This window comes from Cupriavidus sp. GW823-FHT07B10 (assembly GCF_058794355.1).
The window spans coordinates 56,919-168,651 of the sequence record NZ_JBXAGS010000009.1; the positions used below are offsets into that span (position 1 = coordinate 56,919).

The following is a 111,733-nucleotide window of genomic DNA, read 5'->3' on the forward strand; positions in this document are numbered from 1 at the left end:
GGCGCTCATGACCGAGGCAGCTGACTTGAGACCTTTCGCGAGAAGGGAGGGATCGTGGTGCACAGGCTTGCTCCTGGGTTGGCTTGAGGGGACGGATGTCTGCAAAGCAAGTCATGTGCCACGGTGGCAGGGCCGGGAATACGGGCCGAAGTGCCGGCTACGGTGGTCTGCTTCTTGCTGAACCTGCTGCCGTTTCCTCTCCCTCACCCCACCCGCAACCAGACATGGACCAGCTACACCTTCCCCGCATCAATGGCGCCCGCCTGTGGCAATCGCTGATGGACCTCGCCGCGATCGGCGCCACGCCCAGGGGCGGCGTGTGCCGCATCGCGCTGACCGAAGCCGACCGCAAGGGGCGCGACCTGGTGGTGCAGTGGTGCCGCGAGGCCGGGCTCGACGTGCGCGTCGACGAGATCGGCAACGTCTTCGCGCGCCGCGCCGGCAGCGACCCCGACGCGCGCGCCGTGGCCACCGGCAGCCATATCGACACCCAGCCCTCGGGCGGCAAGTTCGACGGCAACTTCGGCGTGCTGGCCGGCCTGGAAGTCATGCGCACGCTCGACGACCTGGGCATCGTCACGCGCGCGCCGCTGGAGGTCGCGTTCTGGACCAACGAGGAGGGCACGCGCTTCACGCCGGTGATGATGGGCTCGGGCGTATTTGCCGGAGAGTTCGACGCGGCTTTTGCGCGCGCCCAGACCGATGTGGATGGCGTCAGCGTGGGCGACGCGCTGGCGGCGATCGGCTACCGCGGCGCGCAGCCGGCGGGCGCGGTGCCGGGCGGCATGTTCGCGGCCTACTTCGAGGCGCATATCGAGCAGGGGCCGGTGCTGGAGGCGGCCGGCCTGCCGATCGGCGTGGTCTCGGGCGCGCTGGGCCAGCAGTGGTACGACGTGACCGTGACCGGCATGGACGCGCACGCCGGCCCGACGCCGCTGGCGCTGCGCCACGACGCGATGCTGGCGGCCGCGCGCATGGTCGAGGCGGTCAACCGGATCGCGCGCGACGAGGCACCGCACGGGCGCGGCACGGTCGGCTATCTGCAGGTCACGCCGAACTCGCGCAACGTGATTCCGGGCCGGGTCGATTTCTCGGTCGACTTCCGCAACCTGTCGCAGGCCGGGCTGGACCGCATGCACGCGGCCATGCAGGCGGCATTCGAAGGCATTGCTGTGGCCGCCGGCGTGGAGGTCGAGATCCGCCAGGTGGTGAAGTTCGAGCCGTGCGTGTTCGCGCCCGAATGCGTTGACAGCGTGCGGCGCGCGGCCACGGCGCTGGGCCTGCCGCATATGGACGTGGTCAGCGGCGCCGGCCACGACGCGGTCTACGTCGCGCGGCGCGCGCCCACCGGCATGATCTTCGTGCCGTGCAAGGACGGCATCAGCCATAACGAGCTGGAAGACGCGCTGCCCGAGCATGTCGAGGCGGGCGCCAACGTGCTGCTGCAGGCCATGCTGGCGCACGCGCGCTAGGCGCCCGCGCCAGATCCAGAGGCTAGTTGCAGATCGTGCCGGGAACCGGCTTGCCCGAGGCGGTCAGCCCCTGGCACGCATCGCCGCTCGCCAGGCTGGTATCCGAGGCCGCGGCCGGTGACAGCTTGAGCTTGCCTGCCACGGTGCAGCACCCGCGGGCTGGCGGCGGCGCTGGCGTGCGCTTGGTCGCCGGCAGCGGCGCCGGCCCACCGGCTTCCGCGGTTTCTTCCGCATCAGGAAAGACGCACTGCCCTTGCTGGCAGATCCGCTCTCCTTTGCACTGCATGTCGTACTGGCATCCGGCAGCATAGGCGAGCGATGACCAGCCAGCGGCCATCGACGCTGCCAACAGCAAGGCAGGGAATTTCATATGCCCTCCGATCAGGGCTGAGGTGAAGATGCCGGAACGGCTCGGTGCCGCTCCGACACCTTCAGCATAGATCGCGGCAAGGGTCCGCGAAAGGCACTGGCACTCAGGTGTTCTACCACCCCTGCGCGAGTTGGCCTGCCTTCGCCGTGCCGGGCCTCAGTGTGCGATCGAACGCGAGATCGCCCGCGCGCATTCCATCACCAGTGGCGCCAGCTTTTTCTGCGCCTCGGCCATGCCCCAGCGGCTGGCCGGCGGCGACACGTGCACCGCGCCGACCGCAACGCCCTGGCTGTTGACGATGGGCGCGGCCAGGCCCATGTCGCCGATGAACAGTTCCTCTTCATTGCTGGCGTAGCCCAGCCGGCGGCACGCCGCCACGCGCTCGAAGATCGCATCCACGCCGGTCAGCGTCGCGGGCGTGCGCGCCACGCGTGCCGACTGCTCCAGCATCGCCAGGACCTGCTCGTCGGGCAGCGTGCTGAGGTAGGCCCGGCCGGAGCTGGTGCAATACATCGGGATGCGCATGCCCACCGGCGTCAGCACCGGCATGTGCTTGGCGGTCATCAGCTGGGCCACGTAGACCATGTCCAGCCCGACCGGCTCGGTCAGGTTGGCGGTCTCGCCGCTGGCCGCGGCCAGCTGCGACAGGTAGGGGCTGGCCACCGGGATCAGCGCATCGGCCGCCAGATAGTTGTAGCCGATCTCCATCACCCGCGGCGTCAACCGGAAGCGCCGCGTCTGCGGGTGCTTGTCGACATAGCCCAGCGCTTCCAGGGTATGGATGGTGCGCTGCGCCGAGCTCTTGTTCATGCCGGTCAGCGCGGCCAGTTCCGACAGGGTCAGCGTACGGTGGACGCCGTTGAAGGCGCGCAGGACTTCGAGGCCTTTTTCGAGCGACTGGTTGAACAGCGGGTTGTCGCGGTCGGGCGCGGGTGGCGGGACGGGTTTTGACGGCATAGTTGCGTCGCGGGCGAAGGGACCGGGCGGCACCATCCACGGGATGGCTGCACCACGATGAGTGAGTATTGCACCAATATACATATGTATCGATTATCGATACGATGGCGAAATGATACCGTCACTGGCGCAGGCTGGAAAGTGCCGCGGCGCGGGGGTGCCTGCCGGAAAAAGCGTGCCGAAGGGGATTGGGAAACGGAAGTTGTCAGCCCGCCACTAGAAGGGCGGGTGGTGCGAGGGAGGGGACTCGAACCCCTACACCATTGCTGGCGTCAGGACCTAAACCTGGTGCGTCTACCAATTTCGCCACCCTCGCGGTCCTTGCGGCGCTGCCCGGGCGGGCGGCCGCGATGCTCGCTGGCTTGCGCCGGACAGGAAAGCAAAAAAGGCGGCTGGAACTGCCCGCCTTTCTTCTGTCCGCTCTGCCGGCTCTGGCCGCCGAACCGTGGTGTCGGCATGGCTTGCGCCTGTAGTGCAACGAGGCTGCGGATTGTAGCGCAAGGCGCGGGGGGAATCCAGCCCCGCCGGGGGCTCCGGTGCCTGCGGCAGGCGGCAGGGATATATTGTCGGCTTTCCAGATGACGCACACATGCCGATGATTGCCGTCCCGACCCTGACCCCGCTGCGCTGGCGCCTGCTGTTCTGGGGCTGCGCGGCCGCGGTGCTGGCGCTGTCGCTGATGCCGCCGACGCAGCCCCTGCCGACCACCGGCTGGGACAAGGCCAACCATATGCTGGCGTTCGCGGTGCTGGGCGTGCTGGGCCGGCGCGCCTACAGCGGCCGTGGCTGGGCCGTCTTGCTGGGGCTGGTGGCGTACGGCGCGCTGATCGAACTGCTGCAGGGGCAGACCGGCTACCGCGAGGCCGACTGGCTCGACCTGCTGGCCGACAGCGTCGGCCTGGCCGCGGGCATGGCGCTGGACTGGCTGGTGCGCCGCCTCAGTTCTCCTCGGCTTCGAGCGTGAACCTTGCGCCATCGTCCTGGCCGAGCAGGTCGGTCAGCACCGGCATGGCCTGCTGCAGCGATTCCTTCAGCCGCCACGGCGGATTGACGATGAACATGCCGCTGCCATGCAGGCCCAGGCCGCCCTCGACCGGATGCCTGACGGTCAGGGTCACGTGCAGCCAGCTTTTGAGCGGCAGGCCCTTGAGCTGCACCGGCAGCTGCGCCGATTCGCGCCGCTGCACCTGCGGGTACCAGACCGCATAGACGCCGGTGGCAAAACGCTCCAGCCCGTCGCGGATGGTCTGCACGGTGCGGGCGTAGTCCTGCTTGTCCTCGTAGGACGGGTCGACCAGCACCAGCGCGCGGCGCGGCGGCGGAGGCAGGATGGCCTTGATGCCGCCGAAGCCGTCGCCGTCGTACAGCATGACGCGGCGCCCGGCGCCGCGGAAGTTGTCGCGCAGCACCTGGATCTCGGTGCTGTGCAGCTCGAACAGCCGCAGCCGGTCGTGCTCGCGCAGCATCTGCCAGGCCAGCCAGGGCGAGCCGGGGTAGTGGCGCAGGTTGCCGTCCGGGTTGAGCGCGCGCACCTGGTCCAGGTATTCGTCCAGCATCGCCGGCAGCTGGGTGCCGCTGGCGGCGGCACGCCACAGCGGTGCGATCCCGGTTTCGAATTCGGCCTTCTTCTGCGCGTAGGCGTGATCCAGCGCGTAAAGGCCGGCACCGGCATGGGTGTCGATATACCAGAACGCCTTGTCCTTCTGCGCCAGGTGCTCAAGCAGTTGCACCACGACGGCGTGTTTGAGGACATCGGCATGGTTGCCGGCGTGGAAGGCGTGACGGTAGCTGAGCATGTGGAGCGGGGCGCCTGGACGGCGCAAATCAAGGGGCAGGGCGATGCGGTCTGCGGGAAGGCCGCTATGCTACCATCCGGCGCGAATTACCAAGCCCGCTCCCACGCCCCGGCGAATCCGCCCGGGCATTTTGCTTTTCGCCGAATTTCCTGTCCCATGCCGCGCGCACTAGAGCCCGCCGAGCCGATCCTTTCTGCCGAAGGCATCCCGTATTCGCCCCGCTACGACGACGTCTACCACAGCACCGAAGGCGGGCTGGCGCAGGCCGCCCATGTCTTCCTGGGTGGCAACGGCCTGCCGCAGGCGTGGGTCGGTCAGCGCCAGTTCGTCATCGTCGAGACCGGCTTCGGCCTGGGGCTGAATTTCCTGGCTACCTGGCAGGCGTGGCGCGATGATCCCCAGCGCTGCGGCACGCTGCATTTCGTCTCGATCGAAAAGCACCCGTTCACCCGCGAAGGGCTGGCGCAGTTGCACGCCGGGCTGGACGGGCTGCAGCCGCTGGCGCAGGCGCTGCAGGCGCAATGGCCGCTGGCGCTGCCGGGCCTGCACCGCCTGGCCTTCGACGGCGGGCGCGTGGTGCTGACGCTGGCACTGGGCGATATCGAGCAGATGCTGCCGCGGCTGGCGGCCGGCGCGGATGCCTTTTACCTGGACGGTTTCGCGCCGGCGCGCAATACGGAGATGTGGTCGCCGCAAGTGTTCCGCGGACTGGCGCGGCTGGCCCGGCCAGGCGCCAGGCTGGCCACGTGGGCGGCCGCGGGCTTTGTGCGGCGCGGGCTCAAGGAGGTCGGTTTCGAAGTCAGCAGGGCGCCCGGCTTTGGCGGCAAGTGGCAAATGACCGTCGCGAGCTTCCGCCCGCAATGGAAAGCGCGCCGCCATGCGCCGCCACTGCCGGCCCAATGGGCCGAGCGCCATGCCATCGTGATCGGCGCCGGCCTGGCCGGCTGCGCCGTGACCGAACGGCTGGCCGCGCGCGGCTGGCGCGTGACGCTGTTCGATGGCCACGACGGGCCGGCGCGGCAGACCTCGGCGCATCGCGCGGCGGCCATGCACGCACATTTGTCCGCCGACGACAGCCTGCTGTCGCGGCTGTCGCGCACCGGCAACCAGTACGCGCTGCGTGCCTGGGCGGAGTTGGCCGAGGCCGGCCATGCGGTCGGCTGGCATGGCTGCGGCGTGCTGCAGATCGGCGAGGACGAAGCCGAGGGCGAGGCCCAGCGCGCCGCGCTGGCGGCGATGCGCTTGCCGGAAGGGTTCGTGCGCTGGATGAGCGCTGAAGAGGCGGCAGCGGCCCACCATGCCGGCGTGCCGCGTGGCGGCCTGTGGTTCCCGCAAGGCGGCTGGGTGGCGCCGCCTGACATCTGCTCGGCGCAGCTGGCGCAAGCGGGCGCTGCGGTGACGGCACGTTTCGGCTGCCGGGTTGCTGCAATCGCGCGCGTCGACGGGCAATGGCAGGCGCTCGGGCAGGACGGCGAAGTGCTGGCATCGGCGCCGGTGCTGGTACTGGCCAACGCGCATGAGGCGCAGCAACTGCTGCCGCAGCAGCACTGGACCATGCGGCGCGTGCGCGGGCAGCTGACCGCGCTGGCATCCGCGCAGGTGGATGCGCTCGGCGGCTGGCCGGATTGCGTGGTGACTGGTGCCGGCTACCTGCTGCCGCGCACCGCGGACGGCGCTGGCCGGGTCGGCTCCAGCTACGACGCCGACGAGGGCCCGCTGGTGGAGCAGCCGGCGGTCCACGCGGCCAACCTGGCGCGCCTGTCCGGCATGCTGCCGCGCCAGGCCGATGCCGTGGCCGCCATCGATCCCGCGACGCTCTCCGGCTATGTCGGCGTGCGCACGGTCACGCACAACCGGCTGCCGCTGGTCGGCCAGGTCCCTGACGAGGCCGCCGCACTGGCGCAGGCCGCATCGCTGCGCGGCGCGCACTTGCGGGACCTGCCGCGCATGCCCGGGCTCTACGCCGCCCTTGCATATGGCTCGCGCGGCCTCACCTGGGCAGCGCTGGGCGCGGAACTGCTGGCCAGCCAGATCGAGGGCGAGCCGCTGCCGCTGGAGTCGGACCTGGCCGATGCGATGGATCCGGCACGCCTGCTGCTGCGCGCGCTGCGTCACGGGCACACGGGATAGCGCCGTGGGTCCGGCGGGCGGTTCCAGGCCCGTTCCGGGCAAAATCTGCCGGAAGCGAATGAAAACCGTGCGATAATCCCCGTTTTCCGTTTGCGCGGAGCTTCCCGTTCGCCGGTGCGCCGCCCGGCCGTCCTGTCGTGACGGCGCCGTGGCGGTAAAGCGGGCGGTACATGCGCAAGCGGTAGCACCTACGAACACAACTACATTTTCTGGATTGGATCTACGACCATGTCGAACGTGATTGAGAACCTCGGCAAGCTGGACCGCAAGGTGACCCTGGCCATCCCCAAGGCCGAAGTGGAGAAGGAAAAGCAGGAGCGCCTGGTTCGCCTGTCGAAGACCGTGAAGATGTCGGGCTTCCGTCCGGGCAAGGTGCCGATGAAGATGGTCGAGAAGCAGTACGGCCAGCAGGTCGAGTTCGAAGTGCGCTTCGACAAGGCCGCGCGCAAGTTCTTCGACATCACCAAGGAACAGGACGTCAAGGTTGCCGGCCAGCCCAAGTTCGAGATCAAGAACGACGGCGTGGGCGAGGACGAAGTCGCCTTCGACGCCACCTTCGAGGTGTACCCGGAAGTGACCATCGGCGACCTGTCGGCTGCCGAAGTCACCCGCACCGGCACTGAAATCACCGATGCCGAAGTCGACAAGACCATCGACATCCTGCGCAAGCAGCGCGTGCACTACCACGCCCGCGGCGAAGCCGGCGAGCATGGCGACGGCGGTGCCGACGTCGCCGCCCAGAACGGCGACCGCGTGACGCTGGACTTCGTCGGCAAGATCGACGGTGAAGAGTTCGCCGGCGGCAAGGCCGAGGACTTCCCGTTCGTGCTGGGCGAAGGCCGCATGCTGCCCGAGTTCGAGCAGGCCGCGCTGGGCCTGAAGGTCGGCGAAAGCAAGACCTTCCCGCTGGCCTTCCCGGAGGACTACCACGGCAAGGAAGTGGCCGGCAAGACCGCCGAGTTCACCGTGACGCTGAAGAAGATCGAGTGGGCGCACCTGCCGGAAGTCAATGATGCCTTCGCCAAGTCGCTGGGCATCGCCGACGGCAGCGTCGAGAAGATGCGCGCCGACATCCGCGAGAACCTCGAGCGCGAAGTGAAGCGCCGCACGCACTCCATGCTGAAGGACCAGGTCATGGAAGCGCTGCTGAAGGCCAGCGAGCTGGACGTGCCCAAGGCCCTGATCGAGCAGGACCAGGAACGCCTGGTGGAAATGGCCCGCCGCGACCTGGAGCAGCGTGGCATGCCCAACGCCAAGGACATGCCGATCCCGGCCGAGATGTTCGCGCAGCAGGCCGAGCGCCGCGTCAAGCTGGGCCTGATCCTGGCCGAGATCGTCAAGGCCAACGGCCTGGAAGCCAAGGCTGACCAGATCAAGGCCGAGATCGAGGACTTCGCCAAGAGCTACGAAGACCCGAAGGAAGTCATGCGCTGGTACTACGGCGACCAGCAGCGCCTGGCCGAAATGGAAGCCTACGTGCTCGAAAACAACGTGGTAAATTTCGTATGCGGCAAGGCCAAGGTCACCGACAAGAAGGTGTCCTTCGAGGAACTCACCGCCGAAGGCAACCAGCAGCAAGCCTGAGGCCGGAAGTGACCCGCAGCCCCGCGCCACGGCGTGGGGCGGGGGCAGCTTCCCGAGTTACCCCGGATTGCCTTGCGATCCGACGAATCCATGGAGAACATGCATGACCCGCAATGATTTGCTTGACCGTCTCGCCACCACGCAGGCTTCGGCACTGGAAACCCAGGGCCTGGGGCTGGTGCCGATGGTCGTCGAGCAGTCCGGCCGGGGCGAGCGCGCTTATGACATCTACTCGCGCCTGCTGAAGGAGCGCGTGGTGTTCATGGTGGGCGAGGTCAACGACCAGACCGCCAACCTGGTGGTGGCCCAGCTGCTGTTCCTCGAGAGCGAGAACCCCGACAAGGACGTGTCGCTGTACATCAACTCGCCGGGCGGTTCCGTATCGGCGGGGCTGGCGATCTACGACACCATGCAGTTCATCAAGCCGGACGTGTCCACGCTGTGCATGGGCATGGCGGCAAGCATGGGCGCGTTCCTGCTGGCGGCTGGCGCCAAGGGCAAGCGTTCGGCGCTGCCCAACTCGCGCATCATGATCCACCAGCCGCTGGGCGGCGCGCGCGGCCAGGCCTCTGACATCGAGATCCAGGCGCGCGAGATCCTGTACCTGCGCGAGCGGCTCAACACCATCCTGTCCGAGGTGACGGGCCAGCCGGTCGAGAAGATTGCGCGCGATACCGATCGCGACAACTTCATGAGCGGCGACCAGGCAGTTGACTACGGCCTGATCGACAAGGTCCTCGCCCGCCGCGGCTGATGCAGCGGGCCGCCGTGGCGCAATCCGCAGCGGCGGCCGGCCAGGCTGGCACGGGCTCAAATGGCGAAGGCTACACCGGAACGAGGCCCCGTGCCTCGTTTTTTGCTTTTGCCCCACAGCCGGGGGGAACCGCCGGTGGTGCCAATTGTTTTGGCGTATGATGCGTTTGAAGCGTATCGCTGGGGAGCCTGTCGCCCCGCGGTGTGCGCCCTGCATAAGTGACTGATTCCTATGGCGGACAAAAAAGGTTCATCCAGCGAAAAGCTTCTGTACTGCTCCTTCTGCGGCAAGAGCCAGCATGAGGTCAAGAAGCTGATTGCCGGCCCGTCGGTGTTCATTTGCGACGAATGCATCGACCTGTGCAATGAGATCATTCGCGACGAGGCCACGGCATCCGAGAAAGACGCCGCCGCGGCCGCGCGCTCGGACCTCCCCACGCCCCACGAGATCCGCGAAAGCCTGGACCAGTATGTGATCGGCCAGGAACAGGCCAAGAAGATCCTGGCCGTGGCGGTCTACAACCACTACAAGCGCCTCAAGCACCTCGGCAAGAAGGACGATGTCGAGCTGTCCAAGAGCAACATCCTGCTGATCGGGCCGACCGGCTCGGGCAAGACGCTGCTCGCGCAGACGCTGGCGCGCCTGCTCAACGTGCCGTTCGTGATCGCCGACGCGACTACGCTGACCGAAGCCGGCTACGTGGGCGAGGACGTCGAGAACATCATCCAGAAGCTGCTGCAGAACTGCAACTACGAAGTCGAGAAGGCGCAGCGCGGCATCGTCTACATCGATGAGATCGACAAGATCTCGCGCAAGTCCGACAACCCGTCGATCACCCGCGACGTGTCGGGCGAGGGCGTGCAGCAGGCACTGCTCAAGCTGATCGAAGGCACCATGGCATCGGTGCCGCCGCAAGGTGGCCGCAAGCATCCGAACCAGGACTTCCTGCAGGTGGACACGACCAATATCCTGTTCATCTGCGGCGGCGCCTTCGATGGCCTGGAGAAGGTCATCATGCAGCGCTCGGACAAGACCGGCATCGGCTTTGCCGCGCAGGTCAAGAGCAAGGAAGAGCGCGACGCCAGCGAAGTGCTGCCGCAGACCGAGCCGGAAGACCTGATCAAGTTCGGCCTGATCCCCGAACTGATCGGCCGCCTGCCGGTGGTCGCCACGCTGTCCAAGCTGGACGAGGCCGCGCTGATGCAGATCCTGGTCGAGCCCAAGAACGCGCTGGTCAAGCAATACCAGAAGCTGCTGGCTATGGAAGGCGTCGAGCTGGAAATCCGCCCGGGTGCGCTGAGCGCCATCGCCCGCAAGGCGATCCGCCGCAAGACCGGCGCCCGTGGCCTGCGTTCGATCCTGGAGCAGTCGCTGATGGACGTCATGTACGACCTGCCCAACTACAAGGGCGTGCAGAAGGTGGTGATCGATGAAAATACGATCAACGGCGATGCACCTCCGCTGCTGATGTACGAAGAGCAGCAGCCCAAGGTGGCGGGGTCCAACTGACGCGAGGGCTGCCAGACGTGGTAAGTGGTCGGGACCACACCGGCAGCCGGGCGAAAAGGCCGTTCGCGTAGAAGCGAGCGGCTTTTTTTGTTTATTTCTACCGACGAGAGGGAGGAAACGCGGGTATGCTGTTTCAGAGGGGCCAGCAAGTGCAGGGAGCGGCATCTGCCTGCCTTGATGAATCGATTGGCACGTATCTTGTAATCGATTCGGGCGGCCCAATTTACGCCTTAAATGACTGACTTGGGGAAAATGATGTCCGGAACACAACTCCTCCCGGCCGAGCCGATTCGCCTCCCACTGTTGCCGCTGCGCGACGTGGTGGTGTTTCCGCACATGGTGATCCCGCTGTTCGTGGGACGCCCGAAGTCCATCAAGGCGCTTGAGACTGCGATGGAGGCGGGCAAGAGCATCATGCTCGTGGCCCAGAAGACGGCGGCCAAGGACGAGCCGACCGCCGACGACCTGTATGAGGTCGGCTGCATCGCCAATATCCTGCAAATGCTGAAACTGCCCGACGGTACCGTGAAGGTGCTGGTCGAGGGTACCCAGCGCGCGAATATCCGCGAGGTGAGCGAGGACGATGCGCACTTTATGTGCGAAGCCGTGCCCGTGCCGCCCGCACCTGGCGAAAGCGCCGAGACCGAGGCCCTGCGCCGCGCGATCGTGTCGCAGTTCGACCAGTACGTGAAGCTCAACAAGAAGATCCCGCCCGAGATCCTGACCTCGCTGTCGGGCATCGACGAGGCAGGCCGCCTGGCGGACACCATCGCCGCGCACCTGCCGATCAAGCTCGAGCAGAAGCAGAAGATCCTGGAGATGGTCAATGTGACCGAACGCCTGGAAAGCCTGCTGTCGCAGCTCGAGGGCGAGATCGACATCCTCCAGGTTGAAAAGCGCATCCGTGGCCGCGTCAAGCGCCAGATGGAGAAGAGCCAGCGCGAGTACTACCTGAACGAGCAGGTCAAGGCCATCCAGAAGGAACTCGGCGAGGGCGAAGAAGGCGCCGACCTGGAAGAACTCGACAAGCGCATCAAGGCTGCGCGGATGCCGAAGGAAGCCAAGAAGAAGGCCGACGCCGAATTCAAGAAGCTCAAGCTGATGTCGCCGATGTCGGCCGAAGCCACCGTCGTGCGCAACTACATCGACACGCTGGTGAACCTGCCGTGGCGCAAGAAGAGCAAGGTCAACAACGACCTCGCCAACGCCGAGCGCGTGCTGGATGAAGACCACTACGGCCTGGAGAAGGTCAAGGAACGCATTCTCGAGTACCTCGCGGTGCAACAGCGCGTGGACAAGGTGAAGGCACCTATCCTCTGCCTGGTCGGGCCTCCCGGCGTGGGCAAGACCTCCCTCGGCCAGTCGGTGGCGCGCGCGACGAACCGCAAGTTCGTGCGCATGGCACTGGGCGGCGTGCGTGACGAGGCCGAAATCCGCGGCCACCGCAGGACCTATATCGGCTCGATGCCGGGCAAGATCCTGCAGAGCCTGTCCAAGGTCGGCGTGCGCAATCCGCTCTTCCTGCTCGACGAGATCGACAAGATGGGCATGGATTTCCGCGGCGATCCGTCGTCGGCGCTGCTCGAGGTGCTGGACCCGGAACAGAACCACACGTTCCAGGACCACTACATCGAAGTGGACTTCGACCTGTCCGACGTGATGTTCGTGGCGACGTCGAACTCGCTCAACATCCCGCCGCCGCTGCTCGACCGTATGGAAGTGATCCGCCTGTCGGGTTACACCGAGGACGAGAAGGTCAATATCGCGCAGCGCTACCTGTTGCCCAAGCAGATCAAGAACAACGGTCTGAAGGCAGGCGAGATCGAGGTTGCCGAAAGCGCGATCCGCGACATCATCCGCTACTACACGCGTGAAGCGGGGGTGCGTTCGCTGGAACGCGAGGTCTCCAAGATCGCGCGCAAGGTGGTCAAGCTGCTGCTGCTGAAGAAGGAGTCGGGCACGATCAAGGTCGATTCCGAGAACCTGGACAAATTCCTCGGCGTGCGCAAGTACGATTTCGGCCTGGCCGGCAAGGAAAACCAGGTTGGCCAGGTCACCGGTCTGGCGTGGACCGAGGTGGGCGGCGATCTGCTGACCATCGAAGCCGCGATCATGCCGGGCAAGGGCAACATCACGCGTACCGGTTCGCTGGGCGATGTGATGAAGGAGTCGGTCGAGGCCGCACGTTCGGTGGTGCGTTCGCGGGCACGCCGCCTGGGTATCACGGATGAGATGTTCGAGAAGCGCGACATCCACATCCACGTGCCTGAAGGCGCCACGCCCAAGGACGGCCCGTCCGCAGGCGGTGCCATGACCACGGCGCTGGTGTCGGTGCTGACCGGCATCCCGGTGCGCGCGGATGTCGCCATGACCGGCGAGATCACGCTGCGCGGCGAGGTGCTGCCGATCGGGGGCCTCAAGGAGAAGCTGCTGGCGGCCCACCGGGGCGGCATCAAGCTGGTGCTGATCCCGGAGGAAAACGTCAAGGATCTGGCCGAGATCCCCGACAACGTGAAGAACGCCATCGAGATCGTGCCGGTCCGCTGGATCGACAAGGTGCTGGAACTGGCGCTCGAGCGCAAGCCCGAGGCGTTGCCTGAAGAAGATGCCAAGCCCGCCGAAGTGGCGGACAAGGCCACGGCCAAGGTTGAGCGTCTGCATCACTGACACAGCTTTGGCCGCATGAACGAAACGCCGCGGGGCAGCGATGCCCGGCGGCGTTTTTTTTGCGCGCACAGGTCTTGGCAAACTGAAATCACCTGTATTACACTTGCGCCCTCGCAACGCAAACCACGGCAACTGCCGCGAGGTGTGGAGCGATCAGCAAGTTGCAGGCAGCCAGCCTGTGATGGTCGAGCGGGTGCTTAGCTCAGTTGGTAGAGCGGCGCCCTTACAAGGCGTAGGTCGGGGGTTCGAACCCCTCAGCACCCACCACGCTTGACTAACAAAATCAAGGGCTTAGAGCGATCTAAGTCCTTTTTTGTTGGTATTTTCATCTCCCTCCGGCCGAGCCGCGCGCTAAATTGCTGTTCCGCCGTTGCTCGGCATGGCGCTCCCGGCCGGTGTTTTCCGGCGTCCCACAGATAAGCGCTATTCGCTCCCGATGTTGCGCGCGCTCTGCGCAGTTTTTTCAGGCCTGGCCCGGCACTGCACGTACGATTTCCCCGCATTCCCGCGCGAATGAGCGCATATGGGACGTGCACGGCAGCACGGCCCAGTGTCGTGAGCCTGGCGCGGAACTTGCGGAACCAGTCAGAAAATCGACTGCGGACGCCGACATGGACAGCGTGGAAGTGATCGTCGATGCGATGCGCAAGCTCGTGGGCGAAGGTGACGACCTGGCGTGGTGGCAAGGCGCCGTGCGTGCCGCCATCATCTTCGTCGGCACCTGGGCGATGCTGCGGTTGGCCGGCAGGCGGGCCTTCGCGCAAAAGACATCGTTCGACCTGTGCATCATGTTGCTGCTGGGCGCGGTGCTGTCGCGCGCCGTGGTCGGGGCCACTTCGTTCGCGGTGGCGTTTTCCGCCGGGCTGGCATTGGTGCTTCTGCACCGGGTGGTGGGCTGGCTGTCGAGCCGTTCTCCGGCATTCGACCGCGCCACTGGCGGCCACGCGCTGGACCTGCTGCGCGAGGGGGAACTGGACCGGGAGCGCGTGAGCCACGCAATGCTGACCGAGGAAGACCTCAAGGCCAACCTGCGTGCGACACTTCAGACCGACAGCTTCGACGACCTTACCCGGGTGGTGCTGGAGCGCGACGGCAAGGTGACGTTCGTGAAGGGCCGCGGCGGCGACGGCCGCGTACCCGCAGCACCGGCCACGCATGCTGTCTCGCGCAGCAACGGAGTGTCTGTGCAGGCGTCGGAGGCGCAGCGATGACGCTTGGGGAAAACGGCAGCGACAACGGCAGCATTGCGCGCTATTTGCTGCGCCACCATTTGCATGTGGTCACGGCGGAGTCCTGTACCGCGGGGCTGATCGCCTCGCGCATCGCCGAGGTGCCGGGTTGCGGAGATGTCTTGTACTGCGCCATCGTGGCGTATTCGCCCTCGGCCAAGGAACAGTTGCTGCACGTGCCGCCTGAGACCATCAGGCAACACGGACTGACCAGCGAGGCGGTCTCGCTGGCGATGGCGCTGGGCGCCATGGAGATGACCGGCGCCGACCTCGCGATCGCCAACACCGGCGTCGCCGATGATGGCGGCGATGGTGATATCCCGGCGGGTACGCAGTGCTTTGCCTGGGTGTTCCGCCGCCACGGCCATGCGGCGCGTGATGTGCTGCGGAGCACCGGGGGTATTGCCGCGTTCACGGAAACGCGGCGCTTTCCGGGGACGCGTAACGCCGTACGCGAAGCCGCTGCCGACTGGGCGCTGGCTCGCATTTGCCATTACCACGAACAGGCGCAGCGCGGGCAAGGCCACTGTGGCCCGCGCGCATGAAGCGCCTGAAGACCCGGACGGCGCGCTGGCAGCCCCGGAAAGAGACCCAGCCTTGGATAGTGCCCTCCCGACTAATGGTGCCGACAAAGCGTTGCGTACGGTATTGCGCGAGGCCGGGTTGCGTTATGTCGATGACAGTATGCCGGGCATCGGGCGCCGCCGTCAGGGCGGCGGCTTTGCCTACATCGACGCCAACGGCAAGCGCGTGGACGATGCCGCCACGCTGGCACGCATTGCTGCGCTGGCGATTCCTCCTGCCTACGAGGAAGTGTGGATCTGTGCGAACCCTGCGGGCCACCTGCAGGCGACCGGGCGCGATGCGCGCGGCCGCAAGCAGTATGTCTACCACCCTGAGTGGAGCGCGCAGCGCGATTCGGACAAATACGCGCGGTTGCCGGCCTTCGGCAGCGTACTGCCCCGCTTGCGGGCGCGCGTCGCGCGCGACCTGCGCCGCAACGGCATGCCGCGCGAAAAAGTGGTCGCGGCGGTGGTGCAACTGCTCGACGCCACGCTTGTGCGCGTGGGTAGTCCGCAATATGCGAGGCAGAACCGCACCTACGGCCTCACCACGCTGCGCCGCCGCCATGTCACCGTGCGCGGCAGCCGGCTGCGTTTCCAGTTCACTGGCAAGAGCGGCATCACCCACGACGTATCGGTCAACGATCCGCGCCTGGCCCGCATCGTGCGCAATTGTGCCGACCTGCCAGGCCAGTGCCTGTTCAAGTATCGCGACAGCGACGGCGAGATCCGCGAGGTCGGATCCGCCGACGTCAACGCCTACCTGCAACAGGCGACCGGCGGCGACTTCACTGCCAAGGACTTCCGCACCTGGGCGGGCAACGTGCATGCGCTCGCGCTGCTGCGCGCGGCCGGCGCGGACGGCGAAGCAGCGCGCAGGAAGTGCGTGGCCGGGGTCATCAAGTCAGTGGCCCAGCGCCTGCGCAACACCGTGGCGGTGTGCCGCAAGTGCTATGTCCATCCGGCGGTGATCGAGGCCTTCATCGACGACGGATTGCAGGACTGCGCGCGCGTCGCCATCGTCAGCCGCCTGCGTGCCGACGAAGCACGGCTGCTGAAGCTGCTTGCAGAACGGGCCAGGACTGCATAGGGCGTCCCGCGGTGAGCCTCGAGCGTCGAAAGGCAGACGGAAGAACCAGGGCTGGACGTCCGGCCGGAGGATGGCGACCCAGTATGAGAACGGCCCAGCAGCCACAGGGCAGGGCGCTCCGATTCAGCGCTGCGAAGGAATGTTGCCGCCGTCGACGATGAGCTCGGTGCCGGTGACGTAGCTGGCCTCGTCCGACAGAAGGAAACGGACCACTCGCCCGATCTCCGCGGGGGTGCCGAGGCGGCCCAGCTGGATGCGTCGTTCGAAGGTGCCTTCGGGCAGGGCATCGATGGCAGGTTGAAGCATCGGTGTGTGGATCTGTCCGGGAGAGACGGCGTTGATGCGGATGCCGTCGCGGCCCAGGCTGTCCGCGAGCGAGCGCACCAGCGAGAGCAGGCCGCCCTTGGAGGCGGAGTAAGCCGGAATCAGGGCGTTGCCCAGCGTGGCATTGATCGACGCGATGCCGACGACTGCCGCGCCAGGTTGCGCGCGCAGGTCAGGCAGCATGGCTTGCACCAGCAGGGCCATGGCGCGCAGGTTGACATCAAGCACCGCGTCCCAGCGCGCCTGTGTAAGGCCGTCGATCCCGCTCTGGTCCACCACGCCGGCAGCATGCACCATGCCGCCCAGCACCGGCAGGGCGGCGCGGGTGCGGACCAGCGCGTCTTCCAGGCCGGCGGGGGCGCGCAGGTCGATGCCGAGCCCGAAGGTGGGCACGTCATAACGTTCGGCGAGCGCCGCGGCGACGGCACGCGCCTTGTCCTCCTGGATATCCCAGATGGCGACCGGCCGGTTTACCGCGGCCAAGGCCGCCGCGCAAGCCTCGCCAATGCCGGACGCGCCACCGGTAACCACGACCGCACTGGCCGGCGTGTTGAGGGCCACGCGAAAATCGCCGGTGGCAGGGTGTTGGATCGTCACTGGATGTCTCTCCCGGATGTCATGTTGTTGGCGCAGCCGCGGTAGACGCGGCTGATATGCGCATTGTTTCCTGTCACGCAGGATGCGACATAGTCCAAATGGACCAAAACAACCGCGCCCGAGACGATTTTCCGCCATGGCACCCTGCGGCCGGGGCGATGCGTCTGCTCATCGTGCCGTCAGCTCGCTGAGTGGCGTCGGCACGTCGTATTCACCTCAATCGAGCGGAATGATGCTGTGCAGGACGGTTTGTACCAGCGCCGCCTGGCGGGTCACCCCAGTCTTGGAGAACACGGCACGCAAATGCGCGCGCGCGGTATTGCGGCGGATGTCGAGTTCCTGCGCCGCTTCGTCCAGTGACAGGCCCTGGGTCAGCAACAGTACGAGCGACGCCTCCGTCCGGGTGAAATCGAACATATTGCGCAGTAGTTCGGCCGACCCCAGTGCCTTTTGATCGGGGTCGCGGATAAAGACAGCCACCGCGGGCTGGCGCGGACGCTCGGACCACTTCTGCGAGGCGATGGAACGCACCAGCAGTCCCAGCCGGGCGCGGTCGCTCTTGCGCGGCACCGACAGCCCGAGCGGGATGCCGGGCTGCTCCGAGTCTCGCAAGGCGATGGCCTGGCGGACCAGGGCCTGCAGCTTGCGGTTTTCCTGCGCCGAGTCGGCCATCAACTGGCCGTTGCAAATCACCAGACCATCCTTTTCCGCCAGCAAGGCGTCGGCCATGCCATTTGTGGTAAGGACCTGGCCGGTGTCGTCCAGGATCACCGAGCCGATCAGCAACCTGTCTACCGTGCCGGCGTAGAAGCGCCGCTCCGACTCGGTCGTGTTGAGGTTGGCGTGGATACGTACCGCGCGCTCCAGGTGCGGCACGATGCGCCGGCACAGCGCCTTGTCGGCCTCGGAGAAGCGGTCGCTGCCATGTGGGCGGCAGATTCGCAAGCGGCACTCCACACCATGCTCGGCGCGGATGTCTACGCCCATGATTTCAAGCACGTCGTAGGGCTTGTTGAAGAATCGATAGATCTCGCTCTCTAACCACCTGGCCTCGCCAATCAATTCATGCACGGTCAGGACTTGTGCGTTGGGCAGGTTGACGAAAGGGTCGATGGCATAGAAGTGCTGTGCGTAGGCGCCCGTTCCGACGGTGGTATCCACCGCGCTGGAAGTGATCATCAGCCCCGGCGACGTACTGGACGGCGGGCGTAGCACCAGGGTCACGTAGTTGGCGGCCAGCAGGTGTCGCAGCGCATCCAGCAGCGACTGCCATGGGATATCAAGCAGTGGGCCGTCGTACACCAGCCCGATCAGATCGCTGATCTCGTCAATGCCGAGTGCGGGCCGGCCAGGTAGCTGTGCGTCGATCCATTGAAGGCTTGTCATCGGTGCTCTCTCAAATCTGCGGCGCAATGCGGCCGGGGCATTGCGCCAGCCCGGCCGTCGGCGACCGGCGATCGGCTGGAGATAGTATCTGCTTCTCCATGCGCTGGTAGTGGGTGTTTTCCCCGGGCGCCGTGCGGGGGACGCCTGTCGTGCGGAGGGAAATAGTCCCAACAGACTAGATTCGCGCACGGACGCTCCATGTCGCTCCAGAAACGGTTGAATCTAGTCCGTCAGGACCATGCCCGTGAAGTGGCCCGGCCAGAAGAATAAGGCCATGAGCAAACAGTCACCACGGAGGAGACATGGAAGCGCAGCAGTTCCTGCAGACAGCCCCGCAGCCCACCCGCTACGCCCGCGGTTGGCATTGCCTTGGGCAAGCTTCGGACTACAAGGACGGCAAGCCACATCGGCTCGACATCTTCGGTACGCGCCTGGTCGCGTTCACCGGCGAGGACGGGGGCATCCGCATCCTCGATGCGTGGTGCCCGCACATGGGCGCGGACCTGGCTCTCGGCGAAGTGAAGGGCAACGCCATCGTGTGCCGCTTTCATGGCTGGCACTGGAATGGCGACGGCGCGTGCGAGCATGTGCCGTGCGCCAGCCGCATTCCGCCCAAGGCGCGCACACGTGCGTGGTCTGTCTGCGAGCAGAACCACCTGCTGTTCATCTGGCACGATCCCGAGAGCGCGCCGCCGCCGCCCGCGGTGGCGGTACCGCGCATCAGCGCGTGCTTCACCGGTGAGTGGACCGGGTGGACGATCCGCAAGATGGTGATCGGCACCCATTGCCGGGAGCTTGTCGATAACCTGGCGGACGTCGCCCATTTCGGGCCGGTGCACGGCTCACCAGCCGTCTATTTCTGCAATACGTTCGACCGCCACATCGGCTACCAGATGTTCCGCGGCGAGGAGAGCGAGTTACTTGGCCGGGGTCTGGTTGCGGACAGCGCGTACTTCGGGCCCGCCTACCACGTAACGCGCATGACGGCGGAGGTGGACGGCAAGCCCCTTGACACCATCCTGCTCAATTGCCACGTGCCGATCGACTCGCAGAGCTTTGAGCTGCGCTACGGCGTCATGGTCAAGAAGGTGCCGGGGCAGTCGGAGGAACAGAACCAGGAGATGGCGCAGGCGTATGTAGAGCAGGCGCAAGCCTCCTTCTTCCAGGACGTGGAGATCTGGCACAACAAGATCCGCGTCGACCGGCCCGTGCTCAGCGACGCCGATGGTCCGGTCTATCAGCTACGCGAGTGGTACCGCCAGTTCTACACCGATGTAGCCGACCTGCCCGCTGACCTTGACCGCAAGAAGGTCTTCGAGCGGCGCGACGGCGCCTGGCGCACGCTCGATGCCGTGCCGCCGGAGGCGGCGAGCAAGCTGCACCTGATCTGATGAAGGAGAGCGTCATGCGACTGGAAGGAAAAGTGGCACTGGTCACCGGCGCCGGGTCCGGCATGGGGCGGGCCATGGCCGAGCGCTTTGCGGCCGAGGGTGCGGCGGTGGTCGTGGTGGACCGCGACGACGGCGCCGCGCAAGCGACGCTCGACACGATCGGCGGCGAGGCGCACGGCATGGCGCGTGGCTGCGACGTCGCGGACAGTGCGGCGGTGGGGCGGCTGCACGAGGAGGTCGCGATGCGCTGGGGGCGGCTCGACATCCTGGTCAACAACGCAGGCATCGGCCAGGTGCCGGGAGACGGCTTCGAGCACTACCAGGTGCGCGCGGCCGAGCGCGGGCGGCAGCTGGCAGCCGGCGAGACGCCCACGGTCTATACCGACATGATCGTCGACCTCAACGATGCCGGCTGGCAGCGCGTGGTGGATGTAAATCTCAACGGCACGTTTTACTGCTCGCGCGAGGCGGTGCGGCTGATGACGCGCGCGGGGGTGGGCGGCGCCATTGTCAATATCGCCAGCGTCTCGGCGCTGAGCGGCGAAGGGCCTCTCAGCTATTGCGCGTCAAAGGCGGCCGTGCTCGGCCTCACCCGCTGCCTGGCGCGCGACCTGGGCCCGCGTGGCATCCGCGTCAACGCGATCTGCCCGGGGCCCACGCGCACGCCGATGATGCAGTCCATCAGCGAGGAATGGGCACGCAGCCTGGAGCGCGCGATCCCGCTGGGGCGCATGGCCGAGCCGGAAGAGATCGCGGCGGCGGCACTGTTCCTGGTGAGCGGAGACGGCATGCAGATGACGGGCCAGACGCTGTCAGTCAGCGGCGGCATGGCAATGATTTAACGGCGCAGGCGCGACGGCGACGCGTTCGGGTCGTTGTCCTGCCTCGATGGAAGGACAAGAGGGAGAGCAGCATGCGAGTAACGGGACGTTTGCAAGACAAGGTGGCGCTGATCAGTGGCGCTGGCACGGGGATCGGCGCTGCCACGGCTGCGCGCTTCGCGGCCGAAGGGGCGAGGGTGATGCTGTGCGGGCGGCGCGAGGCGCCGCTGCGCGCCGTGGCCGAGGAGATCCGGTCGCGCGGCGGCGAGGCCGCGTGGATCCGGGCCGATGTCACCAACGAGGCGGATGTGGAGCGGGCGGTGGCCCAGACCGTCGCACAGTTCGGCGGCCTGCATGTCATGGTCAATAACGCGGTCAACTATACCTGGGGCGTGCTCGACGAGGTCAGCACGCAAGCCTGGCGGCAATGCCTGATCGGTAGCCTGGACGTCGCCTTCTTCGGCACGCGCGCGGCGCTGCGCGTGATGAAGGCGGCCGGCGGCGGCGCCATCGTCAACCTGGGTTCGGTGGCGGGCCTGCTTGGCAGTCCGGGGCTGTCGGCCTATGGCGCGGCCAAGGCGGGCGTGCTCAACTTCAGCCGCGCCGTGGCGCTCGAGGGCGCAGCCCGCAACGTGCGCGTCAACGTGGTGATTCCCGGTGTGGTCTGGAGCGAGGGCACGCGCGAAGCGCTTGCCAGCGAGGAGGTCGCCCGCGGTACCGCACGCGCGGTGCCGCTGGGGCGCGTGGGCGAACCGCACGAGGTGGCTGGCGCCATCCTGTTCCTGGCGTCGGACGAGGCTTCGTATATCACCGGGCAGAGCCTGGTAGTCGATGGCGGCAAGACCTGCCGGCTCGACGTGGGCGCAACCGACTACGTGTCGGAGACGTCAGCCGAGCGGCGCGCCGCGCCGCAGGCAAGCTGAGCGCACCCTACTGAATGAGCAAGGAGAGGCAAATGACAGCAGACATGGAATCGATGCAGGCCCGACTCGATCGACTCGAGTCGGTCAACGAAATCCGCATGCTGCCGGCCAAGTATGCGCTGGCGCTCGACATGCGCGACCTCGATGCCTGGACCAGCCTGTTTCCCGAGGACGTGGCGGTGGGCAAGGACCAGGTGGGCCGCGAGCACTTGCGGCGCTGGATAGACGAGACCCTGCGCAACCAGTTCACGGTGACCTCGCACCATATCGGCGGACACATCATCGAGTTCCAGGATGCGGACCATGCGAGCGGCGTGGTGTATTCGAAGAACGAGCATGAGACCGGCCCCGAATGGGTCATCATGCAAATGCTCTACTGGGACGACTACGAGCGCATTGACGGCCGCTGGTATTTCCGGCGCCGCCTTCCATGTTATCTGTATGCGAGCGACCTGAACAAGCCGCCTATCGGCGACAAGAAGATGCGCTGGCCGGGCCGTGAGCCCTACGAGGGTTCCTGGCATGCACTGTGGCCCTCGTGGAAAGCGTTCTGGAACGCCAAGCCGAATGAGGCGCTGCCCGGCGTCGCCGAGCCGGTACCGCTGGATCGCTTTCTCGAGACGATGCGTCGCGGTTCGGCACTTCCCAAGGTCCGCACGCGCTGACGCCATGCCGAAACCGATCAAGGGATCATCAAGATGAGCGCAAGCCTGTTTGAGCCACTGCAGCTCGGCGACATTGCACTCGCCAATCGCATCGTGATGGCGCCGATGACGCGCAGCCGCGCCGGCGCGGGCGACCTGCCCACCGGCCTGCACCAGGCGTACTACGCGCAGCGCGCGGGCGCCGGGCTGATTATCGCGGAGGGCACTTACCCTAGCCGGCATGGCAAAGGGTACTGCCGCACGCCGGGCATCGAGACCACCGCGCAGATCGACGCCTGGCGCGACGTGTCAGGTTCCGTGCGCAGCCAGGGCGCGGCGATGGTGCTGCAGCTGATGCACGTCGGGCGCGTGGCGACGCGCCATAACAAGGCGCCAGACGCCCGGACGGTGGCCCCGTCGGCGATCCGCGCGCGCGGCACCATCTATGCCGACGGCCACGGCCTGGTCGGGATGGAGGTGCCCCGCGCGCTGGCCGCACATGAAGTCACGGCCGTGATCGAGGAGTACCGCCAGGCCGCCGTCAATGCGCTGGCCGCCGGATTTGACGGCGTCGAGCTGCATTGCAGCAGCGGCTACCTGCCGATGCAATTCCTGCTTCCTTGCACCAATCAGCGCACCGACGGCTACGGCGGCTCGCTGATGGCGCGGCTGCGCTTCGTCGTGGAGACGCTCGAGGCCATCGCTGAAGCGATCGGGACCGGGCGCGTGGGCCTGCGTATCTGTCCCGGCAACCCGTATAACGACATGCACGATGACGATCCCACCGCCACGTACAGCGCGCTGCTCGATGCCGTGGCGCCGATCGGGCTGGCCTACCTGCACGTGAGCCGCTCGCCGGATCCTGCGCTCGATGCATTTGCGCTGGCCCGTCGGCATTTCGGCGGTGCGGTCATCGTCAATGACGGTTTCGACGGCGCGAGCGCCGTGCGTGCAGTGGCCGGCGGCGTCGGCGAGGCGGTCTCGTTCGCCCGCCATTTCATCGCCAATCCCGACCTGCCTGCGCGCCTGCGGCACGGTGCGCCGCTGGCCGCGTTCGACCGCACGCTGCTGTATACGCCGGGAGCGCGTGGCTACACCGACTACCCGGCCGCCGCGGAGCTTGCCGCGAGTGGCCAGATCGTTCCCCAGGGAGGCTTGCAACCGTGAGCGACTGCCTCGCACCGATTTCAACCATACCCAATGCCGTGGCACACGCGGCGCGGCTGCGCGCGGATGCGGTGGCCATCCAGGAAGACGGCCTGTCCTTGCGCTATGGCGCGCTGCACGAGACGGCGCGAGTCGCAGGGCGTGCGTTGATGGCGCTGGGCGTAGCGCCCGGCGAGCGAGTTGCCGTCTGGGCGCCTAACCTGCACGAGTGGATCGTCGCTGCGCTCGGCATCCAGATGGCCGGCGGCGTGCTGGTACCGCTTAACACCCGGCTCAAGGGCGGGGAGGCCGCAGACATTCTCGGGCGTAGCGGTGCGCGGGCGCTGATCTGCATCGGCGAATTCCTTGGCGTCGACTATCCCGAGATGCTGCGTGGGCTTGCGCTGCCGGCCTTGCGCCACCGCGTCATTCTGCGCGGCGAACGCGAAGGCGCTTTGTCTTGGGAGGCTTTCCTCGCCCGCGCCGAAGACACACCCGAGGCCATGCTTGACGCGCGCATCGGCGCGCTGACACCGGACAGTCCGTCCGACCTGCTTTACACCTCCGGCACCACGGGGCGGCCCAAGGGCGTGATCACCACGCACGGGCAGAATCTGCGTGCCTTCTCCGACTGGTCGGACATCGTCGGCTTGCGCGCCGGCGACCGTTACCTGATCATCAATCCCTTCTTCCATGCCTTCGGCTACAAGGCCGGCTGGCTCGCGGCCCTGCTTCGCGGCGCCACCATCCTGCCGCTGGCGCAGTTCGACGCCGAAACCGTGCTCGCTCGCATCGAGCGGTACCGCGTCAGCTTCCTGCCGGGCTCGCCCACGCTCTACCTGAGCTTGCTTGCCCATCCGCGGCTGGATGCATACGACTTGTCATCGCTGCGCGTGGCGGTCACGGGGGCGGCGTCGATCGCGCCAGAGCTGATCCGGCGCATGCGCAAGGTGCTCGGTTTTGACGTGGTGCTCACTGCTTACGGACTGACCGAGTGCTGCGGCCTGGCGACGGTCTGCCGGCTCAGCGACGCGCTGCAGACTATCGCCAACACGAGCGGGCGTGCGCTCGCCGGCGTGGAGATTCGCTGCGTAGACGCTGAAGGAAACGACGTCGCCGCCGGTGAGCCAGGCGAAGTGTGGATCCGCGGCTACAACGTCATGCGTGGGTACTTCGACGACGAGGCCGCCACACGCGAGGCCATCGACGACGCGGGGTGGCTGCATACAGGCGACATCGGCAGCCTCGACGCCGCCGGAAACCTGTGTATCACCGGCCGGCTCAAGGAAATGTTCATCGTCGGCGGCTTCAACTGCTATCCCGCGGAAATCGAGCACCTGATTGGCACGCATCCAGCGGTGGCGCAGGTCGCGGTGGTCGGCGTACCCGATGCGCGCCTGGGCGAGGTTGGCCGCGCCTTCGTGGTGTTGCGCGACGGCGAGAGCATGAGCGGGGAGGCATTGCTGGAATGGTGCAAAGCCCGCCTGGCAAACTATAAGGTGCCGCGTTCCGTGGCCTTCATGGCGGCCCTGCCGACCAATGCCACGGGCAAGGTCGTCAAGCACGAACTGATGGCGCTCCAGGCGCGCATGTGCGCCTGAGCGTGCAGGGCGGAATTGGCAGCCGAGGGTACAAGATTGAGTCATCCGGGTATTGCGCAGATGATGAACACAAGCTATAGTTCGGCCTCTTGCAGCAGGGCACGGTCGGCAAGGGAAGGTTGGCAGGCGTTGTAGGCTTATGATTTGTAAGGAAATTTGATTCCCTTGCAAGGCGTCCTCAGCACCCACCACTCTCCATCGCAAGGACATGTGCATTGCCGGCAGCAAGCACCGACACAGGAGTGGTAGTTCAGTCGGTTAGAATACCGGCCTGTCACGCCGGGGGTCGCGGGTTCGAGTCCCGTCCACTCCGCCAGTTTTAAGGAAACGCCCGCATTAGCGGGCGTTTTTCATTGATGCGGAGTGGAGGAAGCCGCCTGCGCGGCTTCCGGCGGGAATCGAAGGGCTGCGCTTGCAAGCGCAGCAGCGGCCCGCGGGACGTGGGCGAGTCCTGTCCACTCCGCCAGTTTTATTGAAAACGCCCGCATCAGCGGGGCGTTTTCATTTGTTCCCTCATGTTTCCCACCCTGCACAAGGGTGCGTGCCCAGCGGCTCCTGATAGAATTGTGGAGTTTGTCTTTCGTGCCAATCCACTACCCGAATCCGCATGCTTGATTTCGTACGCAACAACCGGCGCCTGATGCTCTTGCTGCTGCTGGTGCTTGTTTTCCCGTCGTTCGTGTTCTTCGGCGTGGAAAGCTATTCGCGCTTCATGGACAGCTCGCACGATGCCGCCAAGGTCGACGGCCGCGCCATCAGCGTGCAGGAGATCGATAACGTCGTGCGCGACCAGAGCGAACGCGCGCGCCAGGTCCTGGGCGCCAGCTATGACCCGCGCCAGTTCGAAGGCCCGGACGCCCGCAGGGCCGTGCTGGACCAGCTGATCCTGCAGCGCGTGATGGCCAGTGCCGTTGCGCGTGAGCACCTGACCGTGTCCGACGCCAAGCTGCTCGAGGAAATCAGCAACCTGCCGGCGATCGCGCAGTTGCCGCGCACCAAGGACGGCAAGGTCGACGACAAGGCCTACCTGCAGCTGCTGCAGTCGCAGGGCATGACGCCCGAGCAGTTCGATGCCCGCATGCGCTTCGAGCTGGCCACGCAGCAGCTGGGCGCATCGGTCGCCGCGACGGCATTCGTGCCCAAGTCGCTGCTCGATCGCCTGATCGCCGTGCGCGATCAGCAGCGCGATGTGCAGGCGCTGCTGTTCAAGCCGGCCGGCTACACCGCCAAGGTGCAGCCTGATGCAGCCGCGCTGAAGGCCTACTACGACAGCCACCAGCAGGCCTTCTCGGTGCCGGAACAAGCCAAGGTCGAGTACCTGCTGCTGTCGGGCGAGGCCCTGGCCGCGACGCAGCCGGTCACGCCCGAAGAGCTGAAGTCCTACTACGACAGCAATATCGCGCGCTTCCGCATCGACGAGCAGCGCCGCGCCAGCCATATCCTGATCAGCGCGCCGAAGGATGCGCCGGCCGCCCAGCGCCAGGCCGCGAAGGACAAGGCCACCAAGCTGCTGGAGGACCTGCGCAAGCACCCTGACACCTTCGCCGACGTGGCGCGCAAGAACTCGCAGGACCCGGGCTCGGCCGAGAAGGGCGGCGACCTGGGCTTCATGGGCCGCGGCGCGCTGGTCAAGCCGTTCGAGGACGCCATGTACGCGCTCAAGGATGGCCAGGTCAGCGACGTGGTGGAAACCGACTACGGCTATCACATCATCAAGCTGACTGGCATCAAGCCCGCCGAGACCAAGCCGCTGGAAGCCGTGCGCACGGAACTCGAAGCTGAGCTGCGCAAGCAGTTCGCCGACAAGAAGTTTGCCGAGCAGGCCGATGCCTTCGGCAACACCGTCTATGAGCAGGCTGACAGCCTCAAGCCCGCCGCCGACAAGTTCAAGCTGACCATCCAGACCGCCGACAACGTCACGCGCCAGCCGAACCCGGCGCTGGGCGCGCAGAGCCCGCTCAACAACGACAAGCTGCTCAAGGCGCTGTTCAGCGACGACGCGATCAAGAATAAGCGCAACACCGAGGCCGTCCAGGTGGCCCCGAACACGCTGGTGGCCGCGCGCATCGTCGAGTACCGCCCGGCGGCCGTGCGCAAGTTCGAGGAAGTCGAAGCCAAGGTGCGCGAGGGCTATATCGCCCAGCAGGCGGCCGAACTGGCGCGCAAGGACGGCGAGGCCCGGCTTGCCGCACTGAAGAAGGCAGACAGCGCCGACGGCTTTGGCGCGGTGCAGACCGTGTCGCGCGCCAAGGCCGAGGGTATGCCGCCGAAGGCGGTCGAAGCGGTGCTGCGCGCCGATGCGAACAAGCTGCCCTCGGTGGTGGGTGTCGACCTGGGGGCCGAAGGCTACGCGGTCTACCGTATCACCAAGGTCAGCCAGCCGACGCAGGCCAACCCGGCGCAACGCCAGGCCGAAGCGCAGCAGCTGTCGCAGCTCGCCGGCCAGACCGACCTGCAGGCATTCTATGAAAGCCTGAAGGCACGCTCGAAGGTCAAGATGCTGACGCCGGTGGGTGCCACGCAGCCGCAAGGCGCCGAGTAAGCGCCAGATCAGCCGCGGCAGCCCCGCTGCCAGCAAGGACCCCTGCCAGGCGGCAGGGGTTTTTTTATTCTTACTTCGCGCCGCTGCGCCTGAGCATCGGCTTGAGCTGCGGCCACACCGTATCGAGCAGCGCTGGCTGTGCCGCGGCGGTCGGGTGGATGCGGTCGGGCTGGAACCAGTCCTGCCGCGCGATGACATTGTCGAGGAAGAACGGCACCAGCCGCACCTTGTACTCGCCGGCCAGCTTCGGATACAGCGAGACGAACTTCTCGGTGTAGTCCTGCCCGTAGTTGGGCGGGATGCGCATGCCGATCAGCAGCACGCCCGCGCCGGCCTTCTGTGCCATGCTGACGATGTTGCGCAGGTTGGCCTCAGTGGTCTGCAGCGGCAATCCGCGCAGCGCGTCGTTGGCGCCAAGCTCCACCACCACGATGGCCGGGCGGTGCCGCGACAGCAGCTCCGGCAGCCGCGTCTTGCCGCCGATGGTGGTCTCGCCGCTGATGCTGGCATTGACAACGCTATAATCGAAGCGCTCCTGCCGCAGGCGGTCCTGCAGCAGCGTGACCCAGCCCGCGCCGCGCGCGATGCCGTACTCGGCGGAGAGGCTGTCGCCAAGCACCAGCAGTGCCGGCGCCGCAGCCTGGGCTGAGGCCCCGGCCGATATCGTCAGTGCCATGCCGGTTGCCAGCAGCAGCCGGCGCCATTTGCCTCGGATCCCAATATCCATGTCTTCTTCCATTCTCGCTGTCGAGTCCCTCGGAAAGACCGTTGCCGACACGACCGGTTCGCTGACGATTTTGCACGACGTGACCTTTTCCGTCACGCCGGGCGAAACGCTCGCCATCGTGGGGGCGTCCGGATCGGGCAAGTCGACGCTGCTCGGGCTGCTGGCGGGGCTGGACCTGCCCAGCACGGGCACGGTACGGCTGCAGGGCCAGGACCTGTTCGCGCTGGACGAGGACCAGCGCGCCGCCGTGCGGGGCCGCCATGTCGGCTTTGTGTTCCAGTCGTTCCAGCTGGTCGGCCACCTGACCGCGCTGGAAAACGTGATGCTGCCGCTGGAGCTGCGCGGCGAAACGTCGCAGGTGCGCGAGCGCGCCCTGGACATGCTGCTGCGCGTGGGCCTGGGCGCGCGGCTGGGGCACTATCCGCGCACGCTGTCGGGCGGCGAGCAGCAGCGCGTGGCGCTGGCGCGCGCGTTCGTGGCGCGCCCGGACATCCTGTTTGCCGACGAGCCCACCGGCAGCCTCGATACCGCCACTGGCGAAGCCGTGATCGCGCTGATGTTCGAGCTTAACCGCGATGCCGGCTCAACGCTGGTGCTGGTAACGCATGACCGCTCGGTGGCGGCGCGCTGTGGCCGTATCCTGACCATCGACGCCGGCCGCGTGGCCAGCGATGAATGGATGGGCGCGGAGGTCTAGCTGGCGGCGCCCGCCTTCAGCACCGCGCGGGCGCGCTCGATCAGCGACGTGGTGGAGGCATCGTGCTGGCCGACGGCATTCCCGGTCAGCTCGGCCTCGATCGGACGGGCCAGGATCTTGCCCAGCTCGACGCCCCACTGGTCGAAGGAATTGATCTTCCAGACCACGCCCTGCACGAAGGTGCGGTGCTCATACAGCGCAATCAGCGCACCCAGCACATGCGGCGTCAGGTTTTCCATCAGCAAGGTGTTGCTGGGGCGATTGCCCTCGAACACCATATGGGCGATACGGACTTCGTCCTTCAGGCCGGCGGCACGCAGCTCATCGGCGCTGCGCCCGCGCATCAGCGCCTCGGCCTGCGCAAAGCAGTTGGCCAGCAGCTTGGCGTGATGGCCTGCCAGCCGGCGCGGCGGCACCAGCGGCGCGACAAAATCCACCGGCACCACCTGCGAGCCCTGGTGGATCTGCTGGAAATAGGCATGCTGCCCGTTGGTGCCGGCCGTGCCCCACACCACCGGCGAGGTATGCGTGCGCACGGGCTGCCCGTCAAGCTGCACCGACTTGCCGTTGCTCTCCATCTCCAGCTGCTGCAGGAAGGCGGGAAACAGCTCCAGCGAGGTGGAGTAGGGCGCCATGCAGCTGGTGGGCAAATGCCAGAAATTGCGGTACCAGATGCCCAGCATGCCCAGGACCACCGGCATGTTGCGTTCCAGCGGCGCGGTGCGGAAATGCTCGTCCATGGCGCGCGCGCCGGCCAGCAAGTCGGCGAAGGCGTTGAAGCCCACGGCCAGCGTGATCGACAGGCCGACCGACGACCACAGCGAGAAGCGTCCGCCGATCCAGTCCCAGAACTCGAACATATTGGCCGGGTCGATGCCGAACTCGCGCACCGCTTCGGTATTGGTCGAGACTGCGACGAAATGCTTGGCAAGGTCATGCTCGGCCACGCCGTTGGCGACAAACCAGGCGCGCGCGCTGCGCGCGTTGGCCATGGTTTCCAGCGTGGTGAAGGTCTTGGAGCAGACGATCACCAGCGTCCGTTGCGGGTCGAGCCGCACCAGCGTCTCGGCCAGGTCGGTGCCGTCGACATTGGAAACAAAGTGCATGCGCGGCGCGGCATTGCCATCGGCATCGGCCAGGTGCGACAGCGCGCGGCACACCATGCGCGGCCCCAGGTCGGAGCCGCCGATGCCGATATTGATGACATCGGTGATGCGCTCGCCGGTGGCACCCTTCCAGGCGCCGCTGCGCACGCGTTCCGAGAAATCGCGCATGCGTACCAGCACCTTCTGGATTGCCGGCATGACCTGCTCGCCGTCGACCTTGTAGCCGGCGCCGGCAGTCGCGCGCAGCGCTACGTGCAGTGCCGCGCGGTCTTCAGTCGTATTGATATGCTCGCCCGTGAACATCGCGTCGCGGCGTCTGGTCACGCCGGCCTCGGCTGCCAGCTGTACCAGCAGGCGCATGGTTTCGGGCGTGATCCGGTTCTTCGAATAGTCGAGATAGAGCCCGGCGGCTTCCAGCGAGAATTGTGCGACGCGCTGCGCGCCTTCGCGATCGAACCCGTCGCGCATCTGGGCGTCGCGAAGGGTGTCGTGGTGCCGCAGCAGGGCGTTCCAGGCGTGAAGGTCAGTGGGCATGCAGGACAATCGAGGTTGCGCGAGCCGCGTGGCGTTGCCGGCTCACAAGACAGAGATGCAAGTATATCGTCAGCGCTGCCGGGATCCGGCCTGGCAGCGGCGTCATATCGTTACCACTTGCAACATACCACCGTGGGCGCAGGCTAAGTATCGGACATTGTCTGACGGCGCGCGCCGCCGAGCCGGGCCGCGATGGCGCGTAGCACGGGTTCTCCCCCAGCGACGCACAAGCCTCCCAGACAGATGATGCCGATGCCGATTGCGGTGGTCCAGTCGGGCAACTGGCCGAAGGCCAGGTAGCCGATCACCGTCGCGGACAGGATCTGCAGGTAGAGGAAGGGGCTCAGGAACGAGGCATCCGCGTACTGGAAGGCCCGGATGACGAAATAATGGCCAAGTGATCCGGTGATCCCCGCGGACAACAGCAGCGCACATTGCATCGGCGTAGGCCAGGCGCTGAACCAGAAGAAGGGCACGATCAGCGTGGTCAGGCAGGCGCCGGTTACGCCGCTCTGGATCAGCGTGGTCATCGGTGTGTCGTGCGCGGCAATGCGGCGTGTCAGCATCTGCATCAGCGCGAACACCAGCGCCGACACCAGGCCCAGGCCGACACCGAGCGGACTGAGCTGCCCCCCCGGGCGCACCACCACCAGCATGCCGGCAAAGCCGACCACCACACCGGTCCAGCGCATCCAGCGGGCATGGCGCCCGGGGCGCTCGCCCAGCAGCCACGGCGATAGTGCCACCACGAACAGCGGCGCGCAGAAATTCAGCGCCGTGGCCTGCGCCAGCGGCATCAGCATCAGCACGCTGAAGAACACCAGCGTCGAGACCAGCATCAGCGCGCCCCGCAGCCACTGCAGCCCTGGCCTTGCCGGCCGCCACTGGCGCCGCCAGCCGGCGGGGCCGAGCAGCAGGAAGATCGCGACCACATGGCCGACATAGCGCACCCATGCCACGGCCACCAGCGGCAGTCCTTGCTGCGTCAGGGTCTTGCTGGTGGCATCGAGCAGGCTGAGGATCCATTGCCCGATGACCAGCAGGGCGATGCCGGTGAGCAGGTGGCGGCGGTCGGCGGGATCGCGCAGCATCGCGCCGCGCGTCATGCGCGGTCCCCGGCCAGCAACTGGTTGAAGATGGTGCGCGCGGGCGCGTACAGTTCGCTTGCGGTGACGCCGGCCGGCCCGGTGCCCTGGGCGACAAGGGCATCGGCGGCACGTCCGTGGATCCACACCGCCGCCCGGGCCGCGGCCAGCGGCGCCATGCCTTGCGCCAGCAGCGCCCCCAGCATGCCGGCCAGCACGTCGCCGGTGCCGGCGCTGGCAAGTGCGGCATTGCCGCTCGGGTTGAGCGTGCATGGACTGCCGTCAGGCGCCGCGATCACTGTGCCCGATCCCTTCAGCACGACCACGGCCTGCCATTGCGCAGCCAGTGCTGCGGCAGCAGCGGGCCGGTCGCGCTGCACCTCGGCGACGGGAACGCCCATCAGCCGGGCGGCTTCGAGCGGGTGCGGCGTTATCACGCAGGCCGCGCCGCTGGCGGCCAGTGCCCCGGCCAGCGCCGGATCGGCAGCCAGCAGGTTCAGGGCATCGGCATCCAGCACAAGCGGCAGCGGCGCGGCTTGCAGCAGCCGCGCAAACTGCTTGTGTGCGTTGGCGTCCGTGCCCATGCCAGGACCGATCACCAGCGCCGACATGGCAGCGAGGGCCAGTGCGTCCACGGCATGCAGCATCAGCTCCGGATGCAGCGGATCGAACAGCGGTGCGGGCTGTGCCAGGAAGCCGATATGCACCTTGCCCGCGCCGAGGAACTGCGCGGCCCTGGCGCCCAGCAGCGGCGCCCCGGTCATGCCCAGGTTGCCGCCGATGAGCGCCAGCGAGCCATGCGTGCCCTTGTTGCTGGCATGGTGGCGGCGCGGCAGCGCCGTGCTGAACAGCGCCGGGCCGTTTACCAGGCAATGGGGCGTTTCGTCCGGCGGATAGTCAAGGCCGATCGGCGCGATATCGACCTCGCCGGCGCAGTCGCGCCCGTCGAGCATCAGCAGCCCGGGCTTGGCGGCGATAAAGGTCAGCGTGCGCTGCGCGCGCACGGCCGGCGCGCCCGCGCCGGTGTCGGCGAACAGGCCGCTGGGGATGTCCAGCGCAAACACCGGCAGCGCGCTGCGGTTGATTTGTCCGATCCACCACGCCATGGTGCCGTCGGCGGGGCGGTTCAGGCCGATGCCGAGCAGGCCGTCGACGAGCGCAGCGGTGCCCGCGGGCCAGTCCGCGTCATGCGAGGCAGCGATGCCTGCGACCACGCTGACCGGGACGCCGGCTGCGTGCGCTTGCTGCCAGGCGGTCGCGGCGTCGGCGGGCAGGTGCTGCGGGTCCGCCGTCAGCCATACCTGCACGGCACGGCCGGCGCTGTGCAATTGCGTGGCGGCCACCAGCGCATCGCCGCCGTTATTGCCGGGGCCGGCCAGGAACAGCAGCGGGCCGGCGGGTGCATGGCAGGCCAGCCAGCGCGCGGCCGCGGCGCCGGCGCGCGACATCAGCGTAAAGGCGGGCAGTTGCGTGAAGGCGGCGTTCTCGATGCGGCGGATGGCGGCGACGTCGTACAGCGGAACCGGTGCGGAGGCAGCGGCATCGAGTGCAAACCAGCCGTCGCCGTTTGCGTGCGAGGTGGCGGTAGAGGCAGAGGGTGTCATGTGTGGTTATCTGGCGGGCCCCAGGCCGTAGCGGTCGGGCAGCAGGCCCTCCATGTCGATGTCCGGGCCGCCATGGGTGCCGGCGCTGGCGGCGATCTGGTCAGCCGCAATCTTGCCCGATCCGCAGCTCATCGCCCAGCCCGTCGAGCCATGGCCGAGGTTGAGGAACAGGCCGGGCACGGCTGTTGGGCCGATCAGCGGCGGCCCGTCCGGCAGCATCGGCCGCGCGCCCACCCATTGCGTGGCTTCCTGGTAGTTGCCTGCCACCGGGAACCAGTCGCGCGCGACCTTGACCAGGGTGTTCAGGGCGGCCGGCCGCAGATCAAGCTTGCGTGAGCCCAGCTCGGCCGTACCCGCCACGCGCAGGCGGTTGCCCATGCGCGTGATCGCGACCTTGTAGGACTCATCCATCAGCGCGCCCAGCGGCGCCTGCAGTTCGTCGCGGACCATCACCGTCACCGAGTAGCCCTTGACCGGATACAGCGGCATGCGCAGGCCCAGCGGGCGCAGCAGCGCGGTGCTGTCGGCGCCGGCCGCGACCAGCACGCGGTCGGCGCTCAGCACCTGGCCAGGGCGCTTCTTGTCGGAGTGCTGCAGCTCGACCTGCAGCTTGCCCGCGTTGTCGGGCCTGACGCGCGCCACCCGGGTGTCGAAGCGGAACGATACGCCTGCGGCCTCGGCATGCCGGTGCAGCGCGCGCACGAACATCGGGCAGTTGCCGGACTCGTCTTCCGGCAGGTGCAGCCCGCCAGCCAGCGGCGTGTCGGCCGCCAGGCCCGGTTCGATACGGCGGCATTCCTGCGCGCTGACCAGCCGGTGCGGCACGTTGTTCTCGCGCAGCAGGGCCACGGCGGGCGCGGCCAGGTCGAGGTCGCGCGCGGTGCGGAACAGCTGCAGGTAGCCTTGCGACTGCTCGTAGTCGATCTCCAGCTCGCTACGCAGCCGGTGCAGGCACCCGCGGCTGTAGAACGCCAGCCGCTGCATGCGCAGCTTGTTGGCGCGGTAGCGCTCCAGCCGGCATTCGCGCAGCCAGCGCACGATCCAGCGCCACATGGCCGGGTCGGCGGAAGGGCGGAACAGGACCGGCGCCTCGCGCGCAAAGAGCGTGCGCAGGATCTTGCCGGGCATTCCCGGCGCCGCCCATGGCGTGACATAGCCGGGCGCGATCACGCCGGCATTGCCGAAGCTGGCTTCCTGCGCCGGCGCGGCGCGGCGTTCGAGCACGGTCACGTCGAAACCGGCCTGCCGCAGGTACCAGGCGGAACTGACGCCGATCGCGCCGGCGCCGATGACGATCACATGCATCGGACTGGGACCCTCCATATTGCCGGGCCGGCGGCAAATGGCCGGGCGGGGCCGGCCAATGCTATTTGACTTCCTGCTGCATGACAATGTCCGGCAGCCAGGTGACCACGCCCGGCCAGATCGTGACGATGGCGATCGCCACCACCATCATCATGAAAAAGGGCAGCGAGACCCTTGCTATGTAATTGCTGTCCTTGCCTGTCATGCTCTGCAGCACGAACAGGTTGAAGCCCACGGGCGGCGTCACCTCGGCGATCTCCACCAGCAGCACGATGAAGATGCCGAACCAGACCAGGTCGAAGCCGGCCGCCTGCACCATCGGCAGCACCGTCGCGGTGGTCAGCGCGATCATCGAGATGCCGTCCAGCGCCGTGCCCAGCACGATGTAGATCACTGTCAGCACGGCGATCAGCGCCCACGGCGACAGGTGCATCGCCGCCACCCATTCCGCCAGCGCGCGCGGGATGCCGGTAAAGCTCATGGTAACCGACAGGAACGAGGTCGCGCCCAGCACGAACATGATCATCGCGGTCAGCCGCGTGGCCGACATCAGGCTGTCCCAGAACGCCGCGCGCGTGAGCGAGCCGCCCGCCCACGCCAGCGCCAGCGAAGCCACCACGCCATAGGCTGCGGCCTCGGTCGCGGTGGAGTAGCCGGTCACCATGATCACGGTGATAAAGGCGATCAGCACGATGCACGGCAGCAGCTGGCGGATCGATGCCAGCCGCGCACGCCAGTTGAAGTGCTCCGACGGCGGGGTTTTGTCCGGGTTGGCCAGTGCCCAAACCACGATATAGCCGGAGAACAGCAGCATCAGCAGCAGGCCGGGTATGAAGCCCGCCAGGAACACGCGGATGATCGACACGTCCGCCGACACCGCGTACACCACCATCGTGATCGACGGCGGGATCAGGATGCCGAGCGTGCCGGCGCAGGACAGCGAGCCGAGCGTAGTGCGCTCGTCGTAGCCGCGCCGCGTGAGTTCCGGCAGCGCCGATTTGGCGATGGTGGCGCAGGTGGCCGCCGACGACCCCGACACCGAGCCAAAAATGCCGCAGCCCAGGATATTGACGTGCATCAGCCGCCCGGGCAGCCAGCTCAGCCACGGCGACAGCCCGCTGAACATCTGCTCGGACAGCTTGGTGCGGAACAGGATCTCGCCCATCCAGACAAAGAGGGGCAGCGATGCCAGCGTGTATGAGGCGCTCGACGACCACCATGCGTTGGCCAGGCTGACCAGCGCCTCGCGGTCCGAGAACACCACCAGACCGACCCATGAGGTGACCGCAATGGCCACGGGGATCCACGCGCCGATCGCCAGGAAGACGATCATCACCAGCAGCAGGATCAGTGCAACCACGACTGTGCTCATCAGACCGTCTCCCCGAAATCGCCGGCGGCGAGCTTTTCTTCATGGGCCACCTGGTAGCGCGGCTTGTGTCCGCGCACCACGCGCAGCCATTCATCGGCGACCGCCAGCAGGAAGCCGACGCAGCCAAGCACCGCGAAGCTCTGCGGAATCCACAGCGGGATCACGATCTGGCCCTGGGAGACATCGCCGATTTCCCAGCTCTGCCACGCAAAGGTGCCAAGCGCCCAGGCCGCGTAGGCGGCAAACGCCAGGCAGACGGTCAGCGAGACCAGCTCCAGCACCCGGCGCCGGCGCGGGCCCACGGCCCCCAGCAGCATCTCGACGCGCACGATGCCGCCATGCTGGAAGGTCTGGCCAAGGATCAGGAAGGCGGACGCCGCGCACAGCCAGGCGACGATGTCATCGCCACCCTTGAAGATCACCGAGGTCTCCCGCGACAGCGACATCAGGATCATGATCACGCAGACGGCGAGGATGCACAGCGCGCCGAGCACGGCAAAGAGGTCAAGCAGGCGGTCGAGCCAGCGCTTGGAGGAGGGGGCAGTTGGCATGATGGGCAGCAGTTGAGGCAAGCGGGCAGCAGGCTTGCTGACGAACATCGATCAGGCAGGTTTGCTCCCCTCTCCCGCTGAGGGGAGAGGGAGCGCACATCAGCCTACTTGCGGTAGGCGTCCAGGATAGCCTTGCCGTCCTCGCCCGCGCCCTTGGCCCAGTCATCCACCATGACCTTGCCCACCTTCTGCATGTCGGCCTTGAGCTGCGGCGAAGGCGGCTGCACCGTCATGCCGTTGCGCGACAGGGTGGCCAGGTACTCCTTGGTCTTTTGCTCCGAGACCTGCCAGCCGCGCTTCTCGGCGTCGGCGACGGCCTTGAGCAGGGCCTCCTGGGTCGGCTTGTCCAGTGCCGCGAACGCTTTCTTGCTGACCACCAGCATGTTCTTGGGCAGCCAGGCGTCCACCGTGTAGAAGTACTTCACGCTCTCCCACACCTTGGTGTCGACGCCGGTTGCGCCCGACGACATGAAGGAGTTGACCGTGCCAGTGGCCAGCGCCTGTGCCAGGTCGGCAGCCTGGATGGTCACCGGCTGGGCGCTGACCAGCTCGGCGATGCGCGAGGTGGCCGGGTTGTACGCGCGCCATTTCAGGCCCTTCATGTCCGCGGCGGAATTGATCGGCTTGTTGGCATAGATGCCCTGCGGCGGCCAGGCCACCGCGTACAGCAGCTTCATGCCCTGCTTGTCGAGCACCTTCTCGGTGACCGGGCGCGAGGCCTGCCACAGCTTGTAGGCGTCGGCATAGCTGGTGGCCAGGAACGGCACCGCATCGACGCCGAACACCGGATTCTCGTTGGCCAGCAAGGACATCAGGATCTCGCCCATCTGCACCTGGCCGGTCTGCACGCCGCGCTTGATCTCGTTGGCCTTGAGCAGCGAGCCATTGGGGTGCAGCACGATCTTGAGCTTGCCGCCGGTGGCCTTGTCCACGTCGTTGGCCATCTGTTGCAGATTCTCGGTGTGCAGGTTGCTGGCCGGATAACCGGTCGGCAGGTCCCACTTGGTATCCGCCTGTGCCGCCACGGCGGCCAGCATCAGGCCGGCCGCAACGATTGCCTTGACTCGCATCTCGATCTCTCCTGGTGTGCGCGCGGGGGCGCGGTGGTACTGCTGGTTGCGTACTACCTGGTGCCGGTCGTGCCCGCATTGGCGGGCACGCCGGCGCAAGATCAACGGCGCGGCGGCAGGGCTCAGTCGTCGCGCTGTGAAGGTTGCACGATGCGTTCCAACGCAAGGGCCGTGCCCAGCAGGCCGGCATCGCGCATCGGGCCGTGCGACAGCATCAGGCCCACGGGCAGCTCGTCCGGCGCGTGGCAGGGCAGCGAGATCGAGCAGCCGTCAAGGAAATTGAAGGCCGAGGTATTGCGCAGCAGCAGGGCATTGACGCGGAAGAACTGCGCATCATCGGTGCGCAGCGGCGCAATCTCGGGCGCGACCATCGGCACGGTCGGGCAGACCACGGCGTCGAAGCGGGCCAGGCGCGCTTCCATGCGGGCGATCCAGTCCAGCCGGGCGCGGCCCAGGTCGATATAGTCGGCGGCGCTGACATTGGCGCCGCGGTCGATGCGCGAGGCCACGCGCGGGTCGTACAGGTCGCGCCGGGCGGCCAGCAGGTGGCGGTGGATGGCAAAGGCTTCGGCCGAGCTGAAGCCGCCCTGGGCGTTCAGGCCCGCCAGTTCGCCGAGCTCGGGCAGGTCGACATGCTCCAGTTGCACGCCGGCGGCCGACAGCCGGCCCAGCGCGCGGTCAAAGGCGCGCGCCACCACCGGGTCGAGGTCGTCCAGCAGGACCTGGCGCGGGATCGCCAGCCGCGTCGCGGCGGGGTTGGTGACGCGCGGGATCACTGCGCTGTCCGCGATCACGCTGTCCACGGCAATGCAGTCGCTGACCGTGCGCGCCATCGCGCAGGCGGTGTCGAGCGTGTAGGACAGCGGAAAGGCCCCCGTCAGCGGCACGCGCCGCGCGGTGGGCTTGAAGCCGGTGATGCCGCATAGCGCGGCGGGGATGCGGATGGAGCCGCCGGTGTCGCTGCCAAGCGCCGCGACCGCCAGCCCCAGCGCCACCGAAACGGCCGCACCCGACGACGAGCCGCCCGGGATGCGCGCCACGCCATCGGTGCCGGCTGGGTTGGCCGGCGTGCCGTAGTGGGGATTGATGCCCACGCCCGAGAACGCGAACTCCGTCATGTTGGTGCGCCCGACCAGGGCTGCCCCTGCAGCGCGCAGGCGGGCGACCACGGTGGCGTCCGCCGTGGCCGGCGCGGCATCCTTGCGCACCAGCGAGGCTGCGCTGGTGACTTCGCCGGCCACGTCGTAAAGGTCCTTGACTGAAACCGGCAGCCCCGCCAGCGGATGCAGCGCCTTGCCGGCGCGGCCGGCGGCATCGGCAGCGCGCGCGACCTGGGCCGCGGCCTCGAAGGTGCTGTGCAGGAACACGGCCTCGGCAGCCGGCGCGGCGGCAAGCGCGGCCGCCTGCTCGATGATCTGCGCACGGCTGGTGGCGCCGTCGCGCAGGCGGGTGTTCAGGGTATCGAGGTCGGGAAGCATGGATGGCATGGGGTCTGCAAACGGGGTGCGAGGGCGGGGCGGGCACCGCCATGGTGGCGGCCGCCTGCCGGCACGGGGAAGGGCGCGGTGCACATGCGCAGGGCCAGTCGTGGCCGGCGTCCTCCCTCATGCTTTACCTGTATTTATTAGGTGTTCATGCTCATAATTCGCCAATAAACTGTCAAGCTAAAATTGCCGGGGCGCGCTCCGGGCTTATACCTAGCACGCCAGCGCCGTCCCATCGAAAGGAGTCTCCCGCATGCCACGCAAGCCAGCCGAGAGCGGGCATACCGCCGCCGCCGTGGCCGATAAGGCAAGGCCGGCCACCGCGCTGTCGCGCGCGGCCGGGGCCAATATCGTGTCGTCCTCGCACCTGGTGTCGGTGCGCAGCCCCGAGCTGTCCGAGTTCGAGTTCGGGCTGAACACCGCCTACAATGCCTACAGCCGCTGGGTGGTGCGCTGCATGGGGGCGGCGGGGGTGCGCGACCTGACCTTCCTGGACGTGCTGGTGCTGCATCACGTGAACCATCGCGGCCGGCCCAAGCGGCTGGCCGATATCTGCTTCGTGCTGAACGTGGAAGACACCCACCTGGTGACCTACGCATTGAAGAAGCTGCAGGGGCTGGGGCTGGTGAGCGGGGAGCGGGTCGGCAAGGAGGCCACTTATTCGACCACCCCGGCCGGTGCCGAGGCCTGCGCACGCTATCGCGAGATCCGCGAACAATGCCTGACCAGCAACTTCACCGAAGGCAGCGAAGAGAATGCCGAGATCGGGGAGCTCGCCCGGCTGATGCGGGTGCTGACCGGCCTGTACGAGCAGGCCGCGCGCTCGGCGACGTCACTCTGAGCCGTCCATTCGGTAAAAGTGACGCATAAGCATTATCAGGATGGGCGGTAACACGGCCCCGTCGTGATGTCGCAGTGCAAAATCCGGGTGCCGGCAAGGTACAATAGCGGTTTCCCGCCAGTTGGCACCCCATGCAGCGGTGCCGGCTAAGCAGCAGCCCCTACCTCACCGCCTCCCGACCGCTACGATCATGGCGCATTTCTCGTGCTTCCCCGGCGCTTTGGCGCTTTCCGCCTTCCGTCAGCAACGCCTGCTCACCGCCCTGCGGCAGATCGACGCCGATATTGAATCGGTGCATGGCCAGTTCCTGCACTTTGTCGACGCACAGACGCCGCTGTCGGCCGAAGAGCAGTCCCGCGTGGCGGCGCTGCTGACCTACGGCGCACCATTCGCCGATCAGCCCGACGGCGACCGCTTCGTGGTGATCCCGCGCTTCGGCACGATCTCGCCGTGGGCCAGCAAGGCCACCGACATCGCCCATAACTGCGGCCTCACGCATATCCACCGCATCGAGCGCGGTATCGAAATCACGGTCATCTGCAAGAAGGGCCTGCTACGCGGCCGCAAGACGCTGGACGCGGATACCCGCGCCGCCGTCGCCGCGCACCTGTTCGACCGCATGACCGAGACCGTGGTCGCCTCGCGTGACGATGCCGCCGGCCTGTTCCAGGAACTGCCGGCCAAGCCGCTGCGCTTTATCGACATCTCGGCCGGACGCAGCGCGCTGGCCGCGGCCAACGTCGAGATGGGCCTGGCGCTGTCCGAGGACGAGATCGACTACCTGGTCGATGCCTACGGCAAGCTGGAGCGCAACCCGACCGACGTCGAGCTGATGATGTTCGCGCAGGCCAACAGCGAGCACTGCCGCCACAAGATCTTCAACGCCACCTGGACCATCGACGGCGTGCAGCAGGACAAGTCGCTGTTCGCGATGATCCGCAATACGCACCAGCTCAATCCGCAAGGCTCGATCGTGGCCTACTCGGACAACTCGGCGGTGATGGAAGGGGACGTGGCCGAGCGCTGGTTCCCGCGCGGCGATGACCACAAGTACGGCCGCCACGAGGCGCTGACCCACACGCTGATGAAGGTGGAGACGCACAACCACCCGACCGCGATCTCGCCGTTCCCGGGTGCCTCCACCGGCGCCGGCGGTGAAATCCGCGACGAGGGCGCGACCGGCCGCGGCGCCAAGCCCAAGGCCGGCCTGACCGGCTTCACGGTGTCCAACCTGATGCTGCCCGAGGCCGTCGAGTCCTGGGAAAACGACCGCGACGCCGCCCAGCCGGTGGCGCACCGCAACCCGGAAGACAAGCCCGGCGTGACCGGCAAGCCGGACCGCATCGCCTCGCCGCTGCAGATCATGATCGACGGCCCGCTCGGCGGCGCCGCCTTCAACAACGAATTCGGCCGTGCCAACCTGGGCGGCTATTTCCGCGTCTACGAGCAGAACGTCGGCGGCACCGTGCGCGGCTACCACAAGCCGATCATGATCGCGGGCGGGATCGGCAATATCGACGCCGCGCACACGCACAAGAACCCGCTGCCGGCCGGCACGCTGCTGATCCAGCTGGGCGGCCCGGGCATGCGCATCGGCATGGGCGGCGGCGCCGCCAGCTCGATGGCGACCGGCACCAACACCGCCGATCTGGACTTCGATTCGGTCCAGCGCGGCAACCCCGAGATGGAGCGCCGCGCGCAGGAAGTGATCAACGCCTGCTGGCAGCTCGGCGACGCCAACCCGATCCTGTCGATCCATGACGTCGGCGCGGGCGGCATCTCCAACGCCTTCCCCGAACTGGTGGACGGCGCCGACCGCGGGGCACGCTTCGACCTGCGCCAGGTGCACCTGGAAGAGTCCGGCCTGTCGCCGGCCGAGATCTGGTGCAACGAGTCGCAGGAACGCTATGTGCTGGCGATCGCGCCGGACAGCTTCCCGCAATTCCAGGCCATGTGCCAGCGCGAGCGCTCGCCGTTCGCGGTGGTTGGCATTGCCACGGAAGAAAAGCAGCTGCAACTGGTCGACGCCAGCGTCGACGCCGCGCTCAAGGAGCACTACGCCGTCGACATGCCGATGGACGTGCTGCTGGGCAAGCCGCCGCGCATGCATCGCGACGTCAAGCGCGTCGAGCAGGAACTGCCGGCGGTGGACGTGACCGGCATCAGTCTGGAGCAGGCGGTGCGCGACGTGCTGCGCCATCCGACCGTGGCCAACAAGTCGTTCCTGATCAGCATTGGCGACCGTACCGTGGGCGGCATGAACGCGCGCGACCAGATGGTCGGCCCGTGGCAGGTGCCGGTTGCCGACGTGGCCGTGACCACGCTCGACTACCAGGGCAAGGCCGGCGAAGCGATGACCATGGGCGAGCGCACCCCGCTGGCCGTGATCAATGCGCCGGCCTCCGGCCGCATGGCGATCGGCGAGGCGCTGACCAACCTGGCCGCCGCGCCGGTCAAGGACCTGGGCAAGGTCAAGCTGTCGGCCAACTGGATGGCGGCCTGCGGCGTGGAAGGCGAAGACGCGAAGCTGTATGACACCGTGCACGCCGTCGGCATGGAACTGTGCCCGGCGCTTGGCATCAGCATCCCGGTGGGCAAGGATTCGCTGTCGATGCGCACCAAGTGGCAGGACGACGGCGTCAACAAGGAAGTGGTCGCGCCGGTGTCGCTGATCATCTCGGCCTTTGCCGCGGTGGACGACGTCAACCGCACGCTGACGCCGCAACTGCGCACCGACGCCGGCGACACCGTGCTGATCGCCGTCGACCTGGGCCGCGGCAAGAACCGCATGGCCGGCAGCATCCTGGCGCAGGTGACGCAGCAGGTCGGCGACAGCGCCCCCGACGTCGATAACGCCGATGACCTGAAGAACTTCTTCAACGTGATCCAGCGCCTGAACCGCGAAGGCAAGCTGCTGGCCTATCACGACCGCTCGGATGGCGGCTTCATGGCCGCGCTGGCGGAAATGGCCTTTGCCGGCCACTGCGGCATCTCGCTCAACGTCGACATGCTGGCGCTGGACCCGCAGCAGGAGCAGGACTACGGCGACGCCAAGAACTGGGCGCAGCAGATCGCCGAGCGCCGCAACGACCAGACCTTGCGCGCGCTGTTCTCGGAAGAGCTCGGCGCGGTGGTGCAGGTGCGCATGGAAGACCGCGACACGGTCTTTGCCGTGCTGCGCGAAGCCGGCCTGTCGGCCTGCAGCCATGTGGTGGGCAAGCCCAACGCGACCGACCAGATCGAGGTCTATCGCGACGCCAGGAAGGTCTTCGGCGCCTCGCGCACCGACCTGCAGCGCAACTGGAGCGAAGTCAGCTGGCGCATCGCGCGCCTGCGCGACAACCCGGCCTGCGCCGACAGCGAATACGACCGCCTGCTCGACGCCGCCGACCCCGGCATCAGCCCGGTGCTGACCTTCGATGCGGCCGAAGACATCGCCGCGCCGTTCATCGCCACCGGCGCCCGCCCGCGCGTGGCGATCCTGCGCGAGCAGGGCGTCAACTCGCAGATCGAGATGGCGTACAGCATGGATCGCGCCGGCTTCGATACGCACGACGTGCACATGAGCGACCTGATCGCAGGCCGCGCCAATCTGGCCGACTTCAGCGGCTTTGTCGCGTGCGGCGGCTTCAGCTACGGCGACGTGCTGGGCGCGGGCGAGGGCTGGGCCAAGACCATCCTGTTCAACGCGCAGATGGCCGAGCAGTTCGCTGCCTTCTTCAACCGCCAGGACACTTTTGCGCTGGGCGTTTGCAACGGCTGCCAGATGATGAGCAACCTGGCCCCGATCATCCCGGGCGCAGGCGCCTGGCCGAAGTTCACGCGCAATCAGTCGGAGCAGTACGAGGCGCGCTTTGTCACGGTCGAGGTGCAGTCGTCGCCGTCGATCTTCTTCGCCGGCATGGAAGGCAGCCGCATTCCGATCGTGGTTGCCCACGGCGAAGGGTTTGCCGACTTCTCGCAGCAGGGCAATATCGACCAGGCCCACGTGGCGCTGCGCTTTGTCGACAACTACGGCGCGGTCACGCAGACCTATCCGCTCAACCCGAACGGCTCGCCCGACGGCATCACCTCGGTGACCACCGTCGATGGCCGCTTCACCGTGCTGATGCCGCACCCGGAGCGTGTGTTCCGTGCCGCGACCATGAGCTGGGCCCCGGACGCGTGGAAGCAGGTTGCCGACGGCGGCAGCCCGTGGATGCGGATGTTCCGCAATGCGCGGAAGTGGGTGGGGTAAGTATCAGCCCAGGGCCTGCGCCCTTCGTCCCAACCAAGAGCCACCGGCAGCGCCGGTGGCTCTTTAGTTTTTCGCTGCGCCGGTAAAGGCAGGGTTCAGCCGGCAAGCGGAGGGTGCAAGCGCGAGCTCCACGACGCATAGGCATAAGTCAGCATCCGCCCGGCTTCAAAGCCAGGGGGCGGCCTGATCTCGCCGCGAGCCTCCTTGTAAGCCACCACGGCGTGCAGGATCTTCTCGGGCGCGTAACGGTCACGCAACGGGAGATAGGGGTGGAGCCGGCGCCAGCCGGGGGCGGCGCCGTCCAGGGTCGCCCAGGCCAGTGCACAATAGCACATGCCCCGGGACGAGAGATGCCAGAGTTGCCAGTAGCGGCCAGTCGACTCCACGCGCTGCATCCTTGAATCTTGCAGGACCGGCGGGGGCGACCGGACCGTGCCTTACTGGATCTTGGCCTTGTCCTTGAGTGACTTCATCATGGCCTGGAACTGCTCGCGCTGCCAGTTCTGGTCCCCCATCAGCATCTGCGTGAGCTGCGGTTTGACCTCTTCGAACGACGGGATCTTGGCGTCGCGCACGTCGACCAGTTCGATGATATGCCAGCCGAACTGGGTCTTGACCGGGGTATCGGTCAGCTGGCCCTTTTTCAGGCCGGTCATGGCAGCCGAGAACTCAGGGACGTAGCTGCTGCTGTTGGCCCAGTCCAGGTCGCCGCCGTTGGCGGCCGAGCCCGGGTCCTTGGACGAGGCCTTGGCCATGTCCTCGAACTTGGCGCCGCCCTTGATCTTGGCGATGATCGCCTTGGCGTCGGCTTCCTTTTCCACCAGGATATGGCGGGCGTGGTATTCCTTGCTGTTGCCGAACTGCGACTTGATCTTGTCGTACTGCTTGCGCAGCTCGGCGTCGCTGGCGCCGTGGGTCTTAACGTAGTCTTCGAACACTGCGCCGGCCAGCACGTTCAGGCGGGCCTGTTCCAGTTGTTCCTGCACGTCGTCGCGCTGGGTCAGGCCGCGCTTGTTGGCTTCCTGCACGAGCAGTTCGCGGTCGATCAGCATGTTGCGCGCGCGCGAGCGCAGCTCCGGGTTGTCGGGCTGGCCGGTGCCGGCGATCAACTTGTCCAGCTTTGCCGATGAAATGGCCTTGCCATTCACGACGGCGGCATTCTGGGCGATGGCCGGCAGGCTGCCGGCAGCAAGCACAGCCGCCAGGCTGAACGAGAGGACGGTGGTCTTCATGGAATCAGGTCTGAGAGTTGCTGGAAGAATCGCGTGATGATGCGCGGGATTGGTACTCTTGGTCGGTGAACGCAGTCACGGCAAGTGCGTGGATCTGCGCGGGGAACAGACCGCGCAGCGCATCATACACCATGCGGTGTCGCGCAACCCGGCTGTGACCCGTAAAGCGCTCGCTGACGATTGTCACGTCGTAATGTCCGCCGCCGGATGCGGCGCCGGCATGTCCGGCGTGCAGCGCGCTGTCGTCGCGCACGGCCAGGTGGCTGGGGGCGAGCGCTTCGCGCAGCATCGCCTCGATAGTGGCGGGATCGGCTGCCATCAATGGTTTCCTTCGGTTCGGGGGTGCGGGGGCGGGGCCGTCAGTCCTGGCTGTTCTCGGGCATGTGGCGCGACAGCCAGACACTCTGGGCGACGATGAACACCAGCATCAGCCCCATGCTGCCGAACAGCTTGAAGTTGACCCAGGCCTCGGTCGAGAACTGGTAGGCCACGTACAGGTTCAGCACGCCCATGGCGGCAAAGAAGCCGGCCCAGGCGGCGTTCAGGCGCGCCCACACCGGGTCGGGCAGGGTCACCTGTTTTTCCATCATGGCGCGGATCAGGTTCTTGCGCCAGCCGATCACCGAGCCCAGCAGCCCCACCGCGAACATCCAGTAGAGCACGGTCGGCTTCCACTTGATGAAGGTCTCGTTGTGCAGCACCAGCGTGGCACCGCCGAACACCGCGATGATCAGCAGGCTGACCCACTGCATCGGCTCGACCTTGCGGTGGCGGAACCAGACCCAGCCGATCTGCAGCACGGTGGCGCCAATGGCCACGGCGGTGGCGGTGTAGATGTCAGCCAGCTTGAAGGCGGCAAAAAACAGGATGACCGGGAACAGGTCGAACAGGAATTTCATGCGGTACCAGGTTGTGTCCGGCGTGCTTGCCGGAGCATTCAGCGCTGCGGGTCGCGCCGGGGGTTGTCGTCGCTGCCGGCGGCGTGGGCATCATCCGCCGCACGCTGTGCCGGGTCGCGATCATCGAATTTTAGCGCAGCCGAGTTGATGCAATAGCGCAGGCCGGTCGGGGCGGGGCCATCCTCGAAGACATGGCCGAGATGGCTGCCGCATTCCTTGCAGCGTACCTCCACCCGCGTCATGCCGTGGCTGTGGTCGACGTGCTCGGCAATCACCTCGCCGTTGATGGCGCGGAAATAGCTGGGCCAGCCGCAGCCGGCATCGAACTTGGTGGCGGATTCGAACAGCGGCGTGCCGCAGCCCACGCAGTGGTAGATGCCGTTGTCCCAGTGGTCCCAGTAGCGGCCGGTGAACGGGCGCTCGGTGGCGGCCTCGCGGGTCACGCGGTATTCGATGTCGGAGAGTTGTTCACGCCACTCGGCGTCGGTCTTGGTGGTGGTCATGGTCTTGTCCTCGCAGGGCTTCCTCGGATGGGTTCCTCAGTTAAGGCATTGGTCGTGCGAACTGCGCGAACCTTACACCGGCAGGCGCCGGCGTGCAGGGCACGGATCACATGACGTCACGACGAGCAACTGACTTCCAGGCCGGAGGCCCAGTCCGGCGGCAGCGCCGCGTAGTGCTCTGCTTCCGGCTGCTCGTCGAAGGGGCGCGACAGCACTGCCAGCAGGCGGTCCACTTCGGTGAAGTCCTTCTCGCGTGCGTGCCGGATCGCGGTTTCGGCCAGGTGGTTGCGCAGCACGTACTTGGGGTTGACTGCCAGCATTTCCAGTTCGCGCGCGGCATCGTGCGACTGTTCGGCGCGCAGGCGCACGCGATAGTCGGCCACCCATGCGTCGAAGGCGGCGCGGTCCAGGAACAGGTCGCGCACCGGCGCGTCGCGCGAGGCATCGGTGGACGAAATGCCGCACAGCTTGCGCCAGAACAGCGTGTAGTCCACGCGCTGGCCGTGCAGCAGCTGGAACAGGCTGGTCAGCAGCGGCTCATCGCTCTTGTCATCGCCGCCGGCGGGCGGGCGCAGGCCCAGCTTGGCGCGGTAGTGGCGGAAGAATGCCGCAGCATAGCGGTCGCGGAACGGGTCCAGCGCCGCGCGCGCGGCTGCCACGGCAGCGTCGCGCGCGCCTTCCTGGTCGGCATCCTCTGGCGGCAGCCACAGCGGCAGCAGCGCCTGCGCCAGGCAGTGCAGGTTCCAGAATGCCACCTGCGGCTGCTGGCTGTAGGCGTAGCGGCCCTGCGTGTCGGAGTGGTTGCAGATATGGTTGGCGTCGAACGCGTCGAGGAAGCCAAATGGGCCGTAGTCGATGGTCAGGCCCAGGATCGACATATTGTCGGTGTTCATCACGCCGTGGCAGAAGCCCACCGCCTGCCAGTGCGCGATCAGGTCGGCGGTGCGCAGCGAGACCTCGTGCAGCAGCGCCCGGTAGGGCTGGGCGTCGTCGCGGCACGCGGGCATGAAGTTGTCGATGACGAAATCCGCCAGCTTGCGCAGCGCGGCGACGTCGTCGTGCGCGGCGAAATGCTCGAAGTGCCCGAAGCGGATAAAGGTCGGCGACAGCCTGGTCACCACCGCGGAGGTTTCGATGGTCTCGCGCCGCACCGGCGCGTCCGAGCCCATGATAGACAGCGCGCGCGTGGTCGGCACGCCCAGTGCGGCCATGGCTTCGGAGCAGAGGTACTCGCGGATCGACGAGCGCAGCACCGCGCGGCCATCGGCCATGCGCGAGTAGGGCGTCAGGCCCGCGCCCTTGAGCTGGATTTCCCACGGGCCGGTGGCGGTCTCGGCCTGCGCCAGGCGGATGGCGCGGCCGTCGCCGAGCTGGCCAGCCCATACCCCGAACTGGTGCCCGGAATAGACCGTGGCGAGCGGGTCGGCCCAGTCCGGCACCTGGTTGCCGATAAAGGTCTCGATGAAGTCCTGCTGGCTGCCGATGCCGGCATCCCAGCCGAGCAGGGCCGCAGCGGCCGGCGCCACCCCCACCAGGTAGGGCGCTGGCAGCGGCGTCGGGCGCAGCCGCGTGAAGAACTGCGCGCCGAGTTCGGCAAAGCCGGGCGCGGTGCGCCAGGGCGCGGACAGCGTTGCCGGCGTGGCTGCGTCGGAGGGCTGCGGAGCTTGTGACTGGGGCGTGTCTGGCATCGCGTAGGGGCGCCTCGGGGCGCAAGGGGCGGTGCGAATTCCGTGCGCTCGTCCATGTGCGGCGAACCGCGTAAAAGGCGGTGCGGCGCGGCATGCCGGGGGCACGAAAATGCGGTGGTGGCTAGGGAAAACGACATGTTGAGGTGCAACATGCCACGCAGTATTGTACGTCCTCAACGGCACTCGACCGCTCGACCGAGTTAATGCCGCCATGCACCGCACGGATATTTTCCTCCTTCAGTGCGCACATGAATCCGGTGCATGGGCTTTTCGCAGAATTGCGGCCCCGAATTCGATGGCAATGCCGGCGGCAACCCCGACGGCAATACACAACAACAGTACGGCAGTGCACAACGAGATCGGCCGGACGCCGATTTGGTGCATGGAAACGACCGACAAAAAATAGTACGGTTGTTCGTTTTCAGGCGAATCACACAAGACTTTCAGGAGGCAGGTTCATGGCATTGATGGGTCAAATGATGAGCGCGCCGCTGCTCATTTCCTCCATCATCAAACACGCCGCGCGTTATTACGGCAGCACCGAGATCGTCTCGCGGCGTACGGAGGGCGACCTGCATCGCTACACGTACCGCGATTGCGAACTGCGCGCCCGCAAGCTGGCGCAGGCGCTCGGCGCACTGGGCGTGAAGCAGGGCGAGCGCGTCGGCACGCTGGCCTGGAACGGCTACCGCCACCTCGAGATCTACTACGGCGTGTCCGGCATGGGCGCCGTCTGCCATACCATCAACCCGCGCCTGTTTCCCGAGCAGATTGCCTATATCGTCAACCATGCGGAGGACGGCTATGTCTTCTTCGACCTGACCTTCCTGCCGCTGGTGGAAGGCGTGGCGCCGCATTGCCCCAACGTCAGGGGCTGGGTGGCGATGACCGACCGCGCGCATATGCCGGCCGAATCCAAGGTGCCGCTGCTGTGCTACGAGGAGCTGGTCGACGCGCAGGACGGCGACTACGAATGGCCGCAGTTCGACGAGAATCTGGCGTCGAGCCTGTGCTACACCTCGGGCACCACCGGCAACCCCAAGGGCGCGCTGTACTCGCACCGCTCGACGGTGCTGCACTCGTACGCGTCGGCACTGCCCGACGCGCTGGGCTGCTCCGCCAGCGACGTGATCCTGCCCGTGGTGCCGATGTTCCACGTCAATGCCTGGGGCCTGCCGTACTCGGTGCCGCTGGTCGGCGCCAAGCTGGTGCTGCCCGGTGCCAAGCTGGACGGGGCCTCGATCTATGAACTGTTCGAGCAGGAGAAGGTGACCTTCTCCGCCGGCGTGCCGACGGTGTGGCTCGGCCTGCTCCAGCATGTGCAGTCGAACAAGCTGAAGTTCTCCAGCTTCCGTCGCACCGTGATCGGCGGCTCGGCCGTGCCGCCCGCGATGACCCGTGCGTTCGAGGCGCTGAACGTCGAAGTGATCCATGCCTGGGGCATGACCGAGATGTCACCACTTGGCACGGCGTGCAAGCTGCTAGCCAGGCACGAAGCTCTCTCTGACGCGGATCGCCACAAAATCCAGGAAAAGCAGGGCCGCGTGATCTTCGGTGTGGACATGAAGATTGTCGACGGCGAAGGCAAGGAGCTGCCATGGGACGGCAAGGCCTTCGGCGACCTGATGGTGCGCGGCCCATGGGTCATCGAGCAGTATTACCGCAATGGCACCAGCCCCCTGGCCGACGGCTGGTTCCCGACCGGCGACGTGGCCACCATCGACGCCGATGGCTTCATGCAGATCACCGACCGCAGCAAGGACGTGATCAAGTCCGGCGGCGAATGGATCTCGTCGATCGATATCGAGAACGTCGCCGCCGCGCACCCCGCGGTGCATATGGCGGCCTGCATCTCGGCCTACCACCCCAAGTGGGATGAACGCCCGCTGCTGGTGGTGGTGAAGAAGCCCGGCGCCGAAGTCACCCGCGAAGAACTGCTGCAGTTCTTCGATGGCAAGGTCGCCAAGTGGTGGATCCCGGACGACGTGGCCTTTGTCACCGAGATCCCGCTGACCGCCACCGGCAAGATGCAGAAGCTCAAGCTGCGCGAGCAGTTCAAGGACTACAAGCTGCCGACCGCCTGACGCCGGCACGCGCTTTCCGGTGCGCCATGCCTGCTTGCGGCATGGCGTGTTCGGGGCGGCTGCAAGGCGTGGCATGGAGGACGCAGCGCAGCCAGCCAAGTTCGACGACAAGCCAACGACAAGAGTGAAGGAGACAGGTATGACCAAAATGCGTCCGCTGGTGGCCGGTGTGGCCGTGTTTGCCGCACTGGGTTCTGCGCTGGTTTCAGGTACCGCACTCGCGGATACGGTGAAGATTGCCTTCATTGACCCGCTATCGGGGCTGATGGCTCCCGTTGGGCAGAACCAGCTCAAGAGCTGGCAGTATGTCGCCGACATCGCCAACCAGAAGAACTGGGCCGGCGCGCACAAGTTCGAGGTGGTGGGTTTCGACAACAAGCTGTCGCCGCAGGAAAGCCTGACCATCCTCAAGCAGGCGGTCGACCAGGGCATCCGCTATATCGTGCAGGGCAACGGCTCGTCGGTCGGGCTGGCGCTGCAGGACGCGGTGGCCAAGCACAACGAGCGCAATCCGGGCAAGGAAATCGTCTACCTGAACTACGCCGCGGTGGACCCGGACATGACCAATTCCAAATGCAACTTCTGGCATTTCCGGCTCGACGCCAACTCGGACATGAAGATGGAGGCGCTGACCACCTTCCTGGCCAAGGACCCGAACGTCAAGAAGGTCTACCTGATCAACCAGAACTACTCGTTCGGCCACCAGGTGGCGCGTGCCGCCAAGGACTACCTGAAGCGCAAGCGCCCGGACATCCAGATCGTCGGTGAAGACCTGCACCCGCTGGCCCAGGTCAAGGACTTTGCCCCGTACGCGGCCAAGATCAAGGCCTCCGGCGCCGATACCGTGATCACCGGCAACTGGGGCAGCGACCTGGCGCTGCTGATCAAGGCGGGCAAGGATGCCGGCCTGACCACCAACTACTACACCTACTACGCCGGCACCACCGGCGTGCCCACGGCGATGGGCGCCACCGGCGCCGAGCACGTCAAGTATGTCGGCTACTACAACCCCAACAACAAGGGGTTCAAGGGGGCTGATGTCATCGAGGGCTTCAAGAAGAAGTACAACGACGACTTCTACGTGATGGCCTCCTACACCGGCATTGCCATGCTGTCCAAGGCCTTCAAGGACACCGGCTCGACCGATCCGATCAAGGTCGCCAAGGCGCTCGAGGGCATCAAGGTCGACAGCATGAACGGCACGGTCGAGATGCGCAACTCGGACCACCAGGCGCAGCAGCCGCTGGTGGTCGCCACCTGGACCAAGGTGGATGGCAAGGAAATCAAGTACGACCAGGAGAACACCGGCTACGGCTGGAAGACCAACGCGCTGATGGACCAGTACGTGTCGGCCCAGCCGACCTCCTGCCAGATGAAGCGGCCGGGCTGATCCTGTCCGTGACGGGCCGGCCACGCTGACAAAGTGGCCGCCCGATCCTGCATACTTTCAGTCTTTTTCGGTCGATACCGGGGAGCGTCCGGGGCGGGCAACCGCCCCCGGAGGGGGACGCTCACCCTCAATCCAACCGGACGGACGCCGGCATGCCCACGCATGGCGGCGCCAGCTTGAAGGACACGCTGTGGAATTCTTCGTCATCTCACTGCTGAACGGCATCAGCTACGGGCTGCTGCTGTTCATGCTGTCATCGGGCCTTACGCTGATCTTCAGCATGATGGGCGTGCTCAACTTTGCCCATGCCAGCTTCTACATGCTGGGCGCCTACTTCGCCTACACCATCGCCAGCAAGGTCGGGTTCTGGCCGGCGCTGATCTTCGCGCCGCTGCTGGTGGCCGGCGCGGGCGCGCTGGTGGAGCGCTTCGGCCTGCGCACGGTGCACAAGTACGGCCACGTGGCCGAGCTGCTGTTCACCTTCGGCCTGGCCTACCTGATGGAAGAGGGCGTCAAGCTGGTGTGGGGCCTGGCGGCGGTGCCGTACCGGATCCCCGCGGAGCTGGACGGGCCGCTGTTCACGGTGTTCACCTCGTCCTTCCCCAAGTACCGCGCCTTCATGATGCTGGTGTCGCTGGGCATGCTGGTGGCGATCTACCTGGTGCTGACGCGTACCCGCATCGGGCTGGTGATCCAGGCCGCGCTGACGCACCCGGAAATGGTCGAGGCGCTGGGCCACAACGTGCCGCGCGTGTTCATGATGGTGTTTGGCGGCGGCGCCGCGCTGGCCGGGCTGGCGGGAGTGATCGGCGGCAATGCCTTTGTCACCGAGCCATCGATGGCCGCGGCGGTCGGGTCGATCGTGTTCGTGGTGGCGGTGGTGGGCGGCATGGGATCGCTGGTGGGCGCCTTCATTGCGTCGATCCTGATCGGCGTGCTGCAGACCTTCGCGGTCACCATCGACGCCTCGCTGGCGGGCCTGATGACCAGCCTGGGGCTGGCGGTCAGCGAAGCCACGCCGTTCTATTCCTTGTGGAAGCTCACGGTGGCCCAGGTGGCGCCGGTGCTGCCGTACCTGCTGCTGGTGGTGATGCTGATCTTCCGCCCGCGTGGACTGATGGGAACCCGGGAGAGCTGACACCATGGAGCAAGCGATGCAACAACCCCGCGAGCCGGTGGTGACCGGCCGCACCCTGCGCTACCGCCCGCTGAACCTGGCGCGCTGGATCATCTGGAGCCTGACCGTGCTGGTCATGCTGGTGCTGCCGCTGATCTTCACCGGGGGCTTCGCCATCACGCTGATGTCGCAGATGGGCATCATGATCATTTTTGCGCTGTCGTACAACATGCTGCTCGGGCAGACCGGCATGCTGTCGTTCGGCCACGCGGTCTACTCCGGCCTGGGCGCGTTTATCGCCGTGCATGTGCTGAATATGGTCGGGGCGGGCAAGGTCTGGCTGCCGGTGTCGATGCTGCCGCTGGTGGGCGGCCTGGCCGGCGCCTTCTTCGGCGTGATCTTCGGCTACGTCACCACCAAGAAGTCCGGCACCACCTTTGCCATGATCACCATGGGCATCGGCGAGATGGTGTTCGCCAGCTCGCTGATGTTTCCGGAGTTCTTCGGCGGCGAGGGTGGCATCTCCACCAACCGCGTGGTCGGCGATCCGTTCCTGGGCATCACCTTCGGGCCCGGGCGCCAGGTCTACTACCTGATCGCGGCGTGGTGCCTGCTGTCGATGGTGGCGATGTACGCCTGGACGCAGACGCCGCTGGGCCGCATCGCCAACGCCGTGCGCGACAACCCCGAGCGGGTCGAGTTCATCGGCTACAACACCCAGCGCGTGCGCTACCTGGTGCTGATCCTGTCGGCGTTCTTCGCCGGTATCGCCGGGGCGCTGGGCGCCATCAACTTCGAGATCGTCTCGGCCGAGAACGTCAGCGCGGTGCGCTCCGGCGGCGTGCTGCTGGCGGTGTTCATCGGTGGCGCGGGCGTGTTCTTCGGGCCCATCATCGGCGCGGTGGTGTTCGTGCTGTTCGCGGTGGCGCTGTCGGACCTGACCAAGGCCTGGCTGCTGTACCTGGGCCTGTTCTTCGTGCTGATGGTGATGTTCGTGCCGGGCGGGCTGGCCAGCCTGCTGCTGATGCAGGTGCCGCTGCTGGGCAAGGGCAAGCTGGGCCGCATGCTGCCGTCCTACGCGCGTGCCGGCGGCGCCGCCGTGGTGCTGCTGCTGGCCATGATCCTGACGGTCGAGCTGGTCTACAAGGTGCAGGTCGACAGCGCCAACGGCACCACGATGTCGCTGTTCGGCGTCGGCTTCGATGCCGCAACCTGGACGCCATGGCTGGCGGCGGCCGCGCTGTGGGCGGCTGGCCTGTTCGCGTGGCGCCTGGCGGCGGCGCGGGTGCGCAGCGCGTGGGACAAGGTACAGATGGAAATCGCAGGAGGCAGGCCATGACAGCGGCACTGGAACTGACCGATGTACGCAAGAAGTTCGGCCAGACGGAAATCATCCGCGGCGTGAACCTGAGCATCCCGAAGGGCGAGCGCCATGCGCTGATCGGGCCCAATGGCGCAGGGAAGTCGACGACCTTCAACCTGATTTCCGGCCGGTTTGCGCCGAGCAGCGGGACCGTGCGGCTCAATGGCGCGGAGATCGGCGGGCTGCAGCCGTTCGTGATCAACCGCATGGGGCTGTCGCGCAGCTTCCAGATCACCAACATCTTCCATCGGCTGTCGGTGTTCGAGAACCTGCGCTGCGCGGTGCTGTGGTCGCTCGGCTACAAGTATTCGTTCTGGCACCGGCTCAAGGGCCTGCGCGACACGCGCGAGCGCGCGGAGGAGGTGCTGGAGCTGATCGGCATGCAGCACCGCCGCGACAGCCAGGCGGGCCTGCTGACCTATGCCGAGCAGCGTGCGCTGGAGATCGGCATCACCATCGCCGGCGGCGCCGAGGTGATCCTGCTGGACGAGCCCACCGCGGGCATGAGCCGCTCCGAGTCCGATCACGCGGTGGAGCTGATCCGCAAGGTCACCGTCGGCAAGACGCTGGTGATGGTGGAGCACGACATGAGCGTGGTGTTCGGCCTGGCCGACCGCATCTCTGTGCTGGTCTACGGCGAAGTGATCGCCACGGACACCCCGCAGGCCATCCGCAACAACCGCAAGGTCAAGGAAGCCTACCTGGGCACAACCCTCGACGAGGAAGCCACCGAAGGAGCGCACTGATGGGCAAGCGCATGCTGAACGTCCAGGGCCTGCACGCCTACTACGGCAAGAGCCATATCCTCCACGGCGTGGACGCGCATATCGACGAAGGCGAGATCGTCGCGCTGCTGGGCCGCAACGGGGTGGGGCGCTCGACCATGGCCAAGGCCATCCTCGGCATGGTCAAGGCCGAGGGCTCGGTGCGGTTTCGCGACGAAGAGATCCTGGGGCGGCGCACCTTCGAGATCGCGCACCTCGGGATCGGCTATGTGCCGGAGAACCGGGATATCTTTCCGACGCTGACCGTGCGGCAGAACCTGCTGCTGGGCGAGAAGCGCAACCCACGGCAGGCCAGGCCGCGCTGGACCGTCGAGGACATGTTCAACATGTTCCCGCGGCTGAAGGAGCGCGAGAACACCTCGGCCGGCGTGCTCTCCGGCGGCGAGCAGCAGATGCTGACGTTGTGCCGCACGCTGATGGGCGACCCCGACCTGGTGCTGATCGACGAACCGACCGAAGGCCTGGCGCCGATGATCGTGGCCCTGGTCGGGGACTACCTGAAGACGCTGAAGGAGCGGGGTATTTCCGTGCTGCTGATCGAGCAGAAGCTGGCGATCGCGCTGGATATTTCCCAGCGCGTCTACGTGATGGGGCACGGGCATATTGTGTTCGAGGGGACGCCCGCGGAACTGAAGGCCAACTCGCAGATCAGGAAGGAGTGGCTGGAGGTTTGACTTCGGCCACTGTGCGCTCCCCTTGCCAACTGTGTGCTCCCTCTCCCGCTTGCGGGAGAGGGCCGAAAACTGCCGGCTTTGGCAAGTCAAACGGCATATCCTCATAGTCGATCAGCCGCGACTTCTTCACCGCCCGGTACCCCCACCACAGCGCCAGGAACGCCGGCACGCCGATATAGGTCGCCACGATCTCCGGCCACCGGTTCGGAATATCCGCAAACGCCTGGTAGTTCTGCCCGGCCACGATCACCACGCACAGCACCACGGTAAAAATGGGGCCGAAGGGATAGAGCGGCGAGCGGTAGGCCAGCATGCCAACGTCATAGCCCTGGTGCACCAGCCCGCGACGGAAGCGGTAATGGCTGATGGCAATGCCCAGCCAGGCAAAGAAGCCGGTCATGGCCGAGGTGTTGAGCAGCCACAGGTAGACCGCCTTGTCCCCGAACAGCGAACTGAAGAAACACAGCGCGCCCACGGCGGTGGTGGCCAGCAGCGCATTGAACGGCACGCCGCTCACGGTCAGCTTGCCGAACGCGCGCGGCGCGCGGCCGCTGACGGCGAGGCCGTAGAGGATCCGGGTCGATACATACATGCTGGAGGTGCCGGCCGAGAGCAGCGCGGTCAGCACCACCGCGTTCATCAGCCCCGCAGCAAAGGCCAGGCCGGCGTGGCGGAACACCAGTGCAAACGGACTCACGCCCACGTCGGTGACGTCGTTGCGCAGCAGGCTGGGATCGGTATAGGGAATCAGCACCCCGATGATCAGGATCGCGACCACATAGAACAGCAGGATGCGCCAGAAGGTCTGCCGGATCGCGCGCGGGATGGTCCTGGCCGGGTTCTCCGCTTCGCCGGCGGCCACGCCCACCGTTTCCGTGCCCTGGAAGGAGAAGCCCGCGATCATCGCCACGCCGATCATGGCCGGGATGCCGCCGACAAAGGGCGCGTCACCCATGGTGAAGTTGTGCCAGCCAGACTGCGGGCCGCCTTTCATGATGCCGAAGATCATCAGCAGGCCCACGCCCAGGAACACGATCACGGTCACCACCTTGATCAGCGCGAACCAGTACTCGGCCTCGCCGAAGCCGCGCACCGAGAACGCATTGAGCCCGAACATCAGCAGCAGGAACGCGGCGCTCCAGACCACGCCGGGCATTTCGGGGAACCAGTACTGCATCACCAGCTGCGCCGCGGTCAGTTCCACGGCGATGGTCACCGCCAGGCTGAACCAGTAGTTCCAGCCCAGCGCGAAGCCGAAGCCTTCGTCGACATAGAGCGCGCTGTAGGTGACGAAGGAGCCGGCCACCGGCATATGCACCGCCAGCTCGCCCAGGCTGGTCATCAGGCAATAGACCATCAGCCCGAGCAGCATATACATCAGCAGCGCGCCGCCGGGGCCGGCCTGCGCGATCGAGGCGCCCGAGGCCACGAACAGCCCGGTGCCGACCGCGCCGCCGATGGCAATCATGCTCAGGTGGCGGGCCTTGAGCCTGCGCTTGAGGTGGTCGTGCTCGACCACCGGGTGCTGGTGCTCGTGGGCGTGGGAATGTGAGGGGGAAGACATCAGGGTCGCTGGACCTTCCGCCGATCCGGCATCTTGTGGAACCCGGACGGCAAAAAACGAAAAGCCGCGAGTTTACAGGGTCGGCCCGCGCGATTTGTCCGTGTCGGCCAAATAAAGTCCGATACTGGTTTAGAGGCGGCACTCAGTCGCACTCGGCAAGTGCTTTATCCGCCATGGCGGGACGATTTAGCACCGCGTCAGGCGCCCCGCCATGCATCGCGGTCAGGGGCGGCATTAGCGCCGCGCATGTCGCCGGAAAAGTCCGAAAATTAAAATTGAACGACCGTGCTATTTTGTGTATGCTTGTTTCGCCCAGGCGCCGGAAGGCGTTGCGGGACGCGGGAAAGCGGCAGGTCGGGCGGAGGGTTTACCCGCTCATGACGGCAGCCTCCCGCAACAGTCGCCGGCCGCTGCCGGCCGCGCCGTGCAGTAAAAATTGAATTCGAGAATTCGAATCCCGAGACAACTTTTGACACCAAAGGAACCAGCATGACAGCGCAGTATCAGGTTCAGGACGGCGTAGCCGTCATCACGCTCGACAATCCCCCTGTCAACGGCCTGGGTCACAGCACCCGGCTTGGCATCGTCGAAGGCATGACCCGTGCGCTGGACGATGCCGCCGTCAAGGCCATCGTCATCACCGGCGCTGGCAAGGCTTTCTCGGGCGGCGCCGACATCCGTGAATTCAATACGCCCAAGGCCATGCAGGAGCCGACGCTGCACTCGGTGATCCGCGTGCTGGAAGGCTCGTCCAAGCCGGTCGTGGCCGCCGTGCACTCGGTCGCCATGGGTGGCGGCCTGGAGCTGGCGCTGGGCTGCAACTACCGCGTGGCGTCCAAGGGCGCCCAGATCGCGCTGCCGGAAGTGAAGCTGGGCCTGCTGCCGGGCGCCGGCGGCACGCAGCGCCTGCCGCGCGTGATCGGCCTGGAGGCCGCGGCCAACATGATCGTGTCGGGCACCCCGGTGCTGTCCGAGAAGTTTGCCGGCACCAAGCTGTTCGATGAAATCGTCGACGGTGACGTGCTGCCCGCCGCGGTCAAGTTCGCGCAGAACGTTGGCGCCGCCACCGGCCCGCATCCGAAGGTGCGCGACCTGAAGGTGCGCCACGAGAACCCCGAAGGCTACCTGGGCTTTGCCCGCAATACCGTGGCCGCGATGGCCAAGAACTTCCCGGCGCCGCTGAAGTGCCTGGAAGCGGTGGCCGGCTCGCTCAAGCCGTTCGAACAGGGCCTGAAGCAAGAGCGCGAGGGCTTCCTCTACCTGGTCACCACGCCGGAATCGCGCGCGCTGCGCCACGCCTTCTTTGGCGAGCGTGCCGCCAGCAAGATCCCCGATGTGCCCGAAGGCACGCCGACCCGCAAGATCGAGAAGGTCGCCGTGATCGGCGCCGGCACCATGGGCGGCGGCATCAGCATGAACTTCCTCAACGCGGGCATCCCGGTCACCATCCTGGAAACCAAGCAGGAAGCGCTCGACCGCGGCGTCGGCATCATCCGCAAGAACTACGAGAACAGCGCCAAGAAGGGCAAGCTCACGCAAGAGAAGGTCGAGCAGCGCATGGGCCTGCTCAGTACCACGCTGTCCTATGACGACCTCAAGGACGCCGACCTGATCATCGAGGCCGTGTTCGAAGAGATGGGCGTCAAGGAGACCGTGTTCAAGAAGCTGGATGAAGTCGCCAAGCAAGGCGCGATCCTGGCCTCGAACACCTCCACGCTGGACGTCAACAAGATCGCCTCGTTCACCAAGCGTCCGCAGGACGTGGTCGGCATGCATTTCTTCAGCCCGGCCAATGTGATGAAGCTGCTGGAAGTGGTGCGCGGCGAGAAGACCGGCAAGGACGTGCTGGCCACGGTCATGCAGGTCGGCAAGAAGATCAAGAAGACCGCGGTGGTGTCGGGCGTTTGCGACGGCTTTATCGGCAACCGCATGATCGAGCAGTACAGCCGCCAGGCTGGCTACCTGCTGGACGAAGGCGCGCTGCCGGAGCAGGTCGACAAGGCCATCGAGAAGTTCGGCTTTGCCATGGGCCCGTTCCGCATGGGCGACCTGGCCGGCAACGACATCGGCTGGGCCATCCGCAAGCGCCGCGCGGTGGACAAGCCGGAGATCCAGTATTCCAAGACCGCCGACCTGCTGTGCGAGATGGGCCGCTTCGGCCAGAAGACCGGCGCGGGCTGGTACGACTACAAGGCGGGCGACCGCAAGCCGTACCCGAACCAGCAGGTCAACGACATGATCGTGCAGCACTCGAAGGACCTGGGCATCACGCGCCGCAAGATCTCTGACGAAGAGATCGTCGAGCGCCTGGTGTTCGCGCTGGTCAACGAAGGCGCCAGGATCCTGGAGGAAGGCATTGCTTCCAAGGCCTCGGATATCGACATGGTGTACCTGACCGGCTACGGCTTCCCGCTGTTCCGCGGCGGCCCGATGCTGTACGCGGACCAGGTCGGCCTGTACAACGTGGCGCTGTCGATGAAGCGCTACGCCAAGGGCTACCACGGTGAAGCGTGGCAGGTCGCGCCGCTGCTGCAGAAGCTGGCGGACGAAGGCAAGGGCTTCAACGGTTAATACCGCCACATGGTTCAGCCTGGAGCTGAGATGAACACCACCATCGGACCGGACGATTGCCTGCTGGTGATCGACGTGCAGAACGACTTCATGCCGGGCGGCGCGCTTGCCGTGCCCCACGGCGATGAAGTGGTGCCCGTCATCAACCGGCTGGCTCGTGCGTTCGGTCATGTGGTGCTGACGCAGGACTGGCATCCCGTCAGCCACGTCTCGTTCGCGGCCAACCATGCGGGCACGCAGCCGTTCCAGACGCTGGCGCTGCCGTATGGCGAGCAGGTGCTGTGGCCGGTGCACTGCGTGCAGGGCACGCCCGGCGCTGCGCTGCATGCGGGCTTGCACGTGCCGCATGCGCGGCTGGTGATCCGCAAGGGCCACCATGCCGACGTGGATAGCTACTCCGCCTTCCTGGAGGCGGACCGCACCACGCGCACCGGGCTGGCCGGCTACCTGCGCGAGCATGGCGTCAGGCGCGTGTTCTGCGCGGGTCTGGCGACGGACTACTGCGTGGCCTGGAGCGCGCTCGATGCACGCGCCGCGGGCTTCGCGGCCGCGGTGATCGAGGATGCCTGCCGCGCCATCGACCTGGAAGGGTCGCTGGCCAAAGCATGGCAGGACCTCGGCGCCGCCGGCGTTGCGCGCGTCACGTCCGCTGAACTGCTCAAGGGCCAGGGCTGAACCGAACCACCGAACTGAACGACACAAGAGATTCCGAGGAGCAAGACATGAACGAAGCAGTCATCGTATCCACCGCGCGGACCCCGCTGGCCAAGAGCTGGAAGGGCGCCTTCAACATGACCCACGGCGCCACGCTCGGCGGTCATGCCGTCCAGCACGCCATTGCCCGCGCCAAGATCGAGGCCGCCGAAGTGGAAGACGTGCTGATGGGCTGCGCCAACCCGGAAGGTGCCACCGGCGCCAACATCGCACGCCAGATCGCACTGCGCGCCGGCTGCCCGGTGACCGTGCCCGGCGCCACCGTCAACCGCTTCTGCTCGTCCGGCCTGCAGACCATCGCCATGGCCGCGCAGCGCGTGATCGCTGATGAGGGCGACATCTTCGTCGCCGGCGGCGTGGAAAGCATCTCGTGCGTGCAGCAGGAGATGAACCGCCATATGGTCCAGGAAAGCTGGCTGCTGAAGAACAAGCCGGAAATCTACTGGAACATGCTGCAGACCGCCGAGAACGTGGCCAAGCGCTACAACATCTCGAAGGAGCGCCAGGACGAGTACGGCGTGCGCAGCCAGCAACGCGCCGCCGCCGGGCAGGAAGCCGGCAAGTTCAAGGACGAGATCGTGCCGATGACGGTGCTGGCGGGCGTGGCCGACAAATCGACCGGCCAGCTGGTGACCAAGGAAGTCACCGTCTCCGCCGACGAGGGCATCCGCGCCGATACCACGCTGGAAGGCGTGTCCAAGATCCGCAGCGCGGTGCCGGGTGGCGTGATCACCGCCGGCAATGCCTCGCAGTTCTCGGACGGCGCTTCGGCAGCGGTGGTGATGAATGCGCGCGTCGCCGAGGCCCGCGGCCTGCAGCCGCTGGGCGTGTTCCGCGGCTTTGCCGTGGCTGGCTGCGAGCCGGACGAGATGGGTATCGGCCCGGTCTTTGCTGTGCCCAAGCTGCTGAAGAAGGCCGGCCTGAAGGTCGACGACATCGGCCTGTGGGAGCTGAACGAAGCCTTCGCCGTGCAGGTGCTGTACTGCGCCGACACGCTCGGCATCCCGATGGACCGGCTGAACGTCAACGGCGGCGCCATCGCCGTGGGCCACCCCTACGGTGTGTCGGGCGCGCGCCTGGTCGGCCATGCGCTGATCGAAGGCAAGCGCCGCGGCGTCAAGTACGTGGTGGTGACCATGTGCATCGGCGGCGGCCAGGGCGCGGCCGGCCTGTTCGAAGTGCTCTGATGTCGGCTGCGGGCACCGCGCGGGCCACGCCCGCCGACATGCTCGCCTGGGGCCGGGAGGTGCTGGCCAGCCAGCCCTTCTCGGTCCTGGTCGGCACCGAACTGGCGGCGTTGTCGCCGGGCAAGGCTGAGTTGCGCCTGCCGATCCGTCAGGACCTGCGGCAGCAGCACGGCTTCCTGCACGGCGGCGTGGTCAGCTACCTGGCCGACAATGCGCTGACCTACGCGGGCGGCGCGGCCATGGCGGTGCCGGTCGTGACATCCGAGTACAAGATCAACTACGTGCGCCCGGCGATCGGCGAGCTGCTGGTCGCCCGCGCCGAATGCGTCAGCGCCGGCCGCCAGCAGGCGGTGGTGCGCTGCGACGTGTACGTCGTCAGGGATGGCGAGGAGAGGCTCTGCGCGGTGGCGCAGGGAACGATCGCGCGCCTTGGCGAAGGCGCCTGAGCGGCACGCAGGGAAGGGCGCGGCAGCGCCCTTTTTTGACCGCGCCCGGCGCCTCCCATGCTAGCAAAAAGAACTCGCGGCACGCCACGCAGTGCGCCGCATGGAGACACCATGTCGATGATCCTATCCCGCCGCGACCTGAATTTCGTGCTGTACGAATGGCTCAAGGTCGACGAGCTCACGCGCATCCCGCGCTATGCCGACCACTCGCGCGAGACTTTCGACGCCGCGCTGGACACCTGCGAGAAAATCGCCACCGACCTGTTCGCGCCGCACAACAAGAAGAACGACCAGCAAGAGCCGCATTTCGACGGCGAGACCGTCAGCATCATCCCCGAGGTCAGCACCGCGCTGAAGGCCTTCTGCGAGGCCGGCTTGATGGCCGCCGGCCAGGACTATGAACTGGGCGGCATGCAACTGCCGGTGGTGGTCGAGAAGGCTGGCTTTGCCTACTTCAAGGGTGCCAACGTCGGCACCAGCTCGTACCCGTTCCTGACCATCGGCAACGCCAACCTGCTGCTGACGCACGGCACGCCGGCGCAGGTCGAGACCTTCGTCAAGCCGGAGATGGACGGTCGCTTCTTCGGCACCATGTGCCTGTCCGAGCCGCAGGCGGGCTCGTCGCTGTCGGACATCACCACGCGCGCCGAGTACGAGGGCGAATCGCCGCTGGGCGCGCAGTACCGGCTGCGCGGCAACAAGATGTGGATCTCTGCCGGCGAGCACGAGCTGTCGGAAAATATCGTCCACCTGGTGCTGGCCAAGATCCCCGGCCCGGACGGCAAGCTGATCCCGGGCGTGAAGGGCATCTCGCTCTTCATCGTGCCCAAGTACCTGGTCAATGAAGACGGCTCGCTGGGCGAGCACAACGACGTGGTGCTGGCCGGCCTGAACCACAAGATGGGCTACCGCGGCACCACCAACTGCCTGCTCAACTTCGGCGAAGGCATGAAGTACCGGCCGGGCGGCAAGGCCGGCGCGATCGGCTACCTGGTGGGCGAGCCGCACAAGGGCCTGGCCTGCATGTTCCACATGATGAACGAGGCGCGCATCGGCGTGGGCCTGGGCGCGGTGATGCTGGGCTATACCGGCTACCTGCACGCGCTGGACTACGCGCGCAACCGCCCGCAAGGCCGCGCGGTCGGCCCCGGCGGCAAGGATGCGGCCAGCCCGCAGGTGAAGCTGGTCGAGCACGCCGATATCCGCCGCATGCTGCTGGCGCAGAAGAGCTATGTCGAAGGCGGCCTGGCGCTGAACCTCTATTGCGCGCGCCTGGTCGACGAGGAAGAGGCCGCTGCGGCCGCCGGCGACCAAGCCGCGCATGCGCGCCTGGCGCTATTGCTCGATATCCTGACCCCGATCGCCAAGAGCTGGCCGTCGCAATGGTGCCTGGAGGCCAACAACCTGGCGATCCAGGTGCATGGCGGCTACGGCTATACGCGCGAGTACAACGTCGAGCAGTTCTACCGCGACAACCGCCTCAACCCGATCCACGAAGGCACGCACGGCATCCAGGGCCTGGACCTGCTGGGCCGCAAGGTGGTGATGAAGGACGGCGCCGCCTTCAAGCTGCTGGGCGAGCGCGTGCAGGACACCATCACCCGCGCGCTCGCCGCCGGCAATGCCGAGTTGTCGCAGCAGGCAGGCGCCCTCGGCACCGCCACCAAGCGCCTGGCCGAGGTCACGCAGGCGCTGTGGAGCGCGGGCGACCCCAACGTGACGCTGGCCAATGCCTCGGTCTACCTGGAGGCCTTCGGGCACGTGGTGGTGGCGTGGATCTGGCTGGAACAGGCACTGCTGGCGCAAGCCGCGCTGCCGCGCGCGAACGGCAAGGAAGACGAGGACTTCTACCGCGGCAAGCTGGCCGCGGCGGCCTACTTCTTCCGCTGGGAGCTGCCCAAGGTCGGCCCGCAGCTGGCGCTGCTCGAGTCGCTCGACCGCACCACGCTCGACATGCAGGACGCGTGGTTCTGAGCGGCGCTTGCCCATCCCCGAACACTACAGAACGAAGGAAGACAATATGCGTACCATCCAGCAACTGTTTGACCTGAAGGGCAAGACCGCGCTGATCACCGGCGGCTCGCGCGGGCTTGGCCTGCAGATTGCCGAGGCGCTGGGCGAGCAGGGCGCGCGCCTGGTGCTGTCGGCGCGCAAGGCCGACGAGCTGCAGGCGGCGCAGGCGCACCTGAAGTCGCTCGGCATCGAGGCCGACTGGATCGCCGCCGACGGCTCGCAGGAGTCGGAGATCGCGCGCCTGGCCGACGAGGCCATCGCGAAGCTGGGCCACGTCGACATCCTGGTCAACAACGCCGGCGCCACCTGGGGCGCCCCGGCCGAAGACCATCCGGTCGAAGCCTGGGACAAGGTGATGAACCTGAACATCCGCGGCCTGTTCCTGCTGAGCCAGCGCATCGGCAAGCTGTCGATGATCCCGCGCCGCTACGGCCGCATCATCAACGTGGCGTCGATCGCGGGGCTGGCCGGCAACCCGCCGGGCAGCATGGAGACCATTGCCTACAACACCTCCAAGGGTGCGGTGGTCAACTTCACGCGCACGCTGGCGGCCGAGTGGGGCGAGCACAACATCACCGTCAACGCGCTCGCGCCGGGCTTCTTCCCGTCGAAGATGACCAAGGGCTCGCTCGAGCGCATGGGCGTTGAGGCCATGTGCGCCGGCGTGCCGCTGCACCGCCTGGGCGACGACGAGGACCTGAAGGGCGCCGCGCTGCTGTTTGCCAGCGACGCCGGCAAACACATCACCGGCCAGATCCTGGCGGTGGACGGCGGCGTCAGCGCGGTCTGAGCCGGGCAGGGCGCATTCCGGGCAAGCCGCACCGTGCGGCTTGGCGGAATCCCGGATTGCCCTCAAACTTGGGGCCGGCGCGAGGCCTCGGCCTCGCCGGCACCTAATTCTCGGACTCGCAATTGCCATGAACCAGTTCAAAGGCCCCCTGACCCACATTCCCTTCCTCGCCGACCTCGGCGTGACCTGCAACCTCGCCGAAGGCGGCCGCAGCGAGATCGCGCTGCCGATCGAGAAGCGCCACCAGAACAGCTGGGACATGGCCCACGGCGGCGTAATCATGACGCTGCTCGACGTGGCCATGGCGGTGGCCGGCCGCAGCAGCGACGCGGATGGCCGGGGCGTGGTCACCATCGAGATGAAGACCAGCTTCATGGCGCCGGGGCGCGGCGCGTTGACCGCGCGCGGCACCACCGTGCACCGCACCACCACCATGGTGTTCTGCGAAGCCGAGATCGTCGACGCCGACGGCAAGACCGTGGCGCGCGGATCGGGCACCTTCAAGTACATCCGGCGCATGCCGCCGCAGCGCCCGGGTGAGACCGATACCGGTGCCGACGGCTGAGCGCCGGCACCGATGCAGCAGACGGGGCAGCGCGGCTGTCCCTTCCCGACGCAGTATTCAAGCCGTTCCATATATTCCTACTGAAAGGAATCGACCATGTCCAAAACGTTCAAGCGCATCGTCCTGGCCTCGCGTCCCGAAGGCGCGGTGACGCCGGCCAATTTCCGCCTGGAAGAAGTGCCCGTGCCGCAGATCGCCGACGGCCAGGTGCTGGTGCGCAACCACTACCTGTCGCTGGACCCGTACATGCGCGGCCGCATGAACGACAGCAAGTCCTACGCCGCGCCGCAGCCGCTCGATGAGGTCATGATCGGCGGCACCGTGGGCGAAGTGGTGGAAAGCAGGAACAGCAAGTTCAAGCCAGGCGACAAGGTGGTCGGCATGTTCGGCTGGCAGGAGATGGGCGTCAGCGACGGCACCGGCCTGCAGCCGGTCGACACCACGCATATCCCGCTGTCGGCCTACCTCGGTTCGGTCGGCATGCCGGGCGTGACCGCCTGGTATGGCCTGAACAAGATCATCCTGCCCAAGCCGGGCAAGACCATCGCGGTCAGCGCTGCCTCCGGCGCAGTGGGCAGCGTGGTCGGGCAGCTGGCCAAGCTGGCCGGCTGCCGCGCGGTCGGCTTTGCCGGCGGCAAGGACAAGTGCGACTACGTGGTCAATGAGCTGGGCTTCGATGCCTGCATCGACTACAAGGCGGCCAAGGATCCCAAGGAGCTCTACAAGATGCTCAAGGAAGCCACCCCGGACGGCATCGACGGCTATTTCGAGAATGTCGGCGGCGATATCCTGGACGCCGTGCTGACGCGCATGAACGCCTTCGGCCGCATCGCCATGTGCGGCATGATCGCGGGCTATGACGGCCAGCCGCTGCCGCTGAAGAACCCGCAGCTGATCCTGGTGTCGCGCCTGACCATCGAAGGCTTTATCGTCTCCGAGCATATGGAGGTCTGGCCGCAGGCGCTGAAGGAACTGGGCACCGCCGTCGCCCAGGGCAAGCTCAAGTTCCGCGAGAGCATTGCCGAAGGCCTGGCCAGCGCGCCTGAAGCCTTTATCGGCCTGCTCAAGGGCAAGAACTTCGGCAAGCAGCTGGTCAAGCTGGTCTGACCGGCGCATGCAGGGCCGCGGCGCGCCTGCCGGGCGCGCCGCGGGCAACGGATTTCACCAAAAAGATGGAGACACCGATGAATGCCCCGCAAGCCCCGCAAATCCAGAGCGGCGACGAGATCGGCGCCGGCCTGCCCGAAGAGGTCAAGGCCCGCTACCGCAACCTGCCGCGCCCGCCGCAGTTCGCCACCGCCGCCGCAGAGCGCCTGCACCGCAAGCAGCGCCTGGCCGCGGCCTTCCGGCTGTTTTCCAGGTTCGGTTTCGACGAAGGCGTGGCCGGCCATATCACCGCGCGCGACCCGGAGTTTCCCGATACCTTCTGGGTCAATCCCTTCGGCGTCCATTTCAGCCAGGTCAAGGTCTCCAACCTGATCCGCTGCGACCACCACGGCGACGTGGTCGAGGGCGACTACCCGGTCAATGCCGCGGCCTTCGCCATCCATTCGCGCGTGCACCAGACCCGCTCCGACGCGGTCGCGGCAGCGCATTCGCACAGCACCCATGGCCGCGCGTGGTCCACGCTGGGCCGCCCGCTCGATCCGCTCACGCAGGACGTGTGCGCGTTCTACCAGGATCATGCGGTCTATGACGATTTCGGCGGCGTGGTGGTGGAGCTCGACGAAGGCCAGCGCATCGCCAATGCGCTGGGCCAGAACAAGGCCGCGATCCTGCAGAACCATGGCCTGCTGACGGTCGGCAAGACCGTGGACGAAGCCGCCTGGTGGTTCATCACCATGGAGCGCTCCTGCCAGGTCCAGCTGCTGGCCGAAGCCGCCGCGGCGCGCACCCAGGCGCCGCTCAAGCTGATCTCCGATGCGGCCGCGCGCCAGGCCTATTCGATCGTCGGCACAGCGCAGGCGGGCTGGTTCCAGTTCCAGCCGCTCTATGCCCGCATCGTCAAGGAGCAGCCGGACCTGCTGGACTGAACCGCACGGCACCCGCTGGCAAACATGGAGTTGGATCGCATGGCCGACATCATTCTTCACCAGTACGCAACTTCGCCATTCTCCGAGAAGGTCCGCCTGCTGCTGGGCGCCAAGGGACTGGCCTGGCACGCGGTGGAAATCCCCGCCATCCTGCCCAAGCCTGACCTGCTGGCGCTGACCGGCGGCTACCGCCGCACGCCGGTGCTGCAGGTCGGTGCCGATATCTACTGCGATACCGCGCTGATCTGCGAGGTGCTGGACGCGCTGGCGCCCGCGCCGGCGCTGTATCCGCCGGCCCAGGCCGCGGCGGCGCGGGTCGCGGCAGCCTGGTTCGATGCGGCGCTGTTCACGGCATCGGTGACCTATGTGTTCCAGCCGGCCGGCGTTGCCAGCATGCTGGGCCACCTGTCGCCGGCGCAGGTCCAGGCCTTCAGCGCGGACCGCAAGGCCATGCGTGGCGACACCAATGCGCTGCGCATGCCGTTGCCCGAAGCCACCGCGCTGCTGCATGAAACGTTCGGCCAACTGGAAACGCAGTTCGCTGCCGGGATCGGGCATGTGGCCGGGCCGGCGCTGTCGGTTGCCGATTTCTCGCTGTACCACAACCTCTGGTTTATCCGCCGCGCCGGCGCGCTGGCGCAGCTGCTGGAGGCTTATCCGCGCTTGCAGGCCTGGTATGCGCGCATGAACACCTTCGGCCATGGCCGGCCGCGCGTGATCGACAGCGAGGACGCGATCGGCGCCGCGCGCAGTGCCGATCCGCTGGCGCTGGATGAGGGCGTGGTCGTGGATGCCGGCCTGCAGGCCGGCGACGCCGTCACCGTCACGCCGACCGACTATGCGCGCGACCCGGTGGCCGGCGTGCTGCTGGCGCTGAGCGCGCGCCGCGTCACGCTGCGCCGCCAGGACCCGCGCGCCGGCGCGCTCAATGTGCATTTCCCGCGGCAGGGCTACCAGGTGCAGCGCGCCGCCTGAGCGCGCATGGCACACGGCCCGCCGTTTCCCAAAACGAATCACGCGACAGGACAGACGATATGAAGGACTTCTCCAACAAGGTGGCTGTCATTACCGGCGGCGCCTCGGGTTTCGGCAAGGAGTTTGCCCACATTGCCGCCGACCTCGGCATGAAGCTGGTGCTGGCGGATGTGCAGGAAGACGCGCTGGACGCGACCGTGGCGGAATTCAAGGCACGCAATGTGCCGGTGATCGGGTTGCGCACGGACGTCTCGCGTGCCGACCAGGTGCAGGCGCTGGCCGATGCCGCCATCGAGGCCTTCGGCCAGGTCAACCTGCTGTTCAATAACGCCGGCGTGGGCGCGGGCGGCCTGATCTGGGAGAACTCCGAGAAGGACTGGGAGTGGGTGCTGGGCGTCAACCTGTACGGCGTCGTGCACGGCGTGCGCATCTTCACGCCGCTGATGCTGGCCGCGGCGGAGAAGGATCCGGCCTACCAGGGCCATATCGTCAACACGGCGTCGATGGCGGGCTTGCTGAACCCGCCGGCAATGGGCGTGTACAACGTGTCCAAGCACGCGGTGGTGGCGTTGACCGAAACCCTGTACCAGGACCTGGGCCTGGTGACGGAGCAGGTGCGCTGCTCGGTGCTGTGCCCGTACTTTGTGCCCACCGGCATCAACCAGTCCCAGCGCAACCGGCCCGCCGACCTGGCCAACCAGGCGCCGCCGACGCGTTCGCAGCTGGTGTCGCAGGCCTTGTCGGACAAGGCCGTCGGCTCCGGCAAGGTGACCGCCGCCGAGGTCGCGCAGCTGACCTTCGATGCCATCCGCGACGAAAGCTTCTATATTTATTCCCACCCCCAGGCGCTCGCCCCCGTGCGCCAGCGCTTCGAGGACATCGTCGGGCAGCGCAATCCCGGCGATCCGTTTGCCGACAAGCCCGAGGTCCGCGCGGGCCTCGTTGCCGCGCTGCGCGGCTGACGCCAGCACAACGCCACAACGAGGAGGACCGCATATGGAGAACAACATGGCTGCCCCCGCCGCCGTGATCCGCCACCTGCAGTACGCCACGCTGCCCAACGGCACCCGCCTGCACTACGCCAGCGCGGGCGAGCGCGGCAAGCCGCTGATGCTGTTCGTGCACGGCTTTCCTGAATTCTGGTTCGAATGGGAGGCCCAGCTGGCCGAGTTCGGACGCACGCATTTTGCCGTGGCGCCGGACCTGCGCGGCTACAACCTGTCGAGCAAGCCCGCCGAGGTCGAGGCCTACCGGCCGCGCCATATCGTCGAAGACCTGGTGCAGCTGGTCAGCGCGCTGGGCTATGACCAGGCCGTGGTGGTGGCGCACGACTGGGGCGGGGCGATCTGCTGGAACCTGGCGATCCAGTTCCCGCAGCTGGTGCGCCAGCTCGTCATCGTCAACTCGCCGCATCCGTACCTGTTTGCGCGCGCGCTGGCCACCGATCCCGAGCAGCAGGCCGCTTCCGCCTACATGAACTGGCTGCGCAAGCCGGGCTCGGAAAAGGCGCTGGCCGCCAACGACTTCGCGCTGCTGGACCGGATGCTTGCCGATGCCGACGGCAAGCCGGCGGCATGGTACACGCCGGAGACGCGCGCCAGGTACCACGCGGCATGGTCCCAGCCGGGCGAAGGCCAGGACGCCGGCGTCCATCCGCTCACCGGCGGCGTCAATTTCTACCGCGCCTCGCCCATGCACCCGCCGGGCGAGGGCGAGCCGCCGCCCGATATCTCGCGCCTGGATCCGGCCGCGTTTGTGGTCAAGGTCCCCACGCTGGTGATCTGGGGCGAACGCGACCGCGCGCTGCCGAAGTCGCTGGTGGACGGGCTGGGCGACTTCGTGCCTGACCTGCGCCTGGAACGCATCCCCGAGGGCACGCACTGGGTGATCCATGAGCAGCCGGAACGCGTCAACCTGCTGATCCGGAGTGCGCTGCCGGGGTAGCTGCCAGATGTCGTTCGGGCCGCCAACGAAACCCCAGTCAGCAGCTTTCAGCCCCGCCTTGATGGCGGGGCTTTTTGTTGGTGCGCCATGCCTGGCGCTGTCCGGCTCGCGCTGGTGTTTCCGGAACGTCTGAAGCATTTACTGAGTAATCCGGACGACCCCTGACTTTTTATTAAGGGCTGGCTTTCATTCCATGTCTCACTGGGGAAAATATCTACGATGTCCTATTAATTGTCCTATTGAAGCGACAATAATACTGATATATCTTTCGGTCCATGCTTCAGAGCCGATATTCCCTTGACTAATTGGCCTGAACGGGAAGTATCCGATGTCGGTGAACCGATAAATTTCAACGGGTCGAAAGATAGCAGCCGCCATTTATGGGAAACCAAAATTCGCCGATGCCGCGGTATCACCGCATTTACCTGGTGCTGCGGCAGAAAATCCTGAACGGGTTATACGACGAGAGCGGGCTGCCGGCCGAGTTCCGCTTGATGGAGCAGTATCGCGTGGCGCGGGTGACGGTGCGGCGGGCGTTAGCCGAGCTGCTCCAGGAAGGCCTGATCTACCGGCGGCCCGGGCAGGGGACATTCGTCAATATCGAGCAGGTTCGGCTGAACAGGCCACCAGCGCAGATGTGCGGCCTGCTCGACAGCCTGCTCGAAGTCGTCGCCGGCACCTCGGTGCGGGTGGTCGATTTCGGCATGCGGAGCTGCCCCACGCACGTCCGGGAGGCGCTGCGGCTGGCGGAGCGGGACGAAGCCCTGCACGTGATGCGCGTGCGCCTGCACCGGGACGAACCGGTCTCGCTGATCACGACATGGTCGCCGCCGCACGTGGCGCTGTTGCTGACACCGGGCGCGCTGCAGCAGCAGCCCATGCTGGCGCTGCTGGAAGACGGCGGGGTTCGCATCGGCCACGCCGACCAGACGCTGTCCTGCTGCCTGGCCGACGCGCAGGCCGCGGCGCTGCTGGACGAGCCGGTGGGTGCGGCGCTGCTGTCGGTGGTGCGCGTGGTGCGCGATGTCGACGGCAACCCGGTCCAGTGGCTCAGCGGCCTGTATCGCCCGCAATGCTACGACTACCGCATGGCGCTGACGCGCGCTGGCGAAGACAAGGCGCGTATCTGGCTTGCGCGCGACCTATCCACCGCGACGCGGTGATCCAAGAAATCGGGAGGAGACAGAAATGACCAAGACTTATCCGGCAAGACGCCGGTTCCTGGGCCAGGCCGCGCTGCTTGGCGCCGGTGCGCTGGCGCCGCAGATCGGACGGGCCCAGCCCAGGCCGGTGCGCATCGGCGTGCTGCATCCGGTCACCGGAGCGCTGGCGTTTTCCGGCACGCAATGCCGTGCCGGCGCGCTGCTGGCGATCGCCGACATCAACGCCGCCGGCGGTATCAAGTCGCTGGGCGGCGCCAGGCTGGAAGCGGTGCTGGGCGATGCCCAGTCGCAGCCGGAGATCGGCGCGGCCGAAGTCGAGAAGATGAACGAGGCCGGCGTCAGCGCCGTGGTCGGCGCCTATGCCAGCGCGATCTGCCTGGCCACCACGCAGGCGGCGGCGCGGCATGGCCTGGCGCATGTGGTCGACGTGGGCGTGGCCGATGCCATCGTCGAGCGCGGCCTGACCAACACGTTCCGCTTCGGCCCCGGCTACAAGGTCGCCACCGAAACCGCGATGAGCAACCTGCGCACGCTCAACCAGCTCAGCGGCAACCGCGCGCGCACGGCGATGATCATCCACGAGGAATCGCTGTTCGGCAGTGGCACGGCCAAGCTGCTGAGCCAGCGCCTGCCGGAGTTCGGTTTCGAGGTGAAGGAGGTGGTCAAGCACGCCAACCCGACGCGCGACTTCAGCAATATCGTGCTACGCATGAAGGCGGCCAATCCGGACATCGTGATCGCGGCCAACTACTACAACGAGTACGCCCTGCTGATGCGCACCATGCAGCAGCAGAAGTTCCGGCCCAAGGCGGTCTACTCGGTGCTGGGCGGCGCGGCGTCGAGCTTCAAGTTCATCAAGGAGTTCCCGGCGGCGGCGCAGCATGTGCTGGACTGCAACCACTGGTACAACCCCAGGGATCCTCGCGCCATTGCGCTGCGCAAGCGCGTTGAGGCCAGCGGCCTGTTCTTTACCTACGAGGTTTTCTGCACCTATGCGTCCACCATGCTGCTGGCCGACAGCATTGAGCGCGCCGGCTCGGCGCAGCGCGAGCGCGTGATCGAAGCGCTCGCCAGCAGCAGCTTCAGCAGCCACTTCATGCCGTACGGGCCGACGCGCTTCGTCAACGGCCAGAACACCGGCGCGCAGCCGCTGCTGACGCAGGTGGTGGATGGCGACATCAAGGTGGTCTTCCCCAACGCCTACCGGCAGGTCGACGCGGTGTTCCCGCTGCCGGCCAGCTAAGCGCTTCACGCCGGTCGCGCCGGTACGCCGTTTATCCCTAGTCGCTACGGTCGGGAAGCCCGCTTCCCGACCGCTGGACTCCTGTTGCCGCGAGGAACGCATTACATGTTCGATATCCCGATACTCTGGGCCTCCTGGCTCAACGGCCTGACCACCGGGGCGATCTATGCCCTGGTCGCGCTGGGCCTGACGCTGATCTACGGCGTGCTCCATATCGTCAACTTCGCCCACGGCGCCGCGCTGATGGCGGCGCTGTATGGCGTCTATTTCCTCTTTACCCGGCTCCATGTCGATCCCTACGCGGCGCTGCTGGTGATGCTGCCGGCCATGTTCGCCGCGGGCTACCTGCTGCAGCGCCACCTGATCGCGCGGGCAAGTCGCGGCAACGAGCAGAACGTGCTGCTGGTCACGCTGGGCATCTCGATCGTGCTGGAGAACCTGGCGCTGTACCTGTTCCGCTCCGACACCTACACCATCGACACGCCCTATGCGCTGTCCACCGTCGAGCTGCTGGGTGCATCGATCGCGCTGCCCAAGGTGATCGCCTTCGCCGGCGCACTGTTGGCCTGCGGCCTGCTGATGCTGATGATCCGGCGCACCACGCTGGGCCGCGCCATCCGCGCGGTGGCCAGGGAAAAGCAGGGCGCGCGCGTGGTCGGCATCGATGTCGAGCGCGTCTATGCGCTCAGTTTCGGCATCGGCCTGGCCTGCCTGGGCGCGGCCGCCTGCTTCCTGCTGCCGGCCTACTACGTCAATCCGCGCGTCGGCGACGGCTTCGTGCTGATCGCCTTCACCGTGGTCGTGCTGGGTGGCATGGGCAGCTTCGCCGGGGCGCTGTGGGGCGGCCTGCTGATCGGCGTGGTCGAGTCACTGGGCGGCCTGTGGCTGGGCGACAGCCTGGGCCAGGTCGGCATTTTCCTGATCTTCATCCTGGTGCTGCTGTTCCGTCCGCAGGGCCTGTTCGGCGCGAAGGCGTGACTCGAGGAGCCTGACATGAATCGAATTTCTTCTCTTCCCACGCTCGGCTGGATCGCCATCGTTCTGGCCGGCTTTGCCGCGGCGCCGCTGTGGCTGTCCTCCGGCTTCGCGCTGAACCTGCTGGTGATGGTGCTGCTGATGACGCTGATGGCGCAGTCGTGGAACATCCTCGGCGGCTTTGGCGGGCAGTTCTCGTTCGGCCACGCGGCGTTCTTCGGCACCGGCGCCTATGCCATGGCGATCTTGCAGGTCGCGTTCGGCATGAATGCGTGGCTGGCGCTGGTGCTGGCGACCGGCGTCGGCGCGCTCGCCGGCGTCGGCGTGGGCGTGCTGTCGTTCCGCTACGGGCTCAAGGGTTCGTACTTCTCGCTGGCGACGCTGGCGGTGGCCGAGGTGCTGCGCATCGTGGCCAATGCGGTCGGTTTTACCGGTGCCGGCGCAGGCATGCAGTTGCCGTTGCAGCCCGGTGCCTTGCATCTCCAGTTTGCCGGCAAGGCTGGCTACCTCTGGTTCATCCTGACGTTCGTCGCCGCGGGCCTTCTCCTCTCGTGGTGGCTGCGCAGGTCGCGCTTCGGTGCCTGCCTGATGGCGGTGCGGGACAGTGAGGACGCGGCGAAGGCACTCGGCATCGACGTGCTGCGCGTCAAGTTGGTAGCCATTGCCATGTCCGCGGCGCTGATGGCGGCGGCCGGCGTTTTTTATACGCAGTACCTGCAATACCTCGATCCGCATATCGCCTACGGTCCGGCCTTTTCGGTGGCCGCGCTGGTGGGGGCGGTGATCGGCGGCACCGCCACGGTGTTCGGCCCGCTGCTCGGCGCGCTGGCGCTGCAGCTGCTCAACGAGCTGACGCGCAATGCGCTGGGCGATGTGCCGGGCGTGAGCCTGGTGATCTACGGCGCGCTGCTGGTGCTGATGGTGATGTTCCTGCCGCAGGGCCTGGCCGGGGCGGCCGGATCGGTGCGCAAGGCGAGGACATAAGGCAAGGGAAATGACGATGCGGACCATACTTTCGACCCACGGACTGTCGATCCGCTTCGGCGGCCTGGCGGCGGTGCAGGACGTGAACCTGTCCATTGCGCGCGGCCGCATCACCGGCCTGATCGGCCCCAACGGCGCCGGCAAGTCGACCATGTTCGGCATGCTGTCCGGCTTCCTCGCGCCCACGCAGGGCACGGTGGAGCTGGAAGGCCGCACCCTCAACGGGCTCGCGCCTCATGTCATCTGCCGGCTCGGGCTGGCGCGCACCTTCCAGATCGTGCAGCCGTTTGCCGGGCAGACCGTGCGCGAGAACATCGCGGTCGGCGCGCACCTGCATGTGCGCGGCCGCAATGTGGCGCTGGCACAGGCCGATGAAGTGGCCCGCCGGGTCGGGCTGGAAGACCAGCTGCACAAGAGCGCTTCGAGCCTGACCGTGGCCGGGCGCAAGCGCCTGGAGCTGGCGCGCGCACTGGCCACGCGGCCGCGCGTGCTGCTGCTGGACGAGGTGCTGGCCGGGCTCAACCCCGGCGAAATCGCCGCGATGATCCCGGTGGTGCGCGGCATCTGCGACGACGGCGTGACCGTCGTGATGATCGAGCACGTGATGCAGGCGGTGATGAACCTGGCGCAGGACGTATTCGTGCTGGCCGGCGGCCGGCTGATCGCGCAGGGTTCGCCCGCGCAGGTGACGCGCGACCCGCAGGTGATCGAGGCCTACCTGGGCCACGGCATGGCGCAGCGCATCGGCGCGCAGCAGGAGGCGGCCGCCCATGCCTGAGACCCTGTTGTCGGTGCAAGGGCTGCACAGCGGCTACGGCGAGGTGCAGGTGCTGCACGGCGTCAGCGTGGAGGTGAATCGCGGCGAGATCGTGGCCCTGCTGGGCGCCAACGGCGCCGGCAAATCGACGCTGATCAACACGGCCTGCCGCCTGGTGTCCGGCACCTCCGGCACGGTCCGCTTCGACGGGCGGGACGTCAGCCGGGCCCGGCCGCAGGACATCGTCGGCGCCGGACTGATCCAGGTGCCCGAAGGGCGCTGCATCTTCCCCAACCTGACCGTGCTGGAGAACCTGGAGCTGGGCGCCTGCCGCCGCGCCACGCGCCAGCTCAAGGCCAACCTGGAATGGGTGCTCGATACCTTCCCGCGCCTGCGCGAACGGCTGGGCCAGCGCGCCGGCACCATGTCCGGCGGCGAGCAGCAGATGCTGGCCATCGGCCGCGGCCTGATGGGCGATCCGCGCCTGCTGATCCTGGACGAGCCCTCGCTCGGGCTGTCGCCGCTGATGGTCGAGGAGATGTTCGGCCTGGTCCGCCGCCTGCACAAGGAAGGACTGTCGATCCTGCTGGTCGAGCAGAACGTGGCGCTGTCGCTGGAAATCGCCTCGCGGGCCTACGTGCTGGAAAACGGCGAAGTCAGGTTCTCCGGTACGCCCGGGACGCTGCTGGCAGCCCCTGAACTGCGGGCCGCTTACCTGGGCGTGTGAGCGCGCCCATCCAGCAATCAGAGAAGCAAAGAACGGAGTCAAACCGATGGAATTGTCAGACAAGACCGCGCGCCAGATCTGGCAGGAGGTCAGGGCCAACCCCAGCCGGGCGCGCTTCGGCTTCGGGCGCAAGGCGGTGCTGGTCAATATCGACCTGCAGAACGCCTACACCTGCACCGACCGCTTCAAGACCGCGTACGAGACCGATCCCGCGCAGCTGGCGCATATCAACGGGCTGGCGCGGCGCTTCCGGGCGCTGGGCTGGCCGGTGGTGTGGACGCGGGTGGCGTACATGGCGTCCGGCGAGGATGCGGGCATCTGGGGCACCCGCACCGATACGCCGGATTCGCTGCAGAACATCAAGCATGGGTCGGAGCGCGCGCAGTTCGACAGCCGCGTCGACGTCGATCCGGTGCGCGACGTGGTCTATTGCAAGAAGATGCCGTCGGCGTTCTTCGAGACCCAGCTGCAGTCGTTGCTGGTGTGGCACCAGGTGGATACCGTGGTCATCACCGGCGGCTCCACCTCGGGCTGCGTGCGCGCCACGGCGGTGGATTCGCTGTCACGCGGGTATCGCACCATCGTGCCGGAGCAGTGCGTGGCCGACAAGCATGAGAGCTACCACTTCGCCAACCTGACCGACCTGATGCTGAAATACGCCGACGTGCTCGACGTGCTCGAGGTGCAGAACTGGCTCGAAGACCAGCATGCCATGCTGCACACCGCGAAGGGGGACTGACATGCGTGAAAGCCCCGGCTACTACGACTACTGGCCCTACCAGGACCGCCCCAGGATCAGCTGGCCGGGCGGGGCACGGCTGGCCTTCTGGGTCGCGCCCAACATCGAGTTCTACGAACTCGACCCGCCAGGCAATCCGCACCGGCGCGCATGGCCCCATCCGTACCCCGCGGTGCCGGGCTACTCGATCCGCGACTACGGCAACCGCGTCGGCCATCAGCGCCAGATGCGGCTGCTGGACAAGTACGGCATCCGCGGCTCGGTGTCGCTGTCGGCGGCGCTGTGCGTGCATCACCCCGAGATCGTGGCGATGTGCATGGAGCGCGAGTGGGAGTTCTTCTCGCACGGCATCTACAACACGCGCTACACCTACGGCATGTCCGAGGAACAGGAGCGCGAGATGATCCGCGAGTCGATGCAGATCATCGAGGACTGCACCGGCAGCAAGCCGGCCGGCTACCTGGCGCCAACGCTGTCGCACAGCGAATCGACTCTGGACTTGTTCGCCGAACTGGGCGGCCGCTATACCTGCGACCTGTTCCATGACGACCAGCCCACGCCGGTGCGCGTGCGCGGCGGCCAGCGCTTTATCTCGCTGCCGTACTCGCTGGAGATGAACGACACCATCGCCTACGTGGTGAACAAGGCCGAGCCGCGCCGCTACGGGCAGATGCTGAAGGACTGCTTCGACCGGCTCTATGCGGAAGGGGCCGAGTCCGGCACCGTGATGTGCATCCCGACCCATAACTACCAGGTCAGCTGCCCGCACCGGCTGCGCGCCTTCGAGGAAGCGCTGGAATACATCACTGGCCACGCGGATGTCTGGGTCACCACCGGCCGCGAGATCGCCGATTACTACCTCGAACATTGCTACGACACGGCCGCGGCTGCGATTGCCGCAGCCAACCCGGTGCGGAGGGCGTGCTGATGCCACGCGACCATCAAGCCCCGCAATACCCGCACCGCCGCGCCGGCATGGACCACGACCGCTATGACTGGTCGATGCTGGCAAGCCGCGCGCCGGTGCGCTGGCCAGGCGGCAAGACGCTGGCCCTGTGGGTCAACGTCAGCCTGCAGTTCTTCCCGCTGAACCCGACCGGCAAACCGGTGGCGGTGCCGGGCAACATGACCATGCCGTATCCGGACCTGCGCCACTACACGCTGCGCGACTACGGCAACCGCATCGGCATCCACCGGATGCTGCGCGGCTTCGACCGCTACGGCGTGCGCCCGACCTTTGCCATCAATGCGCGGCTGGCCGAGCTGTATCCGTCGCTGCTCGCCACGGTGAGCGAGCGCGGCGACGAGATCATCGGCCATTCATGGAGCATGGACACCGCACACGCCGGCGGCCTGGATGAAGCCGTCGAGGCGGAAGTCGTCCGGCGTTCGCTGGACCGGCTGCGTACGCTCAGCGGGCAAGACGTCCGCGGCTGGCTCAGCCCCGGCAAGCTGCAGAGCGCCAATACGCCGGAGCTGCTGCGCGCCAACGGCATCGAGTACCTGTGCGACTGGGTCAACGACGACATGCCTTACCCGTTCCGCACGCGCCACGGCAAGTTGTGGGCGATGCCGCTGTCGACCGAGCTGGAGGACCGCTTCGTGCTGATGGAGAACCTGCACCCGGAAGCATCGTGGGCGCGGCAGGTGAAAGACGCCTGCGACCTGCTGCTCGACGAAGCGCGCGAACAGGGCGGGCGCATCCTCGCGCTGTCCGTGCACCCGTGGGTGCTGGGGCAGCCGCACCGGATCCGCTACCTGGAAGCCGCGCTCGAATACGTGATGGCAAGACCTGAAGTCTGGAGCGCGGGCGCGGGCGAGATTCTCGCGGCGTTCGCGGCACAGGATTCCCAACCACAGGAAAACCCATGACAGCAAACATGCAGAACATCGACGTACTGGTCAGCGAAGTCGGCCCGCGCGACGGCCTGCAGATGACCCGGCGCGTGATGGCGACCGCGGCCAAGAAGGCCTGGATCAGCGCGGAAGCCGCCGCCGGCGTGCGCGAGATCGAGGTCGGCTCGTTCGTTCCGGCCACGGTGCTGCCGCAGATGGCGGACACGGCCGAGGTGGTGGCGCACGCGCTCGGCATCGGCGGGCTCACGGTGGCGGCACTGGTGCCCAACTACGTGGGCGCCGAGCGCGCCATCGGCGCCGGCGTGCACAAGCTCACCATCCCGGTGTCGGTCAGCGAGACGCACAGCCTGCGCAACGTCAACCGCACCCATGAGCAGATGCTGCGCGAGGTCCGGCGGATTGCCGAACGCATCCGCGCCTTGCCGGCCCATGCGCGGCCGCGCTTCGAGGCGGGGCTGTCGACCGCATTCGGCTGCACGCTGGAAGGCCCGGTCGCCGAGGCGCGCGTGGTCGGGCTGGCCGAAGCGCTAATGGACGCGGGCTGCGACGAAGTCGGCTTGTCCGACACCACCGGCTACGGCAATCCGCGCCAGGTGCGCAGCCTGACGCTGGCGGTATGGCGCGCGATCGGGCAGCAGCACCTGAGCGGCATCCACCTGCACAACACGCGCGGGCAGGGGCTGGCCAATGTGCTGGCGGCGATCGACGTGGGCCTGACCACGGTCGATGCCTCGCTGGGCGGGCTCGGCGGCTGTCCGTTCGCGCCCGGCGCGAGCGGCAATGTGGTGACGGAGGACCTGGTGTTCCTGCTCGAGTCGATGGGGCTGCGCACCGGCATCGACCTGGAGGCGCTGTTCCGCGTGCGCGACATCGTCAGGGCCAACCTGGCGGACGAACCGCTTTACGGGCACACGCCGGAGGCCGGCCTGCCCAAGGGCTTCGTGCCTGCCGTCCTGGCGGCGTGGCAATGATCAGCAGGAGCGACGGATGACAACAATGGACAGGCCGCTGGTTGGCCTGAAGGTAGTCGAATTCACCCACATGGTGATGGGGCCGGCGATCGGCATGATCCTCGCCGACATGGGCGCGGAGGTGACCAAGGTCGAGCCGCCCGGCGGCGACAACACGCGCCGGCTGGGGGGCTCGGGCGCGGGCTACTTCGCCATGTACAACCGCAACAAGCAGAGCCTGTGCGCGGACCTGAAGTCGGCAGCGGGCAGGGACGCCGTGCGCAGGCTGGTGGACAGCGCCGACGTGGTGATCGAGAACTTCCGTGCCGGGGCGATGGACGAGAACGGCTTCGGCTACGGCGTGCTGGCGGCGCACAACCCCGGCCTGATCTACTGCTCGGCCAAGGGCTTTCTTGCCGGCCCCTACGACCGGCGCGTGGCACTGGACGAAGTCACCCAGATGATGGGCGGGCTGGCCTATATGACGGGCCTGCCGGGCAAGCCGATGCGCGCCGGCGCCTCGGTGATCGACGTCACCGGCGCGATGTTCGGCGTGATCGCCATTCTCGGCGCGCTGCAGGAACGGCACCGGACCGGACGCGGGCAGCATGTGTGCAGCTCGCTGTTCGAGACCACGGCCTTCCTGGTCGGCCAGCACATGGCACAGCAGGCCGTGACGGGCACGCCCGCTCCGCCGATGACGGTGCGCAGTTCGGCGTGGGGGGTCTATGACACCTTCGAGACCATGGAAGGAACCCCGGTCTTTGTCGGCATCGTCAGCGACACGCAGTGGCGCAAGTTCTGCGAGGCGTTTGCACTGGCCGACTTCATCGGCGACCCCACCCTGGACGACGGACGCGTGCGGCAGCGGCCGCGCGTGCTGGGCGCGCTGGCGCCGATGTTCCGCAGCTTCGGCAAGCAGGAACTGATGGCGAAGCTGGAAGCGTGTGGCCTGCCGTTCGCGCCGATTTCCCGGCCCGAAGACCTGTTCGACGATCCGCACCTGAACGCGGGCGGCGGGCTGGTGCCGGTGACGCTGCCCTCGGGCCAGCAGGTGCGGCTGCCGGCGCTGCCGATTGCGATGGACGGGCGGCGCTTCGACGTCTACCGCGACCTGCCGCGCGCCGGCGAGCATTCGCGCACGGCACTGCTGGCCGCGGGCATGAGCGGCGACGCCATCGACACGCTGGAGAGTGAGCGCGCGATCGGAGCGCAGCGATGAGCGCCATGTCCCAGGGCCGGACCCTGTTCGACAAGATTTGGCAGGCGCATGCCATTGCCGAACTGGACGGCGCCAGCCTGCTGCATATAGACCGCGTCTTCCTGCACGAGCGCACCGGCAGCATCGCGCTGAGCTCGCTGCGCGCGGCCGGGCGGCGCGTGCGCGCGCCGGCGCTGGCGTTCTGCACCATGGACCATATCGTCGATACGCGGCCCGGGCGCAACGACAGCACGCTGATGCCGGGCGGCGAGGCCTTTATCACCAGCACGCGCGACAGCGCCAGGCGCGAGGCCATCCGGCTGTTCGATATCGGCGATCCCGGCCAGGGCATCGTCCATGTGGTGTCGCCGGAACAGGGCATTGCCTTGCCCGGCACCACCGTGGTCTGTCCCGACAGCCATACCTGCACGCAGGGCGGCCTGGGCGCGCTGGCCTGGGGCATCGGCTCGTCCGAGGCGGAACATGCGCTGGCGACGCAGACGCTGCGCGTGACGCGGCCGCGCACCATGCGGGTGTCGTTCGACGGCGCGCTGCCAGCGGGCGTCGGCGCCAAGGACCTGATGCTGTGGCTGATCGCACGCTACTCGGCGGCGGGCGCCGGCGGCCATATGCTCGAATTCGGCGGCAGCGCGGTGCGCAGCCTGCCGGTCGAGGCGCGCCTGACGCTGTGCAACCTGGCGGTGGAGTTCTCGGCGTTCTCGGGCATTGTCGCGCCCGACGACACGGTCTTCGAATACCTCGCCGGCCGGCCGTATGCGCCCGCCGGTGCGCAGTGGGAACCAGCGCTGTGGCACTGGCGCAGCCTGTACAGCGACGCCGACGCCGTGTTCGACCGCGAGCTGTCGGTGGATTGCAGGCAGCTGGCGCCGATGGTGACCTGGGGCACCAGCCCGCAGCACGGCGTGGCCGTCGACGGCGCCGTGCCCAACCCCGCCATGGCGATCGATGCCGATACGCGCCAGGCCATGGAGCGCGCACTGTCCTACATGGACCTGCGTCCCGGGCAGCGGATGGCGGACATCGCCATCGATGCCGCATTTATCGGCTCCTGCACCAACAGCCGGCTGTCGGACCTGCGCAGCGCGGCCGGTGTGCTGGCCGGACGCAAGGTGGCGCCCGGCGTGACGGCCATCTGCGTGCCGGGTTCCAGCGCCGTCAAGCGCGCCGCCGAGGCCGAAGGGCTGGATCGCGTGTTCCGTGAAGCGGGATTCGAGTGGCGTGAATCGGGTTGCTCGATGTGCTTCTACGCCGGCGGCGAAAGCTTCGGCCACCGGCAGCGCGTGATCAGCAGCACCAACCGCAATTTTGAAAGCCGCCAGGGCCCGCAGACCCGCACCCACCTTGCCAGCCCGGCCACCGTGGCGGCATCGGCCGTGCTGGGGCGCATCGCCGACCCGCGCCGGCTGCCGGGAGCCTGAGATGGAGCCATTTACCATGCATCGCGGCGTGGCCGCGCCGCTGCTGCGCATCAACATCGACACCGACGCCATCATCCCGTCGCGGGAAATGAAGCGCGTCTCCAGGCACGGGCTGGCCGAGGGCCTGTTCGCCGGCTGGCGCTACCTGGCGGGGACGGACCGCAGCCCCGATCCCTTGTTCGTGCTGAACCAGCCGGAGTACACCGGGGCGTCGATCCTGCTGGCCGGAAGCAATTTTGGCTGCGGCTCCTCGCGCGAGCATGCGGTGTGGGCGCTGAAGGAGTTCGGCATCCGCGCCATCGTTGCGCCCGGCTTCGGTGCCATCTTCCACAACAACTGCGTGCGCAACGGCCTGCTTCCGGTGGTGCTGCCGATGGCAACGGTGCAGGCACTCGCCGACGACTGCGCCGCAGCGCCGGCCACGCGGCAGGTGACGGTCGACCTCCGGCAGCTGGAAGTGGTGTCGCCGGCGGGCGCGCGGTACGGCTTCACGCTGGGCAGCGAGCAGCGGCAGATGCTGCTTGAAGGGCTGGACCCGATCGCGCTGACGCTGAAGCTGGCGTCAAGCATCGACGCGTTCCAGGGCGCGGACCGGTTGCGCCGGCCCTGGATCCATTTCGATGGCTAAGGCGCGGCGGCTGCCGGGCGGGACGGCCTGACGCGCATTCCTGCCTGCGTCTCGTCGTTTTCAAAACGCGCGGCGGTTCTTGGTTCTGATTTTTCCAGGGGTGGATGTTCGGCTTTGCGCCAGCGGCGCAAAGCCGTGCTCACGGCGTGAGCGGCTTTGTCACGCCCATCGCCAGCGAAACGCGGGCGGAATCCCTCAGCAGGTGTCGTTGCAGTGGTTTTCGAAGGCAGTTCCGGGAGGGCCCGCACCCAGTCGGCGCATATGCGAGGGACGCGAATCAACAGGTGCGGCAACAAATTCATAGACGGAGGAAACAGAATGAAAAAGCAGCTTGCAGGTTTTGCATTGATCGGCGGATTCGCGCAGATGGCTTGCGCACAGGGCAGCGTGACCCTCTATGGCGTCGTCGATGAAGGCCTGACCTACAACAACAACGCCGGTGGCCATCACCAGTTTAGCCTGGTCAGCGGCGTGATCCAGGCCAGCCGCTTCGGCCTGCGCGGCAGTGAGGACCTGGGCGGTGGCATGAAGGCGCTGTTCGTGCTGGAAAACGGCTTCGACGCCAGCAGCGGCAAGCTGGGGCAGGGCGGCCTGATATTCGGGCGCCAGGCGTACGTCGGCCTGTCCGGCAACTACGGCACGGTGACCATGGGCCGCCAGTACGACTCGGTGGTGGATTTTGTCGGTCCGCTCAACATCGGCGCGCAATGGGGCGGCTTCTACAACGCCCACCCCGGCGATATCGACAACCTGAACAACTCCGCCCGGGTCAACAACGCCATCAAGTTCCGCAGCCAGAACTACGGCGGCCTGAGTTTTGGCGGGGTCTACAGCCTGGGCGGCGTGGCGGGCAGCCCGGCGCGCAACCAGATCTGGTCGCTGGGCGCGGGCTATGGCAGCGGGCCGTTGCTGCTCGGCATCGGCTACCTGAACGTCAGGAACCCCAATACCTCGTTCTACGGCACCGGTGTCACGGCCAACACCACCGGCTCGGCACCGTTGAACACGCTGACCAATATCGGCTCGCCGGTGCAGTCGGGCTACGCGTCGGCGCGCTCGCAGGAAGTCTTTGCCGCGGGCGCAGCGTACAGCTTCGGCGCGGCCACGGTCGGGACCACGTACTCCAACACGCGCTTCAAGGACCTGGGAGACCTGTCGTCCGGCCCGAATCCGTTCGGCTATCGCGGCACCGCGACCTTCAACAATGTGGAAGTCAGCTTCAAGTACCAGGTGACGCCGGCATTGCTGATGGGCGTGGCCGCGGACTATGCCAGGGGCAGCGGCATCAATGACGCCAGCTACCGGCAGTTCGTGCTGGGGGCGGACTACAGCCTGTCCAGGCGCACCGATGTCTACGCGATGGCGATCTACCAGAAGGCCTCGGGGATCGATTCCACCGGCAAGCGCGCGGTGGCCGCGATCAACGGCGTGCGTCCGTCGGCCGATGACAGCCAGGCGGTGTTGCGCGTGGGCCTGCGCCACAAGTTCTGACGCAGGCGGTGGAGATCGCGGGGCATGCCCCGCGATCCGTCTCAGGACAAGCGCTCGCGGTACAGGCGGTAGTTCTCGTCGTCGAAGCAGACGAAGGTGACCTGCTCGATCTCCGGCGCCGCGGCCAGCGCCTCGCGCACCGCGGCGATGGCGATATCCGCCGCGCGCTCGCGCGGGAAGGCGTAGATGCCGGTGCTGATATTGGGAAAGGCCAGCCTGCGCAGGTGGTGCTGCGCCGCCAGCCGGATGCTGTTGCGGTAGGCGTTGGCGAGCAGTTCGTCCTCGCCCTGGTCGCCGCCTTGCCAGACCGGCCCGACCGCGTGGATCACGTATGGCGCCGGCAGGTGGCCGCCGGTAGTGATCACCGCCTCGCCGGTGGGGCAGCCGCCCTGCGTGTCGCGGATCGCGCGGCAGGCCTCCTTGATCGCGGAGCCGCCTGCCCCGTGGATGGCCCCGTCGACGCCGCCGCCGCCCAACAGGCCGCTATTGGCCGCGTTGACGATGGCATCGACTTCCATCCGGGTGATATCGCCATGGACTACCTGCAAGTGCTCGCCGCTCATGTTGTCTCCTGCGCTGTGGAGGGAGGGCCGCCGGACAGCCGCTTGGTCGGTCTGACCGGCGGGAAGCCGCTGTGTGCTACATGGACTGCTCAAGCATACGCCGATAATCCGCGGCGCTGGCTTCTTTCGGGTTGGTCTTGTGGCAATGGTCGACCAGCGCACCGGCAATCACCTTGTCGAACATGTCCTCGGTGACACCCATCTGACGCAGCCCGGTGGGCAGGCCCAGGCGCACGGTCATGTCGTGCACGGCCTGCGCGATATCGGCGCCGTCGGGCAGGTGCATGGCGCGGCGCAGGCGTGCGTAGCGGTCGTCGCGCACCACCGTGGGCGCATCGGCGTTGAAGCGCAGCACCGCCGGCATCACCACCGCGTTGAGCGTGCCGTGGTGCAGGCCGGTGCGGCCGTCGATCTTCAGCCCGCCCAGCGGGTGCGACAGCGAATGCACGCAGCCCAGCCCCTTCTGGAACGCCATTGCGCCCTGCATCGACGCGCTCATCATGTTCAGGCGTGCGTCGCGGTCCTGGCCGTCGCGGGTGGCGCGTTCGATATGGCCCCAGCCGCGCTCCAGCCCGTCCAGCGCAATGCCGTCCGCGGGCGGGTTGAAGGCGGGGGCCAGGAAGGTCTCGATGCAGTGCGCGATCGCATCCATGCCGGTGGCCGCGGTCAGCCCGGCCGGCAGCCCCAGCGTCAGTTCCGGGTCGCAGACGGCGGACTTGGGCAGCAAATGCCAGGAATGGAAGCCCAGCTTGCGGCCGTCGTCCAGGATGATGATGGCGCCGCGCGCCACCTCGCTGCCGGTGCCCGAGGTGGTGGGCACCGCGATCAGCGGCGCCGCGTTGTCGGTGATCCTGGCGCTGCCGCCTTCGATGGTGGCATAAGTGGTCAGCTCGCCCTCATGCGTGGCCAGGATGGCGATGCCCTTGGCGAGGTCGATCGACGAGCCGCCGCCCACTGCCACCAGCCCGTCGCAGCCGGCTTCGCGGTATTGTGCGGCGGCCTTGTGCACCATGGCCTCGGTCGGGTTCGACGGGGTTTCATCGAATACCGCAACCTGCAGGCCCTGCATCGCATCGATGGCACGCTGCGCCACTCCCGCGGCGACCACGCCCTTGTCGGTCACCAGCAACGGGCGGCGGATGCCGATGCGCTCGCATTCGGACTTGAGCAGGCTTACCGCGCCGAAATCCAGGTGGATGTGGGTCAGATAGTAGATAAACGCCATGTTTGCTTGTCTCCTGCCGGGATCTGCCGCCAAATTGTCTTTTGCACGGGCCTGGAGCGGATGCTCGCCAGGCCCGCTGTCTTGGGTTTCAATGGACCTGCACTACTGCGTTTCCGGAGCCCTCGGGACCGCTTCAGCCGATCATCGCGCAAAAACTTGCCGCGTGGCAGGCTGACAGCGACTTTTCGGGGTTATCTCGTACTGCCGGGCACCTGGAACATCTGGCATCATACTAAAATCGAACGATCGTTCACAATTCGAACTTGTCCCGATGCGGGCGACGCGCAGAACTTCTGCACGCCGCTGGCACCGGCTCCGGATCCGCGTCATTCCCTATGTCCGCCGCACCGTCTTCCAGCCCTGATGCGCCCGCCACGCCCGGCCTGCCGTCCAGCCCGCTCGACCCGCAGGTGGCCGCGCTGCTGGAGCTGATCGCGCGCGCCAAGCGGCCGCCGATCCACGCGATGGAGCCCGAGGACGCCAAGATCGCCTACGAGAAAAGCGCGCCGATCCTCGATATCAACCCGCCGCCCGTGTATATGGCGGAAGACCTGCTGGCGCCGGCGCGCGACGGCCACGCCATCCCGCTCAGGCTGTACACCCCGCGCGAGGCCAGCTGGACCGAGCCGCTGCCCTTGCTGGTGTATTTCCATGGCGGCGGCTTCACGGTCGGCAGCGTCGATTCGCACGATCCGCTGTGCCGGCTGCTGTGTGGCCAGGCGGACTGCATGGTGCTGTCGGTGGACTACCGGCTCGGGCCGCAATGGCGTTTCCCGACGGCGGCCAACGACGCCTTCGATGTGCTGCACTGGGTCTTCGCCGAAGCCGGCCGGCTGGGTGCCGACCCGGCGCGCATCGCCGTGGGTGGCGACAGCGCCGGCGGCACGCTGGCCGCGGCGTGTGCCGTGGAGGCCCGCAATGCGGGCCTGGCGCCCGTGCTGCAGTTGCTGATCTATCCCGGCACCTGTGCACGCCAGGACACGCCGTCGCACCGCGCGCTGGCCGATGGCTACCTGCTGACGGCGGACATGATCCGCTGGTTCTTTGCCCAGTACCTGGACCAGGAAGCCAGCCGCGACGACTGGCGTTTCGCCCCGCTGGATGGCGGCGGCGCCGGCGCCGAGGTGCGCGGCACATGCCCGGCCTGGATCGCCGTGGCCGGCTACGATCCGCTGCATGACGAGGGTGTGGCCTACGCGGAGAAGCTGCGCGCCGCCGGCGTGGCCGCCACGCTGGCGGACTACCCCGGCATGATCCATGATTTCTTCAAGCTGGGCCGGTTCGTGCCGGCGGTGGCGCAGGCACATGCCGAGGCCGTTGCCGCGCTGCGCGCCGCGTTCGGCACACCGCACAACTAGACCAGCAGCCACGGTCAGGGCCGCACCGGCCCTGGCCTTCCATTTTCAGCAGTGACTTGCAGCACAAGGAGACATAGTCAAATGCAACGCCGCCACTTCATCGCCCGCGCGGGCATCGCCGCCGCCACCGCGGCACTGGGCCTTGCCGCCATGCCCGCCCAGGCACAGGCCGACAAGTTCCCGCAGCGCCCGATCCGCCTGGTGATCGGCTACACCGCCGGCGGCTCCACGGATATCCCGTTCCGCGTGCTCGCCGACAACGCCTCCAAGATCCTGGGCCAGCCCGTGATCGTCGAGAACAAGCCCGGCGCGGGTGGCGTGCTGCCCGCGCAGATGATGCAGTCCACCGCGCCGGACGGCTACACGCTGGCCCAGGTCGCCATGCCGGTCTACCGCCTGCCGTACACCACCAAGATCAACTGGGACCCGGTCAAGGACCTGAACTACATCATCAACCTCGCCGGCTATTCGTTCGGCCTGGTGGTGCCGGCCGATTCGCCGATCAAGACGATGCAGGAGTACATTGCCTACGCCAAGGCCAATCCGGGCAAGCTGACCTACGGTTCGCCGGGCTCGATGACCACGCTGCACCTGACCATGGAAGAGCTGGCGATGAAGCAGGGCGTGCAGTTCTCGCACATCCCCTACAAGGGCAATTCCGAGTCGATGCAGGCGCTGCTGGGCGGCCACGTGATGTCGGTGGCCGACACGCCGGCATGGGCACCGTACGTTGAGCAGGGCAAGCTGCGCCTGCTGTCGACCTGGGGCGAGAAGCGCTCGGCGCGCTTCCCCAACGTGCCGACGCTGAAGGAACTGGGCATCGGCATCGTGCAGACCTCGCCGTTCGGCCTGGTCGCGCCCAAGGGCACCGATCCGAAGATCGTGCAGAAGCTGCATGACGCCTTCAAGAAGGCCATGGACATGCCCAACTACCGCGAATCGCTGGCCAAGTTCGACATGGAGCCGTACTACATGAACAGCCAGCAATACGCGCAGTTTGCGGCCGAGACCGTCAAGAAGGAAAAGGCGATCATCGAGAAGCTGGGGCTGGCCAAGGCACAGTAAGCGCAATCAGCCTGCCGCCGCCATCATCGATCCAGGCCGCCGCGCCTGCCGGTCCTGTCCGGCGGGCCGGCGGCCTGGTGCTTTGACAAGCCACGACAAACAAGGAGACCAGGCCGATGGCCAAAGAGGATTTTCGCCACAGCATCCCGCTGCGCGTGCGCTGGGCCGAAGTCGATCCGCAGTCGATCGTCTTCAACGCGCACTACCTGACGTACTGCGATATCTGCGTGACCGAGTACTGGCGTGCGCTGGGCATCCGCTATCCGGAAGATGTGCTGCACGCGCATGGCGTGGACATCTTCGTGGTCAAGTCCACGCTGGAATACCACGCCTCGGCGCGCTTTGACGACGAGCTGGAAATCCGCGGCCGCATGTCGCGCCTGGGGCGCTCGAGCATGCTGTTCCGGGTGGAGATGTTCCGCGGCGACGAACACCTGATTACCGGTGAGATCGTCTATGTGTGCGCGGACCCGGCCACGCAGAAATCGGCGGCGATTCCGGGGCCGGTGCGGGAGATTATCGAGGGGTATGAGGTGGTGAAGCCGGCGGGGTGATTCCGTGCCGACGAGTCTTCAAATCCCGCTTGTTTGCTCCCCTCTCCCGCAAGCGGGAGAGGGGAGCGGGAGCGGCTCTCAGCAAATATTAGGGCCGTCGCAGCAGGGAGGCGAGATTCGCTTACTTGGCCAGCCCCGCATCTTCCATATAGGCGCGAATCACCTCATCAAAGCTCGCGTCGCTCTGGAACCCCAGCGCCAGCGCACGCTCCGCGTTCCACGCCGCCGGCCAGGTGCCGACGATGTTCTCCACGCGCGCTTCGCGCTCCCACGTCACGCGGTCCGCCACGGCATTGCCCGCCACGCGGCGCAGGGCTTCGATCATGCCGGCAGCCGTGACCGACAACCCCGGCAAGTTCACCACGCGGCGGTTGCCCAGCCGTTCGCCGGCCAGTTCGATGCCATTGACCAGTGCCGCGACGGCCGCTCGCGGCGACAGCAGCCACAGCGGCGTTTCCGGTGCCACCGGGCAGTTGGCAGCAACACCAGACAGCGGCTCACGGATGATGCCGCTGGCGAACGACGAGGCCGCCGCATTGGGTTTGCCGGGGCGCACGCTGATGGTCGGCAGGCGCAGCACGCGGCCGTCGACAAAGCCGCGGCGGCTGTAGTCCGACAGCAGCAGCTCGCCGATGGCCTTCTGCACGCCGTATGACGATTGCGGGTTCAGCGCGGTATCGTCCTGCACCACCGGCGGCAACTGGCCCCCGTAGACCGCGACCGAGCTGGTGAACAGCACGCGCGGCTGGTGGCCCAGCTCGCGGCAGGTTTCCAGCAGCGCGCGCGAGGCGTCCAGGTTGACGCGCATGCCCAGGTCGAAGTCGGCCTCGGCCTGGCCGCTGACCACGGCCGCCAGGTGGAACACGGCGCCAGTGTCGGTGTCGATGGCCTGGCGCAGCACGGCCGGGTCGGACAGGTCGCCGGTGACCACGCGCACGCGCGCATCGTCCAGGCCTTGCGGCGCTACCACGTCCAGCAGCGTCAGGCGCTTGATGGCCACGGGCTGGCCGTCCAGGTTCAGGGTGCCGCGTTGCAGCAGCAGGCGGGCGAGTTGCAGGCCGAGGAAGCCGGCGCCGCCGGTAATCAGTACGTTCATGGCAGGATGGGAGCGGTTGTTCTTGGGGTTGGTCGCGATCAGCGGCCCAGGTAGGGCTTGAGCCAGCCCAGGCCGGCCGAGGTGCCGGCGCGCGGGCGGTATTCGCAGCCGATCCAGCCGTCGTAGCCGAGCGTGTCCATGACCTCGAACAGGTAGGGATAGTTCAGCTCGCCCACGTCCGGCTCATGGCGCTCGGGCACGCCGGCGATCTGGATATGGCCGATGCCCGCGATGTCGCGCTTGAGCTTCATCGCGACATCGCCTTCGACGATCTGGCAGTGGTAGCAGTCGAACTGCACCTTCAGGTTGGCCGCGCCGACTTCCTTGCAGATAGCCTGGCCGTCGTCCTGGCGGTTCAGGAAATAGCCCGGCATGTCGCGCGTGTTGATCGGCTCGATCAGCACGGTCACGCCCTGGGCGGCGGCAGCGTTGGCAGCAAAGGCGAGGTTCTCGAGGTATGTGGCGCGGCAGCGCGCGCGGTCGGCATCGGCAGGGATCAGGCCCGCCATCACGTGGATGCGGTCATTGCCGATCACGCCGGCGTATTCCAGCGCGCGGCCGATGGTGCCGCGGAAATCCGCCTCGCGCCCGGGCAGGGCGGCCAGGCCGCGTTCGCCTGCTGCCCAGTCGCCCGGCGCCGCGTTGAACAGTGCCTGTGTGAGGCCGTTCGCGTCCAGGCGCGCGCGCAGCTCGGCGGCGGCGTGCTCGTACGGGAACAGGAACTCCACCGCCCGGAAGCCGTCGGCCGCGGCTGCGGCAAAGCGGTCCAGGAAGGCGTGCTCGTTGTACATCATCGAGAGGTTTGCGGCGAAGCGCGGCATTCGGAACTCCAAAGCGGTGGTACGGATCCGGCCCGATCGAGACTACGTCGAAAGCGGGCCGGCCAGGATCAGCGGTTGACCAGTTTAGCGGGCGTCAGCCACACCAGCACGGCGCCGACGACCAGGATCGCGGACAGCACGTACATGGGCAGCTGCGTACTTTGCGTCATGTCCTTCAGCGCGCCGACCATGTACGGCGACACGAAACCGGCCAGGTTGCCGACGGAATTCACCACGGCAATACCGGAAGCGGCGGCAATGCCCGACAGGAACGAGGTCGGCAGCGACCAGAACAGCGGCGCGCAGGTCAGCACCCCGGCGGCGGCCAGCGACAGCGCGGCGATGGCCACCGTTGTATTGTTGGTGAACGAGGCCGCAATGGCAAAGCCCGTGGCACCCATCAGCGCCGGCACGATCAGGTGCCAGCGGCGCTCGCGGCGTGCGTCGGCGCTGTGGCCCAGGATGTTCATGACGATCACGGCGCAGATGAACGGGATCGCCGACAGCAGGCCGATGTTCAGGTTGCCGGTCACGCCGCTGGCCTTCACCAGCGTCGGCATCCAGAAGGTCAGCGCGTACTGGCCGGTGACGAAGCAGAAGTAGATCAGGCACATCCACCACACGCGGCGGTCGGAGAACACCGCGCCCAGCGAGTGGCCGTGGGCCTTGCCGGCGGCGCTGGCGGCGTTATGGGCGCCGCGCTGGTCTTCCTCGATATTGCGCTTGAGCACGCGCTTTTCATCGGCGTCGAGCCACGGCGCCTTGTCGATGCCGTCGCGCAGCACGAACACCGTCACCACGCCGATCACAAGCGCGGGCAGGGCCTCGAGCAGGAACATCCATTGCCAGCCGCGCATGCCGTGCGTGCCATTGAACGCGTCCATGATCCAGCCCGACAGCGGATTGCCGAACATGCCCGCGATGGGGATGCCCGACATGAACAGCGCGATCATCTTGCCGCGGCGGTTGGCCGGGAACCAGTAGGTCAGGTACAGGATCACGCCGGGATAGAAACCCGCTTCGGCGAGGCCGAGCAGGAAGCGCATCACGTAGAACTGGGTCGGCGTCTTCACGAACAGGAACAGCGCCGAGATGATGCCCCACGTGATCATGATGCGCGCGATCCAGATGCGCGCGCCGATACGATGCATCAGCAGGTTGCTGGGCACCTCGAACAGGAAGTAGCCGATAAAGAACAGGCCGGCGCCGAGGCCGAACACGGTTTCGGAGAAGGCCAGGTCCTGGCCCATCTGCAGCTTGGCGAAGCCGACATTGACGCGGTCCAGGTAGGCGACCACGTAGCACAGCATCAGGAACGGCATGACGCGCCAGAACACCTTGCTGTAGGCGCGTTTTTCGATCTGGGCTTCGGTGTCCAGCCGGGCGTTGCCGCCCAGGCTGTCAAGGGCGGGCACGCTTGCCGCCGGTTGGTTTGGATTCACGGTGGTCTCCGGGTATGGTGGTGGGTCTAATGCGGCGGCGCGCGGACTGCAGGCATGCGCGTCCCCCGCACGGTGGCCGCAAGGCAACCGCGCCGGGTGAAGCCGTCGTTTATCGGGGAAAAGCGGTTGTTACCAGCGCGCCTGGAAGGCGTCGCGCAGCTCAGTCAGTGCGCCGTCGGGCAGCGCAGCGCGGGCGGCGAAGCCCGGCGTGTCTTTCATCGTCATCCATAGCTTGGCGGTTTCCTCCAGTTCTTCCAGCGCGAACGCGGCGCGCGAGACGCTGGATTCCCACACTACCGGACCAAGGCGCTCCAGCAGCACGCCACGCACCTGCGCGGCCAGCGTGGCCACGCGCGCGGCCACGGCCGGATCGCCGGGGCGATGGTAGGGAATCAGCGGGATATGGCCGACCTTCATCACGTAGTAGGGCGTGAGCGGCGGCAGTACGTCGTCCGGTTGCCAGACACCGGCCAGCGTCAGGGCCACGAGGTGCGTCGAGTGCGTATGCACCACGGCGTGCGCCTCGCGGTTGTTGTCGTAGATCGCGCGATGCAGCATCAGCGTCTTGGACGGCTTGTCGCCGGAGACCCAGCTGCCATCGGTGGCCACCTTGGCGACCGCGGCCGGGTCCATCATCCCCAGGCAGGCATCGGTCGGCGTGATCAGCCAGCCGTCGTCCAGCCGCGCGCTGATATTGCCGGCCGAGCCCACGGTATAGCCGCGCTGGTACAGGCTGGCGCCGATGCGGCAGATCTCTTCGCGCAGCTTGCTTTCGGTGCTCATCAGTGACCTCCAAGCTGGCGCAGCGCTTCGTCAAAGAAATCCGGGCCGCCGAAGTTGCCCGACTTGAGCGCCAGTGCCAGCGGCTTGGCATCCAGCGTGACGGTGGCCGGCACGCCCGGTGCAATCTGCGCGCCGATACGCAAGGCGCGCACGCCCAGCGCCTGCACCACCGCGCCGGAGGTTTCGCCGCCGGCCACGACGAAGCGGCGCGTGCCGCGTGCCAGCAGCCCGGCGGCAACCGTGGCCAGGCACTGTTCGACCAGGTGTCCGGCGCGCTCGACGCCCAGTTCGGCCTGCACGGCCTTGACTTCGTCGGGGCTGGAGGTGGCGTAGATCAGCACCGGTTCGCCATGACCGTCGGCAAAGGCCAGCGCCGCGTCGGCAACGGCTTCGCCGCGTGCCAGCGCGAGCGGGTCGATGCGCAGCGCCGGGCGGCCTTGCTCCAGCCAGCGTGCTACCTGGCCATTGGTCGCGCGCGAGGCGCTGCCGGCCAGCACCACGCCCGGGCCGTCGATGGCCGGCACCGAGGCCGCGTCACCGCGCTGCGGTAGCAGGCCGGCGCGGCGGAAATTCTCGGGCAGTCCCAGCGCGATGCCGGAGCCGCCGGTGATCAGCGGCAGGTTGGCGCAGGCCTCGCCCAGCGTGAACAGGTCCGCGTCGGACACCGCATCGGCAATCGCCATGCGCACGCCGTCGCTGCGCAGCGCAGCGATGCGCTCGGCGGTGGCATGCGCGCCGCGCGCAACCGCGTCGTAGCGCAGCAGCCCGACCTTGTTCTTGCTCTGGCGCTGCAGTACGCGCACCAGGCTGGCATCGGTCATCGGCGTCAGCGGATGGTGCTCCATGCCCGATTCATTGAGCAGCGCATCGCCCACGAACAGGTGGCCGCGAAAGATGGTGCGGCCGTTTTCGGGGAAGGCCGGGCAGGCGATGGTGAAGTCGCTGTCCAGTGCCGCCAGCAGCGCCTCGGCCACCGGGCCGATATTGCCGGCATCGGTCGAGTCGAAGGTGGAGCAGTACTTGAATACGAACTGGCGGCAGCCCTGCGCGCGCAGCCATTGCAGCGCGGCCAGCGACTGGGCCACGGCCTCGACGGCCGGGATGGTGCGGGACTTGAGCGCCACCACCAGCGCATCGGCTTCGCCAATGTCCTGCACGGCGCCCACGTCGGGCAGGCCGATGGTCTGCACGGTGCGCATGCCATTGCGCACCAGCGTGTTGGCGAGGTCGGTGGCGCCGGTGAAATCGTCGGCGATGCAGCCCAACAGCGGGCGATGGGCGAGGGTGCCTGCGGTCATCTTCGCTTCTCCCTTATTCAGCCTTGCCCGGCAGTTCGATGCCCGGGAAGATCTTGATCACGGCCGAGTCGTCCTCGCCGCCATGGCCGGCGGTCGACGCCATCATGAACATCTGGTGCGCGGCGGCCGACAGCGGCAGCGGGAATTTGCTGTGGCGCGCGGTGTCGAGCACCATGCCCAGGTCCTTGACGAAGATGTCGACCGCCGACAGCGGCGTGTAGTCGCCCTTCAGGATATGGGGCACGCGGTTCTCGAACATCCACGAGTTGCCCGCGCTGTGCGTGATCACGTCATAGAGCGCATCGGGGTCCACGCCTTCGCGCAGGCCCAGCGCCATCGCTTCGGCGGCCGCGGCGATATGCACGCCGGCCAGCAGCTGGTTGATGATCTTGACCTTGGAGCCCGCGCCATGCGCGGCACCCAGGCGATACACCTTGCCGGCGATGGCGGCCAGCACGTCCTCGGCCAGCGAGTAGGCTTCGGCCGGGCCGGAAGTCATCATGGTCATTTCGCCGCTGGCGGCGCGCGCGGCGCCGCCGGAGACCGGTGCGTCCAGCATCAGCAGGCCCTGTTCCGCCAGCCGGCGGCCTAGCGCCTCGGCAAAGCCCGGCGGCACGGTGGCGCTGGCGATCACCAGCTTGCCCGGCTGCATCGCGGCCGCGGCACCGTTGGCGCCGAACAGCACGGCCTCGGTCTGCTGCGCGTTGACCACCAGCGTCAGCACCACGTCGCAACGGCTGCCCAGCTCGGCGGGCGAGGCGCACGGCACGCCGCCGGCATCGGCAAAGCGCTGCAGCACTTCGGGGCGCAGGTCGCACGCGTGCACGTTGAAGCCGGCACGCAGCAGCGACTGCGCGACACCAAAGCCCATGGCACCAAGGCCGATGACGCCGATATTCCTGGACATGAAGGGACTCCTGAAACAGATACGGATAATTCGATGGTTCGGGCTTGCGCGCGCGTCAGTTGGCGGCGCCGTGCGCTTCGCCGCTCTCGTCCGCACCCAGCTGGGCGAGACGGTGCGCGGCGTTGTACATATGGTTCTGCGCGGCATTGCGCGCGGCCAACGGGTCGCCGGCGCGGATGGCGGCGACGATGGCCTGGTGTTCTTCACGCACCTGGCGCGAAAAGTCCGCGCGGCGCGCCTCGTTGGTGCGGGTCACGCGCGTGGCCGCTTCCAGGTACTGGCTGAGGAAGGCCAGCGTCTTCAGGAAATACGGGTTGCCGGTGGCCTCGGCGATGGCGCGGTGGAAGGCCACGTCTTCGGCCACGCCGTCGCCGCCTTGCGCAACCTCTTCGTCGAGCCGGGCCAGTGCGGCGTCGATGGCCGCCATCGACGCATCGGTGCGGCGGCGGGCGGCCTGCGCGGCCACCTCGGCCTCGATCGCGCGGCGCAGTTCGACGATCTGCAGCACCGATTCCAGCGTGCCGGTTTCGGTGTAGTCGATGCGCAGCGGCCGGATGCCGGCCTGTAGCGTCACGAACACGCCGCTGCCCTGGCGCGACTCCACCACGCCTTCGTACTTGAGCCGGGAGATGGCTTCGCGCACCACGGTGCGGCTGACGCCGAATTCCCCGGACAGCACCGCCTCGGTCGGCAGCTTGTCGCCGCGGGCAAAGGCGCCGCTCTGGATCTTGTCCAGCAGTTGTTCGGCGACATTGTCGGTGAGGGCGCGGGCAGGGACTTTCTGGAACACGGCAGCTTCCCGGGTTATTCGGTAATCAGGTCATCATACAAATTTGCTAGGACGCTGCCGACCCCGGGCAAACCCTGATATGGTGCAACTTCAAGAGCGGAGATGCGGCGAGTGATCCGCTTTGGTGCATCGACGGTCACTGCGACACTGGCGTATCATGGGCGCCCGTCCGCATCCCCTGCCCGACGCAATCGTTCTCCAAGCGCCTGATTCCACACGCCATGTCCATCACTGTCCTGATCTGCCCCTGGTCCGAAGCGCGCGAACGCGCGCGCGCCATCCGTTACACCGTCTTCGTCGAAGAGCAATGCGTGCCGGTGGAACTGGAATGGGATGAGTGGGACGAGCCGAGCTGGCACGCGCTGGCGCTGGCCGAGGATGGCACGCCGGTGGCCACCGGACGGCTGCTGCCGGATGGCCATATCGGGCGCATGGCGGTGCTGCAGTCCGTGCGTGGCACCGGTGTCGGTGCAATGGTGCTGGACGCGCTGATGCGCAAGGCTGAAGCGCTTGGCTACCCGGAACTGGTGCTCAATGCGCAGACGCACGCGGCGCCATTCTATGCGCGCGTGGGCTTTGCGCAGGTGGGGCCGGAATTCGAAGAGGCGGGCATCCCGCACGTGGAGATGCGCAAGCGGCTGGCCGGCTGAGCGCCGGAATCCTCGGTTCCAGCGGGCCTCAGCGCGGCGCTGGCACGATGCCGGTGTCGCGTTGCAGGTTCAGCTTGCCGTGGAAGTTGACGTCGCCGATGCGGCCGTCGGCGTCGAAGCTGCGCTCGCTCAGGTCGAAACGGCCATCGTGGCGCACGCGCAGCACCGTGCTGGCGCGCGTGCCGTACAGCGGCGAGCGGATGAAGGCCGACGACAGCAGCTTTTCCCATTCCGGTGCCACGCCCGTGGCAGGCAGTTCGAAATCCGCCGCCTGGCGCTCGTCGGCGAGCATTTGCAGGTAGGGCTCGGCGCTGGCGTTGGCCTGGCCGCTGTCGGCGGCCAGCACTTCGGCCAGCGCGCCCACGCGGCTGCGCACCTTGGGCCAGGGCGTGTCGAGCAGGGCGTTGGACAGGCCGTACAGCCCCGGGCGCAGCCGTTGCGGCTGGCGCGAGGCGGCGCGGTTGCTGTACCACCAGAGTTCACGCAGGTCGCTCGCCAGCAGGTTGAAGCCGTTGTAGCGGCCGTCTTCGCCGGCGAGGCCGTCCAGGTAGTCGAACGGCGCCTCGCGTCCGCGCAGGAAACCGGCCACCAGCTCGCCGCGCGAGCGCGCGTCGGTGCGTTTTTCGGACGGGGCGCGGTAGTTGGTCAGTGCCGCGAAGCGGCCGTCGGCGTTGACGCCCATCCAGGTGCCGGGCTCGCCGATGACTTCCGCCAGGTCGCGCCCGGCCAGCACCTGCGGTGCATCCTGCCACCAGTGCGCGGCCGCCGCGGGGCGGACATAGAATTCATCGCGGTTGCCGGCGACGACCAGGGCATAGTCGGGGTGGGATTGCCAGGCAACCAGGATCAGACACATCGCTTTGCTTCCTTTGCCGCCGGGGTGGCTGCAGTGGCACCCGGCGTACTTCAGTCCAACGGCATCCTGGACGCCTACAGCACGTCCAGGTCGACAAAGTGCTCGGCCCGCCGCTCGCCATCGACCCATTGGTCCAGCCCGCTCTGCCGCCACAGGCCTTCCAGCGTGGCATCGAACGCGGGCGGCACGTCGGGATAGCACTCCATCCAGGTCTGCACGCCGGCGCGGGTTTCCGGCCTGCGCATCAGCGTACCACCAATTCCGGTTGCTTCGGCGACAGTCTCCATCCAGCGGTGCCAGTGCGGCAGCGCCTCGGCGGCAACGGCTTCCGGGACGCGGAAATAGACGTAGAGGTGATCGCTCATGGCAGGTCCTGTGGGTTTCAGCCAGCGGCCTGGGCGGCCTCGCCCAGCGGCACCTCGTAGGGCAGGGTGGCCGTAGCCACTGCCGCGCCCTCGGCGCTGCCCAGGCGCAGCGCACTGGCGGCGGCATCGATCTTCAGCTCGGCCAGCCCGGCCCAGCCGCCCTGGGGCGCCGGTGCGGCGTTGACGATCATGCCGCACGGCTGGCCCGGATCTTCCGGACGGTAGATTTCAGCCGCGGGCGCCGGCACTTCGCCTTCACCCTGCACCAGCCACATGCGGCGCTTGAGCGTGCCGCGGTACTGGCTGCGCGCCACGATTTCCTGGCCGGGATAGCAGCCCTTGCGGAAATTGACCCCGCCCACCAGTTCGAAATTGATCATCTGCGGCACGAACTGCTCCTGCGTGGCCGCGACGATGCGCGGCAGGCCCGACTGCACTTCCAGCCAGTCCCACAGCGCGGGCGTCGCATCCTGCAGCGAGGCGGCAAGTGCCGCGCGCACCGCCTCGGCGCGCTCGGCCGGCAGCACCAGCTGCCAGCGCGGCTGGCCGGCGCCATCCGGCAGGCGGATCACGGTGATGCCGTCGGCTTCGGCCACGGCAAAGGCGACCTCCGGCACGGGCAGGCCCGCAGCGGCCAGGGCCTTGGCAGCGCCGGCCCCGGCGAGGCCGAGGATCGCATGGGTGGGGGTGATGTCGGACAATTTGGCCTTGGCGCGCAGCACGAACATCGACAGGCGCTTCTGCACCGGGGCCTGGATGTCGGCCGACAGCTGCAGCACGATGCCTTCGACATCGCGCCACATCAGGAAGGTGGCGAGCAGGCGCCCCTTGGGTGAGCAATAGCCCGCCAGGCGGGCCGCGCCGGCCTTCAGGTCTTCGACCGCATTGGTCAGCTGGGTGTGCAGGAAGCTGCCGGCATCGTCGCCGGCCACACGGACCAGGCCAAGCCCGGGCGGGCTGCAGACGATGCCGCTGCCGCTCAAGGCTTCAAGGTTTGCGGCGAGTTCCTGGGCTTGGGCATTCATCACTGGCATTGCGTGGCAATCGTTGAGGCAATTCGGGAGAGGGAAGGTGCCGGTCGTGCGCCGTGCCGGGCGGGCCGTCAAGCGGCGCCGGCGCCGCGGCGCATGGTCGGTGCGAGGCTGCCGGTTATTATATGGGGCTATGAGATTTTCGGCCGGCGCCGGCAGCACGTGGCGGCAAGCGGTGGCGCGCAAGCCCTCCGACGGATCCGGTCAGCCGCCCCTATCCCTGATACATGAAACGATTTTTCCTTAGTCTTGGCCTGGCCATCCTGGTGTTCGCGCTGGCGGCCGCGGGCGCGTTCGCGTGGTGGGCCAATCAGCCGCTGCCCCTCAGCAAGTCACCCGTGGAAGTGGTGATCAAGCCCAATTCCGGCGTCGCCAGCGTCGGCCGCCAGATCCAGCGCGGCGGCGTCGGCATGGACCCGCGGCTGTTCATGCTGCTGGTGCGCCTGACCGGCCACGGGCCTGACCTGAAGGCCGGCGGCTATGAATTCGCGACCGGCGCCACGCCGCTGTCGATCATCGGCAAGCTGGCGCGCGGCGAGGTCACGCACTATGTGGTCACGGTGATCGAGGGCTGGGAATTCCGCAAGATGCGCGCCGCCGTGGACGCCAGCCCGGCGCTGCGGCACGACACCCGGGACATGTCCGATGCGGACCTGATGAAGGCAATCGGCGCGGCCGAGACCTCGCCCGAAGGCATGTTCTTCCCGGACACCTACCTGTTCGCGCGCGGCAGCAGCGATATCGACCTGTACAAGCACGCCTACCGTGCCATGCAGCGGCGCCTGAACGAGGCCTGGAACGCACGCTCGCCCGACCTGCCGTACAAGACCCCGTACGAGGCCCTGGTGATGGCATCGATCGTCGAGAAAGAAACCGGCCAGGCCGCCGAACGCCCGATGATCGCCGCCGTGTTCATCAACCGGCTGCGCAAGAACATGATGCTGCAGACCGACCCGACCGTGATCTACGGCCTGGGCGATGGCTTCGACGGCGACCTGCGCAAACGCGACCTGCAGGCCGACAACCCGTACAATACCTACACCCGTACCGGCCTGCCGCCCACGCCGATTGCGCTGCCGGGGCTGGCCTCGCTGGCGGCGGCCACCACGCCGGCGCCATCCGACGCACTGTACTTCGTCGCCCGCGGCGACGGCAGCAGCCATTTCTCCAACTCGCTTCCCGAACACAACCGCGCGGTCGACAAGTACCAGCGCGGCAAATAGGCATTCCATGCGCGGAAAATTCATCACGTTTGAAGGCATCGACGGCGCCGGCAAGAGCACCCATATCGACTGGGTCGCCGACCGCCTGCGCGCACGCAGCGACATTGCCGGCGTCGTCACCACCCGCGAGCCCGGCGGCACCTCGCTGGGCGAAGACCTGCGCCAGATCCTGCTGCATCGCAAGATGCACCTGGAAACCGAGGCGCTGCTGATGTTCGCGGCCCGGCGCGAACATATCGCCGAGGTCATCGCACCCGCGCTGGAGCGCGGCAAGTGGGTGATTTCCGACCGCTTCACCGACGCCACCTTCGCCTACCAGGGCGGGGGCAGGGGCCTGGCCACCGAGCGCCTGGAAGTGCTGGAAGACTGGGTGCAGGGCGGCCTGCAGCCGGATCTGACGCTGCTGTTCGACGTGCCGCTGGAAACCGCCAGCGAGCGCCTGGCCGGCGCACGCGCGCCTGACAGGTTCGAATCCGAATCGCGCGCGTTCTTCCAGCGCACCCGCGATGAATACCTGCGCCGCGCGGCCCAGTCGCCGCAGCGCTTCCGGGTGATCGACGCCACGCGCAGCATTGCCGACATTCGCGATGAACTTGAAAAAATCATCGCAACTATCTGATTTTTGGCCGATATATGGCTGACGTGATAGGTGTGAATGCCGCGCCATTGCGCAATTCGCAATCGCACGGCTATCACAGGTAAAACTTGAAGTTAGATCGCTAACCCACTGATTCACATGCTATATCCCTGGCAGAAGGAAGACTGGCAACGGCTTGGCGCGCTGCGTGAACGGCTGCCGCATGCCTTGCTGATCCATGGCCAGCAAGGCATCGGCAAGCGCGACCTGGCCCTGCATTTCGCGCAGGGGCTGTTGTGCGAGGCGCCGCTGCCGGACGGCCAGCCCTGCGGCCAGTGCGCCGCCTGCCACTGGTTCAGCCAGGGCAACCACCCGGACTTCACCGTGGTGCGGCCCGAGGCGCTGGACGCCGCGGCCGAGGCCGAGACCGACGAGGGCGGCAAGAAGAAGGCGCCCAGCAAGATCATCCGCATGGAGCAGGTGCGCGCGCTGATCGAGGCCGTGGGCGTGGGCACGCACCGGGCCGGGCTGCGCGTGGTGGTGGTCTATCCGCTCGATGCGCTGCAGACCGAGGGCGCCAACGCACTGCTGAAGACGCTGGAAGAGCCGCCGCCGTCCACCGTATTCCTGCTGGTGACCGACCGCCTCGACCGCATCCTGCCGACTATCCTGTCGCGCTGCCGCCAGTTCTCGGCCCAGCGCCCGACGCCGGAGGCCGCGCTGGCCTGGCTGCGCGGCCAGGGCGTGGCCGATGCCGAGGCCCAGCTGGCGCTGGCCGGCGGCTCGCCGCTGACCGCGCTGCATGCGGCCGAGGCCGAGGAGCAGCCGCTGCAGCGCTGGCTGGTCGGCCAGCTCGGCGCCGCCGCCGCCTTCGACGCTTCCGCGGCGGCCGAGCAACTGCAGAAGCTGCCGGTGCCTGCCGTGCTTGGCATCGTGCAGCGCTGGACGTACGATCTGCTGACGCTGCGCCTGGACGGCAGCGCCACGCCGCGGTACCTGCCCAAGGAACGGGCGGTGCTGGCGCGCTGCGCCGGGGCCACCGACGCGCACCGTCTGCAGGCCTTTGCCACCCGGTTGACCGCGCATCGCCGCAGCGAGAACCATCCGCTGGCGGCCCGGCTGGTGATGGAAGCGGTATTCCTGGAATACCGCCAGCTGTTCCGGTAGTACGCCTGGCAGTCAAAATAGGCCATAACAACAAGCAGCACCGTCATTCAGGGGGTCAACCATGAACACAGCAGTCGCCGGCGCACCGCCCGCTGCGCCAACCGGCAGCGGGGCGGCATCGCGCCCCAATGTGCTGTCCTTGTCGATCAAGGACCAGGCCGGGCTGTATGCGGCCTATATGCCGTTCCTGGCGCGCGGCGGCATCTTCGTGCCGTCGAACCGGCCGTTCCGACTGGGCGAGCAGGTGTTCCTGGTGCTGTCGCTGCTGGACCGGCCGCAGAAATACCAGATCGCGGGCCATGTGGCCTGGATCACCCCGGCGGGCACGCCGATGAAGACCCCCGGCGTCGGCGTGCATTTCCCCGACGACGACAACGGGCGCAACCTGCGCCGCGCGGTGGAGGAGATCCTGGGCAAGATGCTGGAGTCCGGGCGCCCCACGCAAACTTTATGAACGTTGTGAGGTTGTTCTCACAATATTTTGATTTTCAATGAATTTTTCACTTCGCATTGCCGAGCCCCGCGACCTGCCGGGCATCGTCGCCATCTATAACGGCACCGTGCCCTCGCGCATGGTCACCGCCGATACCGAACCGGTCACCGTGGCCTCGCGCCAGGCCTGGTTCGATTCCCACCAGCCTGAACGCCGCCCGCTGTGGGTGTGCGAGGATGCCGACGGCCGCATGGCCGGCTGGATGAGCTTTTCAGACTTCTACGGCCGCCCGGCCTACGGCGCCACCGCCGAGGTGTCGATCTACCTGGACGCGCAGCGCCGCGGCCAGGGGCTGGGCCGCTACCTGCTGCAACAGGCCATCGACCATGCGCCCAGGGTCGGGGTGAACACGCTGCTCGGCTTTATCTTCGGCCACAATGCGCCCAGCCTGGGCCTGTTCGCGTCGCTGGGCTTTACGCGCTGGGGCGACCTGCCGCGCGTTGCCGTGCTCGACGGTGTCGAGCGCGACCTGATCATCGTCGGCCGCCGCGTGGACTGAGCCACCCGCCAACAGAGATTCCCCATGTTTGTCGATTCCCACTGCCATATCGATTTCCCCGAGTTGGCCGCGCGCCTGCCGGAACTGCTGGAGAACATGCGCGCCAACCAGGTCACGCATGCGCTGTGCATCTCGGTCACGCTGGAAGACTTCCCGCGCGTGCTGGCGCTGGCCGAGCAGCATCCCAACCTGTACGCCTCGGTCGGCGTGCACCCGGACTACGAAGAGGGCGAGGAACCCACGCTGGAGCGCCTGGTGGAGCTGTCCGCCCACCCGCGCGTGGTCGGCACCGGCGAGACCGGGCTGGACTACTACCGCCTGAACGGCCGCAGCATCGCCGACATGGAATGGCAGCGCGAGCGCTTCCGCACCCATATCCGCGCCGCGCGCCAGACCGGCAAGCCGCTGATCATCCATACCCGCTCGTCCGCCGACGACACGCTGCGCCTGATGCGCGAAGAGAACGCGCGCGAGGCCGGCGGTGTGATGCACTGCTTCACCGAGACCTGGGACGTCGCCCGCCAGGCACTGGATGAGGGTTTCCATATCTCGTTCTCGGGCATCGTCACCTTCAAGAGCGCGGCCGACCTGCAGGAAACCGCGCGCAAGGTGCCGCTGGAGCGCATGCTGATCGAGACCGATTCGCCCTACCTGGCGCCGGTGCCATACCGCGGCAAGACCAACGAACCTGCCTGGGTGCGCCATGTGGGCGAGTTCATCGCGCAGCTGCGCGGGGTCCCTGTGGAACAGGTCGCGGAACAGACGACGGAAAATTTCTTCAAGCTATTCAAGCATATTGACAGGGAATCGCATGTTTGACATGAAGTTTGCCCGACGCGCTGCCGGCGCCCTTGCGCTGGCCGCCGCCACGCTGGCGCAGGCCGCGCCTGCCGACGACATGCGCAAGGCCGTCGAATTCGACGACGCCAACACCGTCAAGAAGCTGCTGGCCAAGGGCGTCGATCCCAATCTGGTGGACAGCCGCGGCAACCCGGCGCTGGTGCTGGCGCTGCGCGAGAAGTCGCTGAAGGCGGCCACGGTGCTGATCCGCGCCAAGGACATCGATTTCGACAAGGCCAACCCGGCCGGCGAGACCCCGCTGATGATGGCCGCGCTGCAGGGTGAGCTGGACATGGTCAAGCTGATGGTCGACGAGATGGAGGCCGAGATCAACAAGACCGGCTGGACCCCGCTGCACTATGCGGCCACCAATGGCCACAACGACGTAGTCAAGTACCTGGTCGACCATGCCGCCTATATCGACGCCGAAAGCCCCAACGGCACCACGCCGCTGATGATGGCCGCGCGCGGCGGCCATATCGAGACCGTCAAGCTGCTGCTGGACGAGGGCGCCGACATGCGCCTGAAGAACCAGCAGGGCATGACCGTGATCGACTTTGCCGAGCGCTACAACCAGGCCGAGATCGCCAAGGGCCTGAAGGCGCGCTGGCAGAAGCTGTACCCGCAGACGCCGATCGCGGCGGCGCCGCCGCTGAAGGCGCCCACCGGCGAGCCGGGCGGGCAGCGGCCTGCGGCCCAGCAACCCGCGGCGCAGCAGCCCAAGACCAAGGGCTGGTAAGCGCTGATGCCGGCGATGGCCGTCGGCGCACGCCTGCGCCAGTGGGCGCGCGGGCTCAAGGCGAGCCTGCTGATGCTGTGGTTCTGCAGCCGCCACCCCGGCACGCCGTGGAGCGCGCGGCTGCTGGCCGCGCTGGTGGTGGCCTATGCCTTCAGCCCGATCGACCTGATCCCCGATTTCATCCCGGTGCTGGGCTATGTCGATGACGTGCTGCTGGTGCCGCTGGGTATCTGGCTGACGCTGCGGATGATTCCGTCGGCGGTAAAGGATGAATGCCGCGGCCGGGCCCAGGCGTGGCAGGCCACGCATGCAAAACGGCCGCGCAATCGCGCGGCCGCCGTGGTCATCGTGCTGGTGTGGGTGCTGCTGGCCTGGCTGGCGTGGCGCTGGCTGGCGCCGGGCTAGACATCGTCCGCCAGCCGCACCCCGGTGAACTGCCAGCGCTGGTGCGGATAGAAGAAGTTGCGGTACGTCGCCCGGATATGCGATTCGGGCGTGACGCAAGACCCGCCGCGCAGCACCATCTGGCCGCTCATGAACTTGCCGTTGTACTCGCCCACCGCACCGCCGTTCGGGCGGAAGCCCGGATACGGCAGGAAGGCGCTGCCGGTCCATTCCCACACATCGCCGAACATCTGGCGCAGCACGCCCGAGGTGTTCTGCCGGTCCGGCAACGGCCGCAGCGCGCGGCCTTCAACAAAATTCCCGGTGGCCGGCAGGCTGCGCGCCGCGTGCTCCCATTCGGCCTCGGTCGGCAGCCGGCGTTCGGCCCAGCGCGCGAATGCCTCGGCCTCATAGAAGCTGACGTGGGTGACGGGGCTGTCCGGGTCGACCGGATGCATCCCGCGCAGCGTCATCTGCCACCACGTGCCTTCGCGTTCTTCCCAGTAGAGCGGGGCCAGGATGCCTTGCTCGCACACCCAGCGCCAGCCGTCGGACAACCACAGCCCCGCCGTCTGGTAGCCGCCATCCTCGATGAATTCAAACCATTGCCGGTTGCTGACCGGGTGCGAGCACAGCGTGAACGGTGCCAGGTAGGCCTTGTGCCGCGGGCTTTCACAGTCAAAGGCAAAGGTCTCGCCGCGGTGGCCGATCTCCACCAGGCCGCCGTCAAAGCCGATCCAGTCCGGCGCGGGCCGAGGGTCGGCGATCACCGGCTCGGGCAGTTCCGGGGCAAAGGCGGGGCGCAGCGGGTTCTGCGCGAACAGATGCAGGATGTCGGCCAGCAGCAGTTCCTGGTGCTGCTGTTCATGCTGCAGGCCAAGCATGATCAGCGCTGCCTCGTCATCGGTCTGGGCGCTGCCCAGCAGCGTCAGCATCGATTCGTCCACGGCCTCGCGGTAGGCCAGCACCTCGTCCAGCGAGGGGCGGGTCAGCAGCCCGCGCTGCGGCCGCGGGTGGCGCGGTCCGACCGCTTCGTAGTACGAGTTGAAGAGGTAGCGGTAGTCCGGGTCCACCAGCTCGTAGTCCGGGATCCGCGCAGCCAGCACGAATTCCTCGAAGAACCATGTGGTGTGCGCCAGGTGCCATTTTGCCGGGCTGGCGTCGTCCATGGACTGCACGGTGGCATCGGCATCGGACAGGTCGGCCACCAGGGTCTCGGTGGCCGTGCGTACGTGGCGATACTGTGAAAGCAGGGCGGGTTCGTGCGGCGGATGGAGGGCGGCGGCTGGCAACAGGGCTGAAGTCATGCGGGCTCCCGGGAGTGGATCGGTCGATGACTGCAGGCGGCACGACAGCCGCGGGCAAATAGCCGGGGCCGGCGCGCCGCCCATGGCACGCGGGGCGCCATAGCGCCCCGATCCATCATAGACCCGATCCGTCCGCGGGGCGAGCCGGCGCCGTCCTGCAGCGCCGGCCGTCCACAGGACTTCAGGCGGCCAGGCGGCTGGCGTCGTTCAGCGCCGCGATTTCGGTGCGGGCGCTGGCCAGGCCGGCTTCGCGGAACTGCGGACCCATGGCCAGGCCGTGGGCACGCACGTAGGTGATGTCGGTGATGCCCAGGAAGCGGAACACGATGTCGACGGTCTTTTCGTGCAGGTCCAGTTCATTGGCATCCTGGCGCACGCCGCCGCGCGACGACACCACGATCACGCGCTTGCCGCCGGCCAGGCCCACCGGGCCGTTCTCGGTGTACTTGAAGGTGCGGCCAGCCTGCGCGATGCGGTCGATCCAGGCCTTGAGCTGGCTGGGGATGCTGAAGTTGTACTGAGGCACGCCCACCACCAGCACGTCGGCGGCCAGGAATTCGGCCAGCCATTGCTCGGTGCGCTGCAGCTCGGCTTCCTGGATGGCGCTCAGGCCTTCCTTCGGGCCGCCCAGCACGGGCAGCAGGTTGCCGGACAGGTGCGCCGGAGCGTCCTGGTCCAGATCGCGCACGGTGACCTTGGCGTCCGGGGTGGCGGCGACCAGGTCGGCCACCACGCTGGCGGTCAGGCTGCGCGAAACGGAGTTGTCGCCAAGTACGCTGGAATCGATCTGCAGGATGTTCATGTCTATCTCCACAAGGTGTGCGGTTGCGATGGATGAAAGATAGCGGCTGGCCATTGGTATCGGTAGTGAGGCAAAATGCAAATGATTGTTCTGCCGGCGCAACGCCAGCCTGGCGGCCGCACGTGATCCCGGAGCCATCCATGCAAGACCTCAACGACTTGTCCCTGTTTGCCCAGGTGGTCGAACACGGCAGTTTTTCCGCGGCCAGCCGCGCCTCAGGCGTGCCCAAGTCGCGCCTGAGCCGGCGCATCGCCCAGCTGGAACGCGACCTGGGCGTGCAGCTGCTGCGCCGCACGACACGGCAGGTGCGCGTTACGCCGCTTGGCGAATCCTTCTACGAACGCTGCCGCGCCATGCTCAATGAGGCCAAGGCGGCCCGCGAGGTCATCGAGCAGGCGCGCGAGCAGCCTGGCGGCACGCTGCGCGTGAGCTGCCCGATCGCCATCGCCCAGATCCTGCTGGCGCCGGCCATCGGCCATTTCATGCGCGCCAACCCGGCCGTGCGGATCGAGCTGGAGACCACCAACCGGCGCGTGGACGTGATCGGCGAAGGCTTCGACCTGGCCCTGCGCGTGCGCGAGTCCATGGAGGACTCCAGCCTGGCCGTGCGCACCTTCGGTGAAAGCCAGCTGATGCTGGTGGCCAGCCCCGCGCTGCTGGACAGCATCGGCCGCCCGCGCACACCGCAGGCGCTGGATGGCATGCCCGGCGTGGGCCAGCCGCCGCACGACGGCAAGCATGTCTGGACCCTGCGCTGCAAGACCAACGACTCGATCCAGATTGCCTATGAACCGCGCCTGGTCACCGAAGACTTCGTGCTGCTGCGCGAGGCGGCGATCGCCGGCGCGGGCGTGGCCATGCTGCCGCGGATGTATTGCCGCGATGCGCTGGAAAGCGGCGAGCTGGAACTGGTGTTGCCGCAGTACGACATGCCGGTCGGCACGCTGCACGCGGTGTTCCCCTCCCGCAAGGGCGTGACGCCTGCCACCCGGCGCTTTCTCGACTTCCTGGGCGAGGTCCTGCCCGAATGCGCATACAAGGTCGGCATGCTTGAGCCGCGGCAGCCAGCGATGCACCGGGTGGTGTAGCGCAGGCCTTCCGGATACGGCATGGCGGGATTGGCGAGGTGGTGTGCCGGTCGCATCCCGGCCAGCAGGCAGTCTCGTATTTGCGGCTTTACCTTCACGCCGCCTCGCACTAAGGTACAGGGGCGAGCCTTGCGCGTGAGGGTAAAGGCGCTTGGCTTCGACAACCAACTCGACAGACAACGGCAAGGAGAACGGCCATGGGTGGCTCTCAGGGTTCCCAGGACTTGGGCAAGGCGCTGCTGCGCATCGTGCTTGGCGTGTTGATCCTGATGCACGGCATCGCCAAGCTGACCGGTGCGTCCGGCATGGGCTTTGTGGGGAAGGTGGTCGCCGACGCCGGCTTGCCGGCATGGCTGGCCTACGGCGTCTACATTGGGGAAGTCGTGGCCCCGATCCTGCTGATCATCGGGCTGTGGAGCCGGCTGGCGGCGCTGATCGTTGCCATCAACATGGTGTTTGCGGTGGCGCTGGTGCATACCAAGCAGCTCGGCATGCTGTCCGATACCGGCGGCTGGGCGCTTGAGTTGCAGGGGATGTTCCTGGCCGCGGCGCTGGCGGTGGCCCTGCTGGGGGCGGGCCGGTTCAGCGTGGGCGGCATCAATGGCAAGCTGAACTAGTGCCCTGTTCCGCAAATACCTTGCCATGAAATCGCCCAGTTGGCCGCCATGCGTCGTTGCTCGTCGTTGCCATAGCTACGGCTATGGCGCCTCCTCGCGTTTAGCCTGACGACCAACTGGACGATTTCATTTTGGCAAGCCATCTGCGGAACAGGACACTAGCCCATCGGGTCAGATGGCGTACGGTGCGCCGGCGTTCCGGCGCCGGTGGCGCTTGCGCGTGGCTGCATGTGCGCGCTGCCGCGGACATCATGGAGATGTATCGTGAAACCCTTCCGGCAGCTCTTTCCCGTCGTGGCTGCGGCGCTGGTCCTGTCAGGCTGCGCCAGCGTGCCCGACATCAAGACTGACTACAATCGCAGCACTGACTTCAGTGCCTACCGCAGCTTTGGCTTCGTCGAGCATCTCGGCACCGACCGCCAGGGCTATGAAAGCCTGACCACCCAGTACTTCAAGTCTGCCGTGCAGCGGGAACTGACCGCGCGCGGCTACCGCTATGCGGCGCAGTCGCCGGACTTGCTGGTCAACTTCAATGCCCGGCTGCAGGAGAAGGTCCAGGTCAGCCCGGCGCCGACGCCGATGATGGGGTATTACGGTTATCGCGGCGGGCTGTATGCGCCGTGGCCGGGCTACGGCTTCTATAACGACGTCTATACCTACACCGAAGGCACGGTCAACATCGACCTGGTCGACCGGCGCCAGATGAAGCTGGTCTGGGAAGGCGTGGCGGTGGGCAGCGTGGACACCAGCGACAAGGCCAGCGCCCAGCAGCGCATCGACAAGACCGTGGCGCAGATCTTTGCCAAGTATCCGTTCCGGGCCGCGCAGTAGGGCCAGCTCACGCCGCCGGCGTGACTGCCGCCCGGTCGATGGCATCCGCGACGAAGACCTCGGCCGGCTTGGGCGCGGACCACAGGTAGCCCTGGCCCAGCGGGCAGCGCAGCGCCAGCAGCGCTGCGCGCTGGGCGTCGGTCTCGACGCCTTCGGCCACGCACTCCAGGCCCAGCTCGCGCGCCAGGTTGATCATGTTGCGGCAGATCGCGGCACGCTGGCCATGCCCGTCGACCTCGACAACGAACGAGCGGTCGAGCTTCAACTGCGTGAAAGGCAGGTCCGCCAGCAGCCTGAGCGTGGCGATGCCAACGCCGAAATCGTCGATCGCCACGCCGTAGCCGAGCAGCCGCAAGCGGTTCAGCGCGACCGACAGCGCCAGCGTATCGGGCACCGGATAGCCCTCGGTCAATTCCACCGTCAGCGCGTGCCGCGGCACGCCGCTGGCGGTCACCAGGGCATTGAACGTCTCCAGCACACCGGGCCGGCACAGGGTTTGCGCCGAGGCATTGATGCCCAGCGTGATGTGGATGCCCGCCGCGCGCAGCCGCTGCTGCGCTGCCAGGCACTGGCGGGCCACGAAGAAGAACACCGGGTCGGCCGCGTCGAGCGCTTCGAGCCGTGGGATAAAGAGGTCGGGCTGCACCAGACCGTGTTCGGGATGGCGCCAGCGCACCAGTGCCTCGGCACCGGCCAGCCGGCCACTGGCAATCTCGTGCTGGGGCTGCAGCATGACCAGCAGGTCCGTGCCCGAGCGGGTGGCGGGGACCAGTTCTGCGTCGTCGGGCGACCACGCCGGCGTGGTGGATTCGCTAACAGGCTGGCGCACCAGCGCATCGGCCAGGATCTCTTCCACCGCATCGCGCGACAGCGGCTTGCGCAGCGCGTGCACGCGCGGGATGCCGGCGGCGTGCGCCAGGCCGCGGTTTGAATCCAGGATGTCCTCCGCCAGCGCCGTCACCCAGACCCATACCGGCGCCGTCCCGGCAAAGGCATGCTGCCCGCGCCGGTGCAGTTCGGCAATCAGCTCGGGGCCGTTGCCGCCAGGCATTTCGATGTCGCAGAACACGATGTCGAACGGTTCGCGTGCAAGGATCTCGGCCGCCTGCGTGCCGTTTTCAGCTGAAACCAGGGTCTGCACGCCCAGATACCGCAGCAGCCCCTCGGCCGCGACGCGCTGGAACGGATGGTCTTCGACGACAAGAATGCGCAGCCTGGCGTAGCGGATCGGCATGGGGGAGGGGAAGGCGGCGGGCCGCCGGAGTGCAATTCGATTGGGGGTTGCCGCATGGTAGCGCGGCGCCGCTGCGCCAACCACCGGATGGCGCAAAGTCTGGCGCCGCTGGCATGCGGAATCGCACAGGGGATCGTTGCGCAATCGCCCCGGAAACGCGCTGCGTTACGAATATTTGCGCTTTCCGATTCAATCGCCGCCTGCCATAACCGCTACAATCGCTGCCCGTAGTTTTGAACATGGCATGTCGATAATGGGTTTTGGCTGGTTCGGATTTTCGACTTTCTGGATAGTGCCGCTGGTCTGGCGGCTGGTGACGCGCTGGCTC

The 111,733-nt window shown here is 67.2% G+C and carries 105 protein-coding genes and 3 tRNA genes (2 of these 108 only partly in view); 70 read left to right on the forward strand and 38 right to left on the reverse strand.

What is annotated here, in order from left to right:
• A protein-coding gene (locus AC1Q6V_RS19570) for an ABC transporter substrate-binding protein (RefSeq protein WP_454750820.1) crosses the window boundary here: on the reverse strand, nt 1–9 show its start. 1,614 nt of this gene lie to the left of the window's left edge; only the first 9 of its 1,623 coding nucleotides appear in the window; it begins with the start codon at nt 7–9; its stop codon lies beyond the left edge, outside the window.
• A gap of 215 nt (nt 10–224) precedes the next feature.
• Here AC1Q6V_RS19570 and AC1Q6V_RS19575 point away from each other — a divergent pair, with 215 nt between their 5' ends.
• Complete coding sequence (locus AC1Q6V_RS19575; RefSeq protein ID WP_010810095.1) at nt 225–1,472, forward strand: Zn-dependent hydrolase; 1,248 nt, start codon at nt 225–227, stop codon at nt 1,470–1,472.
• Nucleotides 1,473–1,494: 22 nt separating this feature from the next.
• Here AC1Q6V_RS19575 and AC1Q6V_RS19580 read toward each other — a convergent pair whose 3' ends face one another.
• From AC1Q6V_RS19580 to AC1Q6V_RS19590, 3 genes are all read right to left on the reverse strand, one after another.
• Nucleotides 1,495–1,842: a hypothetical protein gene (locus tag AC1Q6V_RS19580; protein ID WP_011615103.1), complete on the reverse strand. Its 348-nt coding sequence runs from the start codon at nt 1,840–1,842 to the stop codon at nt 1,495–1,497.
• Nucleotides 1,843–1,998: 156 nt separating this feature from the next.
• Nucleotides 1,999–2,799, reverse strand: coding sequence for an IclR family transcriptional regulator (locus AC1Q6V_RS19585; RefSeq protein ID WP_454750821.1), 801 nt, complete (start codon nt 2,797–2,799; stop codon nt 1,999–2,001).
• Nucleotides 2,800–3,028: 229 nt separating this feature from the next.
• A tRNA-Leu gene (locus tag AC1Q6V_RS19590) sits at nt 3,029–3,115 on the reverse strand.
• A 273-nt stretch (nt 3,116–3,388) separates the two neighbouring features.
• Between AC1Q6V_RS19590 and AC1Q6V_RS19595 the strand changes: the two genes are divergently transcribed.
• Entirely contained in the window at nt 3,389–3,763 is a 375-nt protein-coding gene (locus AC1Q6V_RS19595) for a VanZ family protein (RefSeq protein ID WP_010810092.1), read from the forward strand.
• On the opposite strand, the gene AC1Q6V_RS19600 is transcribed toward AC1Q6V_RS19595, so the two are convergent.
• Nucleotides 3,738–4,595: a 23S rRNA (adenine(2030)-N(6))-methyltransferase RlmJ gene (locus AC1Q6V_RS19600; RefSeq protein WP_010810091.1), complete on the reverse strand. Its 858-nt coding sequence runs from the start codon at nt 4,593–4,595 to the stop codon at nt 3,738–3,740. The two genes, AC1Q6V_RS19595 and AC1Q6V_RS19600, sit on opposite strands and share 26 nt — an antisense overlap.
• A gap of 156 nt (nt 4,596–4,751) precedes the next feature.
• On the opposite strand from AC1Q6V_RS19600, the gene mnmC reads away from it, so the two are divergent.
• From mnmC to AC1Q6V_RS19645, 9 genes are all read left to right on the forward strand, one after another.
• On the forward strand, nt 4,752–6,725 hold the full coding sequence (mnmC, locus tag AC1Q6V_RS19605; RefSeq protein ID WP_439668767.1) for a bifunctional tRNA (5-methylaminomethyl-2-thiouridine)(34)-methyltransferase MnmC2/FAD-dependent 5-carboxymethylaminomethyl-2-thiouridine(34) oxidoreductase MnmC1: 1,974 nt from the start codon (nt 4,752–4,754) through the stop codon (nt 6,723–6,725).
• A gap of 228 nt (nt 6,726–6,953) precedes the next feature.
• The gene (gene tig, locus AC1Q6V_RS19610; protein WP_010810089.1) at nt 6,954–8,309 is read left to right on the forward strand and encodes a trigger factor; all 1,356 of its coding nucleotides are present in this window, start codon (nt 6,954–6,956) and stop codon (nt 8,307–8,309) included.
• A 103-nt stretch (nt 8,310–8,412) separates the two neighbouring features.
• Nucleotides 8,413–9,063, forward strand: coding sequence for an ATP-dependent Clp endopeptidase proteolytic subunit ClpP (gene clpP, locus AC1Q6V_RS19615; RefSeq protein ID WP_011615108.1), 651 nt, complete (start codon nt 8,413–8,415; stop codon nt 9,061–9,063).
• Nucleotides 9,064–9,294: 231 nt separating this feature from the next.
• The gene (clpX, locus tag AC1Q6V_RS19620) at nt 9,295–10,572 is read left to right on the forward strand and encodes an ATP-dependent Clp protease ATP-binding subunit ClpX (RefSeq protein WP_010810087.1); all 1,278 of its coding nucleotides are present in this window, start codon (nt 9,295–9,297) and stop codon (nt 10,570–10,572) included.
• 255 nt (nt 10,573–10,827) lie between these two features.
• Complete coding sequence (gene lon, locus AC1Q6V_RS19625; protein ID WP_010810086.1) at nt 10,828–13,239, forward strand: endopeptidase La; 2,412 nt, start codon at nt 10,828–10,830, stop codon at nt 13,237–13,239.
• 191 nt (nt 13,240–13,430) lie between these two features.
• Nucleotides 13,431–13,506: transfer RNA gene (locus AC1Q6V_RS19630), tRNA-Val, on the forward strand.
• A 344-nt stretch (nt 13,507–13,850) separates the two neighbouring features.
• A complete protein-coding gene (locus AC1Q6V_RS19635) occupies nt 13,851–14,450 on the forward strand; it encodes a DUF421 domain-containing protein (protein ID WP_010810085.1) in 600 nt (199 codons plus the stop codon).
• Nucleotides 14,447–15,013 carry a CinA family protein gene (locus tag AC1Q6V_RS19640; RefSeq protein WP_454750822.1) on the forward strand — a complete coding sequence of 189 codons (567 nt, stop codon included), beginning with the start codon at nt 14,447–14,449 and terminating at the stop codon, nt 15,011–15,013. The genes AC1Q6V_RS19635 and AC1Q6V_RS19640 overlap by 4 nt, the downstream gene beginning before the upstream one ends.
• Before the next feature lie 52 nt (nt 15,014–15,065).
• Nucleotides 15,066–16,121, forward strand: coding sequence for a DNA topoisomerase IB (locus tag AC1Q6V_RS19645; protein ID WP_454750823.1), 1,056 nt, complete (start codon nt 15,066–15,068; stop codon nt 16,119–16,121).
• Between the two features lie 123 nt (nt 16,122–16,244).
• On the opposite strand, the gene AC1Q6V_RS19650 is transcribed toward AC1Q6V_RS19645, so the two are convergent.
• Nucleotides 16,245–17,042 carry an SDR family NAD(P)-dependent oxidoreductase gene (locus tag AC1Q6V_RS19650; protein ID WP_439668772.1) on the reverse strand — a complete coding sequence of 266 codons (798 nt, stop codon included), beginning with the start codon at nt 17,040–17,042 and terminating at the stop codon, nt 16,245–16,247.
• Nucleotides 17,043–17,258: 216 nt separating this feature from the next.
• Nucleotides 17,259–18,428, reverse strand: coding sequence for a helix-turn-helix transcriptional regulator (locus AC1Q6V_RS19655; RefSeq protein WP_454750824.1), 1,170 nt, complete (start codon nt 18,426–18,428; stop codon nt 17,259–17,261).
• Nucleotides 18,429–18,730: 302 nt separating this feature from the next.
• Between AC1Q6V_RS19655 and AC1Q6V_RS19660 the strand changes: the two genes are divergently transcribed.
• The 8 genes from AC1Q6V_RS19660 (at nt 18,731) to AC1Q6V_RS19695 (ending at nt 27,496) form a co-directional block, all read left to right on the forward strand.
• Nucleotides 18,731–19,819 (forward strand): 3-ketosteroid-9-alpha-monooxygenase, oxygenase component, encoded by a 1,089-nt coding sequence (locus tag AC1Q6V_RS19660; RefSeq protein ID WP_439668776.1) that lies wholly within the window; start codon nt 18,731–18,733, stop codon nt 19,817–19,819.
• Nucleotides 19,820–19,833: 14 nt separating this feature from the next.
• Complete coding sequence (locus tag AC1Q6V_RS19665; protein ID WP_010810079.1) at nt 19,834–20,661, forward strand: SDR family NAD(P)-dependent oxidoreductase; 828 nt, start codon at nt 19,834–19,836, stop codon at nt 20,659–20,661.
• Between the two features lie 71 nt (nt 20,662–20,732).
• Nucleotides 20,733–21,563 carry an SDR family NAD(P)-dependent oxidoreductase gene (locus tag AC1Q6V_RS19670; protein WP_454750825.1) on the forward strand — a complete coding sequence of 277 codons (831 nt, stop codon included), beginning with the start codon at nt 20,733–20,735 and terminating at the stop codon, nt 21,561–21,563.
• 32 nt (nt 21,564–21,595) lie between these two features.
• Entirely contained in the window at nt 21,596–22,228 is a 633-nt protein-coding gene (locus tag AC1Q6V_RS19675; RefSeq protein WP_439668783.1) for a nuclear transport factor 2 family protein, read from the forward strand.
• Nucleotides 22,229–22,261: 33 nt separating this feature from the next.
• Nucleotides 22,262–23,374, forward strand: coding sequence for an alkene reductase (locus tag AC1Q6V_RS19680; protein ID WP_439668785.1), 1,113 nt, complete (start codon nt 22,262–22,264; stop codon nt 23,372–23,374).
• Nucleotides 23,371–24,954 carry a FadD3 family acyl-CoA ligase gene (locus AC1Q6V_RS19685; protein ID WP_439668787.1) on the forward strand — a complete coding sequence of 528 codons (1,584 nt, stop codon included), beginning with the start codon at nt 23,371–23,373 and terminating at the stop codon, nt 24,952–24,954. Before AC1Q6V_RS19680 ends, AC1Q6V_RS19685 begins: the two co-directional genes overlap by 4 nt.
• A gap of 239 nt (nt 24,955–25,193) precedes the next feature.
• Nucleotides 25,194–25,270 (forward strand) — tRNA-Asp (locus AC1Q6V_RS19690).
• 291 nt (nt 25,271–25,561) lie between these two features.
• Complete coding sequence (locus AC1Q6V_RS19695; protein ID WP_454750080.1) at nt 25,562–27,496, forward strand: SurA N-terminal domain-containing protein; 1,935 nt, start codon at nt 25,562–25,564, stop codon at nt 27,494–27,496.
• 70 nt (nt 27,497–27,566) lie between these two features.
• On the opposite strand, the gene AC1Q6V_RS19700 is transcribed toward AC1Q6V_RS19695, so the two are convergent.
• Entirely contained in the window at nt 27,567–28,223 is a 657-nt protein-coding gene (locus tag AC1Q6V_RS19700; RefSeq protein ID WP_010810073.1) for an arylesterase, read from the reverse strand.
• On the opposite strand from AC1Q6V_RS19700, the gene AC1Q6V_RS19705 reads away from it, so the two are divergent.
• Nucleotides 28,222–28,920 (forward strand): ABC transporter ATP-binding protein, encoded by a 699-nt coding sequence (locus AC1Q6V_RS19705; protein WP_010810072.1) that lies wholly within the window; start codon nt 28,222–28,224, stop codon nt 28,918–28,920. The genes AC1Q6V_RS19700 and AC1Q6V_RS19705 overlap by 2 nt on opposite strands.
• On the opposite strand, the gene pgi is transcribed toward AC1Q6V_RS19705, so the two are convergent.
• The 8 genes from pgi to AC1Q6V_RS19745 form a co-directional block, all read right to left on the reverse strand.
• Complete coding sequence (gene pgi / locus AC1Q6V_RS19710) at nt 28,917–30,560, reverse strand: glucose-6-phosphate isomerase (protein ID WP_058697286.1); 1,644 nt, start codon at nt 30,558–30,560, stop codon at nt 28,917–28,919. The genes AC1Q6V_RS19705 and pgi overlap by 4 nt on opposite strands.
• Nucleotides 30,561–30,703: 143 nt before the next feature.
• Nucleotides 30,704–31,666 carry a DMT family transporter gene (locus AC1Q6V_RS19715; RefSeq protein WP_010810070.1) on the reverse strand — a complete coding sequence of 321 codons (963 nt, stop codon included), beginning with the start codon at nt 31,664–31,666 and terminating at the stop codon, nt 30,704–30,706.
• Entirely contained in the window at nt 31,663–33,249 is a 1,587-nt protein-coding gene (locus tag AC1Q6V_RS19720; protein WP_454750081.1) for an NAD(P)H-hydrate dehydratase, read from the reverse strand. The genes AC1Q6V_RS19715 and AC1Q6V_RS19720 overlap by 4 nt, the downstream gene beginning before the upstream one ends.
• A gap of 6 nt (nt 33,250–33,255) precedes the next feature.
• Nucleotides 33,256–34,554 carry a D-amino acid dehydrogenase gene (locus tag AC1Q6V_RS19725; protein ID WP_454750082.1) on the reverse strand — a complete coding sequence of 433 codons (1,299 nt, stop codon included), beginning with the start codon at nt 34,552–34,554 and terminating at the stop codon, nt 33,256–33,258.
• Nucleotides 34,555–34,615: 61 nt separating this feature from the next.
• A complete protein-coding gene (locus AC1Q6V_RS19730; RefSeq protein WP_010810067.1) occupies nt 34,616–35,926 on the reverse strand; it encodes a TRAP transporter large permease in 1,311 nt (436 codons plus the stop codon).
• Entirely contained in the window at nt 35,926–36,477 is a 552-nt protein-coding gene (locus tag AC1Q6V_RS19735; RefSeq protein ID WP_037023387.1) for a TRAP transporter small permease subunit, read from the reverse strand. The genes AC1Q6V_RS19730 and AC1Q6V_RS19735 overlap by 1 nt, the downstream gene beginning before the upstream one ends.
• A 104-nt stretch (nt 36,478–36,581) precedes the next feature.
• Complete coding sequence (locus AC1Q6V_RS19740; RefSeq protein WP_010810065.1) at nt 36,582–37,547, reverse strand: TRAP transporter substrate-binding protein; 966 nt, start codon at nt 37,545–37,547, stop codon at nt 36,582–36,584.
• Between the two features lie 122 nt (nt 37,548–37,669).
• Complete coding sequence (locus AC1Q6V_RS19745; protein WP_454750083.1) at nt 37,670–39,034, reverse strand: amidase; 1,365 nt, start codon at nt 39,032–39,034, stop codon at nt 37,670–37,672.
• 250 nt (nt 39,035–39,284) lie between these two features.
• Between AC1Q6V_RS19745 and AC1Q6V_RS19750 the strand changes: the two genes are divergently transcribed.
• Complete coding sequence (locus AC1Q6V_RS19750; protein ID WP_454750084.1) at nt 39,285–39,872, forward strand: winged helix DNA-binding protein; 588 nt, start codon at nt 39,285–39,287, stop codon at nt 39,870–39,872.
• A gap of 190 nt (nt 39,873–40,062) precedes the next feature.
• Nucleotides 40,063–44,109, forward strand: a complete 4,047-nt coding sequence (gene purL / locus AC1Q6V_RS19755; RefSeq protein ID WP_454750085.1) for a phosphoribosylformylglycinamidine synthase — start codon at nt 40,063–40,065, stop codon at nt 44,107–44,109.
• Nucleotides 44,110–44,204: 95 nt separating this feature from the next.
• Here purL and AC1Q6V_RS19760 read toward each other — a convergent pair whose 3' ends face one another.
• From AC1Q6V_RS19760 to AC1Q6V_RS19785, 6 genes are all read right to left on the reverse strand, one after another.
• Entirely contained in the window at nt 44,205–44,504 is a 300-nt protein-coding gene (locus tag AC1Q6V_RS19760; protein ID WP_454750086.1) for a hypothetical protein, read from the reverse strand.
• 42 nt (nt 44,505–44,546) lie between these two features.
• Nucleotides 44,547–45,341, reverse strand: a complete 795-nt coding sequence (locus tag AC1Q6V_RS19765) for a peptidylprolyl isomerase (protein WP_454750087.1) — start codon at nt 45,339–45,341, stop codon at nt 44,547–44,549.
• 4 nt (nt 45,342–45,345) lie between these two features.
• Nucleotides 45,346–45,660: a BolA family protein gene (locus AC1Q6V_RS19770; RefSeq protein WP_010810057.1), complete on the reverse strand. Its 315-nt coding sequence runs from the start codon at nt 45,658–45,660 to the stop codon at nt 45,346–45,348.
• A 40-nt stretch (nt 45,661–45,700) separates the two neighbouring features.
• Nucleotides 45,701–46,240: a septation protein A gene (locus tag AC1Q6V_RS19775; protein WP_010810056.1), complete on the reverse strand. Its 540-nt coding sequence runs from the start codon at nt 46,238–46,240 to the stop codon at nt 45,701–45,703.
• 38 nt (nt 46,241–46,278) lie between these two features.
• A complete protein-coding gene (msrB, locus tag AC1Q6V_RS19780; RefSeq protein ID WP_010810055.1) occupies nt 46,279–46,743 on the reverse strand; it encodes a peptide-methionine (R)-S-oxide reductase MsrB in 465 nt (154 codons plus the stop codon).
• 116 nt (nt 46,744–46,859) lie between these two features.
• Complete coding sequence (locus AC1Q6V_RS19785) at nt 46,860–48,431, reverse strand: protein adenylyltransferase SelO (protein ID WP_454750088.1); 1,572 nt, start codon at nt 48,429–48,431, stop codon at nt 46,860–46,862.
• Between the two features lie 458 nt (nt 48,432–48,889).
• On the opposite strand from AC1Q6V_RS19785, the gene AC1Q6V_RS19790 reads away from it, so the two are divergent.
• The 6 genes from AC1Q6V_RS19790 to AC1Q6V_RS19815 all read left to right on the forward strand — a co-directional run bounded on the left by AC1Q6V_RS19790 (nt 48,890) and on the right by AC1Q6V_RS19815 (nt 55,844).
• Nucleotides 48,890–50,515 carry a 3-(methylthio)propionyl-CoA ligase gene (locus AC1Q6V_RS19790; RefSeq protein WP_037023305.1) on the forward strand — a complete coding sequence of 542 codons (1,626 nt, stop codon included), beginning with the start codon at nt 48,890–48,892 and terminating at the stop codon, nt 50,513–50,515.
• 139 nt (nt 50,516–50,654) lie between these two features.
• A complete protein-coding gene (locus AC1Q6V_RS19795) occupies nt 50,655–51,905 on the forward strand; it encodes a branched-chain amino acid ABC transporter substrate-binding protein (protein ID WP_010810052.1) in 1,251 nt (416 codons plus the stop codon).
• Between the two features lie 190 nt (nt 51,906–52,095).
• Nucleotides 52,096–53,043: a branched-chain amino acid ABC transporter permease gene (locus AC1Q6V_RS19800; protein ID WP_010810051.1), complete on the forward strand. Its 948-nt coding sequence runs from the start codon at nt 52,096–52,098 to the stop codon at nt 53,041–53,043.
• 4 nt (nt 53,044–53,047) lie between these two features.
• Nucleotides 53,048–54,361, forward strand: coding sequence for a branched-chain amino acid ABC transporter permease (locus AC1Q6V_RS19805; RefSeq protein WP_010810050.1), 1,314 nt, complete (start codon nt 53,048–53,050; stop codon nt 54,359–54,361).
• Nucleotides 54,358–55,131 carry an ABC transporter ATP-binding protein gene (locus tag AC1Q6V_RS19810; RefSeq protein ID WP_010810049.1) on the forward strand — a complete coding sequence of 258 codons (774 nt, stop codon included), beginning with the start codon at nt 54,358–54,360 and terminating at the stop codon, nt 55,129–55,131. Before AC1Q6V_RS19805 ends, AC1Q6V_RS19810 begins: the two co-directional genes overlap by 4 nt.
• Nucleotides 55,131–55,844 (forward strand): ABC transporter ATP-binding protein, encoded by a 714-nt coding sequence (locus AC1Q6V_RS19815; RefSeq protein ID WP_011615132.1) that lies wholly within the window; start codon nt 55,131–55,133, stop codon nt 55,842–55,844. Before AC1Q6V_RS19810 ends, AC1Q6V_RS19815 begins: the two co-directional genes overlap by 1 nt.
• Here the strand turns inward: AC1Q6V_RS19815 and AC1Q6V_RS19820 are convergent.
• Nucleotides 55,819–57,408, reverse strand: a complete 1,590-nt coding sequence (locus tag AC1Q6V_RS19820; RefSeq protein WP_052181573.1) for an amino acid permease — start codon at nt 57,406–57,408, stop codon at nt 55,819–55,821. The genes AC1Q6V_RS19815 and AC1Q6V_RS19820 overlap by 26 nt on opposite strands.
• A gap of 489 nt (nt 57,409–57,897) precedes the next feature.
• Between AC1Q6V_RS19820 and AC1Q6V_RS19825 the strand changes: the two genes are divergently transcribed.
• From AC1Q6V_RS19825 to AC1Q6V_RS19950, 26 genes are all read left to right on the forward strand, one after another.
• A complete protein-coding gene (locus AC1Q6V_RS19825; RefSeq protein WP_010810046.1) occupies nt 57,898–59,979 on the forward strand; it encodes a 3-hydroxyacyl-CoA dehydrogenase NAD-binding domain-containing protein in 2,082 nt (693 codons plus the stop codon).
• Between the two features lie 30 nt (nt 59,980–60,009).
• Nucleotides 60,010–60,654, forward strand: a complete 645-nt coding sequence (pncA, locus tag AC1Q6V_RS19830) for a bifunctional nicotinamidase/pyrazinamidase (protein WP_011615134.1) — start codon at nt 60,010–60,012, stop codon at nt 60,652–60,654.
• 47 nt (nt 60,655–60,701) lie between these two features.
• Entirely contained in the window at nt 60,702–61,880 is a 1,179-nt protein-coding gene (locus AC1Q6V_RS19835; protein WP_010810044.1) for an acetyl-CoA C-acyltransferase, read from the forward strand.
• Complete coding sequence (locus tag AC1Q6V_RS19840; RefSeq protein ID WP_010810043.1) at nt 61,880–62,326, forward strand: PaaI family thioesterase; 447 nt, start codon at nt 61,880–61,882, stop codon at nt 62,324–62,326. The genes AC1Q6V_RS19835 and AC1Q6V_RS19840 overlap by 1 nt, the downstream gene beginning before the upstream one ends.
• Before the next feature lie 111 nt (nt 62,327–62,437).
• Nucleotides 62,438–64,300, forward strand: coding sequence for an acyl-CoA dehydrogenase (locus AC1Q6V_RS19845; RefSeq protein ID WP_011615135.1), 1,863 nt, complete (start codon nt 62,438–62,440; stop codon nt 64,298–64,300).
• Nucleotides 64,301–64,346: 46 nt separating this feature from the next.
• Complete coding sequence (locus tag AC1Q6V_RS19850) at nt 64,347–65,129, forward strand: SDR family oxidoreductase (RefSeq protein ID WP_010810041.1); 783 nt, start codon at nt 64,347–64,349, stop codon at nt 65,127–65,129.
• Nucleotides 65,130–65,256: 127 nt separating this feature from the next.
• Nucleotides 65,257–65,694 carry a PaaI family thioesterase gene (locus tag AC1Q6V_RS19855; protein WP_010810040.1) on the forward strand — a complete coding sequence of 146 codons (438 nt, stop codon included), beginning with the start codon at nt 65,257–65,259 and terminating at the stop codon, nt 65,692–65,694.
• A 96-nt stretch (nt 65,695–65,790) separates the two neighbouring features.
• Nucleotides 65,791–66,801, forward strand: a complete 1,011-nt coding sequence (locus AC1Q6V_RS19860) for an NADP-dependent oxidoreductase (protein ID WP_011615136.1) — start codon at nt 65,791–65,793, stop codon at nt 66,799–66,801.
• 77 nt (nt 66,802–66,878) lie between these two features.
• Nucleotides 66,879–67,727, forward strand: coding sequence for a class II aldolase/adducin family protein (locus tag AC1Q6V_RS19865; protein ID WP_010810038.1), 849 nt, complete (start codon nt 66,879–66,881; stop codon nt 67,725–67,727).
• Between the two features lie 39 nt (nt 67,728–67,766).
• Complete coding sequence (locus AC1Q6V_RS19870; protein ID WP_010810037.1) at nt 67,767–68,702, forward strand: glutathione S-transferase family protein; 936 nt, start codon at nt 67,767–67,769, stop codon at nt 68,700–68,702.
• Nucleotides 68,703–68,761: 59 nt separating this feature from the next.
• Nucleotides 68,762–69,664 (forward strand): SDR family oxidoreductase, encoded by a 903-nt coding sequence (locus AC1Q6V_RS19875; RefSeq protein WP_010810036.1) that lies wholly within the window; start codon nt 68,762–68,764, stop codon nt 69,662–69,664.
• A gap of 34 nt (nt 69,665–69,698) precedes the next feature.
• Nucleotides 69,699–70,646: an alpha/beta fold hydrolase gene (locus tag AC1Q6V_RS19880; protein WP_010810035.1), complete on the forward strand. Its 948-nt coding sequence runs from the start codon at nt 69,699–69,701 to the stop codon at nt 70,644–70,646.
• A gap of 380 nt (nt 70,647–71,026) precedes the next feature.
• Nucleotides 71,027–71,809, forward strand: a complete 783-nt coding sequence (locus tag AC1Q6V_RS19885; protein ID WP_011615138.1) for a GntR family transcriptional regulator — start codon at nt 71,027–71,029, stop codon at nt 71,807–71,809.
• Nucleotides 71,810–71,834: 25 nt separating this feature from the next.
• Nucleotides 71,835–73,052 carry an ABC transporter substrate-binding protein gene (locus tag AC1Q6V_RS19890; RefSeq protein ID WP_010810033.1) on the forward strand — a complete coding sequence of 406 codons (1,218 nt, stop codon included), beginning with the start codon at nt 71,835–71,837 and terminating at the stop codon, nt 73,050–73,052.
• 105 nt (nt 73,053–73,157) lie between these two features.
• Nucleotides 73,158–74,030, forward strand: coding sequence for a branched-chain amino acid ABC transporter permease (locus AC1Q6V_RS19895; protein ID WP_011615140.1), 873 nt, complete (start codon nt 73,158–73,160; stop codon nt 74,028–74,030).
• A gap of 15 nt (nt 74,031–74,045) precedes the next feature.
• The gene (locus AC1Q6V_RS19900) at nt 74,046–75,011 is read left to right on the forward strand and encodes a branched-chain amino acid ABC transporter permease (protein WP_454750089.1); all 966 of its coding nucleotides are present in this window, start codon (nt 74,046–74,048) and stop codon (nt 75,009–75,011) included.
• Between the two features lie 10 nt (nt 75,012–75,021).
• Nucleotides 75,022–75,789, forward strand: a complete 768-nt coding sequence (locus tag AC1Q6V_RS19905) for an ABC transporter ATP-binding protein (protein ID WP_454750090.1) — start codon at nt 75,022–75,024, stop codon at nt 75,787–75,789.
• On the forward strand, nt 75,782–76,495 hold the full coding sequence (locus AC1Q6V_RS19910) for an ABC transporter ATP-binding protein (protein WP_454750091.1): 714 nt from the start codon (nt 75,782–75,784) through the stop codon (nt 76,493–76,495). The genes AC1Q6V_RS19905 and AC1Q6V_RS19910 overlap by 8 nt, the downstream gene beginning before the upstream one ends.
• Nucleotides 76,496–76,541: 46 nt before the next feature.
• Nucleotides 76,542–77,234: an isochorismatase family protein gene (locus tag AC1Q6V_RS19915; protein WP_010810028.1), complete on the forward strand. Its 693-nt coding sequence runs from the start codon at nt 76,542–76,544 to the stop codon at nt 77,232–77,234.
• A 1-nt stretch (nt 77,235) separates the two neighbouring features.
• On the forward strand, nt 77,236–78,162 hold the full coding sequence (locus AC1Q6V_RS19920) for a polysaccharide deacetylase family protein (protein WP_454750092.1): 927 nt from the start codon (nt 77,236–77,238) through the stop codon (nt 78,160–78,162).
• Nucleotides 78,162–79,106: a polysaccharide deacetylase family protein gene (locus AC1Q6V_RS19925; RefSeq protein WP_010810026.1), complete on the forward strand. Its 945-nt coding sequence runs from the start codon at nt 78,162–78,164 to the stop codon at nt 79,104–79,106. The genes AC1Q6V_RS19920 and AC1Q6V_RS19925 overlap by 1 nt, the downstream gene beginning before the upstream one ends.
• The gene (locus tag AC1Q6V_RS19930) at nt 79,103–80,062 is read left to right on the forward strand and encodes a hydroxymethylglutaryl-CoA lyase (RefSeq protein WP_011615144.1); all 960 of its coding nucleotides are present in this window, start codon (nt 79,103–79,105) and stop codon (nt 80,060–80,062) included. The genes AC1Q6V_RS19925 and AC1Q6V_RS19930 overlap by 4 nt, the downstream gene beginning before the upstream one ends.
• Before the next feature lie 16 nt (nt 80,063–80,078).
• Nucleotides 80,079–81,263: a CaiB/BaiF CoA transferase family protein gene (locus AC1Q6V_RS19935; protein WP_454750093.1), complete on the forward strand. Its 1,185-nt coding sequence runs from the start codon at nt 80,079–80,081 to the stop codon at nt 81,261–81,263.
• Nucleotides 81,260–82,681 (forward strand): 3-isopropylmalate dehydratase large subunit, encoded by a 1,422-nt coding sequence (locus AC1Q6V_RS19940; protein WP_454750094.1) that lies wholly within the window; start codon nt 81,260–81,262, stop codon nt 82,679–82,681. The genes AC1Q6V_RS19935 and AC1Q6V_RS19940 overlap by 4 nt, the downstream gene beginning before the upstream one ends.
• 1 nt (nt 82,682) lies before the next feature.
• A complete protein-coding gene (gene leuD / locus AC1Q6V_RS19945; protein WP_010810022.1) occupies nt 82,683–83,309 on the forward strand; it encodes a 3-isopropylmalate dehydratase small subunit in 627 nt (208 codons plus the stop codon).
• Between the two features lie 318 nt (nt 83,310–83,627).
• Nucleotides 83,628–84,800: a porin gene (locus AC1Q6V_RS19950; protein WP_454750095.1), complete on the forward strand. Its 1,173-nt coding sequence runs from the start codon at nt 83,628–83,630 to the stop codon at nt 84,798–84,800.
• Between the two features lie 41 nt (nt 84,801–84,841).
• On the opposite strand, the gene AC1Q6V_RS19955 is transcribed toward AC1Q6V_RS19950, so the two are convergent.
• Together AC1Q6V_RS19955 and gbd are read right to left on the reverse strand one after the other, a co-directional pair.
• Nucleotides 84,842–85,363: an O-acetyl-ADP-ribose deacetylase gene (locus AC1Q6V_RS19955; protein WP_010810020.1), complete on the reverse strand. Its 522-nt coding sequence runs from the start codon at nt 85,361–85,363 to the stop codon at nt 84,842–84,844.
• Nucleotides 85,364–85,439: 76 nt separating this feature from the next.
• A complete protein-coding gene (gene gbd / locus AC1Q6V_RS19960; protein ID WP_454750096.1) occupies nt 85,440–86,588 on the reverse strand; it encodes a 4-hydroxybutyrate dehydrogenase in 1,149 nt (382 codons plus the stop codon).
• Nucleotides 86,589–86,923: 335 nt separating this feature from the next.
• Here gbd and AC1Q6V_RS19965 point away from each other — a divergent pair, with 335 nt between their 5' ends.
• The 3 genes from AC1Q6V_RS19965 to AC1Q6V_RS19975 all read left to right on the forward strand — a co-directional run bounded on the left by AC1Q6V_RS19965 (nt 86,924) and on the right by AC1Q6V_RS19975 (nt 89,565).
• Nucleotides 86,924–87,946, forward strand: coding sequence for an alpha/beta hydrolase (locus AC1Q6V_RS19965; RefSeq protein ID WP_011615148.1), 1,023 nt, complete (start codon nt 86,924–86,926; stop codon nt 87,944–87,946).
• A gap of 81 nt (nt 87,947–88,027) precedes the next feature.
• Nucleotides 88,028–89,011 (forward strand): tripartite tricarboxylate transporter substrate binding protein, encoded by a 984-nt coding sequence (locus AC1Q6V_RS19970; RefSeq protein ID WP_454750097.1) that lies wholly within the window; start codon nt 88,028–88,030, stop codon nt 89,009–89,011.
• Nucleotides 89,012–89,127: 116 nt separating this feature from the next.
• Complete coding sequence (locus AC1Q6V_RS19975) at nt 89,128–89,565, forward strand: YbgC/FadM family acyl-CoA thioesterase (RefSeq protein ID WP_010810016.1); 438 nt, start codon at nt 89,128–89,130, stop codon at nt 89,563–89,565.
• Nucleotides 89,566–89,686: 121 nt separating this feature from the next.
• On the opposite strand, the gene denD is transcribed toward AC1Q6V_RS19975, so the two are convergent.
• The 7 genes from denD to AC1Q6V_RS20010 form a co-directional block, all read right to left on the reverse strand.
• On the reverse strand, nt 89,687–90,661 hold the full coding sequence (gene denD / locus AC1Q6V_RS19980; protein ID WP_011615150.1) for a D-erythronate dehydrogenase: 975 nt from the start codon (nt 90,659–90,661) through the stop codon (nt 89,687–89,689).
• Nucleotides 90,662–90,699: 38 nt separating this feature from the next.
• The gene (gene otnI, locus AC1Q6V_RS19985) at nt 90,700–91,482 is read right to left on the reverse strand and encodes a 2-oxo-tetronate isomerase (protein ID WP_010810014.1); all 783 of its coding nucleotides are present in this window, start codon (nt 91,480–91,482) and stop codon (nt 90,700–90,702) included.
• 68 nt (nt 91,483–91,550) lie between these two features.
• Nucleotides 91,551–92,924, reverse strand: a complete 1,374-nt coding sequence (locus tag AC1Q6V_RS19990; RefSeq protein WP_010810013.1) for an MFS transporter — start codon at nt 92,922–92,924, stop codon at nt 91,551–91,553.
• Nucleotides 92,925–93,053: 129 nt separating this feature from the next.
• Entirely contained in the window at nt 93,054–93,707 is a 654-nt protein-coding gene (gene otnC, locus AC1Q6V_RS19995; protein WP_010810012.1) for a 3-oxo-tetronate 4-phosphate decarboxylase, read from the reverse strand.
• On the reverse strand, nt 93,707–95,005 hold the full coding sequence (gene otnK / locus AC1Q6V_RS20000; protein WP_010810011.1) for a 3-oxo-tetronate kinase: 1,299 nt from the start codon (nt 95,003–95,005) through the stop codon (nt 93,707–93,709). Before otnK ends, otnC begins: the two co-directional genes overlap by 1 nt.
• Before the next feature lie 13 nt (nt 95,006–95,018).
• On the reverse strand, nt 95,019–95,912 hold the full coding sequence (ltnD, locus tag AC1Q6V_RS20005; RefSeq protein ID WP_011615152.1) for an L-threonate dehydrogenase: 894 nt from the start codon (nt 95,910–95,912) through the stop codon (nt 95,019–95,021).
• Nucleotides 95,913–95,967: 55 nt separating this feature from the next.
• A complete protein-coding gene (locus tag AC1Q6V_RS20010; RefSeq protein ID WP_010810009.1) occupies nt 95,968–96,702 on the reverse strand; it encodes a FadR/GntR family transcriptional regulator in 735 nt (244 codons plus the stop codon).
• 221 nt (nt 96,703–96,923) lie between these two features.
• Here AC1Q6V_RS20010 and AC1Q6V_RS20015 point away from each other — a divergent pair, with 221 nt between their 5' ends.
• Complete coding sequence (locus AC1Q6V_RS20015) at nt 96,924–97,352, forward strand: GNAT family N-acetyltransferase (protein WP_010810008.1); 429 nt, start codon at nt 96,924–96,926, stop codon at nt 97,350–97,352.
• A gap of 28 nt (nt 97,353–97,380) precedes the next feature.
• Here AC1Q6V_RS20015 and AC1Q6V_RS20020 read toward each other — a convergent pair whose 3' ends face one another.
• From AC1Q6V_RS20020 to ygfZ, 3 genes are all read right to left on the reverse strand, one after another.
• Nucleotides 97,381–98,208, reverse strand: coding sequence for an NRDE family protein (locus AC1Q6V_RS20020; RefSeq protein WP_010810007.1), 828 nt, complete (start codon nt 98,206–98,208; stop codon nt 97,381–97,383).
• Between the two features lie 74 nt (nt 98,209–98,282).
• A complete protein-coding gene (locus tag AC1Q6V_RS20025; RefSeq protein WP_010810006.1) occupies nt 98,283–98,573 on the reverse strand; it encodes a DUF4936 family protein in 291 nt (96 codons plus the stop codon).
• Between the two features lie 17 nt (nt 98,574–98,590).
• On the reverse strand, nt 98,591–99,607 hold the full coding sequence (gene ygfZ / locus AC1Q6V_RS20030; RefSeq protein WP_081050197.1) for a CAF17-like 4Fe-4S cluster assembly/insertion protein YgfZ: 1,017 nt from the start codon (nt 99,605–99,607) through the stop codon (nt 98,591–98,593).
• Nucleotides 99,608–99,831: 224 nt separating this feature from the next.
• On the opposite strand from ygfZ, the gene mltG reads away from it, so the two are divergent.
• From mltG to AC1Q6V_RS20070, 8 genes are all read left to right on the forward strand, one after another.
• A complete protein-coding gene (mltG, locus tag AC1Q6V_RS20035) occupies nt 99,832–100,827 on the forward strand; it encodes an endolytic transglycosylase MltG (RefSeq protein ID WP_454750098.1) in 996 nt (331 codons plus the stop codon).
• 7 nt (nt 100,828–100,834) lie between these two features.
• On the forward strand, nt 100,835–101,446 hold the full coding sequence (gene tmk, locus AC1Q6V_RS20040) for a dTMP kinase (protein ID WP_010810003.1): 612 nt from the start codon (nt 100,835–100,837) through the stop codon (nt 101,444–101,446).
• Nucleotides 101,447–101,563: 117 nt separating this feature from the next.
• The gene (locus tag AC1Q6V_RS20045; RefSeq protein ID WP_454750099.1) at nt 101,564–102,571 is read left to right on the forward strand and encodes a DNA polymerase III subunit delta'; all 1,008 of its coding nucleotides are present in this window, start codon (nt 101,564–101,566) and stop codon (nt 102,569–102,571) included.
• A gap of 61 nt (nt 102,572–102,632) precedes the next feature.
• On the forward strand, nt 102,633–103,025 hold the full coding sequence (locus tag AC1Q6V_RS20050; RefSeq protein ID WP_010810001.1) for a PilZ domain-containing protein: 393 nt from the start codon (nt 102,633–102,635) through the stop codon (nt 103,023–103,025).
• Nucleotides 103,026–103,062: 37 nt separating this feature from the next.
• On the forward strand, nt 103,063–103,563 hold the full coding sequence (locus AC1Q6V_RS20055; protein ID WP_010810000.1) for a GNAT family N-acetyltransferase: 501 nt from the start codon (nt 103,063–103,065) through the stop codon (nt 103,561–103,563).
• 24 nt (nt 103,564–103,587) lie between these two features.
• A complete protein-coding gene (locus AC1Q6V_RS20060; RefSeq protein WP_010809999.1) occupies nt 103,588–104,382 on the forward strand; it encodes a TatD family hydrolase in 795 nt (264 codons plus the stop codon).
• A complete protein-coding gene (locus AC1Q6V_RS20065) occupies nt 104,375–105,142 on the forward strand; it encodes an ankyrin repeat domain-containing protein (protein WP_011615157.1) in 768 nt (255 codons plus the stop codon). The genes AC1Q6V_RS20060 and AC1Q6V_RS20065 overlap by 8 nt, the downstream gene beginning before the upstream one ends.
• Before the next feature lie 15 nt (nt 105,143–105,157).
• Complete coding sequence (locus AC1Q6V_RS20070; RefSeq protein WP_454750100.1) at nt 105,158–105,547, forward strand: YkvA family protein; 390 nt, start codon at nt 105,158–105,160, stop codon at nt 105,545–105,547.
• On the opposite strand, the gene egtB is transcribed toward AC1Q6V_RS20070, so the two are convergent.
• Together egtB and AC1Q6V_RS20080 are read right to left on the reverse strand one after the other, a co-directional pair.
• A complete protein-coding gene (gene egtB / locus AC1Q6V_RS20075; RefSeq protein WP_010809996.1) occupies nt 105,544–106,833 on the reverse strand; it encodes an ergothioneine biosynthesis protein EgtB in 1,290 nt (429 codons plus the stop codon). The genes AC1Q6V_RS20070 and egtB overlap by 4 nt on opposite strands.
• Before the next feature lie 181 nt (nt 106,834–107,014).
• Nucleotides 107,015–107,635, reverse strand: coding sequence for an FMN-dependent NADH-azoreductase (locus tag AC1Q6V_RS20080; protein WP_010809995.1), 621 nt, complete (start codon nt 107,633–107,635; stop codon nt 107,015–107,017).
• 140 nt (nt 107,636–107,775) lie between these two features.
• On the opposite strand from AC1Q6V_RS20080, the gene AC1Q6V_RS20085 reads away from it, so the two are divergent.
• From AC1Q6V_RS20085 to AC1Q6V_RS20095, 3 genes are all read left to right on the forward strand, one after another.
• Entirely contained in the window at nt 107,776–108,723 is a 948-nt protein-coding gene (locus tag AC1Q6V_RS20085; RefSeq protein WP_010809994.1) for a LysR family transcriptional regulator, read from the forward strand.
• 197 nt (nt 108,724–108,920) lie between these two features.
• The gene (locus tag AC1Q6V_RS20090) at nt 108,921–109,340 is read left to right on the forward strand and encodes a DoxX family protein (protein WP_010809993.1); all 420 of its coding nucleotides are present in this window, start codon (nt 108,921–108,923) and stop codon (nt 109,338–109,340) included.
• A 264-nt stretch (nt 109,341–109,604) separates the two neighbouring features.
• Nucleotides 109,605–110,171, forward strand: coding sequence for a DUF4136 domain-containing protein (locus AC1Q6V_RS20095; RefSeq protein WP_010809992.1), 567 nt, complete (start codon nt 109,605–109,607; stop codon nt 110,169–110,171).
• Between the two features lie 7 nt (nt 110,172–110,178).
• On the opposite strand, the gene AC1Q6V_RS20100 is transcribed toward AC1Q6V_RS20095, so the two are convergent.
• Nucleotides 110,179–111,405 (reverse strand): EAL domain-containing response regulator, encoded by a 1,227-nt coding sequence (locus AC1Q6V_RS20100; protein WP_454749145.1) that lies wholly within the window; start codon nt 111,403–111,405, stop codon nt 110,179–110,181.
• A gap of 253 nt (nt 111,406–111,658) precedes the next feature.
• Here AC1Q6V_RS20100 and AC1Q6V_RS20105 point away from each other — a divergent pair, with 253 nt between their 5' ends.
• Nucleotides 111,659–111,733: the 5' end (the start) of an FtsK/SpoIIIE family DNA translocase gene (locus AC1Q6V_RS20105; protein ID WP_492350769.1), read on the forward strand. Its footprint extends 3,207 nt past the window's final position; the window shows 75 of its 3,282 coding nt (coding positions 1–75); its start codon is at nt 111,659–111,661; its stop codon lies beyond the right edge, outside the window.

What these genes read in the sequence shown, in the direction of transcription:
- AC1Q6V_RS20055 (WP_010810000.1), top strand. Translation starts at nt 103,063, where the DNA reads ATGAATTTTTCACTTCGCATTGCCGAGCCCCGCGACCTGCCGGGCATC.
- AC1Q6V_RS19975 (WP_010810016.1), top strand. Translation starts at nt 89,128, where the DNA reads ATGGCCAAAGAGGATTTTCGCCACAGCATCCCGCTGCGCGTGCGCTGG.
- AC1Q6V_RS19885 (WP_011615138.1), top strand. Translation starts at nt 71,027, where the DNA reads ATGGGAAACCAAAATTCGCCGATGCCGCGGTATCACCGCATTTACCTG.
- AC1Q6V_RS20090 (WP_010809993.1), top strand. Translation starts at nt 108,921, where the DNA reads ATGGGTGGCTCTCAGGGTTCCCAGGACTTGGGCAAGGCGCTGCTGCGC.
- AC1Q6V_RS20085 (WP_010809994.1), top strand. Translation starts at nt 107,776, where the DNA reads ATGCAAGACCTCAACGACTTGTCCCTGTTTGCCCAGGTGGTCGAACAC.
- AC1Q6V_RS19835 (WP_010810044.1), top strand. Translation starts at nt 60,702, where the DNA reads ATGAACGAAGCAGTCATCGTATCCACCGCGCGGACCCCGCTGGCCAAG.
- AC1Q6V_RS19950 (WP_454750095.1), top strand. Translation starts at nt 83,628, where the DNA reads ATGAAAAAGCAGCTTGCAGGTTTTGCATTGATCGGCGGATTCGCGCAG.
- AC1Q6V_RS20100 (WP_454749145.1), bottom strand. Translation starts at nt 111,405, where the DNA reads ATGCCGATCCGCTACGCCAGGCTGCGCATTCTTGTCGTCGAAGACCAT.
- AC1Q6V_RS19575 (WP_010810095.1), top strand. Translation starts at nt 225, where the DNA reads ATGGACCAGCTACACCTTCCCCGCATCAATGGCGCCCGCCTGTGGCAA.
- denD (WP_011615150.1), bottom strand. Translation starts at nt 90,661, where the DNA reads ATGAACGTACTGATTACCGGCGGCGCCGGCTTCCTCGGCCTGCAACTC.
- AC1Q6V_RS19770 (WP_010810057.1), bottom strand. Translation starts at nt 45,660, where the DNA reads ATGGCAGCCGATCCCGCCACTATCGAGGCGATGCTGCGCGAAGCGCTC.
- AC1Q6V_RS19810 (WP_010810049.1), top strand. Translation starts at nt 54,358, where the DNA reads ATGACAGCGGCACTGGAACTGACCGATGTACGCAAGAAGTTCGGCCAG.
- AC1Q6V_RS19585 (WP_454750821.1), bottom strand. Translation starts at nt 2,799, where the DNA reads ATGCCGTCAAAACCCGTCCCGCCACCCGCGCCCGACCGCGACAACCCG.
- AC1Q6V_RS19900 (WP_454750089.1), top strand. Translation starts at nt 74,046, where the DNA reads ATGAATCGAATTTCTTCTCTTCCCACGCTCGGCTGGATCGCCATCGTT.
- AC1Q6V_RS19600 (WP_010810091.1), bottom strand. Translation starts at nt 4,595, where the DNA reads ATGCTCAGCTACCGTCACGCCTTCCACGCCGGCAACCATGCCGATGTC.
- ygfZ (WP_081050197.1), bottom strand. Translation starts at nt 99,607, where the DNA reads ATGCCAGTGATGAATGCCCAAGCCCAGGAACTCGCCGCAAACCTTGAA.
- pgi (WP_058697286.1), bottom strand. Translation starts at nt 30,560, where the DNA reads ATGCCCACTGACCTTCACGCCTGGAACGCCCTGCTGCGGCACCACGAC.
- AC1Q6V_RS19865 (WP_010810038.1), top strand. Translation starts at nt 66,879, where the DNA reads ATGAATGCCCCGCAAGCCCCGCAAATCCAGAGCGGCGACGAGATCGGC.
- AC1Q6V_RS19740 (WP_010810065.1), bottom strand. Translation starts at nt 37,547, where the DNA reads ATGCGAGTCAAGGCAATCGTTGCGGCCGGCCTGATGCTGGCCGCCGTG.
- tmk (WP_010810003.1), top strand. Translation starts at nt 100,835, where the DNA reads ATGCGCGGAAAATTCATCACGTTTGAAGGCATCGACGGCGCCGGCAAG.
- AC1Q6V_RS19970 (WP_454750097.1), top strand. Translation starts at nt 88,028, where the DNA reads ATGCAACGCCGCCACTTCATCGCCCGCGCGGGCATCGCCGCCGCCACC.
- AC1Q6V_RS19765 (WP_454750087.1), bottom strand. Translation starts at nt 45,341, where the DNA reads ATGAAGACCACCGTCCTCTCGTTCAGCCTGGCGGCTGTGCTTGCTGCC.
- AC1Q6V_RS19870 (WP_010810037.1), top strand. Translation starts at nt 67,767, where the DNA reads ATGGCCGACATCATTCTTCACCAGTACGCAACTTCGCCATTCTCCGAG.
- clpP (WP_011615108.1), top strand. Translation starts at nt 8,413, where the DNA reads ATGACCCGCAATGATTTGCTTGACCGTCTCGCCACCACGCAGGCTTCG.
- AC1Q6V_RS19760 (WP_454750086.1), bottom strand. Translation starts at nt 44,504, where the DNA reads ATGCAGCGCGTGGAGTCGACTGGCCGCTACTGGCAACTCTGGCATCTC.
- AC1Q6V_RS20080 (WP_010809995.1), bottom strand. Translation starts at nt 107,635, where the DNA reads ATGAACATCCTGCAGATCGATTCCAGCGTACTTGGCGACAACTCCGTT.
- AC1Q6V_RS19720 (WP_454750081.1), bottom strand. Translation starts at nt 33,249, where the DNA reads ATGACACCCTCTGCCTCTACCGCCACCTCGCACGCAAACGGCGACGGC.
- AC1Q6V_RS19825 (WP_010810046.1), top strand. Translation starts at nt 57,898, where the DNA reads ATGACAGCGCAGTATCAGGTTCAGGACGGCGTAGCCGTCATCACGCTC.
- AC1Q6V_RS19790 (WP_037023305.1), top strand. Translation starts at nt 48,890, where the DNA reads ATGGCATTGATGGGTCAAATGATGAGCGCGCCGCTGCTCATTTCCTCC.
- AC1Q6V_RS19595 (WP_010810092.1), top strand. Translation starts at nt 3,389, where the DNA reads ATGCCGATGATTGCCGTCCCGACCCTGACCCCGCTGCGCTGGCGCCTG.
- msrB (WP_010810055.1), bottom strand. Translation starts at nt 46,743, where the DNA reads ATGACCACCACCAAGACCGACGCCGAGTGGCGTGAACAACTCTCCGAC.
- AC1Q6V_RS19860 (WP_011615136.1), top strand. Translation starts at nt 65,791, where the DNA reads ATGTCCAAAACGTTCAAGCGCATCGTCCTGGCCTCGCGTCCCGAAGGC.
- AC1Q6V_RS19850 (WP_010810041.1), top strand. Translation starts at nt 64,347, where the DNA reads ATGCGTACCATCCAGCAACTGTTTGACCTGAAGGGCAAGACCGCGCTG.
- pncA (WP_011615134.1), top strand. Translation starts at nt 60,010, where the DNA reads ATGAACACCACCATCGGACCGGACGATTGCCTGCTGGTGATCGACGTG.
- purL (WP_454750085.1), top strand. Translation starts at nt 40,063, where the DNA reads ATGGCGCATTTCTCGTGCTTCCCCGGCGCTTTGGCGCTTTCCGCCTTC.
- AC1Q6V_RS19925 (WP_010810026.1), top strand. Translation starts at nt 78,162, where the DNA reads ATGCCACGCGACCATCAAGCCCCGCAATACCCGCACCGCCGCGCCGGC.
- AC1Q6V_RS19915 (WP_010810028.1), top strand. Translation starts at nt 76,542, where the DNA reads ATGGAATTGTCAGACAAGACCGCGCGCCAGATCTGGCAGGAGGTCAGG.
- AC1Q6V_RS19640 (WP_454750822.1), top strand. Translation starts at nt 14,447, where the DNA reads ATGACGCTTGGGGAAAACGGCAGCGACAACGGCAGCATTGCGCGCTAT.
- lon (WP_010810086.1), top strand. Translation starts at nt 10,828, where the DNA reads ATGTCCGGAACACAACTCCTCCCGGCCGAGCCGATTCGCCTCCCACTG.
- AC1Q6V_RS19805 (WP_010810050.1), top strand. Translation starts at nt 53,048, where the DNA reads ATGGAGCAAGCGATGCAACAACCCCGCGAGCCGGTGGTGACCGGCCGC.
- AC1Q6V_RS20050 (WP_010810001.1), top strand. Translation starts at nt 102,633, where the DNA reads ATGAACACAGCAGTCGCCGGCGCACCGCCCGCTGCGCCAACCGGCAGC.
- AC1Q6V_RS20060 (WP_010809999.1), top strand. Translation starts at nt 103,588, where the DNA reads ATGTTTGTCGATTCCCACTGCCATATCGATTTCCCCGAGTTGGCCGCG.
- AC1Q6V_RS20070 (WP_454750100.1), top strand. Translation starts at nt 105,158, where the DNA reads ATGGCCGTCGGCGCACGCCTGCGCCAGTGGGCGCGCGGGCTCAAGGCG.
- AC1Q6V_RS19655 (WP_454750824.1), bottom strand. Translation starts at nt 18,428, where the DNA reads ATGACAAGCCTTCAATGGATCGACGCACAGCTACCTGGCCGGCCCGCA.
- AC1Q6V_RS19580 (WP_011615103.1), bottom strand. Translation starts at nt 1,842, where the DNA reads ATGAAATTCCCTGCCTTGCTGTTGGCAGCGTCGATGGCCGCTGGCTGG.
- AC1Q6V_RS19875 (WP_010810036.1), top strand. Translation starts at nt 68,762, where the DNA reads ATGAAGGACTTCTCCAACAAGGTGGCTGTCATTACCGGCGGCGCCTCG.
- AC1Q6V_RS19725 (WP_454750082.1), bottom strand. Translation starts at nt 34,554, where the DNA reads ATGCATGTGATCGTCATCGGCGCCGGCGCGATCGGCGTCAGTTCCGCC.
- AC1Q6V_RS19880 (WP_010810035.1), top strand. Translation starts at nt 69,699, where the DNA reads ATGGAGAACAACATGGCTGCCCCCGCCGCCGTGATCCGCCACCTGCAG.
- AC1Q6V_RS19965 (WP_011615148.1), top strand. Translation starts at nt 86,924, where the DNA reads ATGTCCGCCGCACCGTCTTCCAGCCCTGATGCGCCCGCCACGCCCGGC.
- egtB (WP_010809996.1), bottom strand. Translation starts at nt 106,833, where the DNA reads ATGACTTCAGCCCTGTTGCCAGCCGCCGCCCTCCATCCGCCGCACGAA.
- AC1Q6V_RS19680 (WP_439668785.1), top strand. Translation starts at nt 22,262, where the DNA reads ATGAGCGCAAGCCTGTTTGAGCCACTGCAGCTCGGCGACATTGCACTC.
- AC1Q6V_RS19785 (WP_454750088.1), bottom strand. Translation starts at nt 48,431, where the DNA reads ATGCCAGACACGCCCCAGTCACAAGCTCCGCAGCCCTCCGACGCAGCC.
- AC1Q6V_RS19895 (WP_011615140.1), top strand. Translation starts at nt 73,158, where the DNA reads ATGTTCGATATCCCGATACTCTGGGCCTCCTGGCTCAACGGCCTGACC.
- AC1Q6V_RS19700 (WP_010810073.1), bottom strand. Translation starts at nt 28,223, where the DNA reads ATGGATATTGGGATCCGAGGCAAATGGCGCCGGCTGCTGCTGGCAACC.
- AC1Q6V_RS20065 (WP_011615157.1), top strand. Translation starts at nt 104,375, where the DNA reads ATGTTTGACATGAAGTTTGCCCGACGCGCTGCCGGCGCCCTTGCGCTG.
- AC1Q6V_RS19635 (WP_010810085.1), top strand. Translation starts at nt 13,851, where the DNA reads ATGGACAGCGTGGAAGTGATCGTCGATGCGATGCGCAAGCTCGTGGGC.
- AC1Q6V_RS19820 (WP_052181573.1), bottom strand. Translation starts at nt 57,408, where the DNA reads ATGTCTTCCCCCTCACATTCCCACGCCCACGAGCACCAGCACCCGGTG.
- ltnD (WP_011615152.1), bottom strand. Translation starts at nt 95,912, where the DNA reads ATGTCCAGGAATATCGGCGTCATCGGCCTTGGTGCCATGGGCTTTGGT.
- AC1Q6V_RS19815 (WP_011615132.1), top strand. Translation starts at nt 55,131, where the DNA reads ATGGGCAAGCGCATGCTGAACGTCCAGGGCCTGCACGCCTACTACGGC.
- otnI (WP_010810014.1), bottom strand. Translation starts at nt 91,482, where the DNA reads ATGCCGCGCTTCGCCGCAAACCTCTCGATGATGTACAACGAGCACGCC.
- AC1Q6V_RS19840 (WP_010810043.1), top strand. Translation starts at nt 61,880, where the DNA reads ATGTCGGCTGCGGGCACCGCGCGGGCCACGCCCGCCGACATGCTCGCC.
- mnmC (WP_439668767.1), top strand. Translation starts at nt 4,752, where the DNA reads ATGCCGCGCGCACTAGAGCCCGCCGAGCCGATCCTTTCTGCCGAAGGC.
- AC1Q6V_RS19845 (WP_011615135.1), top strand. Translation starts at nt 62,438, where the DNA reads ATGTCGATGATCCTATCCCGCCGCGACCTGAATTTCGTGCTGTACGAA.
- AC1Q6V_RS19920 (WP_454750092.1), top strand. Translation starts at nt 77,236, where the DNA reads ATGCGTGAAAGCCCCGGCTACTACGACTACTGGCCCTACCAGGACCGC.
- AC1Q6V_RS19955 (WP_010810020.1), bottom strand. Translation starts at nt 85,363, where the DNA reads ATGAGCGGCGAGCACTTGCAGGTAGTCCATGGCGATATCACCCGGATG.
- AC1Q6V_RS19910 (WP_454750091.1), top strand. Translation starts at nt 75,782, where the DNA reads ATGCCTGAGACCCTGTTGTCGGTGCAAGGGCTGCACAGCGGCTACGGC.
- otnC (WP_010810012.1), bottom strand. Translation starts at nt 93,707, where the DNA reads ATGAGCACCGAAAGCAAGCTGCGCGAAGAGATCTGCCGCATCGGCGCC.
- AC1Q6V_RS19750 (WP_454750084.1), top strand. Translation starts at nt 39,285, where the DNA reads ATGCCACGCAAGCCAGCCGAGAGCGGGCATACCGCCGCCGCCGTGGCC.
- AC1Q6V_RS19855 (WP_010810040.1), top strand. Translation starts at nt 65,257, where the DNA reads ATGAACCAGTTCAAAGGCCCCCTGACCCACATTCCCTTCCTCGCCGAC.
- AC1Q6V_RS19665 (WP_010810079.1), top strand. Translation starts at nt 19,834, where the DNA reads ATGCGACTGGAAGGAAAAGTGGCACTGGTCACCGGCGCCGGGTCCGGC.
- AC1Q6V_RS20015 (WP_010810008.1), top strand. Translation starts at nt 96,924, where the DNA reads ATGTCCATCACTGTCCTGATCTGCCCCTGGTCCGAAGCGCGCGAACGC.
- AC1Q6V_RS19735 (WP_037023387.1), bottom strand. Translation starts at nt 36,477, where the DNA reads ATGCCAACTGCCCCCTCCTCCAAGCGCTGGCTCGACCGCCTGCTTGAC.
- AC1Q6V_RS19660 (WP_439668776.1), top strand. Translation starts at nt 18,731, where the DNA reads ATGGAAGCGCAGCAGTTCCTGCAGACAGCCCCGCAGCCCACCCGCTAC.
- AC1Q6V_RS19905 (WP_454750090.1), top strand. Translation starts at nt 75,022, where the DNA reads ATGACGATGCGGACCATACTTTCGACCCACGGACTGTCGATCCGCTTC.
- AC1Q6V_RS20020 (WP_010810007.1), bottom strand. Translation starts at nt 98,208, where the DNA reads ATGTGTCTGATCCTGGTTGCCTGGCAATCCCACCCCGACTATGCCCTG.
- AC1Q6V_RS19890 (WP_010810033.1), top strand. Translation starts at nt 71,835, where the DNA reads ATGACCAAGACTTATCCGGCAAGACGCCGGTTCCTGGGCCAGGCCGCG.
- AC1Q6V_RS20045 (WP_454750099.1), top strand. Translation starts at nt 101,564, where the DNA reads ATGCTATATCCCTGGCAGAAGGAAGACTGGCAACGGCTTGGCGCGCTG.
- AC1Q6V_RS19795 (WP_010810052.1), top strand. Translation starts at nt 50,655, where the DNA reads ATGACCAAAATGCGTCCGCTGGTGGCCGGTGTGGCCGTGTTTGCCGCA.
- AC1Q6V_RS19745 (WP_454750083.1), bottom strand. Translation starts at nt 39,034, where the DNA reads ATGCCATCCATGCTTCCCGACCTCGATACCCTGAACACCCGCCTGCGC.
- mltG (WP_454750098.1), top strand. Translation starts at nt 99,832, where the DNA reads ATGAAACGATTTTTCCTTAGTCTTGGCCTGGCCATCCTGGTGTTCGCG.
- AC1Q6V_RS19695 (WP_454750080.1), top strand. Translation starts at nt 25,562, where the DNA reads ATGCTTGATTTCGTACGCAACAACCGGCGCCTGATGCTCTTGCTGCTG.
- AC1Q6V_RS19940 (WP_454750094.1), top strand. Translation starts at nt 81,260, where the DNA reads ATGAGCGCCATGTCCCAGGGCCGGACCCTGTTCGACAAGATTTGGCAG.
- AC1Q6V_RS20025 (WP_010810006.1), bottom strand. Translation starts at nt 98,573, where the DNA reads ATGAGCGATCACCTCTACGTCTATTTCCGCGTCCCGGAAGCCGTTGCC.
- AC1Q6V_RS19935 (WP_454750093.1), top strand. Translation starts at nt 80,079, where the DNA reads ATGACAACAATGGACAGGCCGCTGGTTGGCCTGAAGGTAGTCGAATTC.
- otnK (WP_010810011.1), bottom strand. Translation starts at nt 95,005, where the DNA reads ATGACCGCAGGCACCCTCGCCCATCGCCCGCTGTTGGGCTGCATCGCC.
- tig (WP_010810089.1), top strand. Translation starts at nt 6,954, where the DNA reads ATGTCGAACGTGATTGAGAACCTCGGCAAGCTGGACCGCAAGGTGACC.
- leuD (WP_010810022.1), top strand. Translation starts at nt 82,683, where the DNA reads ATGGAGCCATTTACCATGCATCGCGGCGTGGCCGCGCCGCTGCTGCGC.
- AC1Q6V_RS19715 (WP_010810070.1), bottom strand. Translation starts at nt 31,666, where the DNA reads ATGACGCGCGGCGCGATGCTGCGCGATCCCGCCGACCGCCGCCACCTG.
- AC1Q6V_RS19930 (WP_011615144.1), top strand. Translation starts at nt 79,103, where the DNA reads ATGACAGCAAACATGCAGAACATCGACGTACTGGTCAGCGAAGTCGGC.
- AC1Q6V_RS19730 (WP_010810067.1), bottom strand. Translation starts at nt 35,926, where the DNA reads ATGAGCACAGTCGTGGTTGCACTGATCCTGCTGCTGGTGATGATCGTC.
- clpX (WP_010810087.1), top strand. Translation starts at nt 9,295, where the DNA reads ATGGCGGACAAAAAAGGTTCATCCAGCGAAAAGCTTCTGTACTGCTCC.
- AC1Q6V_RS19705 (WP_010810072.1), top strand. Translation starts at nt 28,222, where the DNA reads ATGTCTTCTTCCATTCTCGCTGTCGAGTCCCTCGGAAAGACCGTTGCC.
- AC1Q6V_RS19670 (WP_454750825.1), top strand. Translation starts at nt 20,733, where the DNA reads ATGCGAGTAACGGGACGTTTGCAAGACAAGGTGGCGCTGATCAGTGGC.
- AC1Q6V_RS19675 (WP_439668783.1), top strand. Translation starts at nt 21,596, where the DNA reads ATGACAGCAGACATGGAATCGATGCAGGCCCGACTCGATCGACTCGAG.
- gbd (WP_454750096.1), bottom strand. Translation starts at nt 86,588, where the DNA reads ATGGCGTTTATCTACTATCTGACCCACATCCACCTGGATTTCGGCGCG.
- AC1Q6V_RS19775 (WP_010810056.1), bottom strand. Translation starts at nt 46,240, where the DNA reads ATGAAATTCCTGTTCGACCTGTTCCCGGTCATCCTGTTTTTTGCCGCC.